Below are 115343 nucleotides of genomic sequence, written 5' to 3' on the forward strand. Positions count from 1 at the left end.
TGCTCGCCACCAACACCTCGTCGCTGTCGATCACCGCGATGGCCGCCGAGCTGGAGCACCCGCAGCGGCTGGTCGGCTTCCACTTCTTCAACCCGGTCGCCGTGCTGCCGCTGCTGGAGATCGTCCGGGGCGAGCGGACCGACGATGCCACCCTGGCCACCGCGTTCGCCGTGGGCAAGCAGCTCAAGAAGTCGTCGGTGCTGGTGAAGGACGCCCCGGCGTTCGTGGTCAACCGGCTGCTCACCCGCTTCCTGGGCACCGTGTTCGCCGCCGTCGACGCGGGCACCCCGCTGGACGTGGCGAACAGCGCGCTGGACCCGCTGGGCCTGCCGATGCGTCCGCTCGCCCTGCTCCAGTTGGTCGGGCCGGCGGTGGCCTACCACGTGGGCGGCACCCTGCACGCCGCCTACCCGGACCGGTACCCGGTCAGCGAGAACCTCCGCCGGATCGCCGACTCGGGCCGACCGATCGTTGTCGAAGACCGGATCAACGACGAGGTGGCCCAGCTACTCGTGGTCGGTGACCGGCCGCTCACCGGCGAGCAGGTGCGACAGAACGCGCTCGACGCCCTGGCGCAGGAGGTCCGGCTGATGCTCGACGAGGGGGTCGTCGCCGAGGCGCAGGACATCGACCTGTGCCTGATCCTCGGTGCCGGCTGGCCGTTCCACCTGGGCGGGATCACCCCCTACCTGGACCGGACCGGCACCGCCGAGCGGGTCACCGGCCGGCGTTTCCTGCCCCACGGGGTCGCCGGCCTGCCCGCCTGAACCCTCCCCGCTCCCCCGCGATCGCGGTGGCCGACGATGTCCTCCCCCGGGACTATCGTGGCCACCGCGATCGTCGTTTGCGTACCCTCGTCAGACTCGGGGGGCTGCACGGCCGGGCCCCGGCTGGCTACGATCACGCGTTCTCACCCTCGCCTGGAGCTGATCTGATGACCACACCGCCGGTCGATCCCTGGTCCGGGCAGCCGGAGCACGGCTCGCCCACCGGTCACTACCCGCCCCCGTCCGACGGTCCGCACACCCCCACCCCGTCCGGCGGCCAGCACACCCCGCCGGCGGGCGGTGGCTGGCCCACCACGCCGTACCCGTCGACCCCCTCCGGCCAGCCCGGCGGGTGGCCGGTCGACCCGCAGTCCGGGCCCCCGGCCGAGGCCTACCCCGGCCCGCAGTACGGCGGCTGGCCGCAGTCGGATCCGGGCCAGGGCGGCGGCTACCCCGGTGTGCCGCAGTCGGGTCCGCCCGGCGCCCCGTCGTCCGGCTACCCCGGGGCGTCCGGCTACCCGGGTGCCCCGCAGCCCGGTTACCCCGCAGCCCCGCAGCCCGGCTACCCGGGCGCCCCACAGCAGCCCGGTTACCCGGGTGCCCCGCAGCCCGGCTACCCGGGCGGCTACCCCGATCCGGCGCAGCAGCAGTACCCCGCCTTCGCCGGTGCGCCGTTCGGCCCGGCCCCGCAGCGGTCGAAGGCGCCGCTACTGCTCACCCTCGGGCTGGTCGGTCTGCTGGTGCTCTGCCTCGGCGGTGGCGGTCTCGTCTGGGTCGCGCTCGGCGACGACCAGGACAAGAAGGCCGACCCGACGCCCTCGCCCACCGTGGCGACCTCGCCCAGCCCGACCCCCACCCCCGTCGAGACGGACAGCCCGACCCCCGAGCCCACCCCGTCCGAGGACGTCGACGACCCCGGCCCGATCCGGCTGGTGACGCCGTCCACCCTCGGTGGCCGGGCCAAGAGCACCGACCCGGAGCTGCGTCGGATCGCCGACCAGATGGTCCGCGACATGAAGTCCGAGGTACGCAACGAGACCGGCGCGGTGAGCGCCTTCTACGGCAGCGCGGCCAGCCGCAACATGGTGATGATGGCGGGCGCGTCCGGGCCGGTCATCCTTCCGGAGCAGGAGCTGGACGACGCGGTCAAGGGGCTGGGCACCTCGCTGGCGGTCACCAAGATGTCGACCATCGAGCCCGGTCCGCTGGGCGGGGTGGCCAAGTGCGGTGACGGCAAGGCGTCCGGCATCGCGCTCGGCGTCTGCGTGTGGGCCGACCACGGCAGCGTCGGCATGATCGTCATGTACTTCTCCTCGGCGGCCAAGGCGCAGTCCGAGTTCGCCTCCATCCGGGGCCAGATCGAGAAGCGGGACTGATCCCGCGTCCGGCGGAGCGACGGGCGACGGCGCGGCGGGCGGCGTCCGGTGGAGCGGCGGATGTCGGTCGCCCTGGCTAAGATCATCCGGCCTCACCCACGAAATCCTGGAGTAGACCTGATGTCCCAGCCCCCGACCAGCCCGTACGCCTCCGCTCCGGACGGCGGTACGCCGCAGGGCGGTCACCCGTCACCGCAGCAGCCGGACGGCGTCGGCGTGCCGCAGTACGCGGGTCCGCCGCCCGCCGCCCCGGCGAAGAAGCGGTCCACCGGCAAGATCGTGCTGATCGTGCTCGCGGTGCTGCTGGTGCTCTGCCTCGGCGGTGCCGCCATCGCCGCCTTCGCCCTCAAGGACGACGTCAAGGAGGTGGTGGACGCCGCCAACACGACGGTCTCCGCCCCCGCCACCCTCGCCGGCCGCCCGCAGGTCACCGACCCGGCCCTGAAGGCGGTCGCCGACGGGTTGGTCACCGAGATGAAGAAGTCCGTGCAGGGCGAGACGAGCACCGCCGGTGCCTTCTACGGCGACCCCACCAAGCAGGACCTGCTGATGATCGCCGCCGCGTCCGGCGTGATGGCCGACCCGAAGAAGGAGCTGGACGACGCCGTCGCGGGCATCACCACCGAACTGAACGTCACCAACATGGCCGGCGTCGACGCCGGCCCGCTCGGTGGCGACGCCCGGTGCGGCGACGGCAAGAGCGAGGGCGTCCCGCTGGGCGTCTGCGTCTGGGCCGACAAGGGCAGCGTCGGCCTGATCGTGCAGTACTACAAGTCGGCCGCCGACCTGAAGTCCGAGTTCGTCACGATGCGCGGGCAGATCGAGAAGAAGGGCTGACCCACCCCGGTCGGCCGACAGGCCCCGCCCACCGGTCGGTGGGCGGGGCCTGTGCCGTCAGCCCGGTGGGCCGGGACCTGTGCCGTCAGCCCGCCGGTGGGCGGGGGCCTGTGCCGTCAGCCCGCCGGTGGGCGGGGGCCTGTGCCGTCAGCCCGCCGGTGGGCGGGGGCCTGTGCCGTCCCCGCAGATGGGCGGGGGCGGCGGCCTCAGCCGGTCGTGGCGGCCCGCTCGGCGGCGCTGCGTAGCACGCAGAACTCGTTGCCCTCCGGATCGGCCAGCACCACCCAGCCGGTGCCGTCTGGCCGACGCTGGTCGTCGATGTGGACGGCACCGACGGCCAGCAGCCGCTCGACCTCCTCGTCCCGGGTCCGGTCCACCGGCTCCAGGTCGAGGTGCAGCCGGTTCTTCACCGTCTTCCCCTCCGGCACGGCCAGGAAGAGCACCTCCGGGCCGCCCTCGGGCAGGAGCATGGCCTCCGGGTCGCCGGGGAGGTCGTCGGGCTGGCGGGGACACCCGAAGACCTGCGCCCAGAAGCCGGACAGGGCATAGGTGTCCCGGCAGTCGATGCTGATGTTGTGGATTCGTACGCTCACGGTTCTGCCTCCGCAGCAGTGGGACGCGCCCCGTGGACGTGCGGTGTCAGCGGCGGGCGGGGCGGGGCGCGGGACGGGTCATGGTGGACATCAACCGCACCTCCGCTCCTGGATCCGGGCCGACCCGGGAATCGTCGCAGGCGGACGGCCGGTCGGCAAGCCGGTTAGCCGGGGGCCTGGTCGGCCGAGGGCAGGGTGACGGTCACCTCCAGACCACCGCCCTTCTGCGCCACCACCCGGACGGTCCCACCGTGCGCGTCGCAGACCGCCCGGACGATCGACAGCCCCAGCCCGGAACCCCGGGCCCCGGTCCGTTCCCGCCCACCCCGCCGGAACGGCTCGAACAGGCCCGGCACGTCGGCCTGGTCCACCTCGAAGCCGGTGTTGCGCACCACCAGCCAGGAGGAACGCCCGTCGGTGTCGGTACGCACCCAGAGCTTGCCGTGCAGGTGGTTGTAGCGCACCGCGTTCTCGATCAGGTTCCCGGCCAGCCGGTCCAGCAGGCCCGGGTCGCCGGTGACCGGGGCCGGTCGCAGCGAGGACTGCACCCGCAGCCCGATCCGCTCCACCTCCCGGGACATCGCGGACAACGCGTTGGCGGTGCCGGTGGCCAGGTCACACTCCGTCCGCCGGGCCAGCCGTCGACCGGCCTGCGCCTCACTGCGGGCCAGCACCAGCAGCGCGTCCACCAGGCCGTTGGCGCGCTCCGAGGCGTCCCGGACCACGGTGGCCATCCGGCGGTACTCGGCCGCATCCGCCTCGTCGTCGCTGAGGGTGACGTCGATCTCGGTACGCATCACCGCCAACGGGGTCCGCAGCTCGTGCGAGGCGTTGGCGACGAACCGTTTCTGCGCGTCGAACGCGGCGGTGATCCGGTCCAGCATCGCGTCGAAGGTCCGGGCCAGCTCGGCCACCTCGTCGTCCGGCCCGGACCAGCCGATCCGCTGGTCGAGCGTGGTTTCGCCGAGCCGGCGCGCGGTCGCGGTGACCTGGTGCAACGGCCGCAGGGTACGGCCGGCCACCCAGTACGCCCCGGCGACCCCGACCACACTGATCGCCAACAACGCCAGCAGACCCTTGACCAGCAACTCGTCCGAGGCGGCGTCGACCAGTTGACGCTGCCACACCGCGGCGTCCAGCGAACGCCCGTCCGCCAGCAGCACCGTGGTGCCCGGCCGCAGCTCGTCGGTCGGGCGCAGCGCGTCCCGTACCAGCAACCAGGCCAGGGTCACCAGGATCGCCCCGGCCCCGACCAGCAGCACCCCGTTGAGCAGGGTCAACCGCAACCGCAGGGTGGGTCGCAACCGCCGGCTCACGAGCGCACCCCGGCCCGCCGCACCGGCCCGCTCCCCGCACCCACGGCACCGACCCCGGCGGGCGGCCGGCGGGCTCCGCGCCCCGGCCCGGTCCCCGGCCTCACCGGCCGACGACCCGGTAGCCGGCGCCGACCACCGTGTCGATCAGCGGCGGATCACCGAGCTTGCGGCGCAGTGTCCGCACGGTGACCCGGACGATGGTGGTGAACGGGTCGGTGTTGGCGTCCCAGACCCGTTCCAGCAGCTCCTCGCTGGAGACCACCGCGCCGCGCGCCTTGACCAGCTCGCTGAGCACACCGAACTCCTTGTTCGTCAGGTCGACCGGCGTCCCGGCCCGGGTGACCACCCGACGGGCCGGGTCGATCACCACGTCGCCCACCTGGAGCACCGGCGGGGCCGCCGGGGTGGCCCGGCGGCCCAGCGCCTGCACCCGGGCCACCAGCTCGTCGAAGGCGAACGGCTTGGGCAGGTAGTCGTCCGCGCCGAGACCCAGCCCCGCCACCCGGTCGGCCACGGTGTCGCTGGCGGTCAGCATCAGCACCCGGGTGAGGGTGCCGGAGGCGGCCAGCTCCGCGCAGATCTGGTCGCCGTGCATCCCGGGCAGGTCGCGGTCGAGGACCACCACGTCGTACCGGGTGACGAAGGCGGCCTCGTGACCGGCGTCCCCGTCGTACGCGACGTCGACCGCCATCCCCCGCTTGCGCAGCCCACGCACGATCGCGTCGGCGAGCGCCCGTTCGTCCTCGACCACCAGCACCCGCATCCCGACCTCCTCGCCGACCTGTCCGACAACCTAGCGCCGCCGACCAAACGGCTGGTCGCAGGACCACCGTCCCCCGCCGGGAACGCCACTGCCCGGCCACCGTCAGCCCGCCCCGAGCGGGGTGGACGCAGGGCCGGCGCGGTGCCGTCAGTCGGGGAGCCGCCACACCCCGAGGGTGTCCCGTTGCCGCCAGCAGACCAGCACACCCTGGCGATGCCCACAGGTGTCCCACCGGCCGGGCAGCACGTCCCGCACCCGCAGAGTGCCGTCGGCGGGGTCCAGCTCGGCCAGCAACTGCCGGCCCCCGGCGGCCGGGCGGATGGCGAACAGCGGGGCGGTGCCCGGCCACCGGTACACCAGCTCCCACGGACCCAGCTCGGCCACCGGTCGGCCGGTCGCCGCGTCGAGCAGGGCCAGTCGTGGTCCGCCGCCGTCGGCGTTGCCACCGACCAGCCGGTCGCCCACCGACCCGACCGGCGTCCACCGGTCGGCCGACCACCGCAGCCCGCCGGTCGCCGGGTCGAGCACCCGGGTGCCGGCCGACGCGTCGAGGCAGACGGCGTCACCGCAGGCGTAGGCGTACCCGCTGCCCGGTCCCGGGACGGCGGTGTCCCAGCGCCGCCGGCCGGTCCCCAGGTCGTACGCGACCACCCGGCCCGGTTCCCCGTCGACCAGCAGCAGGTCCCCCACCGGCTGCGCCAGGTGGTGGTGGTCGCCCCGGGCGGGCGGCACCGGGAAGTCGAGACGGCGCACACCGGTGCCGACGTCGTACGCCTCGGCCCGGCCGGCGCTGGTGACCAGCACGAGTTCCTCGACGCCGCGTACCCCGGTGCGGTGGCCGACGGTGGCCGCCCCGGTGCTGACCGTCCACCGGACCGCGCCGGTCGCCGGGTCGACGCCCCGCACCACCGCCCGGTCGACGTGGACGTCCTCCAGCAGCAGCCCGCCGTCGCGGGTGGGCACCGCCCGGCCGGGCTGCCGCCAACGGGCCCGCCCGTCGGCGTGGTCGAGCACCATCGAGACCGGTTCGCCACCCGGGTCGGTGGTGATCGCCACGTCGTCGCCCACCTGCTCCAGCACCAGCAGTTGGTGCCGGGGCGACAGCGCCACCTGCCAGCGGATCCGCCCGTCGGCCAGGTCGACGGCGATGAGCTGCCGGCTGCCGGCCGGCGCGAGGGCCGACGGGTCGGCGAGCACCAGCAGGTCACCGACGACCAGGTGGCTGGGCTCCGGCACCTCCGGCACCGGCACCGCGATCAACCGGGTCGGCCCGGGTGCCGCGGCGGCCACGGTGAGCAGCAGGAACAGGCCGACCAGGACGAGGGGCACCGGACCGCCGACCGACCGCCGGACCCGGGGGCGGCGCGGCGGGCGGGGCGCCGGCTCGTCGGGGTGACCCACCTCACCCAGGTCGATCACCGTCACCGGGGCAGCCGCCAGACCCCGAACGCGCCGTCCACCAGCCGGCAGAGCAGCAGCCCCGCGTCGGTCCGGCAGTCGCCGGAGACGGTCGGCAGCACGTCGAGCACCCGGACCGTGGCGGCGGCCACGTCCACGTCGGCGACCGTCATCCGGCCCGCCCCCGCCGGCCGCCAGCCGAGCATCCGCCCGTCCGGCGTGGTCGGCTGGACCAGCTGCCAGGTGCCCAGGTCGGCGACCTGCCGCCCGGAGGCGACGTCGAGCACCACCAGCGGATGCCAGCCGCCCCGGCCCAGGCTGCTCACCACCGCCCGGCCGCCGCGTTGATCACTGGCGAACTCCCACCGCGCGTCCTGCCAGACCGTCCGCCCGGTCGCCGGATCCAGCGCCCGGATCCCGCCGGCCTGGCCGGAGGCGCAGAGCAGCGGCCCGCACGGGCCGAAGGAGGCCGGCGTCGTCGACGGCACCTGCCACCGCCGGTCCAGCCCGTCGAGGCCGTACGCGGTGAGCCGGCCGGAACTCCGCTGGACGGTGAGCAGCAGGTCGCCGACGACGTCGAAGCCGGTGTCCGACGGGGTACCGCCGTAGTCGAGCTGTGCACCGTGGAGCTTTACCCCGCGCCGGGCGTCCCAGACCTCGACCGTGTCGGGAGGTCGCACCGTCACGATCCGGTCCACCCCGTCGGCCGCGCTCCGGTAGAGCACGGCCGCCGACGGCAGCGACACCGACCAGCGGTCCCGGCCGGTCGCCGCGTCGACGGAGTGCACCGTCAGCGGCCCCTGCGGACCGTACTCGGTGAAGAGCAGGCCGGATCCCGCCGTCTCGCCACCGCCCGCCCGCTGCCACCGCAGCCGGCCGGTCCCCCGGTCGTAGGCGAACGTCCGGTGCCTCCCGTCCGGCCTACCGGTGGCACCGCTGAGCAGCAGAACGTCACCGTGCCGGCGCAGCGCCCCGGAACCGCTGGTCACCGGCACCGACGTCTGCCACCGCCGCACCGGCCGCGCCCCGGGGGAGGTGGGGATCGTCCAGGCGCTCAACCGGGCCGGGGCGGTCGGGTCACCGGTCGGGTCGTGCAGGAAGACCTCCCCGTCGTACAGCAGGACCGACGTGCCGAGAGGGGCCGGCAGCACGAAGGCGGCCCGGTGCACCACCGGCGCGGCGGCGGCCAGCACCAGCAGGGTGGACGCCAGCACTGCGGCGAGTCGCAGCGGCCGACCGACGGCACGGGGTGCGGCACCGGACGGCTCCGGCTCGACGTCGCGGAGCTCACCCAGATCGATGACCGTCACGCGTACCCTCTCCCGACCGCCGCGCCCTGCCGACCGTTACCCCTCCGGTGGACGCGGATCGCCGCGCACCGGGTCACCGGAACGGCCCGCCGCCGCCTGTACGATGGCCCGTCGTGGCCGTGCCGGTGGTAGATCCCTCGTTGAACCCGACGTCCCCGCCCGACGCGGTCGAGCCCGACGCGACCGGCCCGCAGGGGCGGCCACGCCGACGGCCGGGCCGGGCCGACGTGCTCGCCATCGGAGCCTATGTCCTGATCGGCGTTCTGGTGTGCCTGAACTACTGGGTGGACGTGCAGCACCGGGTGTCGTCCCACCTGCCGACCGACCACAGCTGGTTCGAGTGGCTGTTCACCCATGGCGCGTACTCGGTGCGGCACCTGGAGAACCCGCTGTTCAGCGCGCGGCAGAACGCCCCGGACGGGGTGAACATGATGGCGAACACCTCGCTGCTGGGGATGACCATCCCGCTGGCCCCGGTCACGCTGCTGTTCGGCCCGCAGGTGACCTACGCGCTCTACCTGGGCGGGGCGCTCGCCGCGACGGCGGCCACCTCGTACTGGGTGCTCTCCCGGCACCTGGTGCGGTCGCGGGCCGGCGCGTTCGTCGGCGGCGCGTTCCTCGGTTTCGCCCCGGGCATCGTGCACCACGCCAACGGGCAGCCCAACTTCGTCTCCAACTTCCTGCTGCCGGTGATCGTGGCCCGGGTGCTGCGGCTGGGCCGACCCGGCCGGTGGCGCCGCGACGGGGTGGCGCTGGGCCTGCTGGTGGCGTACCAGGTCTTCATCAACGAGGAGATGCTGCTGCTGACCGCGCTGGCCTGCCTGGTGGCGGTGGCCGCGTACGTGGTGCAGCGGCCCCGGGAGGCTCGCGCGCGGGTCGGCGGTTTCCTGGCCGCGCTGGGACTGGGCGGCGGACTGGCGCTGCTGCTCACCGCGTACCCGATCTGGTACCAGTTCAACGGTCCGCAGTCCTACCGGGGATTGCAGGGCGGGGTGTTCCACAACTGGGGCGAGGACCTGATGGCGTTCGTCACCTTCGCCCGGGACACCGTGGCCGGGGACGAGGCGGTGGAGAAGACCATCGGCCTGACCGAGCAGAACACCTGGTTCGGCTGGCCGCTGGTGCTGGTCGCGCTGGCCGCCCTGGTGCTGCTCTGGCGTCGCTCGCTGGCCGCCCGGGTCGCCGGGGTGCTGGTGCTGGTCTTCACCGTCGCGGCGATCGGTCCGAAGGTGCGGTTCAACGGGGTGGAGACCACCGTGGACGGCCCGTGGGCGTACATCCCGGACGACCTGCCGCTGGTCGAGATGATGATGCCCACCCGGCTGACCCTGGTGGTGACCGGCGCGGTCGGCGTCCTGCTCGCGCTGGCCTGGGACGCCGTCGGCGCGGTCGGCCGGTCCCGGGTGCCCGCACCGCGCAGCGCCGCCGACGACACCGCCGCGACCGGGACCGGCACCGCCGTGCCCGCCGCGGCCCGGACCGGCACCGCCCTGCCCGCCGCTCCGGTCCGCCGCCGGTGGGTCCGGCCGGTCGGGTACGCGGCGATCGCGCTCGCCGTGCTGCCGCTGTTCCCCCGCCCGCTGCCCGCGCAGCACATCGACCTGCCCCCGCACTTCGTCACCGCCGGCGGCTGGCGACCGTACGTGCCGGCCGGGCGCACCCTGGTCCCGGTGCCGATCCCGAGCAACGTGCACGGCCTGTCCACGCTGCGCTGGAGCGCGTTGACCGGGCACGAGTTCCCGGTGCCGGGGGGCTACTTCATCGGCCCCAACGAGCTGGGCGAGGGGGTCTTCGGCGCGCCGAACCGGCCCACCAGCACCCTGATCTACGCCACCATCGACGCCGGCACGGTGCCCGCGCTGACCGGGGAGAACCGCCGGCAGGCGCTGGAGGACCTGCGGTTCTGGCGGGCGTCGGTGGTGGTGCTGGGCGCCCACCCGCGCGAGGCGGTGCTGCGGGACCTGATGACCGGCCTGCTCGGCCCGGCGCAACGGGTCGACGACGTCTGGCTCTGGGACGTCCGCCCCCTGGTCGGCTGACCCGCCACCGACCCCGGGGCGGTCGGCTGACCCGCCACCGACCGCGACGGCGGTCGGCTGACCCGCCACCGACCGCGACGGCGGTCGGCTGAGACCGGCTCAGGCGGTACGGGCCGACAGCGGTCGGACGTCCCACACCCAGACGTCGAGTTCCCGGCGGGCGGGGCCGACGAGCTGCTCGACGGTCCGGCGCAGCGGCTCGGCGTTCTGCTGCCGCAGCGGCAGCACCAGCACGGCGGCGTTCCAGTGCCGCAGCTCGTCCAGGCTGCGCCGACGCTGCCGGTCGTCCAGCTTGGTGGTCCGCCCGGTGGTGGCGACCTCGTCGAGCAGCTGCCCGATCCCGCTGGGCCGCCCGCCGAACCGCCCCGGATCGCCGGTGTTGCCGTTGCGCGGGGCGAGGAAGTAGCCGCCCGGGATCTTGAAGTCGAGGTTGGTGGCCGCCGCCCAGCGCATCCCGTGGGTGTTGCCCATGCTGGGCACGGGCACCGGCACCAGGGTCTGCCCGGGGCCGACGTACTCCCGCCAGCGGTCGGCGGTGATGAAGTCCGGCACCGGCGGGCGGGAGGTCACCTTCAGCGGCATCGGCACGATCGGCAGCAGCGCCAGCACCAGGGCGGCCACCGTGACGGTCTTGGCGTGCCGCCACTGCGCGCCGCGCAGCGTCCAGGCCCGCTGCACGGCCAGCGCCAGCAGCATGCCGATCACCACGGAGGTGATCAGGGCGAACCGGGTGGGCACCACCGCGTCCAGCAGCGGCAGCCGCACCAGCAGCTCCCACGGCCCGGTCACCAGGTCCCGCCCCCACCAGGAGATCTGCTCACCGAGGGAGAGCAACGCGAAGAACGCGCCGGTCACGGCGAGCGCCCGGACCAGGCGTTCGCGGCGCAGCCAGAGCACGATGCCGACGGCGATCAGCGACAGGCTCCAGCCGAAGAAGGCGTTCTCCTCGGAGTAGTTCGGGGCCAGGTTGACGTTGGCCCGTTCGTTGCCGCCGAAGGTGGGCGAGCCGGGGGCGAAGAAGGCCGCGATGTCGTTGCCGTAGTCCTGCACCGCGTCACTGAGACCGTGGTACGCCATCGGCCCGGCGAACTGGACGTAGAGCGGGTACGCCAGCAGCGCCCCGGCCAGCACCGCGCACGCGGCCAGCCCCTTGGCCAGCGGACGCCACGCCGCCGACCAGAGCGCCGGCCGCTGGGCCACCATGGCGATCAGGAAGACGCCGCAGGCCAGGGCGGTGAAGAGCAGGATCTCCTCGTTGATGAAGGCCTGGCCGGTGACCAGCACGGCGAGCAGCACACCGTCGCGCAGCGGCCGGGTCGAGCGGGTCAGCACCATCACCCGCCACACGATGAACGGCAGCAGGAACTGGCTGATGATGTTGGGGTGCCAGTTGGCGTGCGAGAGCATCGCCGGGGAGAAACCGCAGAACCAGCCGCCGACCGCCGCGGCGAGCCGCCGTCGCACCAGGTGCCGGGACAGCACGTGGTACCAGGCGGCGGCGGTGCCGGCGAGGCCGAGGGTGACCAGCACCACGAAGGACACCGCCGGCCCGAACAGCAGGGTGACCGGCACCATCGGGATGCCCAGGGCCAGCACCGCCGTGTTGGCCATCAGGTTGACACCGTCGGGGAAGTTGAACTGGTCGGTGTAGAACGGGAACTCCCCGTGCAGCACCACCCGCACCGAGTGGGCCAGGAAGAACTGCACCTGCGCCGGGTCGCTGCTGTAGAGCGAGGCCACCCGGCCGGCCGGGTCGACCCAGATCCGACTGGTCACCCAGAGCGCGACGACCAGGAAGATGCCGTAGACCACCAGGTCCTTGCGGCGGGCCGTCCAGCGCCAGCGCCGCCACCAGGCAACCGGCGTCGCGCCGTCACCCTCCGTGTCCGCCGACCCCCGCTCCGGTACGCCCACCGCCGCCGGGCCGTCCTCGACGGCCGGTCGCCGCGGGGCCGCCCCGAGCGGCGCCGCCCCCGCTGGTGGCGCGTCGGCCGGCGACGCCTCGACCGTCCGGTCCACGGGGGCCGGCACACCCTTGGCGCGCAGGTCGACGGGGGTGGTCAGGGTCACGGGTGGGGGCGCCGTCGCGGTGGCCGTCGTGCCGCGGGCGGAGCCCCCGGAGTCGTCGGGGGCCGGTGCGGAGGCGCCACGGGGCTCGGCAGACGTCACAGTCGGCGGAGTCTACCGGAGCCGGGAAATAGTCCGAAATTCACTTCGGTGTCCCTTGTGGTGGTCGGGGGCACGGGTGCGGGGCGTCACCGGGCGTTGCGTACCATGTGGGTTTCCGACAACGACGGCGACGCGATCGGGGGCGTACAGATGGCTTCGGTTCGCCGTCGCGGCACGACGGTCACCGCGCTGCTCGGCCTGCTGCTGGCCGTCGCCGCCTGCGGCCCGGTCGCCGACCGTCAGGCCCGGGAGCTGCGGGTGGGCTACGACAGCCTGGACGGCACCCGGGCCGTGTGGCCGCCCCGTGGCGCGCTCGCCGGGGACGCCACCGCGACGGCGGCGGTGACCGCGGCGGTGCTCGGCTGGCGCTCGCCGATCGACGACCGGGTGCACCTGCCGTCCTCCGGCATCCTCTGGTCGGGCGAGGTCGACGGCGTCCCGCTCGCCCTGGTCGCCGCCGACGTGCCCGGGGAGAGCGCCTCCTGGCTGCTCCAGCTCACCGGCCACGATGGCTCCTACCAGGTGACCCGGGCCAGCGAGTACACCGACCCGGGTTACCTGGTCTACGCCGACGTGCTCCCGCTGTTCCTGCCCGACGGCCGGCGCTACCTGACCTCCGGCCGGGTGGAGCGGCTGCTCGGCCCGGACGGCCGGGCACTGATGCTGACCGACGGGCTCACCGCCCCGGTGAAGGTGCCCGACTGCCGGGCCGCGCCGGTGACGGTGACGCTGCGGGCCACCGAGTCGCTGCCCCGGGGGCGGGCCGCCGATCGACTGCTCGACCTGGGTACGGCGACCGCCGAGCCGAGGTACCCGTTGGTCCGGGACGAGACCGGGTCCGGTCGGCGGGCGCTGGACGGGTTGGACACCTGCGTCCTCGCCGACGAGCAGGGGCCGTTCGGGAGCATCCCGCGCCGGATCGGCGACCGGGACGCGCCGCGTTCGGTCCCCGAGTCGTGGCCGATGGAGAAGGTGTCCGTCCGGGCCGTCGGCGAGATGATGCTGGGCGGCGGCGACGACCCCGGTGACCTGGAGCAACTGACCTGGGAGACCGATGCGGGGACGATGACCGCGGTCGTCTACCGGCCGGCGGGCGAGGGCGGCCCGGTGGTCTCCCCCGCCGACCGGTCCAACCCGCTCCAGGCGTACGTGCTGCCGGTGCCGGGGCAGCCCCTGGTGGTGCTGACCTGGCGGGGCAACCGGGACGCCTCCCTCTCGGTGCCGCCCGGCACCCCCCGACTGGTGGACCGTCCGGGCCTGGTCGTGGTCCCGATGCCCGCCGCCCGGCAGACCTTCAGCCTCGCCACCGCCGAGAAGACCCACTACCGCTCCGCCGGCGGCCGCTGACCCCCCGCGCTCCCTCCCCTCCTCCGCCGCCCCGCCCCGGCTCTCGCCGCGCCGCCCCGCCCCGGCTCTCGCCGCGCCGCCCCCGCCCCTGCTCTCGCCGCGCCGCCCCCGGTGATCAAGAGGTTCAGGTCAGCGGGAGGTGTCTGGCTGACCTCAACCTCTTGATCACCGAGCACCGGGCGGGGGCGCGGCGCGGCAGAGGGGCAGGGGGAGGGGGAGAGCAAGGGTGAGGGCGGTCACGGCGGTGCCGTGACCGCCCTCAGGGAACGGTCGGGGGGGTCGGTCCGGTCAGTTCGGGCTGGTGTCGGTGGCCGGCAGGCGGACCGGCTCGACCGAGGTGGCGTCGCCGTCCAGGCCGGAGATCCAGCCGGTGACGTCCCGGGCCACGTCCTGGGCGGTCAGGCGCAGGTCGGTCAGGATCTGCGCGCGGGTGCCGTGCGGATGCCAGTCGGCCGGTACGCCCAGGTCGCGCAGCGGCACCCGGACGTCGGCGTCCCGCATCGCCTGGCCCAGCGCGTCACCGACACCGCCGACCCGGACGCCGTCCTCGACGGTGACCACCAGGCGGTGCCCGGCGGCCAGCTCGACAAGCTCGGCCGGGACCGGACGCACCCAGCGCGGGTCGACCACGGTGACGCCGTAGCCCTGCTCGGCCAGCCGGGACGCCACCTCCATGCCGAGCAGCCCGAAGGCGCCCACCGCCACCAGCAGCACGTCGGTACGCGTCGACTCGGCCAGCACGTCGACCGGGCCGACCCGGCGAATGGCCGGCAGGTCGGCGGCGACGGTGCCGGTCGGGAACCGGACGATGGTGGGACCGTCGTCGACGGCGATCGCCTCGCGCAGCTCCTCCCGGAGGCTGGCGGAATCCCGGGGGGCGGCGATCCGCAGACCCGGCACCACCCCGAAGACCGACATGTCCCAGATGCCGTAGTGGCTCGGCCCGTCCGGCCCGGTGATGCCGGCCCGGTCCAGCACGAAGGTCACCGGCAGCTTGTGCATCGCCACGTCCAGCAGAACCTGGTCGAAGGCGCGGTTGAGGAAGGTCGCGTAGACCGCCACCACCGGGTGCAGGCCGCCCATCGCCAGGCCGGCCGCCGAGGTGGCCGCGTGCTGCTCGGCGATGCCCACGTCGTACACCCGGTTCGGGTGCTTGCGGGCCAGGGTGGCGATGCCGGTCGGCTCGGCCATCGCGGCGGTGATCCCCACCACGTCGGGCCGCTCGTCGGCGATGGCGACCAGCTCGTCGGCGAAGACCTGGGTCCACTTCACCGACGGGGCGGCGAGCAGCTTGCCGGTCTCGACGTCGAACGCGCCCGGACCGTGCAGGCAGTCCGCCTCGTCCTCCTCGGCCGGACGGTAGCCGTAGCCCTTGCGGGTCACCGCGTGCACGATCACCGGGCCGCCGAAGTTCTTGGCCGCGCGCAGCGCCGACTCGACGGCGGCGATGTCGTGCCCGTCGACCGGGCCGACGTACTTGATGCCGAGGTCCTCGAACATCGCCTGCGGTGCGACCGCGTCCTTGATGCCCTTCTTGACCGCGTGCAGCACCTCGTACATCGGCTTGCCGACGAAGGGGGTGTTGCCGAGGGCGTCCTTGACCGTGTCGAGGACCTTCTCGTAGCCGGGGTTGAGCCGCAGCGACGACAGGTGGTCGGCAAGGCCGCCGATGGTCGGCGAGTAGGACCGGCCGTTGTCGTTGACCACGATCACCAGCCGGTTGCCGGAGGTGGCGATGTTGTTCAGCGCCTCCCAGCACATGCCGCCGGTGAGCGCGCCGTCGCCGACCACGGCCACCACGCTGCGCTGCTCGCCGCGCAGGGCGTACGCCTTGGCCAGCCCGTCGGCGTAGGACAGCGCGGTGGAGGCGTGCGAGTTCTCGATCAGGTCGTGCTCGCTCTCACCCTGGCTGGGGTAGCCGGAGAGGCCACCCCGCTGGCGGAGCTTGTCGAAGCCGTCCTGCCGGCCGGTGAGGATCTTGTGCACGTACGACTGGTGGCCGGTGTCGAACAGGAGCCGGTCGCGCGGGGAGTCGAAGACCCGGTGCATGGCCAGGGTCAGCTCCACCACACCCAGGTTGGGGCCGACGTGCCCGCCGGTACGGGAAACCTTGGCGATCAGGAAGTCACGGATCTCGGCGGCGAGGATGTCCAGCTGTTCGCCGGTCATCCGCTTGACGTCATGCGGACCACGGACGGTGCCCAGTAGCCGACCGTGGTTGGCCGTGTCCTCGTCAACACTCATGACGAGAGAGTCTATCGGCCGCCGCACACTCCGCAGCCCGCCCATGGATCATCGCAGGTGAGGCCCCGGATCCCTCAGCTGAGCACCACCAGCCGGCGCGGTGCGGGCCACCCGGCCGGCCCGTGCGGCGGCCCCGACGGGGTCCACGACCCCAGCACGGCGGCCCGCCGGGCACCGGTCACCGAGGGCACCGCGCCGGGCAGGCCGTGCCAGGACAACCACCCCAGCAGGGCGAACGCGTACGCCTCCTTGGCCTGGGTGGGCACCCCCAGCTCGGCGGTGGTCCGCAGCTCCCAGCGACCGGCCCCGAGGGCGGCCAGCCGGCCCCACAGGGTGGGGTTGCGCACCCCGCCACCGGCCGCCACCACCTCGGTCACCCCGTGCCCGTCACAGGCGGCGGCCACCGTCCGGGCGGTCAGCTCGGTCACCGTGGCGAACACGTCGTCGCGGGCGACCGGCTCGGCGAGTGCCGCCAGCCGGTCGTCCAGGTAGCCGGGGTGGAACAGCTCCTTGCCGGTGGACTTGGGCGGTGCCGCCGCGTAGTAGGGCTCGGCGAGCAGCAGCGCCAGCAGCCCGGGGTGCACCCGGCCCGCCGCCGCCCGTGCCCCGTCGACGTCGCAGGGCTGGTCGAGGAACCGGCGGGCCGCCGCGTCGAGCAGGGCGTTGGCCGGGCCGACGTCGTACCCGAGCACGGGTGCGCCCGGCGCGACCACGGTGAGGTTGGCGATGCCGCCCAGGTTGAGCGCCGCCCGCACGGTGCCGCCGGGCGGCCGCCGACCCCCGCCGGCCCCGCCGCCGCTGTCGCGGGATCGCCCGCCCGCCCCGCCTCCCGGCCGACCGCCCGCAGCTCTGCCGTCGCCGGAGTGCCGGCCCGCGGCACCGTCGTCGCCGGGCCGCCGGCCGGCAGCCGGGGCGAGCAGCAGGGCGTCGAAGGCGGGGACCAGCGGGGCGCCCTGCCCGCCGGCCGCGACGTCCGCGGACCGCAGGTCCGACAGCACGGGTACGCCCACCCGGGCGGCGACCCGGGCCGGCGCACCGAGCTGGAGGGTGCCCCGGACGGTGCCGCCGTCGACCCAGTGGAAGACGGTCTGCCCGGGTGAGACGACCACGTCGGCCCGTCCGCCGGCCAGCTCGACGCCGATCGCGGCGGCCTCGGCGAACACCTCACCGAGGGCGTTGTCGAGCCGGCAGACCGCCTCGACCGTGGTCGGACCCGGCGGCAGGACCGCCCCGATGCGTTCCCGCAACCCCTCGTCGTAGCCCAGCTCCCGGTGCCCCAACGGACGCATCCGCAGGGTCTCCCCCACGGCGGTGAACTCGGCGGCGACCACGTCCACCCCGTCGTACGAGGTGCCCGACATCAACCCGACGATCCGCATCGCGCCGGGTCGGTCAGCGGGCCGGCGGCAGGAACAGGCCGACCAGTTCGACGTGCCGGGTCATCGGGAACAGGTCGTAGCCGCGCAGCGCGGCGAGCCGCCAGCCGGCCTGGCCGAAGGTGTGCACGTCCCGGGCGAACGCGGCCGGGTCGCAGGCCACGTAGGCGACCGCCCGGGGGGTGGCGGCGACCAGGTGCCGGACCACGGCCGCGCCGGCACCGGTGCGCGGCGGGTCGAGCACCACCAGGTCGACCGGGCCGGTCACCCGACGGCGGGCCAGCGCGGTCTCCACCCGGGCGGCGACCACCTCGACCCCGGACAGGTCGGCCAGGTTCCGCCGGGCGGCGGCGACCCCCTCGGCGGCGGACTCGACCACGGTGATCCGGGCCTGCGGGCCGACCCGGTCGGCGAGCGCGGCGGCGAACAGGCCCGCCCCGCCGTACAGGTCCCAGGCGGATTCGCCGGGCTGCGGGGCGAGCAGGTCGAGGACCGCGTCGACCAGGGTGTCGGCGGCGGCCGGGTGCACCTGCCAGAACCCGCCGGCCGGCACCGTCCAGTCCCGCCCGGCAGCGGTCTCCCGCACCGCCACCGGCCCGTCGCCCGCAGCCGACACCCGGGCGTCGGGCGGAGCCGCCGGGTGGACCGGAGCGTCGGGCCGGGTGGACACCCCGTCGGGCAGGGTGGTGACGACGACGTCGCCACCGGTCGACGCGACCGTCGCCACCGCCTCGGCCGTCGGCCAGCGCTGCCCGAGCACCGGCAGCGCCTGGATCGCCGGGTGGGCGATCAGGCAGCGGTCGATCGGCACCACCTCGTGCGAGCGGTGCTTGAGCAGCCCGGCCCGGCCGGCGGCGTCGACCGCGTACCGGACCCGGGACCGCCAGCCCAGCGGGCCGCCGGGCAGCGCTCGGACGGTGACCCGCAGCCCGTCGATCTCCGCGTCGGTGAGCCCACCGAGGCGGGTCAGCTGCTCGCGGACCACGGCCGTCTTCCAGTCGAGCTGGGCGGCCGGGGTCACGTGCTGGAGGTCGCAACCACCGCACCCGCCCGGCCGGGCGTACGGGCAGGGCGGGGTGACCCGGTCCGGCGACGCCGTGCGGATCTCGACGGCGTCGGCGCGGGCGAAGCCCCGATGCAGCTCGGTCACCTCGGCGACCACCCGCTCACCGGGCAGCGCGTGCCGGACGAAGACCACCTGGCCGTCGACCCGGGCCACGCAGTGCCCACCCGGGGCGACCGCGTCGACGGTCAGCTCGACCCGCTCGGCCTCCTCCAACCCGGACCGCCACTCCGACCCGGCGTCGCCGCTGCCGGCCGACCCGGCAGGGGCGGTGGTCCCGCCGGCCGACCCGGCAGGGGCGGTGGTCACAGGATGGGCGGGGCCGGGGTGAGCGGTCACGGGCGGTCTCCGGACGACTGGTCGGGCTCGGCGGGCGGGGTGGGGACGACCACCGGCGGCACGGGCGGCGGCAGGGTGCTGCGCGGCGCGACCCGTGGCCCCCGGGCGGGGGTACGGCTCAGCGTCTCGTCCAGCCGGTCGAGGTTCTTGGTCGCGGTGGAGGCCAGCTGCCACGGCACACTGGTCACCATCACGCCCGGCTCGAAGAGCAGCCGGCCCTTGAGCCGCAACGCGCTCTGGTTGTGCAGCAGGTTCTCCCACCAGTGGCCGACGACGTACTCGGGGATGAAGACGGTGACCACGTCGCGGGGCGACTCCCGGCGGGTGTTGGCCACGAAGTTCAGGATCGGCCGGGTGATCTCCCGGTACGGCGAGTCGACCACGGTCAGCGGCACCGGCAGTTCGCGCCGCTCCCACTCCTGCTGGAGCTGCCGGGTGTCCTTCTCGTCCACGTTGACGGTGACCGCGGTGAGCGTGTCCGGCCGGGTGGCGCGGGCGTACGCGATGGCCCGCAGGGTCGGTTGGTGCAGCTTGCTGACCAGCACGATGGCGTGGTTGCGGGCGGGCAGCACCCCGCGCACCTCGGTCGGTTCCAGCTCGGCGGCGATCCGGTCGTAGTGCCGGCGGATGGCCAGCATCAGCAGGTAGATCACCGCCATCGCGGCGATGGCGATCCACGCGCCGAGCAGGAACTTGGTGAGCAGCACGATGACCAGCACGGTGCCGGTCATCGCCATGCCGAACGCGTTGATCGCCCGGGAACGGAACATCCGGCGGCGGGCCTCCGGATCCCGCTCGGTGCGCAGGTGCCGGTTCCAGTGCCGGATCATGCCGGCCTGGGAGAGCGTGAACGAGACGAAGACGCCGACGATGTAGAGCTGGATCAGCCGGGTCACCTCGGCCTGGAAGCCGACGATCAGCACGATCGCGAAGACGGCGAGGAAGACGATCCCGTTGGAGAAGGCCAGCCGGTCGCCCCGGGTGTGCAGCTGCCGGGGCAGGTAGCGGTCCTGGGCGAGGATCGAGCCGAGCACCGGGAAACCGTTGAACGCGGTGTTCGCGGCCAGGAAGAGGATCAGCGCGGTCATCCCGGCGACCACGTAGAGCAGCACCGACCCGCCCCCGAAGACGGTCTCGCCGAGTTGGGCGGTGACGGTCTTCTGCACGTACCCGTCGGGGCCGGAGAGGATCTGGGTGCGCGGATCCTCGACGAACTGCAGGCCGGTCAGCCGGGCCAGCCAGATGATGCCGACCAGCATGGCCACTGAGATGCTGCCGAGCAGCAGCAGCGTGGTGGCCGCGTTGCGGCTCTTCGGGGCCTTGAACGCCGGCACCCCGTTGGAGATCGCCTCGACCCCGGTCAGCGCGGCGCAGCCGGAGGAGAAGGTGCGCAGCAGCAGGAAGACCAGCGCGAAGCCGGTGACGCTGTGCTCCGCCTGGATCTCCAGCCCGGCGCTGGGGGCGCGCAGGTCGTCACCGAGGACGAAGTACCGGACCAGTCCGGTGAGGATCATCCCGCCGATGACGATCACGAAGCCGTACGTCGGGATGGCGAACGCGGTGCCGGACTCGCGCAGCCCGCGCAGGTTCATCGCGGTCAGCAGCACCACCGCGCTCACCGCGATCAGCACCTTGTGGGTGGCCACGAAGGGCACCACCGAGCCGAGGTTGGCCACCCCGGAGGAGACCGACACGGCGACGGTCAGCACGTAGTCGACCAGCAGCGCGCTGGCCACCGCCAGCCCGGCCCGGGGGCCGAGGTTGACCGTGGCCACCTCGTAGTCGCCGCCGCCGGAGGGGTAGGCGTGCACGTTCTGCCGGTAGCTGGCCACCACGGTCAGCATGACCACGACCACCGCGAGGGCGATCCACGGGGAGAACAGGAACGCCGACGCCCCGGCGATGGAGAGGGTCAGCAGGATCTCGTCCGGGGCGTACGCGACGCTGGACAGGGCGTCGGAGGCGAAGACCGGCAGGGCGATGCGCTTGGGCAGCAGGGTGTGCTGGAGCCGGTCGGACCGGAACGGTCGACCGACGAGGAGTCGCTTCAGCAGCGAGGTGGGACTGGCCACAAGCGCTAAGGGTACGACCACCGGATGGTGGCCGCCGGGGGGTGCCTGGTCCCGTTCCCACGCCCCGGCGCGGTACGGTTCGGTCCCCCGGCGGCGGGGCGGACGTGGCAGGCTCGCAGACGACAGTCGCCGGCAGGCAGGCGCACCATGGGAGGGACACCGTGCACGTCGTGATCATGGGCTGTGGGCGGGTCGGCTCGACGCTGGCCTACAGCCTGGAGTCCCGGGGGCACTCGGTGGCGGTGATCGACCAGGACGCCGACGCGTTCCGCCGCCTCGGCCCCGACTTCGCCGGGATCACCGTCACCGGCGCCGGCTTCGACGGCGAGGTGCTGCGCCAGGCCGGCATCGAGCGGGCGGACGCCTTCGCCGCCGTGTCCAGCGGCGACAACTCCAACATCATCTCGGCCCGGTTGGCCCGCGAGACGTTCGGTGTCTCCCGGGTCGCGGCCCGGATCTACGACCAGCGCCGGGCCCAGGTCTACGAGCGGCTCGGCATCCCCACCGTCGCCACCGTGCGCTGGACGGCCGACCGGATGCTGCGCCACCTGGTACCCGAGGGCAACGTGGAGATCTTCCGGGATCCGACCAGCACCGTGTCGATCATCGAGGTGCCGGTGCACAAGGACTGGATCGGTCGGCCGCTGCGCCAGCTGGAGGAGGCGGCCGGCACCCGGGTGGCGTACCTGACCCGGTTCGGCATCGGCATGCTGCCCACCGCGTCCAGCGTCGTGCAGGAGGGTGACCAGCTCTACGTGCTGGTCACCGACGACATCGCCGCCCCGGTCACCGCGGTGGCCGCGACGCCGCCCGAAGGAGGGCACTGAGCATGCGGATCGCCATCGCGGGTGCCGGCAACGTGGGCCGGTCGATCGCCCAGGAGCTGATCGACAACGGCCACCAGGTGATGCTGATCGAACGGCAGCCCCGGATGCTGCGCCCGGACCGGGTGCCCACCGCCGACTGGGTGCTGGCGGACGCCTGCGAGCTGGCCAGCCTGGAGGAGGCGAACGTCGCGGGCTGTGACGTGGTGGTCGCCGCCACCGGTGACGACAAGGTCAACCTGGTGGTGTCCCTGCTGGCCAAGACCGAGTTCGCGGTGCCCCGGGTGGTGGCCCGGGTCAACCGGGCCGAGAACGAGTGGCTCTTCACCGAGCAGTGGGGTGTCGACGTGGCGGTCAGCAAGCCGCGGGTGATGGCCGCGCTGGTCGAGGAGGCGGTCACCGTCGGCGACCTGGTCCGGCTGATGACGTTCCGGCAGGGCGAGGCGAACCTGGTGGAGATCACCCTGCCGCCGAGCGCGCCCTACGTCGGCCAGCCGATCCACGCCGTGCCGATCCCCCGGGACGCCGCGCTGGTGGCGATCCTGCGCGGCAAGCGGGTGCTGGTGCCCAGCCCCGACGACCCGATCGAGGCCGGCGACGAGCTGATCTTCGTGTGCACCGCCGAGGTGGAGGACGAGGTACGCGGGGTCATCCTCGGCCCGGACAGCGTGGAACGGACCCGGGCCACCGGCTGAGCCGCCGGAGGTGACGGGCCGGCCCCGGGGTCTCAGGGGGCGGACAGCGGCGGGGTGGCCGGTTCCCGGGTCACCCGCCGCACCGTCCAGACCGTGATCAGCAGCAGCAGCGCGTACGGCGGATAGCCGAGGGCGAGCCGGGCCACCCCCAGCGCGGTGTCCTGGTGGGCCAGGTAGAGCCCGGCCTGCACCCCGACCTTGGCCAGCCACACCACCCCCCAGAGCACGGTGAGCTGGGTGAAGGTGCGTACCAGCCGGGGATTGTCGCGCCACTCGGAGCGTCCCTTGGCCACCAGCACCGACCAGATCCACCCCACCAGGGGCTGCCGGATCGCCGCCGAGAGCAGCAGGACGATGCCGTAGCCGATCCCGTACAGGATGCCCGGGAGGTAGAAGTCCCGCTCGTCCCCCGTACGCCAGGCGATGGCCGCGCCGATCGCGACACCGAAGAGCCCGTTGACCGCGTGCCGGACCGGACGACGCTGCACCAGCCGGGCCACCGCGATCAGCACGGCCACCCCGATCGAGGCGATCACCGCCGGCCGCAGCTCCCCCAGCACGTTGGCCAGGACGAACACCACCACCGGGATGCTGGACTCGACCAGCCCGCGCCAGCCACCCAGCTGCTCGGCCATCTGCTCGGCCATGCTGGGCAGTTGTTCGTCGTCCGCCGGGGTGGTCTGCGGCTCGGTGGCCGGGGGCTGTCCCGTCGTCACTTCGGCGACTCCAGCTCGTAGTACGGGTTGTAGATGACCTTGCGGTCGTCCCGGACGGCCACCCGGCCCCGTGCGGTCAGGTGCCGGCCCGGCTCGATGCCGGCGATGTGCCGCCGACCCAGCCAGACCAGGGTGACCACGTCACTGCCGTCGTACAGGTCCGCCTCGAGGGTGGGCAGGTTGGTGCGCGGCGTGTAGACCACCGTGCGGAGCCGCCCGGCGACCGAGACCACCTGCCCCCGCATGCACTGCCGGGCCAGCACACCGCCGGACTCGGCACTCTCCCGGCGCAGCTCCTGGGCCTCGATCTCGGCCTCGCTGGCGGTGAACCGGCGCAGGATGTCCCGCAGCGACAGCCGGCTCTCGTCGGTCGACATGACCTCCGCGTCACCCTCTCCACGCTGACCGGTCGGCACCGGTGCTGCCCCGGCCCCGGGACGGGGCCGTGTCGCCAGCGTACGCCGGTCCGGCCCGATCAGGTCGATGCGGTGCTGTCCGCGCCGACGGACCGGGGCACCGGCCGGGCCGGCGGGGTCGGACAGCGGACCGGCCGAGGGGGTGCGGACGGCAGTCCGGGCCGGACGGCGCGTCACCGCGGTGACGCGCCGTCCGGCCCGGACGTGCGCGGTCAGGCCTCGCCGGGGGTGGCGCCTTCTCCGGCCTGCTCGGCCATCTCCCGGGGCAGCCGCAGCGGCAGCGGCTCGCGGACCGGCTTCGCCTCCTGGCCCCGGTCGACGACCAGGCCGTCCAGGCAGGTCGCGAGCGGGCCGGCGGCGGCCGGGTCGGTGGCGGCGGCACCCTGGTAGACGCCCCGGACCATCCAGCGCGGCCCGTCGACGCCGACGAAACGCAGGTCGGTGGGGCCGTCCGGGGTCCGCACCCGGGCGTGCAGCTCGACGCCGTACTCGCCCTGGCTCTCCTGCACGGTCGCGCCGTCACCGACCAGCGACTGCCGGATCTCCTCGCGGACCTCGTCCCAGATGCCCTCGGACCGGGGGGCGGCGAAGACGCCGAGCTGGAGGGCGTTCTCCCCGTGCACCAGCACCACCTGCTGGACGACGCCCTGCGGGTCGGCCTGCACCCGCACCTCGACCCCGGGCACCGCCGGGATGTGCAGGCTGCCCAGGTCGAGCCGCTGCACGTCGTCCGGTGCCTCCGACAGGTCGTACGGCCCTCGGGGCGGGCCCGCCGCCTCGTACGAGTCGAGGACGTCGGCCCGCTGGTCACGGGCGTGCCGCCCGCCGTCGGCCCGCTTTCGGGAGAAGATCACTGCGCCCACCCTCCGCTGTTCGCACTCACCCTGCCACCTCTTCCGTCCGTTCGCCCGCCCGGTGGTCGTCCCCGGTCGGACCGCCGGGCGGGGGCACCAGCCCGGCGTGGCCACCGGTCGAACCGTGCCCGCCGGCTCCCCGTCGGGACTCGGGCAGCGCTGCCACCGGCTGGAAATCGACCCGCTCCACCCGCTGGACAACGAGCTGCGCGATGCGATCGCCACGGGAGATCTTCGCCGGTACGTCCCGATCATGGTTGATCAGGTTGACCAGAATCTCACCCCGGTAACCGGCGTCGACCGTACCGGGCGCGTTGAGCACCGTCACGCCGAGCCTGGCGGCCAGCCCCGAGCGCGGGTGGACCAGACCGACGTAGCCCTCCGGCAGGGCCAGCGCCACGCCGGTGGGGACCAGTGCCCGGCCGCCCGGGGGCAGCTCGACGTCCGCGGCGGCCACCAGGTCCGCGCCGGCGTCGCCGGGATGGGCGTACGCGGGTAGCGGCAGCTCCGGGTCGAGCTGCCGCACGGGCACGGGTACGACATGGGTCACGGGCTGCCTCTTCCGTCGACGTTCGCGGGGTGCTCCCGCCATCCTGCCGGGTCGACCGCCCGTCGGGTTCCGTACCCTGCCAGGTGTGAGCCTGTCGCCTTCCCCGTCGTCGCCGAGGTCCCCCGGCGCGGCGGCGTACTCCGAGCGGCTCGGCCTGCCGTGGTGGTGCTGGCTGGCCGGGGCGGCTCTGGCCGGGCTCGCCGCCGCCGAGGTCTGGATGGGGGCCGGCGGGGTCCGGGCCTGGCTGCCCTTCGTGCTGCTGCTGCCGGCCACCCTGGCCGGGCTGTGGTGGCTGGGCCGGGTCCGGGTCGCGGTCGACGACGCCGAACTGCGGGTGGACGACGCCCGGCTACCCGTGCGGTACGTCGCCGACGCGGTCCCGCTCGACGCCGAGGGCCGGCGCGAGGTGCTCGGGGTGGGCGCGGACCCGCTGGCCTTCGTGGTGCAGCGGCCGTGGATCGGCGGCGCGGTGCAGGTGGTGCTCGACGATCCGGACGATCCCACCCCGTTCTGGGTGGTGAGTTCCCGCCGGCCGACCGAGCTGGCCGCCGCCCTGCTGGCCGCCCGCGACACGGCCTGAGCACACCACCCCGGCCCTGAGCACACCACCCCGGCCCTGAGCACACCGCCCCGGCTGGACGCGCGGCCGGTACGGCGGGGCGGCGTCAGGGCAGGGCGGTGCCGCCGCCGGGCAGCTCCCGGCGTTGCCGGCGCAGGTCGCGGCGGAGTTGATCGGCGAGGGTCCGGGTGGCCCGGCGGTTCAGGTAGCTGGCCACGGCCGCCCCGGTGAGGAACGGCCCCAACGTGGTCAGGTTGCGGCCGAACCGCTTGAGCAGGGTGTCCCGCAGCTCCTTGCGGGCGGCGGTGCCGAGCACCGCGCTCACCCCGACGCCCGGGACCATCGGGTTGATGCCCCGCTGGCTGGCCCAGGACTGGACCAGGGCGACGGTCCGTGGGGTTCCGCCGGTCGGCAGCGGCGCTCCGTAGATCTCGTGCAGCTCGCCGATCAGTTTCAGCTCGATCGACACCACGGCCACCGTCTCGGCGGCGAGCAGCACCGGCGCGGAGAGCAGGGTCGGGGCGACCGTCCACTCCACCGCGGCGACCCCGCCACCGGCCGCGCCCACCCCGGCGGTGGCCCGGGTGGCGTTGCGCACCAGCCGGTCGGCGAGCGCCTCGTCGTCCAGCCCGGGGAAGTGCCGCCGCAGCGTCGCCAGGTCCCGCACCGGGATGTGCGGCGCGACGTCGGCCACCGCGTCGGTCATCCAGCGCAGCGCCGCCCTCGGCTTGAACAGGTCGGCGAGCCCTCGGCTGCGGGCCTGCCCGACCAGCCGGGTGAGCAGTTGCCGGCGGCGGGCCGGCGCGAGGTCGTCGGCGGTCAGCGCCGCCACCGTCGCGCCCAGTTCGTCACCGCTACGGTCGGCCGGTTCCGCCTCGTCCTCCCGTTCCGCGGTCCCGGAGGCGGCGTCCGGGGTGCCTGTGCGGCCGCCTGTGCCCACCCGGGCCGCCTCGGCACCCGCGGACGGGTCCGGGGCCGCGACGTCCGCACGGAGGACGTCAGCGGGGCGCGCGGCCGCTTCCGGGGCACCACTGCCCGCGACGGCCGGGGTGCCGCTGTCGGACGGCCCGGCTCCGGACCCCGGACCGTCCGGGTCGGACCCGCCGTGCCGCTCGCCGTGCTCGTTCATCCGCCTGCCCTCCCGCGGCTCCCACCGCTCTGGTGGGCTCCTACCACGAGTCAAGCAGCAACCCGCCGGGTCCGCACGGCGGCTCCGGTAGCGGCGGCCCCCCGAGGAGGCCGCCGCCGGGTGTGGTGGTTGCTCGGACGCAGGTGCTCAGACGCACTCTCGGCAGATCAGATCGCCGTTACGCTCGACCGCCAGCTGGCTGCGGTGGTGCACCAGGAAGCAGCGTCCGCACCGGAACTCGTCCTGCTGCATCGGGAGGACCTTCACGGTCAGCTCCTCGTCGGCCAGGTCGGCGCCGGGCAGCTCGAAGCTCTCGGCCACCTCGGCCTCGTCGACGTCCACGGCGCCCGACTGTGAGTCGACCCGCCGGGCCTTGAGCTCTTCCAGGCTGTCCTCGCCGAGGTCGACCTCGTCGCGACGCGGGGCGTCGTAGTCGGTGGCCATCGGTTCACTCTCCCATATCGATGTTGTCGCTTCCGGTTGTAACGCCGGACGACGCTGTTTCGGTTCCCACTGGCCGGCCACCAATGTTGTCGGTCGCCCGACCCGACGGCCTCCGGATCGAGGCCCTCGGGGGCGAGCGCCGACGAGCGCGGTACCTTACCCCTCCCCCAGGCGAGGCATGTATACCGCCCTCGCGGCAGAGATGTACGCCCCAGCGCCCCAAGATGTTCCCAATGTGACTCAGGCGACACGAAGATAGGGGTAGTAGTACCCCGTTCCCGGTCGCCGCGCCGGCATGTCGGACTGTTTCCACGCGTCCGTCGGACAACCGTTAACCTCAGCGGCGTACTCGACGGCCGACGACGCCGCCCGCCGCCGACGTTCGCCGCCACCACCCACCGTCCGGGAGCACCCAGATGAGCTTTGCGCGAGTGCGAGCACTCGTTGTCGTCGGCCTGCTGGCGCTCGTCGCCCTGGTCTTCGTCGTGGTCGCCGTGGTCCGCGACACCCAGGGCAGCGGGGCCAACGCCCGGGGGTGCCCGGAGGGCTGGCCGCTGGCCGACCTGGCGCTGCGCAACTACAAGGATGTCAAGATCAACATCCTCAACGGCACCAACGAGCCGGGCCTGGCAGGCAGCGTCGCGGACGACTTCCGCAACCGGAAGTTCCAGGTCAAGAAGCAGGGCAACGGCGCGCACTTCGAGGGCGTGGCGCTGCTGCGCTTCGGCCCCAAGGGGGTCGGCTCCGCGCACCTGCTGCGGGCGTTCTTCCTCAACAACGCCGAACGCGACTACGACGCCAAGCGCCAGGACGACACGGTCGACGTGGTGCTGGGCGACGGTTTCCAACAGCTGGCCACCACCACCGAGGTCAACCAGTCCCTCGGCGACCTGGGAGCGCCGGTCGCCCCGGAGGGCTCCTGCCCGATGCCGGCCGAGGACCGGTAACCGGCGGCGCGGTCGCGCCGGCCGGAAACCGGTGACCGGCGGCGCGGCCCGGCCGGTCGAGGACCGGCGGCGCGGCCGGGCCGACCGAGGACCGCCGGCCGGCGGCGGCGCGGCCGGGTCGCGCGGTCAGGGGCCGCCGGAGGCGTCCAGGGCGGCCAGCCGGGTGTGCAGCGCCGCGAACAGCGCCGGCGGGGCCGCGATGACCAGGTCGGGGCCGGGCGGCAGGCCGTTCAGCCCGGTCACCCGCAGCCCGGCCTCCGCCGCGACGAGCCCCCCGGCGGCCAGGTCCCAGGCGGCCAGCCCCTTCTCGTAGTAGGCGTCGACCCGCCCCTCGGCGGCCAGGCAGAGATCCAGCGCCGCCGCCCCCATCCGCCGGATGTCCCGGACGTCCGCGATCAGGTCGGCGATCACCCGGGCCTGGTGCAGCCGGCGGCGGGGGTCGTAGCCGAACCCGGTGGCGACCAGCGCCTGCCCCAGGTCGACCTCGGTGGAGCAGCGCAGCCGTTCGCCGTCCCGCCAGGCTCCGCCGCCCGCGGTGGCGGTCCACTCCTCGCCGGTCGCCACGTTGCGGACCACCCCGGCGACCACCTGCCCGTCCACCTCGGCGGCGAGGGAGACCGCGCAGTACGGGAGCCCGTACAGGTAGTTCACCGTCCCGTCGATCGGGTCGACGATCCAGCGGACCACGCCGGACCCGACCGACCCGGCCGCCGCGCCGCCGTACTCCTCGCCGAGCACCACGTCCTGCGGACGGACCGCGCGCAGGGCCTCCAGGACCTGCCGCTCCACCGCCCGGTCGGCGGCGGTGACCACGTCGGTGGCGGTGCTCTTGGTCGCCGCGACGGAGACCCCCTCGGCCCGCATCCGGGCCGCGGTGCCGGCCGCGTCCCGGGCCACCCCGATCGCGATCTCCAGCAGTTCCCGGGAGGTCGGCACGGAACCGGTCATGGAAGCTGCCCCTTTCGCACCGAGCTACGCGCACCGGACGTACCGGACGGAGATCCCCGGGGTAAGCCGAGCCGGCGTCCCCGCCGAAGCGGGCGACACGCCCAACGGATCCACGTCGTCGATCTCGCCCGGACAGCATAGGCACGCGCCGGACAGGCCGCGCGACACGCGTCCCGCCAGGTCCCGACGTGTCCACGGACCGGCTGGACGGGTCGCCGACCGCCGGGCGGGTAAGATAACCACAAAACTGACATAACTCCCGAACCGGTGGCACAGACGACCGGTTGCCGTGCGCCGCAGGATGATCGCGGCAACCGGGGTTACAATTCACCCTGCCCACGCGCCACGGACCGCCGCCGCACAGCCGGACCGGGACACGGGGGTCACTCAACGACATCGCACGGCACGGCACGCCACGCTGCGCCGGACGACCCCGGCCGTGCTCGCTCTTCGCCTCCGGAAGGTCATTCGTGACAGAACCCCGCCAGCCCGGCGCCGACGTTCGCTCGCTCACCGACACCCTGATCGCCCACGCCCAGAGCGCCGGCGGCCAGTTGACGTCGGCCCAGCTCGCGCGCACCGTCGAGACCGCCGAGGTGACCCCGGCCCAGGCCAAGAAGATCCTGCGGGCGCTCTCCGAGGCGGGCGTGACCGTGGTGGTCGACGGCTCCGCCAGCACCCGCCCCCGCCGGGTGGCCGCCGCCCGCTCGGCCACACCGGCCTCGCGGGCCACCACCGCCAAGACCACCAAGAAGGCCGCCACACCGGCCCCCAAGCAGGCCCCCGCCGCCGAGGAGTCCACCGCGCCGGCTCCGCGCAAGGCGGCCCCACGCAAGGCCGCCACCCCCGCCGGGGTGGCCGCCAAGGCCGTCGCACCGGCCGCCAAGGCGACGAAGTCCACCCGGGCCACCAAGACGACCGTCGCCGACGCCGGCAAGGCCGCCACGAAGCCCAAGGGCGAGGGCACCGAGGGGGAGATCGATCCCGAGCAGCTGGCCGCCGAGATCGAGGACGTGGTGGTCGAGGAGCCGGCCGAGCTGACCCGGGCCGCCGAGACCGACGCCGCCGCGTCCGCCACCGACAACGACTTCGAGTGGGACGACGAGGAGTCCGAGGCGCTCAAGCAGGCCCGGCGGGACGCCGAGCTCACCGCCTCCGCCGACTCGGTCCGGGCGTACCTCAAGCAGATCGGCAAGGTCCCGCTGCTCAACGCCGAGCAGGAGGTCGAGCTGGCCAAGCGGATCGAGGCCGGCCTCTACTCGGCCGAGCGGCTGCGGGCCGCCGACGAGGGCGAGGAGAAGCTCACCCGCGACATGCAGCGCGACCTGCTCTGGATCTCCCGGGACGGTGAGCGCGCCAAGAACCACCTGCTGGAGGCGAACCTCCGGCTGGTCGTCTCGCTGGCCAAGCGGTACACCGGGCGCGGGATGGCCTTCCTCGACCTGATCCAGGAGGGCAACCTCGGCCTGATCCGCGCGGTCGAGAAGTTCGACTACACCAAGGGCTACAAGTTCTCCACCTACGCCACCTGGTGGATCCGGCAGGCGATCACCCGGGCGATGGCCGACCAGGCCCGCACCATCCGCATCCCGGTGCACATGGTCGAGGTGATCAACAAGCTCGGCCGGATCCAGCGCGAGCTGCTCCAGGACCTGGGCCGCGAGCCCACCCCGGAGGAGCTGGCCAAGGAGATGGACATCACACCCGAGAAGGTGCTGGAGATCCAGCAGTACGCTCGGGAGCCAATCTCGCTCGACCAGACCATCGGCGACGAGGGCGACAGCCAGCTCGGTGACTTCATCGAGGACTCGGAAGCCGTCGTCGCCGTCGACGCCGTCTCGTTCTCCCTCCTGCAGGATCAGCTCCAGCAGGTCCTCCAGACGCTCTCCGAGCGGGAGGCGGGCGTGGTGCGGCTACGGTTCGGCCTGACCGACGGCCAACCGCGCACCCTCGACGAGATCGGCCAGGTCTACGGGGTGACCCGGGAACGGATCCGGCAGATCGAGTCCAAGACGATGTCCAAACTCCGACACCCGTCCCGTTCGCAGGTGCTTCGGGACTACCTGGACTGAGCCGGTCACGTCAACCCGTAGTGTCGGTTTGATCACCAGCCGTAGAACACCCGAAGCTACGCGGTCCAATACGCGTTTGTGATCGTTGACGTGGCACCCTGGGTGCACGGCACACTGTCCTTCCCGCCAGGTGTGACCTCGGTCCCCCGCGGGCACACTGGGAAGGCGGGGCCCGGTAAGGGTGTTGCACGATGAGTGAGCAACGACCGAAGAGAGTGTTCATCGGTGACGACCAGAGGAGGAAGGCGATGACCCCGACCCTCACGCCGCCGCCCGCAACGGTGGCGCCCCCAGCCGCCGATGAACGGTGCGACCGCTGCAATGCTGCCGGCAAGCTCCGTATCACTCTGGCGGGTGGGAGCGAGTTGGTGTTCTGTGGGCACCACGCGAACAAGTACGCCGAGGATCTCGTGAAGATCACGGTCAAGTTCGCGACGGACCCGGAGTTCACCTGGCGTGGCGCCGACCTGATGGCGAACTAATTCCGTACCCGTACGACGACATAGCTGGCCGGAGGGATCCTGTGGATCCCTCCGGCCAGCTTTCGTCCATCCCCCGCCCTCCCGCCCTCCCCGCCCGACCCCGGCTCTGCCCTGGCCCGGGTGATCAAGAGATTTCGGTCAGAAATCGGTGATCCGGTGACCAGAACCTCTTGATCACCGGGGCGGGACCAGCGCGGGGCGTGGGGCGGGAGGGCAGGGCGGGGTGTCAGAGGGTCTGGAGGGTGGCTATGCGTTCTTCGAGTTGCTCGATGGTCGCCTGGGCGCTCGGGGGGCCACCGCAGATCCGGCGGAGTTCCGCGTGGATCTTGCCGTGGGGTAGCCCGGTGCGGTGGTGCCGGGCGGCCACCAGGGCGTTCAGTTGACGCCGTAGGCCCACCCGGCGCTGAGCGGCACTCAGGGGTACCGGGGGTGCGACGGGGGCCGCAGCGGCCGGCTCAGCGGCCCGGACGGCTGCCCGGCGGCGCTGCGCGGCGAGCTGGTCGGCCTGGCGCTTGGTCAGCAGCTGCGAGACCTGGTCGGCGGTGAGCAGGCCGGGCAGGCCGAGGTACTCCTCCTCCTCGGGGGTGCCGGCCTGGGCGGCGGTGCCGAAGGACGCCCCGTCGAAGATCACCTGGTCGAGTTCGGCGGTCGCGGAGAGCGCGGTGAACCGCTTCTCCAGCTCGCCACTGGCCTGGTCGTCGCGCTGGGCGCGCTCCAGCAGCTCGTCGTCGAAACCCTCCCGGTCCTTGGGCTTGCCGAGCACGTGGTCCCGCTCGGCCTCCATCTCGCTGGCCAGCCCGAGCAGGTGCGGCACGCTCGGCACGAAGACCGAGGCCGTCTCGCCGGAGCGTCGGGCCCGGACGAACCGGCCGATGGCCTGGGCGAAGTAGAGCGGGGTGCTGGCGCTGGTGGCGTACACCCCGACCGCCAGCCGGGGGATGTCGACGCCCTCGGAGACCATCCGGACCGCCACCAGCCACCGCTGGGTGGACGCCGCGAAGGTCGCGATCCGGGCGGACGCCCCCTGGTCGTCGGAGAGCACCACGGTGGCCTTCTCGCCGGTCACCTGCTCGATCAGCTTGGCGTACGAGCGGGCGGTCTGCTGGTCGCTCGCGATGATCAGGCCACCGGCGTCGGCCATCCCGGCGTTGCGCAGTACCGTCAGCCGGGCGTCGGCGGCCCGCAGCACCTGCGGCATCCAGTCCCCGGCCGGGTCGAGGGCGGTCCGCCAGGCCTGGGCGATCAGGTCCTGGGTCATCGGCTCGCCGAGCCGCGCCGCCAGCTCGTCCCCGGCGTTGGTACGCCACCGGGTCTCCCCCGAGTAGGCCAGGAACAGCACCGGGCGCACGACGCCGTCGCGCAGCGCGTCGGAGTAACCGTAGACCGAGTCGGCGCGGGAGCGCAGCAGCCCGTCGCCACCGCGCTCGTAGCTGACGAACGGGATCGGGTTGTCGTCGGAGCGGAACGGCGTCCCGGTGAGCATCAGCCGGCGTACCGCGGGCTCGAAGGCGTTCTTGACCCCGTCGCCCCAGGAGCGGGAGTCCCCGGCGTGGTGGATCTCGTCGAGGATGACCAGGGTGCGGCGGGTCATGGTGCGCCGCCGGTGCACCTGCGGGGCCATCCCGACCTGGGCGTAGGTGACGACCGCGCCGTGGAAGTCGGCGGCGGAGTGCAGGTCGGCGTTGCGGAACGCCGAATCGAGCTGGATGCCGACCCGGGCGGCGGCCTGCGCCCACTGGGTCTTCAGGTGCTCGGTCGGGGCGACCACGGTGACCGCCTCGACGGTGCCGTCGACCAGCAGCTCGGCGGCGATCCGCAGGGCGAAGGTGGTCTTACCGGCGCCGGGGGTGGCGACGGCGGTGAAGTCTTCGGTACGACGGCGCAGGTACTCCACCATCGCCTTGCGCTGCCAGGCCCGCAGGGGTGGGAACGTCTCCAACGCCGGCAACCGGGGTGCCACCCGAGGCTCCTCTCCGACCGCACGAGGCGGATCCGGGCCGAGGGCCACGGTACCGCCGCCCATGAAAACGCCCTCGCGCACCGCACGCCGCGAAGGCCGGCCCAGCATAACCAGCCGGGCCGGGCATCCCCAGCCGACACCACGCCGACCGACACCGCCCCTGGTCAGGACGGTGGGCGGTCCAGGCCGGTCTCCGGGGGACGCATCGTCGCCACCGGGGCCGACCAGCGCCGCCGCAGCGCCACCAGGCGCAGGACGAAGACCAGCAGCGCCGCCGCGGTCAGCCCGCCCACCCCGGCGTACCCCAGCCCGGTCAGCAGCACCACCATGATCGATCCGGCGAGCGCGGCGACGGCGTAGATCTCCCGGCGCAGCACCACCGGGATCTCGGCGGTGAGCAGGTCCCGGCCGAGGCCGCCGCCGATCGCGGTGAGCATGCCGATCACCACCGCGCCGACCGCCGGCACCCGGGCGTCGAGCGCCTTGAGCGTGCCGGTGACGGTGAACAGCGCCAGCCCGGCGGCGTCCAGCACCAGCACCGTGGTCCGCAGCCGGGCGAGCTGCGGGTGCAGCCAGAACACGGCGGTGGCGGTGACCGCGGCGGTGGCGGCGTACCGCCAGTCGGCGAAGGCGAGCGGCGGTACCTCGTCGATGGCCAGGTCCCGGAAGATCCCACCGCCCAGCGCCGCGACGAACCCGACGAACACCACGCCGAACAGGTCGAGCCGCTTGGCCACCGCCGCGGAGGCACCGGAGGCGGCGAAGACGGCCACCCCGGTCAGGTCGGCCAGGAGCAGGGCGGTGGAGGTGGTCACACCGCCGAAGGGTACGGGTGCGGCCCGTCGGGCCGCCCCGGATCACTCGCGGTACGAGTCGTAGATCTCCTTGCACTTCGGGCAGACCGGGGAGCCGGGCTTGGCGGCCTTGGTCACCGGGAACGTCTCGCCGCAGAGCGCCACCACGTAGGTGCCCATCACGGCACTCTCGGCGATCTTCTCTTTGCGCACGTAATGGAACATCTCGGGACCGGTGTCGGCGTCCTTCACCTCGGGACGCTCAAGAACCTCTGTACTCACAGTCACACCTCCAACAGCCCAAGTTTGGCAGGTCGACCAGGTCCGGTCCACCGCAGCCCACCCCGACGGTGGCCCGTTACGGTAGCCGACGTGACCACCTTCCACATCCGCCCCGGCACCGAGGTCGCCGCGGCCCTGCGCGACGGCCGTCCCGTCGTCGCCCTGGAGAGCACCATCGTCTCGCACGGTCTGCCCCGACCGGACAACCTGCGGGTCGCCCGGGAGATCGAGCAGACGGTACGCGACGCGGGCGCCGTCCCCGCCACCATCGGCATGGTCGACGGCGAGCTCGTCGTCGGCCTCGACGATGACCAGCTGACCCGACTCGCCACCGTCGACCCGGTGGCCAAGCTCTCCGTCCGTGACCTCGCCGTGGCCGCCGCCACCGGCGCGGACGGGGCCACCACGGTGGCCGCCACCAGTGCGGTGGCCGCCGCCGTGGGGATCGGTGTCTTCGCCACCGGCGGACTGGGCGGGGTGCACCGGGAGGCGGCGCAGACCTTCGACGAGTCGGCCGACCTGGTGACCCTGGCGCGTACCCCGATCACCGTGGTCTGCGCCGGGGTCAAGTCGATCCTCGACGTCGGGGCCACCCTGGAGCGGCTGGAGACCCTCGGGGTCGGGGTGGTCGGCTACCGCACCCGACGCTTCCCCGGCTTCTACCTGACCGACTCCGGTTTCGACCTGGACTGGTCGGTGGACTCCCCCGAGCAGGTCGCCGAGGTGCTGGCCGCCCGGGAGCAGCACGGCGTACACCGGGGTGGGTTGATCGTGGCCAACCCGCTGCCGGTCGACGAGCAGCTCGACCCGGCGCTGCACGACCGGACCCTCACCGAGGGGCTGGCCCGGCTGGGCCGCGACGGCGTCACCGGCAAGGCGGTCACCCCGTTCCTGCTGGCCCACTTCCACACGGCCACCGAGGGCGCCAGCCTGGCGGTCAACGTGCGGATCATCCTGCGCAACGCCGACCTGGCCGCGCGGATCGCGGTCGCGTCCGCCCGGCGCGGGGCGGCATGACCGGTCCGGGCCGGATCGTGGTGGTCGGCGACCTGATCACCGACGTGATCGCGGTGCTGGCCGGGGCGCTGGCCACCGGCTCGGACACCCCGGCCGCGATCAGGGTGACCGGCGGCGGCCAGGCGGCCAACACCGCCGCCTGGATCGCCGCCCAGCACGCGCCGGTGACCCTGGTCGGCGCGATCGGGGACGACAGCGCCGGCCGGGACCGGGTGGCCGAGCTGGAGCGGGCCGGCGTGGACTGCGCGGTGGAGGTGCACCCGCAGACCAGCACCGGCACGGTGATCGTGCTGGCCACGGCCGACGAGCGGACCATGGTCACCGAACGGGGGGCCAACCTGCGGCTGACCGCCGGCCACGTGGACCGGGCACTGGCTGCCGTGCCCGACGCCGTCCACCTGCACCTGTCGGCGTACTGCCTGCTGGACGCCGCGTCCCGACCGGCCGGGCTGCGCGCGTTGGCCGCCGCCCGCGAGCGGGGGTTGACGACCAGCGTCGACGCGGCCTCCGCGGCACCGCTGCGGCGGATCGGCGCGGCGGCCTTCCTGTCCTGGGTACGCGACGTCGACCTGCTGCTGGTCAACGCGGACGAGGCCGGGGTGCTGGCCGGCGGGCTGGACCCGGCGGCGCAGGCGCGGGCGCTGTCGGCGGCGGCCCGGCGGGTGGTGGTGAAGCGCGGCGGGGCGGGCGCGATCTGGGTGGACCGGCGGGCGACGATCGGGGTGACCCCCTCGCTGCGGGTCGCCGTGGTGGACGTCACCGGCGCCGGGGACGCCTTCGCGGCGGGCCTGCTCACCGCCTGGACGACCGGCGCGAAGCCGCGTGCGGCGCTGGCCCGGGCCGCCGACCTCGGCGCCCTGGCGGTCTCCACGGTGGGTGCCCGCCCCACACCCGAGGCGGCGACCAGGTAGCGACCGGGCCGTGGGACCGGGCGGCCCGCCGGGCCGTGGGACCGGCCGGGCCGCAGCCTCAGGGCAGCGGCGTCAGGGCAGCCGGCCGGGCCGCGGCGTCAGGGTTCGACGTCGATGATCCGGTGCGGGCGTTCCTCGGCGGTGAGGCTCATCGGCGGCGTCTCGTCGCGGTGACGGGGCTGGAACCTGTTGGCGAGGCGGTGCTCCTCCTTGGGCGGGCGGTCGTTGGCGAGCAGCACCGCCAGCCAGGGGATGAGGATCATGCCCAGCGCCACCAGCGGCAGCCAGAGCCAGAGCAGTGGGGCCTGCACGCCGACCAGGACCGCGCCGGCGATCACACACGCCACCCGGATGCCCATCATCAGCACGTACCGCTTCTGTCGGCTGGTGAGCTGGTCGTCCTGGCTGCGCGAGGCGTCGGTGATCAGAATCGGCTGGTACGCCTGACGCTTCACCATGGACCTCCTGAGGGGGATTCCCCCCATCCTGTCACCGCACCACCTTGATCAGCGAAAATCGACGTACCCGGGCGACGTGTTACGTTCGTGGTACGCTGCGCCGGTGGGCAGCCGGTTCAGCTTCACCGACGAGGCGTTGGCCAACCTGCGGGTCTACGACGTCACCTCGGGGGAAGTGTGGGAGGCGCTGCACGGCACCCACCGGGTGATCCGGCACCTCGGCGAGGACCTGACGGTCGTCTACGCCGCGAACCGTCGCGGCCGACGGCTGGCCGTCCTGCTCGCCGAGGCCGACGGCACCGACCACGACTGGGACGTCCTCTCCGCCCGCGAGCTGAGCGATGTCGAGGCCAAGCGCTACGACGAGGCCGTGCGGAGAACGCGCCGATGAGGAGGCGACGGCGATGAACCGTAACGAGGCCATCAAGCGATTCCACGGCGGCGACGACACGTTCGCCGAGTTGATCGACGACAGCCAGCCGGTGGAGCTGCCCACCCCCGACACCGACGTGCCGATGGTCAGCCGCTCGGTACGCCTGCCGATGGACACCTACGAGCGGGTCCGGTCGGCGGCGGAGGCCCGCGGCATCGGGGTCACCACGCTGATGCGCCAGTGGATCGAGGCCGGCCTGGCCGATCTCGACGACTCGGCCACCGTCTCGCTCGCCGACGTCCGCCGGGCGCTCGCCGCGCTCTCCCGCCCCACCGCCGCCTGACTCACCGCCCGACCCGCGCCGACCCCGGCCTACCAGTCGGCCCGGCCCGCTGGTCGACCCCTGGCCCGCTGGTCGACCCCGGCCTACTGGTCGGCCCCGGCCCGCCGGTCGGCCTTCGCCGCAGCCTTGGCCTGCTGCTTGTACTCGCGGACCCGGCGCAGCGACTCCGCGTCGGTGACGTCGGCGACCGACCGGTACGTGTCCGGGTCGCCGTAACCGCCGGCGGCCCCCCGCCAGCCGGCGGGACGGACCCGGTACCGCTTGCCGAGCAGCGCCACGAAGATCTGCGCCTTCTGGGTGCCGAAGCCGGGCAGGCCGGCGATCCGGCGCAGCAACTCCCGCCCGTCGGCGACGTCCGCCCAGAGCCGGCCGGCGTCGCCGTCGTACCGGTCGACCAGGATCCGGCACAGCTCCTGCACCCGGCCGGCCATCGCCTTCGGGAAGCGGTGCAGCGCGGGCGGGCCGGCGAAGACCGCCACCAGCGCGGCCGGATCGTAGTCGGCCAACTCCCGCGCGTCCGGGTCGTGACCCAGCCGCTGGGCGAGCACGTACGGGGACGAGAAGGCCTTCTCCATCGGCACCTGCTGGTCCAGCAGCATCCCCGTCAGCAGGGCCAACGGGCTGCGTTCCAGCAGCCGGTTGGCCTCGCCGTCGATGGGCAGCGAGAGCGTCATGCCCCCATCCTGCCCGCCCGGCCCGCCCGGCCCACGGAACTCCGACCAGCAGCCGCGCCGGCGGGGCCGGGCAGCGGTCGGTGACACGCAGGTGCCGCCGGAGGCAGGCGGACGCGACGCGGCCCGGTGGACACCGCGGGTGTCCACCGGGCCGGCCGTGGCGCAGCGGGTCAGTTCACGACGAAGAGCAGCCGGTTCGGCGAGCCCGAGCCGGGGCTGGTCACCACGTTGGGGGTGGCGCTGCTGGTCAGGGAGCTGGCGACCTGGGCCGGGGTGTAGGAGGGGTTGGCCGACAGGACCAGGGCGGCGGCACCGGCGACGTGCGGGGACGCCATCGAGGTGCCGCTGATCGAGTTGGTGGCGGTGTCGTTGGTGTTCCAGGACGAGGTGATGCTCGAACCCGGCGCGAACAGGTCGACGCAGGAGCCGTAGTTGGAGTAGGAGGCCCGCGCGTCGGTGTTGGTGGTGGCGCCGACGGTGATGGCCGAGGCGACCCGCGACGGCGAGGAGTTGCAGGCGTTGGCGTTGGAGTTGCCGGCCGCCAGCGCGTACGTGACGCCCGAGCTGATCGAGCTGGCCACCGCGTTGTCGAGGGTGGTGCTGACCCCGCCGCCGAGGCTCATGTTGGCCACCGCCGGCTTGACGGCGTTGGCGGTCACCCAGTTGACGCCACTGATCACGCCGGTGGTGCTGCCGCTGCCCCGGCAGTTGAGCACCTTGACCGCGATCAGCCGGACCCCCTTGGCGACGCCGTACTTGGTGCCGCCGACGGTGCCGGCGACGTGGGTGCCGTGGCCGTTGCAGTCGGTGTTGTTGGAGTCGACGGTGTTGGTGCCCCAGGTGGCCCGCCCACCGAAGTCGGAGTGGGTGGTCCGGATACCGGTGTCGATGATGTAGGCCCGCACGTTGGTGGCCGTGTTCGGGTAGGTGTAGCTGGAGTTCAGCGGCAGGTTGCGCTGGTCGATGCGGTCCAGGCCCCAGGACGGCGGGTTGGCCTGGGTCGCCTGGGCGGTCATCACCCGGTCCTGCTCGACGTAGGCCACCGACGGGTCGGCGGCGAGCCGGCTGGCCTGGCCGGCGCTCATCTTCGCGCTGAAGCCGGTGAGCGCGGCGCTGTAGACGTCGGCGACCTTCCCGCCGTACCGCTTGGTGAGGCTGGCGGCCCGGTCGGGCACGGCGGTCCGGGCGGCGCGGCTGTTGGCGGCGCCGACGACGTCGCCCTTGAGCACGACCAGGTAGCTGCCGCTGATCGCGTCGGGGGCGGAGGCGTAGCGGATCTGGCCGGTGGGGGCGGCGAGGGCGGGGGCACCGGCGGCGACGGAGAAGGCCGCGGCGGCGGCCGCGACGGCGACCGCGCGGATCGCGCGACGCCGGGGAACGGACACGTCGGACATCGTCTGAACTCCCTACCGGGTACGAACGGACAGGCTGGGCCGTCCGAAACGTCCCATCGACTGATGTTGAGGGAATGCTAACCAGACATTGACAAACGTAAAAGAGATAACGGCTGGAGGATTGAGCTGGTGGTATGGATGTCCCGGGTGCCCGCCACCGGGCACCCCGCGCCAGGCAGGATGGCGAGGTGGACCGACACGACATGCTGCTCTCCCCCGCCGGCGTCGACGCGCTGCGCACCGCGCTCACCAGCGCCGACTTCACCGCCAACGGCATCGCCGGCCGGCTCGGCCCGCAGGCCACCGGCGGGGTGGCCCGCAACGACTTCCGGGCCGCGCTGCGCGCCACCGCAGACCGGGATCCGTTGGCCACCCTGATCCGGGTGTTCATCTGCGACCAGACCGAGCCCGAAGCGGCGGTCGCCGCCGCGCTCGCCCCGCTCGACCTGGCCGAGGCCGTCGCCGCCGGTCTGGTCGAGCCGTACGGCGACGGCCTGCGCGCCGGGGTGGACCTGGAGCCGTACGGGGACGCCTGGTGGGTGCTCGCCGACGTGCCGGCCAGCGCCCGCCCGGGTCGACCACTGCACAGCGAACACGTGCTCGGCATCGGCGGGGCCACCCACACCCTGATCGGGGCGACCGTCCGCCGCCCGGTGGACACCGCGCTGGACCTGGGCACCGGCTCCGGCGTGCAGGCCCTGCACCTGGCCACCCACGCCCGGCGGGTGACCGCCACCGACGTGTCGGAGCGGGCACTGCGCTTCGCCGCCACCACCGCCGCCCTGAACGGGCAGGACTGGGAACTGCTGCGCGGCGACCTGGTCGCCCCGGTGGCCGGCCGGCGGTTCGACCTGGTGGTCAGCAACCCGCCGTTCGTGGTCGGGCCGGGCACCACCACCCACGTCTACCGCGACTCCGGCCGGGTGGGCGACGCGATCGGCGCCGAGCTGGCCGCCGCCGCGCCGGGCCTGCTCACCGAGGGTGGGACCATGCAGTACCTGGCCAACTGGGTGCACGTCGCCGGGGAGGACTGGGCGGAGCGGGTGACCGGCTGGTTCGCCGGCACCGGGCTGGACGCCTGGGTGATCCAGCGCGAGGTCGCCGACCCGATGGCGTACGTGCACCTGTGGCTGACCGACGTCGGCGAGGCGGCCGACCCGCACCGGGCGGCGGCCTGGCTGGACTGGTTCGACGCGCACAAGGTCGAGGCGATCGGCTTCGGCATCGTCTCACTGCGCCGGGGTGGTCACGCCGACCCGACCGTACGGGTGGAGGACCTGCGCCAGCGGGTCGAACCGCCACTGGGCGACCAGGTGGCCGGCTGGTTCGACCGGCAGGACTTCGTGCGCGCCCGGGGGGTCGACGGCCTGCTCGACACCCGCTACCGGGCGGCCCCGGGGCTGCAACTGCGCCAGGAGGCGACGATCGGCGACGAGGGCTGGGCGGTCGACCGGCAGGTCCTGACGATGCCGCACGGGCTGCGCTGGAGCGAGGAGATCGATCCGCTGGTGCTGGCCCTGGTGGGCGGCTGCGACGGCCGGTTGCCGCTGCGTGACCAGCTCGCCCTGCTCGCCGTCGCGCACGACGTCACCACCGACGAGCTGGCCGAGGCGGCCGGCCCGATCGTGGCCCGGCTGGTCGAGCGGGGCATCGTCGAGCCGGTGACCGACTGATGCGGGCGGCCGAACAGGGCATCGCGATGCCGGCGGCCGAACAGGGCATCGCGATGCCGGCGGCCGAGCGGGGCGTCGTGATGCGAGCGGCCGAACAGGGCGTCGTCGAGCCGGTGACCGGCTGATGCGGGCGGTGGTGCAGACGGTAGGCCGCGCCAGCGTCACCGTCGACGGCGAGGTGGTCGGCGCGATCACCGACGGCCTGCTGGTGCTGCTGGGTGTCACCCACACCGACACCCCCGAGCTGGCCCGGACGATGGCCCGCAAGGTGCACGAGCTGCGCGTCCTCGACGACGAACGTAGCGCCGCCGACACCGGTGCCCCGATCCTGGTGGTCAGCCAGTTCACCCTCTACGGCGACACCCGCAAGGGGCGCCGCCCGAGCTGGACCGCCGCCGCCCCCGCCGAGGCGGCCGAACCCCTGGTCACCGCCATGGTCCAGGCGCTCCGCGACCGGGGCGCTACGGTCGAGACCGGCCGCTTCCGCGCCCACATGCTGGTCGAGAGCACCAACATCGGCCCCCGCACCCTCCTCCTGGACCTCTAACCCACCCCCTCCCCACCCCGCGCCCCGCACCCACCCCCACCCGCCCTGGTGATCAAGAGGTTTGTGTCAATCCGAAGATCAAAGTTGACGCAAACCTCTTGATCACCGGGGACAGTGGGGGCGGGGACGGGGGGGGACGGGGACGGGGGGAGGGTGGGGAGAGGGGGACAGGGGGAACGGGTCAGGAGAAGAGGCCTCGGCGTTGGAGGGACTGGCGGAGCCAGCCGTCGAGTTGGGCGGCCCAGTCGGTGCGGTCGGCGGTGGCGTGGTCGACGGTGAACCGGCCGAAGGCGTCCCGGCCCTCGGTGAACAGGCCGCCGCGCTTGTCCATCTCCAGCACCACCTGCACCTGGTGCGGGTCGGTGACGAAGGTGACCTCCAGCTGGTTGATCGCCCCGGCGTACTGCGGCGCGGGGTAGAACTCGATCTCCTGGTAGAACGGCAGGCTCTGCCGTACGCCATAGATGTGGCCGCGCTCGACGTCGGCGCGGGCGAACCGGAAGCCCAGCCGCAGCAGCGCCTCCAGCAGCCGCTCCTGGGCCGGCAGCGGGTGCACCGACACCGCGTCCAGGTCACCCTTGTCGACCGCGCGGGCCACCTCCAGCTCGGTGCGCAGCCCCATCGTCATCCCGTGCAGCCGGTGGCCGTACAGGTCGGTCAGCGGGGTCTCCCACGGCACGGCGAACCGGAACGGGATGTCGTACCGCTGCCCGGCCTCCAGCCGGAACGGGCCGGTGACCTGCTGCCGGGCGAACTCCTGGGTGGTCTCGTACTCGGAGTCGGCACTCTCCACCTCGACCCGGGTGACCAGACCGAGCGCCACGTACTCGATGTCGGTGGCGTGGTCGCCGCCGGCCACGTGCACCCGCCCCTCCAGCACCCCGCCCGGACGGCAGTTCGGATTGGCGAGCACGGTCTCCACCGACGGACCGCCCACCCCCATCGACTGCATGAGCCGCTTGAAGACCACCACGTCCTCCATTGCCTGTTCAGGGCCGACCCGCATAGTCGACCGCTGGCACGGTAGCCGGACCTGGCAAGACCGCCGACGGCCCACCCCGCATCCGACCGGATTGCTGTCGGTTCCCCGATCGCCTCACCCCCGTTTCACGTCCCGGTTGGAAAGCTGTGCATCACCGGGGCCGATGGCACCGGTAGGCGACACCGAAAGCGGACACGGGGAGACACAGAGATGGCCCTGCAGATGATCGATAACCAGACGCGCCCGGCCACCACCATCGACGCCGAGCACGGCACCGACGCCCTCACCGACCTGGACGCCACCGACGAGCGCGGGGTCTCCACCGACCTGGTCCGGGCCTACCTCAACGGGATCGGCCGGACGAAGCTGCTCACCGCGGCCCAGGAGGTGGAGCTGGCCAAACGGATCGAGGCCGGGCTGTTCGCCGAGGAGAAGCTGTCGACGTGCACCCCCGTCTCCGGCGACCTGCACGCCGACCTGACCCTGATCGCCCGCGAGGGCCGCTCCGCCAAGGACCACCTGCTGGAGGCGAACCTGCGGCTGGTGGTCAGCATCGCCAAGCGGTGAACCGGGCGCGGGATGGCCTTCCTCGACCTGATCCAGGAGGGCAACCTCGGCCTGATCCGCGCGGTCGAGAAGTTCGACTACGCCAAGGGTTACAAGTTCTCCACGTACGCCACCTGGTGGATCCGGCAGGCGATCACCCGGGCGATGGCCGACCAGGCCCGCACCATCCGCATCCCGGTGCACATGGTCGAGCAGGTCAACCGGATGGTCCGGGTCCGCCGGGAGCTGTCGGTCAAGCTGGGCCGCGAGCCCATCGTGTCCGAGGTCGCGCGGGCGATGGAGATCCCCGAGTTCCAGGTCATCGAGCTGATCTCGTACGACCGGGAGCCGGTCAGCCTCGACCAGGCCGTCGGCGAGGACGGCGAGAGCGCGCTCGGTGACTTCGTCGCTGCGGTGGACCCGCGCACCGAGCCGGGCGAAGCCGCCGCCAACGGCGAACTGCGCAACGAGGTACGCATCGTGCTGGCCACCCTGTCCCAGCGGGAGCAGGCGGTGATCCGGCTCCGGTTCGGCCTCGACGACGGCCGGCAGCGCACCCTCGACGAGGTGGGCAAGGAGTTCGGCCTGTCCCGGGAGCGGATCCGGCAGATCGAGAAGGTCACCCTGCTCAAGCTGCGCGACCCGGAGCGGGCGCAGCGGCTGGAGGCGTACGCCTGCTGAGCGCGACGGTGACGGTGCAGGCCCCCGGCGGTTCGCCGGGGGCCTGCCGCCTGTCCGGGGTGACCCGCCGGTCGGTGACCGGGCCGGCTCACACCGGATGCCCGACGGCCCGCCGGGAGCCGCCGCGCGTCGGCCCGGTCGGGTGCGGCGGGTGCCGGCACCGGTCAGAGCCGGCGCGGGCCGGTGTCCGGGCGGTCGTCCGCCGTGCCGACCCCCACCGAGGCGTGCAGCACCGCGATGCCGTCCGGCCGGGCCAGCACCGGGTTGAGGGTGAGCGACCGCACCCGGGGCTGCTCGTCGGCGAGCCGGCCCACCCGCAGCAGCAGCTCGGCCAGGGCCGCCCGGTCGACCTCGGCGGCACCCCGGTGCCCGCGCAGCAGCGGCGCGGCGCGCGGCTCGTCGACCAGCTCGGCGGCGTCCCGGTCGGTCAGCGGCACCGCCCGCCAGGCCCGGTCACCGAGCAGCTCGGTGGCGACGCCACCCAGCCCGAAGCCGACCACCGGCCCGAACGCCGGGTCCTCGCGCAGCTCCACCACACAGGCCACCCCCGGCGGCACCATCGGCTGCACCAGGACGTCCGCGCCGAAGGCCGCCGTCAGCTCCGCGTACGCCCGGCGCAGCGCGACCGGGTCGGCCAGGTCGAGGCGGACGGCGCCCAGGTCGAGGCGGTGCCGCAGGCCGGGCGCGGCGGCCTTCAACGCCACCGGCCAGCCCCATCGCGCGGCGGCGGTGAGCGCCTCGTCGAGGGTGCCGGCCGGCGTCGACCCGACCACCTCGACGCCGTACGCGGCGAGCAGCGCGACCGGGTCGGCGGCGTCACCGCGCAGCGCCGCCTGCCCGGCGGACCGGTCCGTGCCGGGCAGCTCGGGCAGCGTGCCCGGATCCCGGCGCAGCCACTGCGCGTACCGGCTGACCCGGCCCAGTGCCCGGACCGCCTCCTCCACGCTCGGGTACGCGGGCAGCCCGGCCGGCACCCGGCCGGCGAGGAAGGTCGCCACCGTCGGCTTGCCCCCGGCCAGGACCGCCGGCAGGGCGGCGGTGAAGTCCGCCTCCTCCACGGTGAGCTGCCCCGGCAGCGGCGGGGCGAAGACCGCCACCAGCGCGTCCACCCGGTCGTCGGCGGCGGCGCCGGCCAGTGCGGCGGTGAACTCGGCGGCACCGGCGTGCGGGCCGACGTCGCGGGGGTAGCCGGCGGCGACGGTGAGGCCCTGCCCGGCGCAGGCGGTGGCGGCCAGCCCGGTCAGCGCCGAGGAGTTGCCGACCACCCCGACCCGGGTGCCGGCCGGCAGCGGCTGGTCGGCCAGCAGCACCCCGACGTCGAGCAGCTCGGCGACGGTGTCCACCCGGATCACCCCGGACTGGGCGAACAGCGCGCTGACGGCGGCCTCGTCGAGCGCCCTGCCGGCACCGGGGCCGGTCGGGCGGGCCAGCGGGGCCAGCGCCACCACCGGTTTGTCCCGGCCGATCCGGCGGGCCAGCCGGGCGAACTTGCGCGGATTGCCGAAGGTCTCCAGGTAGAGCAGGATCACGTCGGTGCCGGGGTCGTCCTGCCAGTACTGGAGCAGGTCGTTGCCGGAGACGTCGGCCCGGTTGCCGGCCGACACGAAACTGGACAGGCCCAGCCCCCGGCGCTGCGCCTCGGCCAGCAGGGCCACCCCGAACGAGCCGGACTGGCTGAAGAAGCCCACCCGCCCGGGGGCCGGCAGCACCGGGGCCAGGGTGGCGTTGAGGCGTACCCGCCCGTCGGTGTTCGCCACCCCCAGGCAGTTCGGGCCGACCACCCGCATGCCGGCGGCGTGTGCCGCCCGGACCAGGGTCCGCTGGGCTGCCGCGCCCGCCGGCCCGGCTTCGGCGAAACCGGCGGAGACGACCACCAGGCCGTGTACGCCGGCGGCGGCGGCGTCGGCAACCACCCTCGGCGTCGCTTCCGGGGGCACCGCGACGACCGCCAGGTCGACGTCCACCCCCGCGTCGGCCGCCGACGGGTACGCGGGCAGCCCCGCCACCGTGCGTGCGCCCGGGTGCACCGGCACGATCGCCCCCCGGTAACCACCGTCGCGCAGGTGCCCGAGCAGCGCCGCGCCGACCCCCTGACCGGTGGCGCTGGCCCCGTAGACGGCCACCCCGCGCGGGGCGAGCAGCCGGGCGATGGACCGCGCCTCGGTGCGGTGCTCCCGGCCGCGCTGCACCGCCAGGGTGGCCTCGGTCGGGGCGATCGGGAAGGTCAGGTGCACCACCCCGTCGGCGAACTGCCGTTGCACCTGGTAACCGAAGTCGGCGAAGACCCGCAGCATCGCGCCGTTGGTGGGCAGCACCTCGGCGACGAAGTGCCCGATGCCGGCCCGGCGGGCCGCGTCGGCCAGGTGTTCCAGCAGCACCGGGCCGATCCCCCGGCCCTGGTGGGCATCCTCCACCACGAACGCCACCTCGGCTTCGGGGGCCGCCGGCCCCAGCCGCTCGTACCGGCCGACGGCGATGATCCGGTCGCCGGCCAGCACCACGAACGCCTCCCGGTCCCGGTGGTCGACGGTGACGAACCGGTGCAGGTCCCGCTCCGGAATGCGTGGGTAGGGCGAGAAGTAGCGCAGGTAGCGGGTGCGTTCCGAGAAGCGTCCGTGCATGGCGACGATCTCCGGGGCGTCCTGCGGCCGGATCGGCCGCAGGCCGACGGTGCTGCCGTCGCTGAGCAGCACGTCCACCGGTTGGTCGACAGTGGTCACCGGCCCCTCCCCAGGTCCCCCGCTCAGTCGCGCGGGTCGTACGGGTCCAGCCCGAGCAGCGGGAACACCGCCTTGCGGGTGGCCGCCACCGCCCGGTCCACCGAGTTCGGCTCCCCGGTCGGCTGCCACGGCTGGTGTTCCGGGTCGACGTCGTCGGTCATCCGCAGCGGGACGTCCCGGCCGGGCCGTCGCTGGGCGGCCAGGGCACGCCAGCCGGGCGGGGTGAGGGTGGCCGGGTCGAGCGGGTCGCCGGTGGCCACCGCCAGCAGGTGGGTCCAGGCCCGGGGCACCACCTCCACCAGGGCGTACCCGCCGCCGCCGGTGGCCACCCAGCGGCCGTCGCACAGCTCGTCGGCGAGCGCCCGCAACGCCAGGTAGGTGGCCCGTTGCCCATCCACCGACAGGTGCAGGTCGGCCAGCGGGTCCATCCGGTGCCCGTCGGCGCCGCACTGGGTGAGCAGGATCTGCGGCCGGAACGCGCGCAGCACCGACGGCACGATCGCGTGGAAGGCCCGCTGCCAGCCGGCGTCGTCGGTGCCCGGGGGCAGCGGCACGTTGACGGCGCTGCCCTGCGCCCCCGGGCCGCCGGTCTCGTCGGGGAACCCGGTGCCGGGGAAGAGCGCCAGCGGGGTCTCGTGCAGGCTCACCGTGAGCACCCGGGGGTCGTGGTAGAAGACCTCCTGCACGCCGTCGCCGTGGTGCACGTCCACGTCGACGTAGGCGACCCGCTCCGCGCCCAGGTCCAGCAGCCGGGCGATGGCCACCGCCGGGTCGTTGTAGACGCAGAACCCGGCGGCCCGGTCGGGCATGGCGTGGTGCAGCCCACCGGCCACGTTGACCGCCCGCCGGGCCTCGCCCCGCCAGACCGCCTCGGCGGCGGTCACGCTCGCCCCGGCGATCAGCGCGCTCGACTCGTGCATCCCGTCGAAGACCGGATTGTCCGAGGTGCCCAGTCCGTAGCCGGCGAAGAGCGGGTCGCGGGGCGCGGCCCGTACCGCCGCCAGGTAGTCGGGCAGGTGCACCCGGGTGAGCGTCGCGTCGTCGGCCGGCTCGGGCCGCACCAGCCGGACCCCGGGGCGGTCCAGGACGCCCAGCTCCCGGGCCAGCGCCACGGTCAGCTCGACGCGGACCGGGTCGAGCGGGTGCTCCCCCATGTCGTAGTCCAGCAGGGACTCGTCCCACACCACCAGCGTGTCGTCCGACATGCGGTCATCGTCGCACGTGGGTCACCGGTCGCCCACCACACGCGCTGGTCAACCGGCTGGTGTCGGGCCGGTGGCCACCGGCCGGGACGGGTCGGCGACCCACCCGCTCCACGATCCGACATAGAGCGCGGCGTCCGTCCGACCGGCCAGGTGCAGGGCCAGCACCGTCTGCGCGGCGGTCACCCCCGAGCCGCAGTACGCCCCCACCGGCCGGTCGGCGCGCACCCCGGCGGCGGCGAACCGGTCCCGCAGGGCGGCGGCGGTCGGGAAGCGGCCCTCGGTGACGTACTGCGTGGCGGGCAGGTTGACCGCGCCCGGCACGTGCCCGGCGACCGGGTCGACCGGCTCGGCCTCACCCCGGTAGCGGGGTGCGGCCCGGACGTCCAGCAGTGTCCCGTCGTCGGTCGCCGCGAGCCGGGCCGCGCCCGCGGCGTCCAGCACCGGCAGCGCACCCGGTCGGACGGTCACGTCGCCCGGCGGCGGGGCGGGCACCTCGACGGTGCCGGGCAGCCCGGCGGCGAGCCAGCCCGGCCAGCCGCCGGCCAGCACCCGCACCGGCCGGTGCCCGGCCCAGCGCAGCGTCCACCAGGCGCGGGCGGCGGCCATCCCGTCGCCGCCGTCGTACACCACCACCGGGTGGCCGGCGCGGACGCCCGCGGCGCGCAGCGCGGCCTGGAGGGTGCCCGGGTCGGGCAGCGGGTGCCGACCCGCCGCGCCGGGCGGACCGCACAGCTCGGTGTCCAGGTCGACGAAGACCGCGCCGGGCAGGTGACCTGCGGCGTAGTCCGCCCGCCCGGGTGGCCCGGCCAGCCGCCAGCGGATGTCCAGCAGGGTCGGCGGGTCGGGCTGGGCCAGCTCGGCGGCGAGCCGGTCCGGCTCGATCAGCGGGTCGTCGGTACCGGACATGACGCCCAGTCAACACCATCGGGGCGCTGAGCCCGCGATTCGCCGCGGGTCGACCTTCGTACGTCGAGGTAGCATCGACCACCGGGAGGCCGCTGACGTGAAGCACGACCTGGTCGACACGACTGAGTGCCAGGGTACCTCCACGAACGGGAGGCATCGATGAAGCACGATCTGGTTGACACGACCGAGATGTACCTGCGCACCATCCTCGAACTGGAGGAGGAGGGGGTGCCGCCGCTGCGGGCCCGGATCGCCGAGCGGTTGCGGCAGAGCGGGCCGACCGTCAGCCAGACCGTGGCGCGGATGGAACGTGACGGGCTGCTCACCGTCGAGGGCGACCGGCACCTGGCACTCACCGAAGCGGGCCGGGGCAGCGCGGTGTCCGTGATGCGCAAGCACCGGCTCGCCGAACTGCTGCTGGTCAACGTGATCGGGATGCCCTACGAGGAGGCCCACGAGGAGGCCTGCCGGTGGGAGCACGTGATGAGCGACGCGGTCGAGAAGCGGGTCTACGACCTGCTCAACCGCCCGACCCGTTCGCCGTACGGCAACCCGATCCCGGGCCTGGAGGAGCTGGGCTCGCCGGAGGCCGAGACCGCCGACACCACCGAGGCCGAACGGAACCTCGCCTTCCCCGGGCTGGCCGGCCAGGTGGTGGTCCGGCGGATCTGCGAGAGCGTGCAGACCGACGCCGACGTGCTGCGCCAACTGCACGCCGCCGGGGTCGACCCGGGCGCCACGGTCACCGTCGCCCAGGAACGCGACGGCGTGTTCATCGACCGCTCGGGCGAACGGGTCCGGCTGCCCCGCGAGGTCGCCTCCCGGGTCTTCGTCGCCGCCCACTGACGGCCCCACACGCCGGTCCGGGGCGGGTGCCCGGGCCGGGGCAGCGGCCCCGAACCGGTGGTCACAGCGGCCGGGTGTCGAGCTTCCTGGCCAGGTCGACCAGGCGGCCGGCCACCGCACCGGCGGTCGCCCGGTCGTCGCCCGGCGGGCAGGTCCAGCGGAGCACGGCGAGCCGGTCCTCGGCGGCCAGCCAGCCGACCTCGGCCGTCGGCCCGTGCTTCGCGGCTTTCGGGCCGGTCCGCCGGTAGCCGGCCTGGCCCAGCTTCGTCACCTTCGTCGCCCCGTCGGGCAGCACGTCGGCGGTGAAGGTGGGCACGTCGATCGAGGTGTCGGTGACCGTCAGGGTCAGCTCCGGCCAGCTGGCGTCGGTGGCCCGCACCACACAGGTGCGGGTGTCACCGCGCTCACTGGCGGCGGCCACGTCGAACCGGACCTCGGTGTGCTCCTCGATCACCGCGAAGTCGAGCAGCCGGCACGCCCCGCCCGACGAGGCGGCCTCCACCTCAACCGCGGCCGGCTCCTCGGCCGGCAGCCGCACCGGATCGGCCTCCGCCGCGCCGCAACCCGTGGTCAACAGCACGCCCACCCCGGCCAACCAGATCCGCCCGTGCACGGGCACACCTCCGCGATCGTCGACGGGAAATCCGCCGATGTCCGTCGGAAACCGTACGGGTTGCCGCAGCCGGACGGAAGACCCCCACCGACCCGCCCTCCGCGGTAGAGAGCACGGCACGACCACGGTGACACGGGGTGGCCGGGATCTAGTCGTCAACGTACGGGCAGTGCCGGCAGCCGCGCCCGCAGCAGGTGCCGCGCCGGGCCAGGAAACCGGCGGTGAGGACGAACAGCCCGGTGGCCGGGTCGGGATAGCCGGCCTCCCCGGCGGCGAGCGCGGCGGCGTGGACGGCCAGGATCCGCGCCCGGTCGGGGCGCTCCGGCGACAGCCGGGACGGATGCGGCTCGGTCAGCGGCCGGTCCGCCAACGGACGTCGTTCCTCCCTCATCGCGGGGAGTCTACGGACCTGTCGTCCTGACCAGCACCCCTGCGCAGGTCAGCCGCAGCCCGGGCAGGGTGGATCCCGGCGCGGGCGGGTCAGCCGTGGCGCGGGCGGGTCAGCCGTGGCGCGGGCGGGGTCGGTCGAACCAGTGGGCCGCCTGGCCGTGCGAGCGGACCCAGGCCAGCGGCGTCCCGTCCAGGGCGAGCACGTTGTGCAGCGCCCCGTCGGGCGGGGGCGGCACGCCGTCCCAGTCGAGCACGTCGGCCGCCTCGGCGGACACCCAGTGACCGGGCAGGGTGCCGATCATCTCCCGGAAGGCGGCCCGGCGCGGCGGCGGCACCTGGTAGAGCACGGAGGTGTGCAGGACCACCAGCGTCGCGCCGGCCGGTGCCCGCGCGGCCAACGCCGGGAGGTCGTCCACCAGGTCGCCACGGACCAGCTCCGGCGGGTCGGCGGCGGCCACCGCGGCCGCCGACCGCAGCCGGTCCCGGCGGTGGGCGTGCTCCGGCCAGATCAGCGCGTCGAGCCAGGCCACGTCGGCCGGGTCGGTGACGTCGAGCGGGTTCAGGTCCAGCCCGGCCCGCCACACCACCTGCGGGCGGACGGTCGGTGGGTCGGTGCCGGTCAGCGCACAGTCGAGGACCGGCTCGCCCGGGCCGAGCAGGTGGTCGCCGTAGCGGTAGGCGTACCGGTCGGGATAGAGGCAGAGGCCGGCGGACGCGCCGACCTCCAGCAGCGCCAGCGGCTGCGGCAGCGCGGCCAGCACCGGCAGCACCGCCGCACACCGCCCGGCCTCGTTGGTCTGCACCGCCCGGGTGAGCATCGCGGCCCGTACGGTGGCCCAGTGCGCCACGGTGTGGGTGCGGAACGCGGCCGGATCGTCGACCGGGCCACCGAGCCAGCGGACCACGCCGAACAGCAGCTGCGGCTGCCGCCTGGCCGGGGGCAGGTCGTCCAGCAGCGCCAGCAACCCGTCGTCCCGGGCGACCGCGTGGGCCAGCCGCTCGTAGGTCGGGGAGACGCCGTGCGCCTCCCGGGTGGCGAACTCGACGTACCGGTCGGCGGTGGTCATGCCCCCATGCTGCCCGCCGGTTCCGCGCCGCGCAGCCCCGTGGGGCGGGCCGGGCAGGCGCGAGGGCCGGCACCCACCGGGGTGCCGGCCCTCGCGTGCGGGTACGTCAGCTGCAACCGCTGGTGGAGCCGCAGCCCTCGCAGACGTAGCAGCTACCGGCCGGGCGCATCTTCGTGCCGCAGGTGAAGCAGAGCGGCGCGTCGGCGGCCTTGCCGATCACGGCCTCCAGCAGTTCGGTGGAGGAGCCCACGGCGGGCGCCGGCTTGGCGGCGGCCACCTCGGCCAGCTCCTGGGCCGGCTGGGCCAACGGGCCGGTCTTCGGCTCGACCGCCTCGACCGGGGCCGAGGACGCCATCGCCGTCAGGTCGGTGCCGGCCACCTCCGCCTCGGCCTCGGCCCGCAGCTGCGCGGCCCGCTCCTGGGCGGTGAAGATGCCCAGCTCGGCACGGCGGTCGTAGGGCAGGAAGTCCAGCGCCAGGCGACGGAAGATGTAGTCCATCACCGAGGCGGCCATCCGCACGTCCGGGTCGTCGGTCATACCGGCCGGCTCGAAGCGCATGTTGGTGAACTTGCTGACGTACGTCTCCAGCGGGACGCCGTACTGCAGGCCGATCGAGATGGCCACCGAGAAGGCGTCCATCACCCCGGCCAGGGTGGAACCCTGCTTGGACATCTTCAGGAAGACCTCGCCGAGGCCGTCGTCCGGGTAGGACGACGCGGTGAGGTAGCCCTCCGCGCCGCCGACGGAGAAGGAGACCGTCTCGGACGGACGCTTCTTCGGCAGCCGCTTGCGCACCGGACGGTACTCGACGACCTTCTCGACGGCGGCCGGGGCGGGTGCCTCGACGACGGCCGGGGCGGCGGTCTTGTTCGGCTTGGCCACCGACAGCGGCTGGCCGACCTTGCAGTTGTCCCGGTAGATCGCCAGCGCCTTCAGGCCGAGCTTCCAGCCCTCGAAGTAGATCTTCTCGACGTCGGCGACGGTGGCCTGCTCCGGCATGTTGACCGTCTTGGAGATCGCGCCCGAGATGAACGGCTGGACGGCCGCCATCATCCGCACGTGGCCCATCGGGGCGATGGACCGCTCGCCCATCGCGCAGTCGAAGACCGGGTAGTGCTCCGGCTTGAGGCCCGGGGCGTCCACCACGTGACCGTGGTCGGCGATGTGCTCGACGATCGCCTCGACCTGCTCCTCGGGGTAGCCGAGACTGCGCAGCGCGCGGGGGACGGTCTGGTTGACGATCTGCATCGAGCCGCCGCCGACCAGCTTCTTGAACTTGACCAGCGCCAGGTCGGGCTCGACCCCGGTGGTGTCGCAGTCCATCATCAGGCCGATGGTGCCGGTCGGCGCGAGCACGCTGGCCTGCGAGTTGCGCCAGCCGTGCCGGTCGCCGACCTTGTTGCCCTCGGTCCACTGCTTCGTCGCCTCCCGCAGGATGGCGGTGGCGACCGTACCGGCCGGCTTGATCGCGTCGTTGGCGGCGGCGTGCTTGCGCATCACCCGCTTGTGCGGCTCGGCGTTGCGGGCGTAGCCCTCGTACGCCCCGACGACCCCGGCCAGCTCGGCCGAGCGGCGGTACGCGGTGCCGGTCATCAGCGAGGTGATCGCCGCGGCCACCGACCGGCCCTGCTCCGAGTCGTACGGCAGGCCGGAGGCCATCAGCAGCGCGCCCAGGTTGGCGTAGCCGATGCCGAGCTGCCGGTAGGCCCGGGTGGTCTCGCCGATCTTCTCGGTCGGGAAGTCGGCGAAGCAGATCGAGATGTCCATCGCGGTGATGACGAACTCGACGCTCTTGACGAACTTCTCCACCTCGAAGCCACCGTCGGCCTTGAGGAACTTCATCAGGTTCAGCGAGGCCAGGTTGCACGAGGAGTTGTCCAGGTGCAGGTACTCCGAGCACGGGTTCGACGCGGTGATCCGGCCGGTCTCCGGGCAGGTGTGCCAGTCGTTGATGGTGTCGTCGTACTGCAGGCCCGGGTCGGCGCACTCCCAGGCGGCCTGGGCGATGGTGCGGAACAGCTTCTGCGCGTCGATGGTCTCGATGGTCTGCCCGTCGAGCCGGCCCCGCAGGTCGAAGCTGCCGCCGTTCTCCACCGCCGCCATGAACTCGTCGGAGACCCGGACCGAGTTGTTGGCGTTCTGATACTGGACGCTGACGATGTCGGTGCCGCCGAGGTCCATGTCGAAGCCGGCGTCCCGCAGCGCGCGGATCTTGTCCTCCTCGCGCGCCTTGGTCGCCACGAACTCCTCGATGTCCGGGTGGTCGACGTCGAGGATGACCATCTTGGCCGCCCGCCGGGTGGCACCGCCGGACTTGATGGTGCCGGCGGAGGCGTCCGCGCCGCGCATGAAGCTGACCGGGCCGGAGGCGGTGCCGCCGGAGGAGAGCAGCTCCTTCGAGGACCGGATCCGGGAGAGGTTGACCCCGGCGCCGGAGCCGCCCTGGAAGATCCGCCCCTCCTCCTTGTACCAGTCCAGGATGGAGTCCATCGAGTCGTCGACGGCAAGGATGAAACACGCACTGACCTGCGCTGGAGAGGGGGTGCCGACGTTGAACCAGACCGGCGAGTTGAAGCTGAACACCTGGTGCAGCAGCATCCAGGTCAGCTCGTGCCCGAAGACCTCGGCGTCGGCCGGGGTGGCGAAGTAGCCGTGCTGCTCCCCGGCGGCCCGGTAGGTCTTGACCACCCGGTCGATGAGCTGCTTGAGCGACCATTCGCGCTGCGGGGTTCCCACCGCCCCCGGAAGTACTTGGTGGTCACGATGTTCGCCGCGTTGACGCTCCAGGACTCGGGGAACTCCACCCCGCGCTGCTCGAAGTTGATCGAGCCGTCCCGCCAGTTGGTCATGACGACGTCACGGCGCTCCCACGCCACCTCGTCGTACGGGTGCACGCCCTCGGTCGTCCAGACCCGCTGCACCCTGAGCCCCGTCACCGCGCCGTTCTTCGCCGCCCGCGACCGGCTTGTTGTCACGCCGTCCCCCGCCATCTCATCGGCCCCCTCGTCTGCGCGGCCGCCCGGCCGCGCGTCGTCACTGTCTGAATCGAAGTCTTCGCTGTCGGAAAAGCTGTCAGTCGGTACGGTGGGCCGCCCCGGCCGCGTCGGCGCGGGCCTGCGCGGCGGCCCGGAGCGTCTCGATCTCCCGCTCGAAGTCGGCCAGTGAGTCGAACGAGCGGTAGACGCTGGCGAAGCGGAGGTAGGCCACCTCGTCCAGGTCGCGCAGCGGTCCCAGGATCGCCAGGCCCACGTCGTGGCTCGGCAGCTCGGCCGCCCCCTTGGCCCGGACGGTCTCCTCGACCTTCTGCGCCAGCAGGGCGATGGAGTCCTCGTCGACCGGTCGACCCTGACACGCCTTGCGTACCCCACCGATGATCTTGGTCCGGCTGAAAGGCTCGGTCACCCCGCTGCGCTTGACCACCGCGAGCACCGCCTCCTCGACGGTGGTGAACCGCTTGCCGCATTCCGGGCAGGAGCGCCGCCGACGGATCAGCTGACCGTCGTCGGCCTCGCGCGAGTCGACCACCCGGGAGTCGGCGTGCCGGCAGTACGGACACCGCATCGCCCGACCTCCTTGATCGACCGGGGCACGCCACCCACCTCCGGGCACGCGTCGACCCGACGGAGCCGGCCCCGCCGGCCGTCGCCGTGATCGACGGTACGGGAGTGCGGTGGGTAGTCGAACCCAACCTGTGGGCAACTTACGCCCGTGTCACTACTACATCTAGGGGTCGACCGTAGGCTTCCGGCCGAGTCGGGTCAAGTTGCCGGCGTGTCCGGCGCGTCACCTCCGGGCCGCCCGGCGAGCCGACCACCCACCGGCGCCGACAGCCCAACCGACCGGATCACCGGAAGGTTACCGACCGTCCGGACAGGTCCCCGGAACGGACGACCCACCCGGACACCGCCGACCGGTCGAACACAGGTTCGACGAGGACGTACGATCTAGCAGAAACAGACGTCCGACGCGCCCACTTCTCCACCCGACACGCCGGGCCGCGTCGAACAGATGTTTGAAAATGACCGATCTCACCTATACGGTCATGAACGACCGGGCACGGCGCACCACGTCGGTCCGGCACCGCGACACCCCGCACGCACCACGAGCCGCCAAGGCACCCAGCGCCGACCAGGGAGGACGGACGTGACCGAGGACCGGGCCAGCCGGCAGAAGAACCCGCAGCCGATCGCCGAGGCGGGTCCGCCGGCCACTCGACGCCCCCGCGCCGCCCGCAGCCGGACCGGCCAGCCGGCCGTACGCCCGGTCACCCCGGTGGTCAGCGGCTTCCCCGACCCGGCCGCCGTCGACCTCACCGCCCGGCAGCGCCGCATCCTGGAGTTCATCCGCAGCTGGGTGGAGCGGCACGGCTACCCGCCGAGCGTCCGCGAGATCGGCGAGGCGGTCGGCCTGGTCTCCCCGTCGAGCGTCGCCTACCAGCTCAAGGAGCTGGAGAAGAAGGGCTTCCTGCGGCGCGACCCCAACCGTCCCCGGGCCGTCGACGTCCGTGCCCCCGGCGACGCCGACGACGAGCTGAGCCGCGCCCAGCGCCCCACCCCCGCGTACGTGCCGATGCTCGGCCGGATCGCCGCCGGTGGCCCCATCCTGGCCGAGCAGGCGGTGGAGGACGTCTTCCCGCTCCCCCGCGAGCTGGTGGGTGAGGGCGAGGTCTTCATGCTCCAGGTCAAGGGCGACTCGATGCTCGACGCGGCGATCTGCGACGGCGACTGGGTGGTGGTCCGGCAGCAGCCGATCGCCGAGGCCGGGGACATCGTGGCCGCCATGCTCGACGGTGAGGCGACCGTCAAGACCTACCGCCGGCGCAACGGTCACGTCTGGTTGATGCCGCAGAACCCGGCCTTCGATCCGATCCCCGGCGACGACGCCACCATCATGGGTCGGGTCGTGGCGGTGCTCCGACGGATCTGACCCGTCCCGGCCGGCCGCCTCCGACCGGGGCGGCCGGCGCTGTCGTCCCGCGCCGGCCGCCACCCCGGAGATCGCGGCCGAACTGCGGAGCCGGGAGCTTCCGCCGCCGGCCGGGCACTGCGGAGCCGGTAGCGTCCGCGCCGCTGCCGTCGAACTGCGGAGTCAGTAGCGTTCGCCGCCGCGGCCGGGCGGCGGACCGTACTGGCCGCCCCGCCGGTCGTCGTGGCCGCCGTCACGGCGCGGACCGGAGCGCGGCTCGCGGGGACCACCCTCGCGGCGCGGCGGTTCGGCCCGCCCGCCGCCGTAGCCGCCGGCCCCGTCGCGTCCGCCGGCCGGAGCACCACCACGCCCGTCCGGCGGCGCACCACGCCCACCGGCCGGAGCACCACCACGGCCCCGACCCCCCACGGGCCCACCACGACCGCCCGCCGGGGCGCCACCGCGCGGATCCGCCGGGACACCACCGCGCCCACCGGCCGGGGCACCGCCATGCGGGCCAGCGCCGCGCCCACCAGCGGGGGCACCGCCGCGCCCACCAGCCGGAGCGCCGCCGCGTGGGCCGGCCGGGGCACCGCCACGCGGATCCGCCGGAGCACCACCGCGCCCACCGGCCGGGGCACCGCCGCGCGGGTCACCGCCCGCCGGCACGCCGCCCCGGGTGGCACCCCGTGGTGCCGCACCGCGCGGACCGGCACCGTTGACCGGTGGGCCGCCGGCCGGGGCCGCACCGTAGACCGCGCCACCGCCGGGACGACCGCCACCGTAGACACCGCCGCCCGACGGCCGTCCGCCAGTCGACGGGTTGGCACCTCCCGGACCGCCGGGGGAAGCCGTTCCCGGCGCGGCCGGGGGTCGGCCACCGCCGTAGACGGCACCACCCGCAGGTCGGGCCGGTGGGCCGCCGGCCGGCGCCGGAGCGCCGTAGACGCCACCGCCACGCGGCCGTTCCCCGGCCGGCTCGGCACCCCGGGCGGGCACACCCGCCGGGAAACCCTCCGCCCGGGACACCGCACCGGAGGTGACGACCGCGTCGTCGGGGTCGTCCGCGTCGTCGCCGGCCGCCGCGGCCCGCCGACGGGACCGGACGATCCCGATGATGCCGGCCCCGACCAGCACCGCGCCGACCGCGCCGACCGCGCCGATCAGGTAGGTGATCTGGTCCAGGCTGAGCTTGTCGTACCAGGACTGCCCGGCCGCCGGCTTGGCCCCCGCCGCGCCCTCGACCGTCTCGGCGCCCTTGGTGGAGGGGGTGTAACCGAGGATGTCGATCGGGTCCTCCGGGGAGAGTTCCCCGCCGTCGGAGACGGTGACGAAGCCGGTGCCGTCCGGGGTGTACGCGATGGCCTCGCCGAACGGGTCGGCCAGCGGGGTGACCCGGGGCTTGCCGGTCGTCAGCGCGGCCACGATGTCGTCGCCGCTGACGTCGTACTCGAAGGCGTCGGCGTAGGTGCGCAGCACCACCCGGCTGCCGTCCGGCGACCGGGCCGCCCCGGTGATCGCCACCCGGCCGATGATGTTCAGCGGATTGTCGGTGGTGGTCTTGGGCAGGGTGATCTCGCCGACCTTCTTCATCGGCACCGGCTCGGTGTTGCCGTCCGGGTCGAGCTTGGCCTCCGGGGTGAAGATCTCCGCTTTGCCGCTGGGCACCTTGGTGATCACCAGGGGCAGGCCGTCCGCGCCGACCAGCAGCGCCTCGGCGTCGTGCGGCTTGCGCTCCGGGTACGACAGCCGGTGCAGCACCGGCTGCTTCGACCCGCTGACCGGCATCGTCCAGACCGCGACCCGGGTACGCCGTTCCCGGCTGGTGACGTTGTCCCCGGTGTCGGCGATCCAGAGGGTCTTGCCGTCCGGTGAGAGGGCCAGGTCCTCGGTGTCGAACGGGCCGTCACCGGAGTACTTCACCGGCTCCTTGGCGATCTTGCACTTGGTGTCCAGGAAGAAGACCCGCTTGCGGCTCTCCTGAAGGGTGCCGTCGTTGATCACGATGTAGCCGGTCTTCGTGGCGACCAGCCCGGACAGCTCCCGCAGCCGCTCGTCGGTGATCGTGCACTTCTTCTTGCCGGCGACCGCGGCGGCGACCGGGGGCACCGCGACCGGAACCCCGGCGGCGACCGGAAGCGTGGCGGACGGTCCCGCCCCGAGCGGGGCGGCTGAGGCCGGTGCCGCCCCGGCGGCAGCAGCGGACGCCACGGCCGCGCCCAACAGGGCGAGGGCAACCGTGACCGAGGAGACAGCGCGGCGCATGGCGTCAGTGTCGCATGCCACCGTGAACCTCAGATCACACCGGAGCGCTCACCGACTGCCGGCCACCGCCGGATCACCCACCGCCACGAACGGCGTCAGCTCGGCGGCGAGCGCCTCGGACACCCGGACGTGCAGCGACGTGCCCTCCGGCAGGTGGACGGTGCCGAGCACCTCACCCTGCCGGTGCAGCCGGGCCACCAGGTCTCCCCGGTCGTACGGCAGCACCACCCGGACCTCCACCGCCGGGCGGGGAAGCCGCTGCTCGATCGCCTCGCGCAGCCCGTCGATCCCGCGCCCGTTGTGCGCCGAGACGAAGACCGCGTCCGGCCAGAGCCGCTTGAGCCGCAGCAGGGACTCCTCGTCGGCGGCGTCGGTCTTGTTGACCACCAGCAGCTCGGGCAGCCGGTCGGCACCCACCTCGGAGAGCACCTCGTGCACCGCCCGGACCTGCTCCTCCGGGTCGGGGTGGGTGCCGTCGACCACGTGCACCACCAGATCGGCCTGGGCCACCTCCTCCAGCGTCGAGCGGAACGCCTCGACGATCTGGTGCGGCAGGTGCCGGACGAAACCCACCGTGTCGGACAGCGTGTAGAGCCGCCCGTCCGACGTGGTGGCCCGGCGGGTGGTCGGATCCAGGGTGGCGAAGAGCGCGTTCTCCACCAGCACGCCCGCACCGGTGAGCCGGTTGAGCAGGCTCGACTTGCCGGCGTTGGTGTAACCGGCGATGGCCACCGCGGGAACGGCGTTGCGGGAACGGCGGGCACGCTTGGTCTGGCGTACCGTCTTCATCGCCTTGATCTCGCGGCGCAGCCGGGCGATGCGGTGCCGGATGCGCCGCCGGTCGGTCTCCAGCTTGGTCTCACCCGGACCACGCAGGCCCACGCCGCCGCCGGCGCCGCCGCCGCGCCCGGAACCACCGGTCTGCCGGGAGAGCGTCTCGCCCCAACCCCGCAGCCGCGGCAGCAGGTATTCGAGCTGGGCCAGCTCGACCTGCGCCTTGCCCTCCCGGCTCTTGGCGTGCTGGGCGAAGATGTCGAGGATCAGCGCGGTGCGGTCGACCACCTTGACCTTGGTGCGCTGCTCCAGGTTCCGCAGCTGGGACGGGGACAGCTCACCGTCGCAGATCACCGTGTCGGCACCGGTGGAGAGCACCACCGCGCCCAGGTCGTCGACCTTGCCCCGACCGACGTAGGTGGCCGGGTCGGGACGGCCGCGGCGCTGGACCAGCCCTTCGAGCACCTGTGAGCCGGCCGTCTCGGCCAGCGCCGCCAGCTCGGTCAGCGAGTTGTCGGCGTCCTGCTGGGTGCCCTCGGTCCAGACCCCGACCAGGACGACCCGCTCCAGCCGGAGCTGGCGGTACTCGACCTCGGTGACGTCGGTCAGCTCGGTGGAGAGGCCGGGGACCCGCCGCAACGCCTGCCGCTCCGACAGCTCGTACTCGCCGGTCGTGGCGTCGAGGTCGTCGTCCGAGTAGGGGGTGTGGGTCTCCTGGTCTCGCAAGCTGCGACTCCTGTCCGTTCTGTGCATGTACCGAGTAATCCTGACACGGGTCAACGCCGAACGCGACAGGTATATGCCCGTGGTGGAGGTCGCCGAACGCGGGGGCGGCTGCCGTCGTGGCCCGGTGGGCGAGTAGAAATGCTGACGAGCCGCCAGCGACGACGGAGGTATTTCCGTGGCCATCACCCGACTGCCGAGTGCCGGATTCTCGATCACGATCCGGATCGCGGTCCCCGCGGACGCCTCCTCGATCGGCCGGCTGACCACATCGGTCGGCGAGGCAGGGGCGATCGTCACCGCGCTGGACGTGGTCGACTCCGACCCGACCCACGTGATCGTCGACCTCACCTGCGACACCGCCGACGCCGGCCACGCCGACCAGGTCGTCGAGGCGCTCAGTGCGCTCGACGGGGTGGACGTGCGCAAGGTGTCCGACCGGACGTTCCTGCTGCACCTCGGGGGCAAGATCGAGGTGCACTCGAAGGTCGGGCTGCGCACCCGTGACGAGCTGTCCCGGGCGTACACCCCGGGGGTGGCCCGGGTCTGCATGGCGATCGCCGAGAACCCGGCGGACGCCCGGCGGCTCACCATCAAGCGCAACACGGTCGCCGTGGTCAGCGACGGCTCGGCGGTGCTCGGCCTGGGCAATCTCGGCCCGGCGGCGTCGCTGCCGGTGATGGAGGGCAAGGCCGCGCTGTTCAAGCGGTTCGGCGGGGTGGACGCCTGGCCGGTGGTCCTGGACACCCAGGACACCGACGAGATCGTGGCGATCGTCAAGGCCATCGCCCCGGCGTACGGCGGGATCAACCTGGAGGACATCGCCGCGCCGCGCTGCTTCGAGATCGAGGCCCGGCTGCGCGAGGCGCTGGACATCCCGGTCTTCCACGACGACCAGCACGGCACCGCGATCTGCGTGCTGGCCGCGCTGACCAACGCGCTGCGCGTGGTGGGCAAGCAGCTCGCCGACGTCCGGGTGGTCGTCTCCGGGGCCGGCGCGGCCGGCACCGCGATCATGAAACTGCTGCTGCGCCAGGGCGTCGGCGACATCATCGCGTACGACCGGCAGGGTGCCCTGCACCGTGGGCTGACCGGGCTCAACCCGGCCTGGCAGTGGCTGGCCGACAACACCAACGCCGAGAACTACTCCGGCGACCTGGCCGGCGCGGTCCAGGGCGCGGACGTCTTCATCGGCGTCAGCGCCCCCAACCTGCTCACCGGCGACGACATCGCCACCATGGCCAAGGACGCGATCGTCTTCGCGCTGGCCAACCCCGATCCGGAGGTCGACCCCCGGGAGGCCCGCAAGCACGCGGCGATCGTCGCCACCGGCCGCTCGGACCAGCCCAACCAGATCAACAACGTGCTCGCCTTCCCCGGTGTGTTCCGGGGCATGCTGGACGCCCACGCCGAGGAGTTCACCGAGGAGATGGCGATCGCGGCGGCCCGCGCCATCGCCGACGTGGTCGGCGAGGACAAGATCAACCCGACCGTGATCGTGCCCAGCGTCTTCGACTCCCGGGTCGCCCCGGCGGTCGCCGCCGCCGTCCGCGCCGCCGCCCAGAACCCCGCCGTCACCCCGCCGCCGGCCGCCGACCCGGGCCCCGCCGACCTCCCCGAGATCGCCGCCACCGCCAGCGCCACCCCCTGACCCCCCACCCCACCCCTGCCCCTCACCGCCCGGTTCGCCCCGCCTCGCCCCGGTGATCAAGAGCTTTACGTCATCCAGACAGCTAGCCCTGCCCCAAATCTCTTGATCACCGCACACCACCCCCGTCGAGGCCGGGCGATCAAGAGCTTTACGTCATCCAGGCCGCTCGCCCTGTCTCAAACCTCTTGATCACCGCAGGACACCCCCGTCGGGTGCCGGTGATCAAGAGGTTTGCGTCATTCGCCGCCGACGGGGTGACCTGAACCTCTTGATCACCGGGGCGAGGCGAGACGGGGACAGGGCGGGGCGCGGCGTGGCCAGGCCGGAGGGTGGGTTGGTTGTCAGGGAAGGGTCAGGGTGCCGGTGGCGACCAGGACGGCGGGGCCGGAGAGCCAGCAGGAGTCGTCGGTCACGGTCACCGTGAGCCGGCCTCCGGGGACGTCGACGGTGATCGTGCCGGTGTCCCGGGCGGCGTCGCGCAGGGCCACGGCGGCGACCGCGCAGGCGCCGGTGCCGCAGGAGAGCGTCTCGGCCGAGCCGCGTTCGTAGACCCGCATCAGCAGGTGACCGTCGGTGCCGTCCACCGGGTCGCCGGGGGTGGTGAACTCGACGTTCACCCCCTGCGGGAAGAGCCGGGGGTCGAACCCGGGTGCCCGGGTGAGGTCCAGGTCGGCCAGGTCGACGCCGGCCGGCAGGGCGCAGACCAGGTGCGGGTTGCCGACGTCCACCGCCGTGCCGGGCAGGGTGAGCCCGCCGAGGACGGCGCTCGACGCGTCGTACAGCCGGGGGCGGCGCATCTCGACGGCGATGGCGTCGCCCTCGAGCCGGGCCCGCACCAGGCCGGCGCGGGTGGCCACCGGCAGGGTGCCGGCGGTCGGCGTGGCCAGCCCGCTGGCCAGCAGGTAGCGGACGAAGACCCGGGCGCCGTTGCCGCACATCTCGGCGAACGAGCCGTCGGAGTTCCAGTAGTCCATGAACCATTCGGCGGTGTCGGCGAGGACGACCCCCTCGGGGTGCTTGGCCGCGCGCACCACCCGCAGCACGCCGTCGCCGCCGACGCCCCGCCGCCGGTCGCAGATCCCGGCGACCAGGCCGGGTGTCAGGTCGAGGGCGCCGTCCGGATCGGGCAGGATGACGAAGTCGTTGCCGGTGCCGTGGCCCTTGGTGAACTCCACGACCCCATCATCGCCGATGCCCGGCGACCACCCGCAGCGCACTGTCGACAAACGTCGGCGACGTCGGGTCCAGCCAGTGGATCCGCTGGTCACGGCGGAACCAGGAGCGTTGCCGCCGGACGAAGCGCCGGGTGGCCCGGATCGTCTCGTCGTGCGCCTGTGCCTCGTCGGTCCCGCCGGCCAGGAAGCGCAGCACCTGCTGGTAGCCGAGCGCCCGGCTGGCCGTCCGCCCGTCGGCCAGGCCCTGCCCGAGCAGCGCACGGACCTCGGCGACCAGGCCGTCGGCCCACATCCGGTCGACCCGCAGCGCGATCCGCTCGTCGAGGAGCGGTGTGTCCAGGTCGACCCCGAGCTGTACGGCCGGGTAGTACGGCGTCGGGTCGGGCAGTGAGGCGGTGAACGGCGCCCCGGTCAGCGTGATCACCTCCAGCGCCCGGACGATCCGCCGACCGTTGCCGGGCAGGATGCCCGCCGCCGCCACCGGGTCGGCGTCGGCCAGCCGGGCGTACAGTGGGGCGGGGCCGAGCTGCGCCAGCTCCGCTTCCAGCCGCCCGCGTACCGCCGGGTCGGTGCCGGGGAACTCGAACTGTTCGAGCACCGCCCGCAGGTAGAGGCCGGAGCCGCCGACCAGCAGCGGCACCCGCCCCCGGGCCAGGATGTCGTCGACCGCCGCGCGGGCCAGCCGCTGGTACTCGGCGACGCTGGCCGGCTCGGTGACCGGCCAGATGTCCAGCAGGTGGTGCGGCACGCCGTCCCGCTCGGCCGGGCTGAGCTTGGCCGTGCCGATGTCCATGCCCCGGTAGAGCTGCATCGAGTCGGCGTTGACCACCTCGCCGCCCAGGGCGTGCGCCAGCGCGATACTCAGCGCCGACTTGCCCGCCGCGGTCGGCCCCACCACGGCGACGACCGTGCCGCTCACCGCACCCGCCCGGCCGTCCGGGTCCAGGAGGCCACCAGGTAACCGACGCCGTACGGCTGCGTGTGGTGACGCAGCTCACCGTGCCAGTCACCGCCGGCGGTCCGGACCGCTCCGGCCAGCACCTGCCAGGCCGCCCGGCCGGCGGCCTTCAGCTCCGCCGACACCACCGGGTCCAGGCCGAGCAGCGCGTCGACGTCCGCGCCGGCCAGGGCACGGGCCACCCCCTCGTCGTACGCCCCGGCGCGCGGGTCGTCGTAGCCGGGTGCCTTCGGCCCGTGGCAGGCCGAGCCGTCCCCCAGCACCAGCAGTGCCCACGGCTCGTCCGCCGCGCGCCCGGCCTCGACGAGCCCGGCTCCGACGGCGGCACACCGGTCGACCGGTTCGTCCGGTGCGACGCTCACCATCCGCCAGGCGGTGGGCGTCGGCGGTCCCACCCGGTCCACCAGCCAGGCCCCGACCAGCAGACTCAACGGCAGCCCTCCGGCCCCCTCCCCCGGGCCGAGGCGCACCGTCCGGGGCAGGCCCCACGGGGTGAAGCTGCCCTGATAGGGCGGCTCCAGCTCGGCGGTGTGCTCGCCGGAGCCGACCAGCACGACGGTGCGTACGCCGACGGCGTAGAGGGCGGTGACCGCGGCGGCGCAGGCGGCGCGCAGGTCCGCCAGCTCGGGCGCGGCGGCGCCGGCCAGCTCGGGCACGATCAACGGCGGGTGCGGACAGACGGCCGCGGCGACCAGGGGCACCAGGCCACGTTACCGGCCGGGCACCTCCGGCCCCCGGGGTCACCCCGACGGCTCCGGCACCCCGCCGACCCACCGGCGGCCGGGGCACCCGTTGGCTCGGGCACCCCGATCCGCCGCAGGGCCGCCGAGGTCGATCCGACGGCCGAGGTCACCCCGCCGGCCGACCGGCGGCCCGGACGGGCGGGGTGCCGGCGGTCAGCCGGGTTGGCCGCCCCAGCCGCCCTGGATCATGGTCTGGAACCGCCACTGCCCGCCGGTGCGGACCAGCACGTCGGCGTAGCGCACCCGCTGCCGCTCGCCGTCGAGGGTGAACTCGGCCTCGGTGAGCACCACGGCCAGGCTGCGGGTGAGGAAGTACGGCGTGCGGCGGCTCTCCATCCGCAGGTCACCGCCGCCACCGAGCACGCCGCCCATCATCTCCAGGTAGGCCGCCCGGTCGAGCTGGCGCGCGGAGCCCTCGCCGGCCGCGTCGTCGGTGACCGTGTTGAGCGGGAACATCGCCAGCTCGGCGGTCCCGGCCACGTCACCCGCCCCGGCCAGGGCGTCGTAGTGCCGGAACCACTCGTCCAGCTCGGCGAGGTCGGTGGCGTCGGGCACGAAGCCGGGGTCGGCCGGGGGCGTCATCCGGGTGTGGGACTGGGTCATCCTGCTCCTCCTCGTCCGCCCGGAAGTGCGGGCGGCAGCATCGTGTACGCCGTACGGTACACCGTACGGCTCATGGCGACACTCCCCCCGCGGAGTCTGTATGTGGGTGCTAGGACACCGTATGGTCACGGTCAGACACAGGCGCTCGACGGGGACGGGGGCGGACCTGTGACAATGCCGGGAGCAAGTTGGCTGCGCCGTGGCGGCGATCGCGGGGGGTTTCCTGTCGACGCCGGGAGAACGAGGATGTGCACATGAGCGACTGGACTGCCTTCGGACGGGTGGACGCGGACGGCACCGTGTACGTGAAGACCGGCGATGGTGAGCGGGTGGTCGGATCCTGGCAGGCAGGCGCCCCCGAGGAGGGCCTGGCGCACTTCGCCCGCCGCTTCGCCGACCTGGTCACCGAGGTGGATCTGACCGAGGCACGCCTCAACTCGGGTACCGCCGACGCGGGTGGTTCGCTGAGCACGATCCGGCGGATCCGGGCTTCGCTGCCCGAGGCGCACGTCGTCGGGGACATCGACGGCCTCGCCACGCGGCTGGACAAGCTCGCCGTCGTCGCCGAGGAGAAGGCCGGTGAGGCGCGGGCCGCCCGGGAGGCGGCCCGGGGCGAGGCACTCGCCCGCAAGACCGCCCTGGTCGAGGAGGCCGAGAAGCTGGCCGCCGAGTCGACCGGCTGGAAGACCGCCGGTGACCGGCTCAAGGAGATCCTCGACGAGTGGAAGACCATCCGGGGGGTCGACAAGAAGGCCGACGGCGAGCTGTGGAAGCGGTTCGCCGCCGCCCGGGACGGCTTCACCCGGCGTCGGGGCGCGCACTTCGCCTCCCTCGACCAGCAGCGCAAGCAGGCGCACACGGTCAAGGAGGAGCTGGTCGCCGAGGCCGAGAAGCTCTCCGACTCCACCGACTGGGCGGCGACCGCCAACCAGCTCAAGGAGCTGATGAACCAGTGGAAGGCCGCGCCACGGGCCGCCAAGGAGTCGGAGCAGAAGCTCTGGGAACGGTTCCGCGCCGCGCAGGACGCGTTCTTCAGCCGGCGTAGCGAGGTCTTCTCGGCCCGGGACAACGAGCAGCGCGCCAACCTGGAGCGCAAGCAGGCGCTGCTGGTGGAGGCCGAGGCGTTGGACGTCGACGGCGACCCGAAGGGCGCCCAGGCCAAGCTGCGGGAGATCCAGGCCCAGTGGCACGAGGCCGGCCGGGTTCCCCGGGAGGCCGCCGCCGGTCTGGAGCGGCGGCTGCGGGCGATCGACGACAAGGTCCGCGAGGTGATGGACTCGGCCTGGCGGCGGACCACCAAGGAGGACAACCCGCTGCTCGCGCAGATGCGGGCGCAGGTCGCCGAGGCCGAGGAGCGGCTGACCCGCGCCCAGGCCGCCGGGGACGCCCGTCGGGTCAGGGAGGCCGAGCAGGCGCTCGCCTCCAAGCGGCAGTTCCTCCAGCTCGCCGAGCAGGCCGGCTGACCCCGACCACCCCGGAAGCCCTCGCTCCCCCTGGGGACCGGGGGCTTCCGCATGTCCCACCCCGCCCCGCCCCGCCCCGCCCCGCCCCGCCGAGCATGATCGTGCTCGATCGTGGATGTAGTGGTGTCCCGACGGTGTGATGCCACTACAACCAGGATCAGAGCCCACCGCCCGGTCAACGGCACGCCCGTCCGGTGGCGACCACCGGGGGTGCGGTTGACGCATCGAGGCGGGCTGATCAGAATGAGCGGCAGAGCCAGGTCTGTCCCACCGGCGCGAGGGCATCGACGACGGACACCGTCGTCGGGAGGCGCCGGGGCACCGCAGCGAGTGGCCGCGTCCACGTGACCCGGCACGTCGCGCGCTGTCCGCGTACCCGAGGAATGCGGGACGGACCGGCGGCGGCCGGCGTTCCCCTGGTTTTCCGCCCTGCGTCGCCGTGGTGACGCCGGGCATCCGAAGTGGAGCCCGAATGTACCGACCCCGTTTCATCGGCGCCGCGCTGACCGCGCTCGCCACCGCTGCGGCCGGCGTGATCGTCGCCGCCACCGTCGGCACCGCGCCGGCGTCCGCCGCCGGCACCGGCACCGGCTACCTGCACACCAACGGCAACAAGATCGTCGACAGCACCGGCGCGACGGTACGGCTGACCGGCATCAACTGGTTCGGCATGGAGACCGACAACCGGACGTTCCACGGGCTGTGGTCCAACAACCCGTGGCGCGGGCAGCTCGACAAGATGGCCAGCCTGGGCTACAACACGCTGCGCATCCCGTTCTCGAACGACGCTCTGAAGCCGGGGGCGACGGCCACCGGGATCAACGACTTCGTCAACCCGGACCTGGTCGGGCTCTCCCCGCTGCAGATCCTCGACAAGGTGATCAACTACGCCGGCAGCAAGGGCATGCGGGTCATCCTGGACCGGCACCGGCCGACCTCGGCCGGGCAGTCGCCGCTCTGGTACACCTCGACGGTCTCCGAGGCGACCTGGCTCGCCGACTGGAAGATGCTGGCCCAGCGGTACGCCGGCAACACCACGGTGATCGGCGCGGACCTGCACAACGAGCCGCACGCCGAGGGCACCAACCCGGCCGCGACCGGTGCGTGCTGGGGCTGCGGGGACACCGCCCGGGACTGGCGGCTCGCCGCCGAGCGGGCCGGCAACGCCATCCTCGGGGTGCAGCCGAACTGGCTGATCTTCGTGGAGGGGGTGAGCTGCCCCAGCGGTGGCCTGTCGAACGTCTGGGACAACGACACCAGCAACGACGAGGACTGCGGCTGGTGGGGCGGCAACCTGTCCAAGGCCGGGCAGTTCCCGGTCCGGCTGAGCGTGGCGAACCGGCTGGTCTACTCGCCGCACGAGTACGCCACCAGCGTCTACGAGCAGGACTGGTTCAAGGCCGCGGACTTCCCGGCGAACCTGCCGGCGGTCTGGGACCGCTACTGGGGCTACCTGTACAAGCAGAACATCGCCCCGATCATGATGGGCGAGTTCGGCAGCACCCTGGCCGACCCCCGGGACAAGGTCTGGCTGGAGAAGCTGATGGCCTACACCGGCACCGGGGTCAACGGGATGTCCTTCACCTACTGGTCGTGGAACCCGAACTCGGGTGACACCGGGGGCATCGCGCTGGACGACTGGACCAACATCAACACCGCCAAGCAGGCGATCCTCCAGCCGTACCTGATCCCGCCGACGGGTGGCGGCACCGACCCGACCGGCACCCCGACGCCGACCACCACCGGTCCGACGCCGCCGCCGACCACCACGCCTCCCCCGCCGACCACCACCCCGCCGCCCACCACCACGCCCCCGCCGGCCGGTGGCTGCACCGCCACCTACAAGCAGGTCAACGCCTGGCAGGGTGGCTTCCAGGGCGAGCTGACCGTGAAGAACACCAGCTCGTCGGCGGTCAACCCGTGGTCGGTCACCTGGACCTGGCCGGCCGGGGTCACCCTGGTCAACGGCTGGAACGCCACCGTCACCCAGTCCGGCACGACGGTGACCGCCGCCGCGCCGGCCTACGCGGCGACCCTGGCGGCCGGCGCGTCGGTCACCGTGGGCTTCACCGCCAACGGTACGGCCGCCGCCCCGGGTGCGGTGAAGCTCAAGGGCACCGCCTGCTGAGCCACCACCACCACTGCTCCACCACCGGGTCGCCGGTCGACGTTTCCCGTCGGCCGGCGACCCGGCCGCTCGTTCGCACCGCCGGGCCGTGACCACCACCGCCGGGCCGTGACCGGCACTGCCGGGCCGTGACCGGCACTGCCGGGCCGTGACCGGCACTGCCGGGCCGTGACCGGCACTGCCGGGCCGTGACCGGCACTGCCGGGCCGTGACCGGCACTGCCGGGCCGTTTCCACCGCTGCCGGGCCGTTTCCACCGCTGTGAGGGCGTGTCCGGCACGCCGATTTACATCTGCGCCTGTCTATGCTTTGCTCGGGAAAGCGCTTGTCCGGGCTGCGGGCGCACCACACGGGAGCCACCTCGTACCGACCTGACCCCCTGGCAGGGGCCGATCGGCGACGTCCCGAGTCACCGCGGGTGCCCACTGGCGCGGCAGCCACCGGCGGCTCTCCCGTCGACGGCAGCCCTGTCCCACCCGAAAAGGACGCAGCATGCGTACACCCCGGCGTCGTACGACGCTGATCGCCGCCACCACCGTCGCCCTGCTCGCCACCAGCGCACTCACCGCCGTCGCCGCCCAGGCCGCCCCCGGCTGCGCGGTCGACTACACCGTCGGCGGCCAGTGGCAGGGCGGATTCACCGGCAACGTCACCGTCACCAACCTCGGCGACCCGCTGTCGAGCTGGAGCCTGCGCTGGTCGTACGCGGCCGGGCAGACGGTCAGTGACGCCTGGAACGCCGCCGTGTCGCAGAGCGGCAGCACGGTGACCGCCGCCAACGTCGGCTACAACGGGAGCGTGCCGACCGGCGGCACCGTCTCCTTCGGCTTCAACGGCACCTGGAACAACTCCAGCAACCCGGCACCGACCAGCTTCACCCTCAACGGGGTGACCTGCACCGGAAGCACCGCACCCACCGGCGCGCCGACCACCCCGCCGTCGAGCCCACCCCCGCCGACCACGCCCCCGCCGACCACCCCGCCACCGACCACCCCGCCGCCCGGCCAGCCGCAGACCGGCCTGGTGGGCTGGGCCACCCAGAACGGCGGCACCACCGGCGGCGGCAGCGCCGGCACGACCACGGTCACCACCGCCTCGGCGCTGACCAGCGCGTTGAACGCCACCGGCGCGGCGGTGATCCGGGTCTCCGGCACCATCAACTGCTCGGGCATGCTGCGGGTCCGGTCCAACAAGACCGTGCTCGGCAACTCCGGGGCGACCATCGTCGGCTGCGGGTTCACCGTCAACGGCGACCGCAACGTGATCATCCGGAACCTGACGTTCCGCAACTGGAGCGACGACGCGATCAACGTGGAGAGTTCGGCCACCAACATCTGGATCGATCACAACACCTTCAGCAACGGCTACGACGGCACCGTCGACATCAAGCGGGGCTCGGACTTCGTCACCGTCTCCTGGAACCGGGTCTACAGCCACGACAAGACGATGCTGCTCGGGCACAGCGACGACAACGGCAGCCAGGACATCGGACACCTGCGGGTGACCTACCACCACAACTGGTACGACGGCAGCAAGCAGCGCAACCCCCGGGTCCGCTTCGGCAACCCGGTGCACGTCTACAACAACTACTACTACAACAACGCCGGCTACGGGGTGGCCTCCACCATGAGCGCCGGGGTGCTCGTCGAGGGCAACTACTTCGAGAACGTCAAGGACACCTACCACCTCGGTGAGGCCGACTCCGGGCCGGGCAGCCTGGTGGCCCGCAACAACCACTTCGTCAACTCGCCCGCCGGGCAGACCGGCGGCAGTGTCGCCGGCATCCCGTACCCGTACACCCTGGACAGCGCGAGCAGCGTGAAGTCCATCGTGACGGCGGGCGCCGGCGCGGGCCGCATCTCGGTCTGACCGCGCACCTGCCGGGGTCCGCCACACCGGCGGACCCCGGCAGGTCAGTGCGCGGCGCAGCCGGTCGTCGGCGCGGGCTGCGCGGCCGGCGGCCCGACCGTGGGCAACCCGAGCGACACCCCCGGGGTACGCGGGGCGCGACCGGCCTCGGCGGCGTCCCCGGCCCGGGTCCGCCGGTGGGCCAGCGGGGCGCCGTCGGCGTTGAGATGGTGCGGAGCGGCGTACGTGACGGTGGTGTGCACGATGTCGCCCGGCCGGATGGTGCCGGCCGCCCCGGGCTGACCGGCCGCCCCGGCCGCGAAGTGCACCAGACGCCCGTCCCGGGCGCGGCCGGACAACCGGCCGGTGCGCTCGTCCTTGCGACCCTCGCCGACGGCGACCAGCACCTCGACGGTCTCGCCGACCAGCTTGCGGTTCTCGGCCCAGGTGATCTCCTCCACGCAGGCGACCAACCGCTCGTACCGCTCCTGCACCACCTGCTTGGGCAGCTGGTCGGGCATGGTCGCCGCCGGGGTGCCGGGGCGCTTGGAGTACTGGAAGGTGAACGCCGACGAGAAGCGGGCGGCGCGCACCACGTCGAGGGTCTGCGCGAAGTCCGCCTCCGTCTCGCCGGGGAACCCGACGATGATGTCGGTGGTGATCGCGGCGTCCGGCATGGCCGCCCGGACCTTGTCGATGATGCCGAGGTACCGCTCGGAGCGGTACGACCGGCGCATCGCCCGCAGCACGTCGTCGGAGCCGGACTGCAACGGCATGTGCAGCGAGTGGCAGACGTTCGGGGTCTCGGCCATCGCGGCGATCACGTCGTCGGTGAAGTCCTTGGGGTGCGGGCTGGTGAACCGGACCCGCTCCAGCCCGTCGATGTCCCCGCAGGCGCGCAGCAGCTTGCCGAAGGCGTACCGGTCGCCGAACTCGACGCCGTAGGAGTTGACGTTCTGCCCGAGCAGGGTGACCTCCAGCACCCCCTCGGCGACCAGGGCGCGCACCTCGGCGAGGACGTCGCCGGGGCGGCGGTCCTTCTCCTTGCCGCGCAGGGCGGGCACGATGCAGAACGTGCAGGTGTTGTTGCAGCCCACCGAGATCGACACCCAGCCCGCGTACGTCGACTCGCGCCGGGTCGGCAGGGTCGACGGGAAGACGTCGAGCGCTTCGAGGATCTCCACCTCGGCGGCGGTGTTGTGCCGGGCCCGTTCCAGCAGCACCGGCAGCGAGCCGATGTTGTGGGTGCCGAAGACCACGTCCACCCAGGGGGCCTTGCGGACGATGTCACCGCGGTCCTTCTGGGCGAGGCAGCCACCGACGGCGATCTGCATCCCCGGGTGCCGGTCCTTGACGGGACGCAGGTGACCGAGGTTGCCGTAGAGCCGGTTGTCGGCGTTCTCCCGGACGGCGCAGGTGTTGAACACCACCACGTCCGGGTTCTCGTCGGCCTCGGCGACCCGCACGTAACCGGCCTGTTCGAGCAGGCCGGAGATGCGCTCGGAGTCGTGCACGTTCATCTGGCAGCCGTAGGTACGCACCTGGTAGGTGCGCGGGCTGCCCGCCGCTGCGGTAGTCATGACGTGCACAGCGTATCCGGGCCGACCGACCCGGGCCGAGCGGGAAGACCCCAACGAGGAGGAGCCGTGTGCCGGAGCATCAAGACCCTGCGTGAGCCGTACGTGCCGGGGGTGACGCCGGCCGACATCGAGGCGGCGGCGTTGCAGTACGTCCGGAAGGTGTCCGGGTTCCGGGCCCCGGCCGCGCACAACGCGGCGGCCTTCCAGGCGGCGGTCGGCGCGGTGACCGCCGCCACCGCGACCCTCCTGGACCAGTTGCAGGTCCGGGGCACCCGCCCCACCCCGGCCCCCTGACCCTCACCCCACGCTCCTGTCGATCATGGAGTTGTGGTGGACGGATTAGGCCGGTTTGACCTGCTCTGCGAGCGCCACAACTCCATGATCGACGGGGTGGGGGGGCGGCCCGTCAGGCGGCGGCGAGGGCTGGGTTGACCGAGTCGGGGGCCCAGCGGGAGCCGCGGCACCGCGACCAGCCACGGCAGGCCGGGTGCGCCAGGGTGCAGAGCCGGCGGGCGGAGAGCAGCTCGCCGTCGTCGGTCTCGGTCACCTCGAAGTGCACCGGGCGGATCGTGCCGCCCGGCGCGACCAGCAGGTGCCGGCCGGCGTCGAGGGTGTCGTCGGTGAGCAGGCAGTCCCGGTCGAGCAACCGGGCCAGCGCGGCGATCGTGCCCAGCTCGTGCCGCGACTCCGGGACGCCGTAACAGTCGACCATGGTGCCGAACTCCCCCGGGGCCTGCCAGACGTCGCAGATCACCGCGTGCCGGGGCAGCCGGGCCGGGTCCGCCACCGCCAGCGGCATCACCACCCGGCCGAGCGCCTCGGCCAGGGCCGGGTAGACCGTCACGGGTTCGGCCCGGTCGATTCTCCAGTTCCACAGCTCGGTCATGCCGCCTCCTCGCTGCGTTAGTTCCCACCGGCCTCCGGATCGGGCCTTACTGACGATGGTGGGGGGCATTTGCCCCCAGGAGGGGGCAAGTTACCGGTCTGTGACCATTCCGGGCAAAATTTCCCAGGGTGCCATTGCTGGGAGTGGCAGGAAGATGACAGTTTATCGGGTACGGTGCCCGGCGCGGGCCAGCCCGGCGGCGCGCCGCCGCCCCGACGCCCACCGGACGCGCCAGCAGGCCGGGCGCACCTCACCCGGCCGGGCACGTCACCGGGCCAGGGCGCGCGTCACCGGGCCGGGCGGGTCAGCGCACCACGACCATCGACGCGCCCCGGGGCAGCAGCTCGCCGATCACCGTGCCGCCGGGCACCTCACCGGCGACCAGCAGCCCGCCGGAGGTCTGTGCGTCGGCCAGCAGCAGCCGGTCCGCCTCGCCGGTCGACCCGAAGTCGGTCCACGGGCGCACCCAGTCCAGGTTGCGCCGGGTGCCGCCGCTGACGTGCCCGTCCCGGACCGCCGCCCGTGCCCCGGGGAGGTACGGCACCCGGGTGGCGTCGAGCGCCACGGTCAGCCCGCTCGCCCGGGCCAGCTTCGAGGCGTGCCCGAGCAGCCCGAAACCGGTCACGTCGGTGCCGCAGCGGATGCCGGCCGCGACGGCGGCGCGGGCCGCATCCCGGTTCAGCGTGGTCATCGACGCCACCGCCTCGGCGGAGACCTCACCGGTCGCCTTGTGCCGGGTGTTGAGCACCCCGACGCCGAGCGGCTTGGTCAGCGACAGCGGCAGGCCGGCCCGGCCGGCGTCCAGGGTGATCAACTCGTCCGGGCGGACCAGCCCGGTCACGGCCAGCCCGTACTTCGGGCCGTCGTCGTCGACGCTGTGCCCGCCGGCCAGGTGGCAGCCGGCCTCCCGGGCCACGTCCTGACCGCCGCGCAGCACCTCCCGGGCCAGCTCCAGCGGCAGGACGTCCCGGGGCCAGCAGAGCAGGTTGATGGCGACCAGCGGGGTGCCGCCCATGGCGTACACGTCCGACAGGGCGTTCGCGGCGGCGATCCGCCCCCAGTCGTAGGCGTCGTCCACGACCGGGGTGAAGAAGTCGGCGGTGGTGACCAGCCCGGTCCGCTCGTCCAGCCGGACCACCGCGGCGTCGTCGCCGTGGTCCAGGCCGACCAGCAGCTCGGCGCTGCCGGTGGCCGGGCCGAGCCCGGCGACCATCGCCTCCAGCTCCCCCGGCGGAATCTTGCAGGCGCAGCCGCCACCACGCGCGTACTCGGTCAGGCGGACCCGGTCGGTCATCCCCTCATCGTCTCCGCCGGACGGTCGACCCGCCACCCGACGGCCCGACAGAAGGCGGAATTCGGACGTCCGTGCCCACCCGGCACCGGTGTTACCTCTCCGTGACCCGTGGAGTTGCGTTCCGCCACGTCGCCCCGCCTACAGTGGCCCAACCGGGGGGCAACCGCCCCCGCTTTCCGGTACGACGACAGGGACGGTGGACGACGTGGCGACCGGCGAACCGCTGATCGTGCTGGACAAGGTCAACAAGTGGTTCGGCCCCCTGCACGTGCTCGACGACGTGTCACTCTCGGTGGGCAAGGGTGAGGTCGTCGTGGTGATCGGGCCGTCCGGGTCCGGCAAGTCGACGCTCTGCCGGACGATCAACCGGCTGGAGCCGATCAACGACGGGACGATCACCTTCGACGGGCAGCCGCTGCCGGCCGAGGGCCGGGCGCTGGCGAAGCTGCGCAGCGAGGTCGGCATGGTCTTCCAGTCGTTCAATCTCTTCGCCCACAAGACCATCCTGGAGAACGTCACCCTCGGGCCGATCAAGGTCCGCAAGGAGAAGCCGGCCGCCGCCCGTGAGCGCGGCCTGGCCCTGCTCGACCGGGTGGGCATCGCCAACCAGGCCGACAAGTACCCGGCCCAGCTCTCCGGCGGCCAGCAGCAGCGGGCGGCGATCGCCCGCGCGCTGGCCATGCAGCCCAAGGCGATGCTCTTCGACGAGCCGACCAGCGCGCTCGACCCGGAGATGGTCGGCGAGGTGCTGGACGTGATGACCTCGCTGGCGGGCGAGGGCATGACGATGGTGGTGGTGACCCACGAGATGGGCTTCGCCCGGCACGCCGCCAACCGGGTCATCTTCATGGCCGACGGGCAACTCGTCGAGGACGCCCCGCCGACGGAGTTCTTCGCCAACCCGCGCAGCGAGCGGGCCAGGGACTTCCTCTCCAAGATCCTCACGCACTAGGCGTCCGTAGTGGAGCGCGCCGGTTCCCGGTGCATTCCGACGAAGAAGGAGATCAGTATGCGTATGAAGCGCGTGGCGGCGGTCGCCGCGGCGGCTACTCTGGCGCTCGGTCTGGCCGCCTGCGGTGGCGACGACGCCGACGAGGGCACCGGTTCCGGCAGCAAGTCCTTCGCCGCCGGCAGCACCATGGAGAAGCTCAACAAGGCGCAGAAGATCAAGATCGGCACCAAGTTCGACCAGCCCGGCTTCGGCCAGAAGGGCCTGTCGGGCAAGCCGGAGGGCTTCGACGTCGAGGTGGCCAAGCTCATCGTCAAGGAGCTGGGCATCCCCGAGGACAAGATCGAGTACGTCGAGACGCCGTCGAAGGTCCGTGAGGACGCCATCGTCAACGGCACCGTCGACCTGGTCGCGGCGACCTACACGATCAACGACAAGCGCAAGGAGCGGATCGCCTTCGCGGGGCCGTACTACGAGGCCGGCCAGAACATCCTGGTCAAGAAGGACGACACCACCATCACCGGGCCGGACTCGTTCAAGGACGGCACCAAGAAGGTCTGCTCGGTGACCGGGTCCACCCCGGCCGAGGAGATCAAGAAGTACATCAAGGACGTCGGCACCCAGCTGGTGCTCTTCGACACCTACCCCAAGTGTCGCGATGCCCTCAAGGGTGGTCAGGTCGACGCCGTCACCACCGACAACGTGATCCTGCTCGGCTACATCGCCGAGGACGAGGCGTCGTTCAAGCTGGCCGGGGACAACTTCACCAAGGAGCCGTACGGCATCGGGGTGAAGAAGGAGGACAACGACTTCCGCACCTTCGTCAACGACACGTTGGAGAAGGCGTTCAACGACGGCAGCTGGAAGAAGGCCTGGGACGACACCGCCGGCAAGTTCGGCGCGGAGCTGGGCAGCGCGCCCACCATCAACCGCTACTGATCTGACCTCGATCTGGAGGGTGGGGAGGAACACCGACCCGTGAGTGTGCTCATCGACAAGTTCGACGTCTTTGCGGGTGGTTTCTGGCTCACCCTCCAGATCTGCGTCCTCGCCGCGTTCGGCGCCCTGATCCTGGGCGCCGTCATGGCGGTGCTGCGCATCTCGCCGGTGCCGCCGCTGCGCGCCGTCGGCACCGCGTACGTGAACATCTTCCGGAACATGCCGCTGACCGTGGTGATGTTCTTCGCCGCCTTCGGCCTGCCGGCGCTCGGCTCCAACGCCGACTTCCTGCGCGTCCCCGTACTGGACTCGCTCTTCACACGGCTCGGCACCGACCTGCCGTACTTCCGTTTCGCGCTGCTCGCCCTGGTGCTCTACACCGCCGCGTTCGTCTGCGAGGCGCTGCGCTCCGGGGTCAACGCGGTGCCGCCGGGCCAGGCCGAGGCCGCCCGCTCGCTCGGCCTGACCTTCGGCCAGAACCTGCGGCACGTGGTGCTGCCGCAGTCCTGGAAGGCGTCGGTCGTGCCGCTCGGCTCGGTGATCATCGCGATGATCAAAAACTCGGCGCTGATCGGCTTCTTCGGCGTGGTCGGCGACCTGTCCCAGAGCGCCGACCAGCTCACCTCCGCCGAGGGCTACGCCTTCATCCCGGTCGCCATCGGCATCTCGATCGGCTACCTGATCATGACCGTGCCGCTCGGCGCACTGCTCGACCGGCTGGAGAAGCGACAGGCGGTGGCCCGATGAGTCAGCAGACCAGCGTCCTGTACGACGTCCCCGGCCCGCGCCAGCGGCGGATCACCCTGATCAGCAGCATCGTCGCCACCGTGCTGCTGGCCGTCGGGGCGTACTTCCTGATCTACCGCCCGCTGGACGACAAGGGCCAGTTCTCGATGGAGCTGTGGGGGCCGCTGGTCGACCCCTCCAACGAGAACTTCTCCCAGGTGTGGGACCGGATCGGCCTCGGCCTGAAGAACACCCTGACCGCCGCCGCGCTGGCCATCGTCGCCTCGCTGGTGGTCGGCACCCTGCTCGCGGTGCTCCGGATCCAGCTCAAGAGCCTGACCCGGCGGCGCTTCACCGGCATGGCCACCCCGGTGTCCTACCTGCTGCGCGGGCTCAGCGTCATTCTCTCGGCGGTCACCCGGGTCTGCGTCGAGGTGTTCCGGGGCCTGCCGGTGGTGCTCACCATCTTCTTCGTGGCCCGGGGCTTCCCCGAGTTCGGCATCTCCTTCGACACGCTCTGGTACCTGGTCATCGGCCTGACCATCTACAACTCCGTGGTCATCGCCGAGATCCTCCGCTCCGGCATGGAGGGGCTGCCCGGCGGGCAGGCCGAGGCCGCCGCCGCGATCGGCCTCTCCCCCGCCCAGACCACCCGGATGATCCTGCTGCCCCAGGCGTTCCGGATCATGCTGCCGGCGCTGATCAGCCAGCTCGTCGTGGTGCTCAAGGACACCTCGCTGGGCTTCATCATCAGCTACGAGGAAACCCTCAACATCGGCAAGCAGATCATCGGCGTGCTGGACAACCCGATCCAGGTCTACGTGGTGATCGCCGCCCTCTTCATCCTGGTCAACTACTCGCTGTCCAAGCTGGCCCAGTTCGTCCAGCGACGGCTCTCCCGGGGCCGCAAGTCGGCCGGCACCCCGGCCCCGCAGGCCCCGGCCACCGCGCTCGCCTCCCAGACCGAGGGCGGCGGAGGCGGCGCGGTCGCCACCTGATCCGCACCCCGCACGGCACGAGGGCCGGTCCGGATCTCCGGACCGGCCCTCGCCGCGTCGTACGGTGGTCAGCGCCCGTCCTGTCCCCGGCGCCCCGGACCGGTCACCGGGCGATCTCGGTGACCCGGGACTCGCGGACCACTGTCACCCGGATCTGACCCGGGTAGGTCAGCTCCTCCTCGATCTGCTTCGCCACGTCCCGGGCCAGGACCGCCGCGCCGATGTCGTCGACGTCGTCCGGCTTGACCATCACCCGGATCTCCCGGCCCGCCTGCATGGCGAAGACCTTCTCCACGCCGAGCTTGCCGGCCGCGATCTCCTCGATCCGCTCCAGCCGCTTGACGTACGCCTCCAGGCTCTCCCGCCGGGCACCGGGCCGCCCGCCCGAGCAGGCGTCGGACGCCTGGGTGAGGACCGCCTCGATGGTCTGCGGCGGCACCTCGTTGTGGTGCGCCTCGATGGCGTGCACCACGTCCTCGCTCTCGCCGTACTTGCGGGCCAGGTCGGCGCCGATGATGGCGTGGCTGCCCTCCACCTCGTGGGTGAGCGCCTTGCCGATGTCGTGCAGGAAGGCCGACCGCTTGATCGTCGGCACGTCCAGCCGCAGCTCGGCGGCCATGATCCCGGCGATGTGCGCGGTCTCCACCAGGTGCTTGAGCACGTTCTGCCCGTACGACGTGCGGTAGCGCAGCCGGCCGAGCAGGGTGACCAGCTCGGGGTGGATCTCGGTGATGCCCACCTCCACCAGGGCGTCCTCGGCCGCCCGGTGGCACAGCTCCTCCACCTCCTGCCGGGCCAGGTCGTGCACCTCCTCGATCCGGTGCGGGTGGATCCGCCCGTCGAGGACCAGCTTCTCCAGGGTGAGCCGGCCGACCTCCCGACGTACCGGGTCGAAGCAGGAGAGCAGCACCGCCTCCGGGGTGTCGTCGATGATCAGGTTGACCCCGGTCACCGACTCGAAGGCGCGGATGTTGCGCCCCTCCCGGCCGATGATCCGCCCCTTCATCTCGTCCCCCGGCAGGTGCAGGACGCTGACCACGCTCTCCGCGGTCTGCTCGCTGGCCACCCGCTGGATCGCGTCCACCACGATGTGCCGGGCGCGCTGCTCGGCGGTGCTGCGGGCGTCGGACTCGATGTCCCGCACCAGCAGCGCCGCCTCCCGCTTCGCCTGGGTCTCGATCGCCTCGATCAGCTCCGCGCGGGCCGACTCGGCGGTCAGCCCGGCGACGCGTTCCAGCTCCCGACGGCGCTGCTCCTCCGCCACGGTCAGCGCGGCCTCCCGGGCGCTGATCGCCGCCTCCCGCTCGGCCAACGCGGCGCTCGCGGCGGTGAGCTGACGCTCGCGCTCGGCCAGCCGCTCCACCTCCTCGGTGTGCAGCCGCTCCCGCTCGTCCATCCGGGCGGCCCGGCGTTCCACCTCGGCCGCCTGCTCCCGCGTCGTCGCGGCGAGCACCGCCACCTCACGCTCACCGCTGCGCCGGGCGCTGGCCCGCAACTGCTCGGCGTCCGCCTCGGCCTGCTTGTGCGCCCGCTCCAGGACGGTGTCCGCCTCCGCACGGGCGTCGTCGAGCACCCGGCGGGCCTCGGCGCGGGCCGACTTCGCCTCCGCCTTGGCCCCGGCCGCCTCGGCGCGGGCCGCGGAGGCGGCGGACTTCGCCACGTCGATGGTGCTGTTCACCTCGTCGGCGGCGGTCCGCAACGCGGCCAGCGACTGCTCCTGGCGGTCCTTCTCGGCGATGAACGCGGGATCCTCCGGGGCGGGTGCGACGCTGATGCGGCGCAACGCGCGTACGCCGATCAGGACGGCGCCGACCACCACCAGGGCGAGGAGTCCGACGACGACCAGGAGCACCACGTCGAAGGTGCTCATGCCGGCGTCCCGTCAGCCGCGCCGACAGGGTGCCGTACCGGAACGGCGGGGTGCCGCACCGGAACGGCGGGGTGCCGCACCGGAACGGCGGGGTGCCGCACCGGAACGGCGGGGTGCCGCACCGGAACGGCGGGGTGCCGCACCGGAACGGCGGGGTGTCCCGCACCGGCGGAATGCCCGGCACCGCCGGGCAACCCGGGGGCGGGTAACCGGGCGGTGTCGGCGCGGGAGCGACCACCCGGCCGGGGTGGAGCAGCACCACCGGCAGTTCCCGGGGCGCGTCCGCGCCCACCACCGCCCCCTGGGGACCGCCGGTCCCTGTGCCGACCCACCATGGTCGCGCCTCCCCAAACGTCTACGCCGCAGGGGAACCGTGCCGAAGGGCACGCACCTCTGCGGCTCTGGACGCCCGACCGAGCGGCTGGCCGTGGGGATAGCTCTCCGTCGGCGGTGCCCACGGGGCATCGCCGACAGCCGGGTGCAGTTGTCGGGTCGGCTCCGGACCGGCTGTCCGGAGCGACCGTCAAGGCCGGTGGAGCTGGCCAAAGTGATGCGGTTCTGTTACGAGATCTATGTTGTGCGCTTAGCCTGCGCTGGTCGGGCAAAGTGAGCCTGTATGGCGAGGCTAGGTCGAGGAAGGCGGTTCGGTCAAGAACTCATGATCAAACCACCCGAACGGAGAGAGTCGGCAACGTCACCCACTGGTGATCCAAATCCGGATACTAAGCCACAAAACTCCTGTTTCATACGTCCATCGGCCGCCCTCCGGCCGCTATTCACCTGCGACACCTGGCGGCCCTCCACACCCGGGCGTCTCTCCACTCCGCTTGCTGTCCGGACCGGGGCCGCCCTCCGGACCAGCGCCCACACCCCACGCCGCAAGATCGTGCTGTTTCCTGGTTGTAGTGGCCTCCAAAACGACGGATACCACTACAACCAGGTTCGAGCACGATCTTGCGGGATGTGGGAGTAGGCGGAACCGGCGACACCGGCAAGGGAGGCTACGCAGGTGCGGATGCGCGCGGGGTCAGTCAGGTGACGCCCAGGGCGCGGGGTCAGGCGGGTGGCGGTACGCAGGGGTCAGGTGACGCCCAGGGCACGGGCGTGTGACGCCAGGGTGGCAGTGTCGGAGGGCGGGCGCACCGTCCGGGAGGTACCGGCCAGCACGTCGGCGTCGAGCTGCGCCGGTCAGCCCCGCTCGCCCCCGACACCGGCGTCGAGCTGCGCCGGTCAGCCCCGCTCGCCCCCGACACCGGCGTCGAGCTGCGCCGGTCAGCCCCGCTCGCCCTCGGCGTCGGCCAGCGCGTCGGCGTCGAGCTGGTCGGCGAACTCGGCGGCCTCGGCGCTCTGCGTGGCGAGTGCCTCCTTTACCGCCCGGATCGCCACCCCGGGCGGGTAGCCCTTGCGGGCGAGCATGCCGACCAGCCGGCGGAACACCGCATCCGGCTCGCCCCGGGCGGTCCGCAGTTTCCGGTCGACCAGGGCGCGGGCGGTCTGCGCCTCGGTCTCCTCGTCCAACTCGTCGAGGGCCTCACTGGCCACCTCGCCGTCCACGCCACGCTGGCGCAGCTCGTTGGCGAGCGCCCGGCGGGCCAGCCCGCGACCGTTGTGCCGGCTGGAGACCCAGGCCCGCGCGAAGGCCGCGTCGTCGATGATGCCGACCTCGTCGTAGCGGTCGAGGACCTCGGCGGACACCTCGGCGGAGATGCCCTTCTTCGCCAGCGCCCCGGCCAGCTCGGCCCGGGTGCGCGGCCGCACCGCGAGCTGCCGCAGGCAGATCTCCCGGGCCACCTCGCTCTCGTCGCGGGGCGTCGACTCACCGGACGTCGACCCGGCCTCCCCGGACCACCCCCGGCGGCCCTGGCGGGGGGTGGTGTCGTCGGCTCCCGCGCGGGGTGGGGCCGCGTCCCAGCCCCGCCCCGTGCGGGCGCGTCGTCCTGCCATCCGGCCGCGACCGGTCAGAAGTCGACCGGCGGCAGCTCAGGGCCACCGGCGGCGTCACCCGCGCCGACCCCGACGCCGAGCTTCTCCAGGATCTTCTTCTCGATCTCGGCGGCCACGTCCGGGTTCTCCTTCATGAACTCCCGGGCCTTCTCCTTGCCCTGGCCGAGCTGGTCCCCGTCGTAGGTGTACCAGGCGCCGGACTTACGGATGATCGACTGCTCGACGCCGACGTCGATCAGCGAACCCTCGCGGGAGATGCCCTTGCCGTACATGATGTCGAACTCGGCCTGCTTGAACGGCGCGGCGACCTTGTTCTTGACGACCTTGACCCGGGTGCGGTTGCCGACCACGTCGGTGCCGTCCTTGAGGCTCTCGATCCGGCGCACGTCGAGCCGGACCGAGGCGTAGAACTTCAGCGCCCGACCACCGGTGGTCGTCTCCGGCGAGCCGAACATGACGCCGATCTTCTCGCGGAGCTGGTTGATGAAGATCGCCGTGGTGCCGGTGTTGTTGAGCACGCCGGTGATCTTCCGGAGCGCCTGGCTCATCAGCCGGGCCTGGAGGCCGACGTGGCTGTCGCCCATCTCGCCCTCGATCTCGGCGCGCGGCACCAGGGCCGCCACCGAGTCGATCACGATGATGTCGATCGCGCCGGAGCGGACCAGCATGTCGGTGATCTCCAGCGCCTGCTCGCCGGTGTCCGGCTGGGAGACCAGCAGGGCGTCGGTGTCGACGCCGAGCGCCTTGGCGTAGTCGGGGTCGAGCGCGTGCTCGGCGTCGACGAAGGCGGCGATGCCGCCGGCCCGCTGGGCGTTGGCCACCGCGTGCAGGGCGACCGTGGTCTTACCGCTGGACTCGGGGCCGTAGATCTCGACGACCCGGCCCCGGGGCAGGCCACCCACCCCGAGCGCCACGTCGAGCGCGATCGAGCCGGTCGGAATGACCGAGGTCTGGACGACCGGGCGCTCGCCCAGCCGCATCACCGACCCCTTGCCGAACTGCTTGTCGATCTGAGCGAGAGCAAGGTCGAGTGCCTTCTCCCGGTCGGGCCCTGCGGCCATGTTTGCCACTCCTGCCTTCGCCGGCGTCTTTCCTGAGCTTCGCGTCACGCGGACACGCTAGGCGCTGGGTCCGACAGAAAACCAGCCGACGGGCCGCGAGCTGTGGACGAGCACCCCGCTGTGGACAATAGCCGAACAGGTGTACGAGTCGGCAAGCGACACACGGAAGTGCCGGATCGGCAGCTCAGCGTAGCCGTACGGGCACCCGGTCGGGGTACGCCGCGACCACCGCCCGCCACACGACGTGGGTCTGCTCACCGGCGGCGAGGGCCTGCGCGATGGTCCGCCCGTCGAGCTGGGAGAGCACCTGGTCGCTGGCGATGCTGGCCGCGTAACCCGGCCCGAACGCCTCGTCCAGCCGGGTCCAGAAGTCGGTCAGCCGCACGTGATCACTCCTCCTCCACGGGTGCCGTCGACGGCACCCGACGCAACGCTAGCGCCAGCAGCGGCAGCACCGCGATCGCCGCCAGCAGGGTGAGCGTCGGATAACCCACCACCCGCATGACAAACCCGCTGGCCGCCGCCGCTCCCGCCCCGGCCAGCCCCATGGTCAGGTCGGACAGCCCCTGCACGCTGGGGCGCACCCCGGCCGGCACCGCCTCGGACAGCAGCGTCGAGCCGGCCACCATGGTCGCCGACCAGCCGAGGCCGAGCAGGGCCAGGCCGATCGAGAGGCGCGGCGTGTGGTGCCCGGCGGTGCCGGCCACCGCGCACGCGGCCAGCAGCGCGCCCACGCCGCCGAGGATCACCGCCCGACGGCCCAACCGGTCGGTGAGCCACCCGACCACCGGGGAGAGGGCGTACATGCCGGCGATGTGCACGCTCAGCACGATGCCGACCACCCGCAGCACGTCCGCGTCGGAGTGCGACTCGCCGAGGCGTACCGGGGTCATCGCCATCACCGCGACCATCACCAGGTGGCCGACCGCGACGGCGGCGATGCCCAGCCGGGCGGCCGGTCGCCCGCGCACCACCCGCCAGGCCGCCCGCATGCCGGCCCCCCGCGCGACCGGCGTGGTCTTCGTCACCGCCGGGGCGGCCCCGGCCACCGGCGTCCCGGCGTCGGCGACCGCCGCCGCCCCGGCCCCGACCGCCGGCGCTGCCCCGGCCACCGGCGGTGCCCCCGCCTCGGCCACCGGCGGTGCCCCGGCGTCGGCCGCCGCGAGCCGCCGCGCGGTGAGCAGCGGGTCGGGCCGCAACAGCAGCAGCAGTACGACCGCGGCCAGGCCGAACGCGACCGCGCTGAACGCGAACGGGCCGGCCAGCGACGGCAGGCCCCAGCCCCGGGTGACCCCGTCGGCGAGCGCGGCGAAGTTGGGTGCCGCCACCGAGCCGATGGTGGTGGCCCAGACGACCAGGGAGAGCTGACGGCCCCGGCGGGCGGGTTCGGCGAGGTCCACCGCCGTGTAACGGGCCTGGAGGTTGGCCGCCGTGCCCCCGCCGAACAGCAGCATCCCGAGGAAGAGCAGTGGCACCCCGCCGGTGACCGTGGCGAGCACCACCAGCGCCGCCCCGACCGCCCCCACCAGGTACGCCACCACCAGCCCCGGACGACGCCCGTGCCCGTTCATGATCCGGGTGACCGGTACGGCGAGCAGCGCCGCGCCGACCACGCCGCAGCTCTGCGCCAGCCCGGCCACCGCGACCCCGGCGACCCGGGCCGCCAGCAACGCGCCGACGGAGATCCCGATGGCCACCCCGATCCCGCCGATGATCTGGGTGGCGACGAGTAGCCGCAGCGTGCGCCGCTGGATCGGGGCGACATCGGGCCGGGTGGGCACACGCAGGTCGACGGTCATCGCAGGCTCCTGGTTCGGGGAGCCCATCCTCGCGCAACCGGCCCGCCGTCCGCACGGGGGTATGACCCGGTCGACCATCGGCGCGGACGCCGGTCAGCAGGTCAGGGCACGGGCGCCGGTCAGCCGGTCAGGGCGCGGGCGGCCACGGTGAGGTCGTCGACCAGCCCCCGGTACGCGACGTCCTGGTTGTCGGCGCGCAGCACCGCCGACGGGTGGATGGTGGCCAGCAGGCGGGCGGCGGGCGCGGCGGCGACCGTACCGGCGTCCACCGGCACCCGGGTGAAATCCGCCGGGTGCTCGGCGGCGGCCGGCCAGGGCAGCAGCTCGCCGCGCTGGCGGGTGACCCGGAAGGCCGGGCCGAGCAGGGCCTTCGCCGCCGTCGCGCCGAGCACCACCACCAGCTCGGGGCGGAGCCGGGCGAACTCGGCGACCAGCCACGGCCGGCAGGCGACGATGTGCACCCGGTCCGGGGTCTGGTGGATCCGCCGTCGGCCGCGCAGCTCGTGCCGGAAGTGCTTCACCGCGTTGGTGATGTAGAGGTGGGCCGGGTCGAGGCCGGCGTCGTCGACCGCCCGGCGCAGCAGCCGACCGGCGGGGCCGACGAAGGGCAGCCCGTGCTGGTCCTCCAGGTCGCCGGGCTGCTCACCGACGAAGACCACCCGGCCGTGTTCGTCGCCCCGGCCGAAGACGGTCTGGGTGGCGTCCCGGTGCAGCTCACAGCCCCGACAGCCGGCGGCGGCGGTCCGCAGCTCGGCCAGCGTGCCGGCCTGCGGCGGGATGAACTGCTGGGCACCGGGTGGATCGGTCTGCTCGGCCATGGCGAATGTTCTACCCGTTCCCACGGGAGCACCCGCGACGGACCCGCCGGTCCTCCGTCCCCGGTAGCGCCCCGCTCAGCCGAATCACCTAGCCATCGGGAAGGCGGGTTCGACCAGCTACCGGTGTCGCCCGGCTATGGCTCCTCGTCGGCTTCGATCAGATGAGGGCGCTTTTCGGCGATCCAGGCCTCTACATCGGACTTCAACCAGACGTTGCCCATTTTGAGAGTGGCAGTCGGGGCCGGGAAGTCCCGCCGGTTGATCAAGATGTACGCGCGCTGCCGGGAGATACCCAGACGTTCCTGGATCTCCGCCGCCCCCATCAACGCCAGCCCCACGTGACGAACGCTACGGGCAGAGATAGAGTACGCTTCCGGAAGCGGACATGCTGTACTGCACACGCTTTCTCAATGTACCCTTTACGTCACGTAAACCTTCGACGTCAAGAGTACCAGCGCATGTCTCGTGGGAAGTGGTTCCATCGGCCGGTCGAACCTGTCGACGTCGTACAGCAGCTCAGGCCCCGGCCCGCGACCACGGCAGCCGGGCGGGACGCCACCGCCGGCAGCCCTCCGGCCGTGCCACGCCAACGGACCCCGGGCACCCGGAACGCTCGCAGGCCCAACCGGGGGCCCTGGCCGGATGCCTGAGCAGCGCCCCACCGAACCGCCGTTCGCGGTGGTGATGGCCGGCTACGTCGTCGACTTCCACCATCGCCACACCTGCTCCCGGTGCCGACCGGACGGCTCCTGCGCACGCCTGGCCGACGCGGGTGCGACGCTGCGCGCCTGGCGGGAGTGGCGGGTACGCCGGCAGCTACGCGCGCGGCAGCACCGGAACCTCCGGTGAAGGCCGGCGATCTGGTCTACGTGACCCGGGCCGCCAGTGTACAGTTCCTCCGGCCCATCCGGTTCCGGGTGATCCGGGTGCTCGACTGGCCCACCTACGACGGCTGGGTCTGGCTGGAGGGTTACCAGGTGAACGCCGCCGGGGAGGCCGTCTCCCGGCGGCGGATCTTCGTGCAGCGGGCCGGGCTGACCGCGCCTCCTCCCGCCGTCCCGCCGCAGGCCGGTGGGAGGAGGTCGGCGGGACGGGTCAGGCGGTGAAGCCGAACGGGTCGGCGGGGCGGACCGCCGCCGCCAGCGCGTCAGCCAGCGGGACCAGGTCGGTGTCGTCGAGCGTGCTGACCGTGATCCGCACGGCGGGCGGGGCGCCGATCCGGTAGAGGCCGCCGGGGGCGACCGACCAACCGGCGTCACGCAGGGCGGTGACCGTAGCGGTCTCGTCTGGCACCGGCAGCCAGACGTTGATGCCGCTGCGGCCGTGCCCTGTCAGGCCACGCTCGGCGAGCGCGGCGAGCAGGCCGGACCGGCGGCGGTCGTACGCCTCGGCGGCCCGGTGGACCAGGGCCGCGGTGGCCGGGTCGGACCAGAGCGACAGGACGAGTCGTTGCAGGACGGTGGAGACCCAGCCCGCGCCCACCCTGGCCCGCCCGGCCACCCGGGAGACCGTCACCTCGTCACCGGCCAGCACCGCCAGCCGCAGGTCGGGACCGAAAGGCTTGCTCACCGAACGGACGAACGCCCAGGTCGCCACGGCCCCGGCCAGCGCGTGCAGGGGCAGCCGGGACAGCTCGGCGGCGTGGTCGTCCTCGATCAGCAACAGGTCGGAGCGGCCGGCGAGCAGCGCCCGCAGCTCCCCGGCCCGCACGGCGGAGACGGCGGCACCGGTCGGGTTCTGCGCCCGGCTGGTGACCACCAGCGCCCGCACCCCCAGGGCCAGTGCGTCCCGGACCCCGGCGACGGTCGGCCCGTCGTCGTCGACCGGCACCCCGACCGGCCGCAGGCCGAGCGCGGCGACCAGGTCGAGCAGGTTGGCCCAGCCCGGGTCCTCCACCCCGACCGCGTCGCCGGGGCGCAGGTGGCCGGCGAGCAGCCGCTCGATGCCGTCGAGCGCTCCCCCGGTGACGGTCAGCTCGTCGGCGGGCACCCCGTCGGCGGCGAGCCGGGAGCGGGCCGCCTCGGCCAGCGTGGGGTGCACACCGGTCGAGGCGTAGCCGGCGGGTGGGCCGATCCCGGTGGCGAGCGCCGCCAGGTGCGGGCCGAGGGGTGGGAGCAGCCGCAGGTCGGGCTGACCCTGGGACAGGTCGCGGGTGCCGGGGGCGGGTGCCGGCGGCCGGGCGGCCCGGCGGGTGGCCACCGGTGGCCGGGGCCGCACCCGGGTGCCGTGCCGGCCGGCGGTGGCGACCAGACCCCGTTGCCGCAGCTCCTGGTAGGCACGGGCGACGGTGGCCGGGCTGACCGCCAGCGCGGCGGCGAGCGAGCGGACCGGCGGCAACGCGGCACCGGCGGCGAGCGCACCGGTGCGGATGCCGGTTTCGACGCTCGCCGAAATCGCGGCGGACGTCGACCCGAGGATCTGATAATGTGCTGGCACAGTTTGAGAATCGTACTAGAACAAAGGCGGGATGTCACATGTACGCACCGACCGCGCGCACCACCGCCAGCCGCAGCCGGGACCGGATGAGCTACGACCGGGACGCCGCCCACGCGGTGCTCGACGAGGCGTACCACTGCGTGCTGGGGTTCGTGGTCGACGGTGCGCCCCGCCTGCTGCCGACCCTGCACGTCCGCGTCGACGACGTGCTCTACCTGCACGGGTCCACCGGCAGCCGGCCGCTGCTCGCCGCCCGGGGTGACGCCGGCCTGCCGGTCTGCGTGTCGGTGACCCTGCTCGACGGGCTGGTCTACGCCCGCTCGCAGTTCCACCACAGCGCCAACTACCGCTCTGTCGTCGTGCACGGCACCGCCCACCTGGTCACCGGCGACGACGACAAGCGTGCGGCACTCACCGCGCTGGTGGAGAAGGTCGGGGCCGGGCGGGCCGCCGACAGCCGGCCGCCGTCCCGGCGGGAGCTGGCCGAGACGGCCGTCCTGGCCCTGCCCCTGCGCGAGGTGTCGGTGCGGTCCCGCACCGGCGGGGTCGGCGACGAGCCGGCCGACCTCGAGCTGCCGCACTGGGCCGGGGTGGTGCCGCTGCGGCTGACCGCCGGGGCACCCGAGCCGGCCGACGGGGTGGTCGCACCGGTCCCGCCCTACCTGCCCGTCCCCGGCCCGGTGGCGTGAGCCGGGTGGAGGCGCACGGCCCGCCCCACCCGGCAGGGGGCCGGGGGCCGATCGAGGCGTACGGGCCGGCCCGGTGACCCGCCGGACGGCGGCTCCCGGCCGGGACACCGGGCCGCCCGCGACCACCGGGGAGTGGTCGAACACACAGCCCAGGCTGCGGAATCGGTTTCGCTTTCCGGCGTCGCCGGGCGAGTATGACGGGCGTGCTGGGCATCACCGACATCTGGACGTACCTGTTGGGCACCGTGGCGATCGTCCTGTTGCCGGGGCCCAACTCCCTCTTCGTGCTCTCCACCGCCGCCAAGCGGGGCGTCGCGGTCGGCTACCGGGCGGCCGCCGGGGTGTTCCTCGGCGACTCGGTGCTGATGATCCTCTCTGCCGCCGGGGTGGCCTCGCTGCTCAGGGCGTACCCGCCGCTCTTCCTCGTGATCCGGTACGCGGGCGCGGCCTACCTGGGATACGTCGGGTTGACCATGCTGCGCGCGGCCTGGCGGCGCTGGCGTGTGCGGCACGACCCGGCCGCACCGCGGTTGATCGACGCGGCCGAACCGGCGGCGCTGCGCAGCCCGTTCCGCAAGGCGCTGGTGATCAGCCTGCTCAACCCGAAGGCGATCCTCTTCTTCATCTCGTTCTTCATCCAGTTCGTCGACCCGGGCTACGCCTGGCCGGCGCTGTCGTTCCTGCTGCTCGGGTTGATCGCCCAGGTGACCAGCGTGCTCTACCTGACCGCGTTGATCTTCGCGGGCACCTTCCTGGCCACCCAGTTCCGGCAGCGGCAGCGGCTCGCCGCGGGAGCCACCACCGGTATCGCGGTACTCTTCCTGGGCTTCGGCGTCAAGCTCGCCACCGCGTCGATCTGACCGGCCACCCCGCAGGTCAGGTGCCGTCGCCACCGCCGACACCGCCGCCGCCACCGGTGCCGCCCAACCCGTAGCCGGGCCGCACCGGTTCGTCGGGCCGGCGGCTGACATGGGCCGACTCGGTGATCCGGGCCGACCAGTGCGCGTCCGAGGCCGCCGCCGCGTGCCGGTCGATCGCCGCGCGCAACCAGCCGTCGACCACGGACACCCAGTCCCGTCGCCCGTCGTCGGTGTGCCAGATCCGGAACCGGCTGATGCTCTGGTGGCTGATCCCGGTCAGTGAGAGACGCCGGTCCAGCCAGAGCAGCGCCTCCAGGCCGGCGGAATTGGTCACGAAGATCAGCTCCAGCTCGGTGATCGGGCCGGCGTACAGCGGGCCGACCCAGTAGCCGAGGCGCTGGTGCACCGGCAGGCTCTGCGCGACCCCCGGCAGCCGGCTGGACACCAGGCCCGCCTGCCGCAGCACGAACCCGAGCGTGTCCAGCGCCGCCAGCACCTGCTGCTGGGTGGGGAGCGGATGCACGAAGATCGGCACCAGCGGCCCCTGTTCCAGCTCCGGGTCCACCGACACCTCGGTACGCAGCGCGGTGCGCAGGCTCATCAACGGCACCCCGCCGAAGATCGTCACCGGGGTCTCCCACGGCAGCGGCACCGCGAAGTCGATGGCCCGCCGTCGCCCGGCCGGTACGACGAACCGGCCCCCCACCGGCACCTGGTGGTACTGCACGAGCCGGCGGGGCGCACGCGGGTCCTCCGGTTCGGCGGTGGCCACCAGACCGAGGCGCACGTGCCGGATCGGCACGTCCTGCGACCCGGCGCTGAGCATCACCCGCCCCGGCAGCCGCAGGCCCGGCCGGGTGCTCGGATTGGTCAGCGTGGTGCTCACCGACAGTCCGGTCGCCCCGGACTCCCGGGACACGCCGGTCAACCGCATCGCCGCCACCTCCCCCGCGCTCCCCCTCACCGCCCCGGCTCGACCCGACCTGACCCGAGCCGCCCCGCCCTGAGCCGACCCGCCCCGCCCTGAGCCGACAGCAGATGGCCCCTGAGACCGGCCCGGCAGGTGGCGGTTTCCCCCTGACCGGCCGGGCACTCCTCGACCACCCCGCCGGGAAAGCCCCCGACCCGGCCCGGGAACTGGCCCGGGCCGGGTCGAGGTTCGTTGATCGGCTCTGTCGGCCGATGTAGCGGTGTCCACCACACCTCGATACCGCTACATCGGCTCAGCTGTGTTGATCTTCCGCAGGTCCACCGGCAGCTGCGGTGTCAGCGCAGGCGGCGGCCCCGGGGGATCGGGTCGGTCTCGTCGTCGAACTCCCCGATGACCTCTTCGAGGAGGTCCTCCAGGGCCACGAAACCGATCGGCCGGGTCGGGCCGCCACCGTTGCGGACCAACGCCAGCTGGGCCTGGTCGGCCCGCATCGCGGCGACCGCCTCGGTGACCGAGGAGGTGGCCGGCAGGGTGAACGACCGGGTCATCAGCTCGGCGGCGGTGGCCGTCCGGCCGGTGGTGACCGCCCGGACCGCCTCCCGTACGTGCACCAGCCCGCACACCTCGCCGCCACCGTCCAGGACGGCGAGCCGGGACCGGCCGCTGTCCCGGCTGACCTGTTCGATCCGTTCGGCGGTGTCGTCCCGGCGGACCGTGACGATCCGGTCGAAGGGCTCCATCACCTGGGCCACGGTGGTCTCCTGCAACTCCAGCATGCTGGTCAGCATCTGGTGCTGCTCGGCACCGAGCAGGCCGTGCTCGCGGGACTGCTCCAGCAGGATGCGCAGCTCGTCCGGGCCGTGGACCTGGGCGAGCTGGTCCTGCTGCTGCACCCCGACCAGCCGCAGCATCGCGTTGGCCAGGGCGTTGAGCAGGGACAGCACCGGCCGGGCGACCCGGGCGAAGGCCCGGAACGGCAGCGCCAGCAGCGTCGCCGAGCGCTCGGCGTCGGTGATCGCCCACGACTTGGGGGCCATCTCGCCGACCACCAGGTGCAGGAACGTCACCAGCCCCAACGCGAAGATCAACGCGACGACGTGACTGGCCGCCTCGGGCAGACCGACGGTGTGCAGCAGCGGGCTGATCAGGTGCTCGATCGCCGGTTCGGCCAGCGCGCCCAGACCCAGCGTGCACAGGGTGATGCCGAGCTGCGCCCCGGCCAGCATCAGGGACAGCTCGCGTACCCCGTCCAGCGCGGCGCGGGCGGCCCGGCTGCCCGAGGCGGCGGTCTGTTCCAACCGGTAACGCTTGGCCGCCACCAGGGCGAACTCGGCGGCCACGAAGAAGCCGTTGAAGGCGAGCAGCAGCACTGACACGAGCAGTGCGACGACGGGGCTCACGACCGGTCCTCCCCGCTGCGGGCAGTGCTCAGATCCGTGCCTGCGCCCTGGTCACCGGCGATGGTGAGGCGGACGGAGTCGGCCACGTGCCGGTCCACCGCAAGCACCTCGACCAGCGCCTTCGGCCGCTCCACCGGTTCCTCGCCGTCGGCCGCCAGGGTGATCTCCAGCCGGTCCCCCACCTGGGGCACCCGGCCCAGCTCCCGCATGACCAGCCCGGAGAGGGTGTCGTACTCGGGGGCCTCGGGCAGCGAGATGCCGGTGCTGTCGGCCACCTCGTCGATCCGCCAGCGGGCCGGCACCACCCAGGAGCCGTCGTCCTGGCGGGCCGGGGCGCGCTCGGGCGGGTCGTCCTCGTCGCGGATCGGCCCGACCAGCTCCTCGGCGATGTCCTCCAGCGTGATCACACCGGCGAAGCCGCCGTACTCGTCGACCACGCAGGCGAGCTGCCGGTGCCCGGACCGCAGCCGGTCCAGCACCGTGGGCAGCGGCAACGTCTCGGGCACCAGCAGCGGCGGCACGGCCACCGCGCTGACCGGGGTGGTGGCCCGCTCCGCCGGGGGGACGCCGAGCACGTCGGCGATGCCGATCACGCCGACCAGGTCGTCGACGCCGTCGGCACCGCGTACCGGGAACCGGGAGTGGCCGGTGTCGAGCAGCTCGACCACCCGGCTGACCGGCTCGTGCGACCGGACGGTGTCCACGTCGACCCGGGGGACCATGGCCTCCCCGGCGGTCAGCCCCCGGAAGTCGAGACCCCGGTCGAGCAGGTCGGACATCTCGGCGTCGAGGTGCCCCTCCTCCCGGGACTCGGCGATGATCTGCTCCAGGTCGGCGGGGGTGGCGCCGCTGGGCAGCTCCTCGATCGGCTCGATGCCGACCCGGCGCAACAGCCGGACGGCGGCCCGGTCGAAGAGCGTGATCAGCGGCCCGGCGATCTTCAGGTAGATCAGGGTGGACCGGCTCAGCGCCCGGGCCAGCGCCTCGGGCCGGGCGATGGCCAGGTTCTTCGGGGCCAGCTCACCCAGGACCATCTGCACCACGGTGGCGATGATCAGGGCCAGTGCCACCGACAACGGCAGGCTGACGCCGGTGCCGACGCCGGCCCCGCCGAGCAGCTCGGCCAGCCCGGCTCCCAGGTAGGGCTCGGCGGCGTAGCCGACCAGCAGGGCGGTCACCGTGATGCCGAGCTGCGCTCCGGAGAGCATGAACGACAGCCGGCCGGTGACCTGCAGGGCGCGGGCCGCCTTGGCGTCGCCGTCGTCGGCGAGCTGCTTGAGCTTGCCCCGGTCGACGGCGACGTAGCCGAACTCCTGGGCCACGAAGTAGCCGGTGGCGGCGGTGAGGACGATGATGAGTGCGAGGCCGACGACGATCAACACGGGTCGCTCAGGGCTCCCGTGGACGTCGGGGCGGGGGATCGCCGGGCACGACCCGGCTGGCTACTGCTGCCCTCCTGGGCAGAGGAGTCGATCATTCCGCCATGATATCCGCGCTGACTGCGAGCCCGCTGAGGGTGGGCCTAATGTGCCCGCCCGTCACCGCCGGCCCTGGGGTCCGGGTTCGGCCAGCTCGTCGACGTCGAGCAGGCCGCGGTCGACCCGGCCCGACCGGTAGGCGGCCCGGCCGATCATCTGGGCGGCCACCGGCGCGGTGGCCAGCTGGAAGACCCCGACCAGGACGATCATGCCCAGGTCGGCGGCGGTACGCAGCCGCAGCGCCAGCCCGACCAGCAACAGCAGCACCCCCAGCACCTGGGGTTTCGTGGCGGCGTGCATCCGGTCCAGCACGTCCGGGAAGCGCAGCACGCCGATCCCGGCGGCGAGGCTGAGCAGCGCCCCGCAGACCAGGGCGACGGCGGCCAGCCAGTCGAGTGCCGTACCCACGCTCACGACTCCTCCCGGGCGGCGAAGCGGACCAGGGCGACGGAGCCGACGAAGCCGAGCAGGGAGAGCACCACCAGCACCGGCAGGGTGGTGGCGTGCCGGTTGACCGCCGCCTCCGCGCCGACCGCGCCGAGCATGGTGGCGAGCAGCAGGTCGGCGGCGATGACCCGGTCCAGCAGCGACGGACCCCGGTAGATCCGGGCCAGGGCCAGCAGGGCGGTGACCGACAGCAGGACGGTCAGGACGACGGCGAGGACGACGGTCACGGTGCCTCCGTGGGTGCGGTGCTGAGGTGGCGCAGTTCGGCGTCGGAGCCGACGGCCCGGACGATCCGTTCCTCGACGGCCAGGACCCGGTCCCGGCTGTCGGTCAGGTCGGCCGGGGACCGTACGTCGAGCACGTGGACGTAGAGGACGCCCGCGTCCCGGTCCACCTCGACGATCAGGGTGCCCGGCACCAGGGAGAGCAGCTCGGCGGTGAGCGCCAGGTTGAGGTCGGTGCGGACCCGCAGGGTCACCCCGATGATCGCCCCGCGCGGGCGGAAACCGGGACGTACCGCGATGGCGGCGACGTGGATGCTGGCGCTGACCAGTTCGACGACGAAGACACCGGCGAGGGTCAGCAGCGCCCGGGGGCGCAGCCGGCCGCCGAAGGAGACCGGCGGGAGGGGGAAGAACAGCAGCACCGCCCCGCCGACGAGCAGGCCGGTGAGGACGTTGGCCGGGGAGAAGTGCCCCCACAGCAGGTTCCAGACCACGACCAGCCAGCCGAGGGCGATGAGCTGGTCGCGGCGGCGTCCGCTGCGCGGCGGCGACGAGCCGGTCACGGCGGCCCACCGGGCAGGACGGCCCGCACGTACGGGGTACGCAGCCGTAGGTCGGCGGCGGCGTCGGCGGTGACCTGGAACAGCGGGCCGGCGACGACGGTGAGGCCCAGCCCCAGCACCACCAGGGCGGTGGTCGCGCCGACCATCAGCCGGGGCAGCCGGGACACCGGGTCGTCGGTGGCCAGCTGGGGTGCCCGCCAGAACGCGATGTTCCACACCCGGGAGGCGGCGTAGAGGGTGAGCAGGCTGGTCACCGTGCCGGCGACGACCACCGCCCAGGGCAGCGGTCCGCCGTGCGCCACCCCGGCCTGGAGCAGGCCCACCTTGCCGAGGAAGCCGGAGAACGGCGGAATGCCGGCCAGGTTCATCGCGGGGACGAAGAAGAGCACCGCCAGCAGCGGGGCGACCCGGGCCAGCCCGCCGAGCCGGCGCAGGTCGGTGCTGCCGGCCCGCTCCTCGACCAGGCCGGCGACCAGGAACAGGGTGGTCTGGACGGTGATGTGGTGCACCACGTAGAAGATCGCCCCGGAGAGCGCGGCGGTGGTGCTCAGCGCCACCCCGAAGATCATGTAGCCGATGTGGCTGACCAGGGTGAACGAGAACAACCGCTTCAGGTCCGACTGGGCCACCGCGCCCAGCACCCCGACCATCATGGTCAGCCCGGCCCCGACCATCAGCAGGTTGCCCACCTCGGCGCCGGGGAAGAGCAGCGTCTCGGTCCGGATGATCGCGTAGACGCCGACCTTGGTGAGCAGGCCGGCGAAGACGGCGGTGACCGGTGCCGGGGCGGTCGGGTAGCTGTCCGGCAGCCAGGCGGAGAGCGGGAACAGCGCCGCCTTGATGCCGAAGGCGAGCAGCAGCATCAACTGCAACGCCAGCCGTACGCCGTCGGGCAGCGCGTCGAGCCGGCCGGCGAGCTGCGCCATGTTGAGGGTGCCGGTGGCCGCGTACACCAGTCCCACCGCAGCCAGGAAGATCATCGAGGAGAGGATGCTCACCACCACGTACGTGGAGCCGGTGCGGATCCGGGCCTCGGTGCCGCCCAGGGTGATCAGCACGAAGCTCGCCGCGAGCAGGATCTCGAACCCGACGAAGAGGTTGAACAGGTCACCGGCGAGGAACGCGTTGCAGATCCCGGCGGTCAGCACCAGGTAGGTGGGGTGGAAGATGCTCACCGGCGCGGACTCGCTGGTCTCGGCCCGGCCCTGGCCGATCGAGTAGAGCAGCACGCAGAGGGTCACCGCCGAGGAGACCACCAGCATCAGCGCGGCGAGTTGGTCGGCCACCAGCACGATGCCCACCGGCGCGGGCCAGCCCCCCGCCTCGGACACCACCGGCCCCTCCCGGTGGGCGCGGACCAGCAGCAGCGCCGCGACGACCAGGTTGGTGCCGAGCGCGACCACGCTGACGGTGCGCTGCACCCGGGGCCGGTTGACCAGGATCAGGGTGAGCGCGGCACCGAGCAGCGGCACCACCACCGGCAGCGGGACGAGCCGGCTCACCGGGCACCGTCCGACCGGCGACCGGGCCGCTGCGCCGGCTCCGGGGACACCTGTTCCGGGTCGTCGCCCGGCCCCTCGCCGCCGAGGTCGGCGTTGGCCACCTCGTTGCGGGCCGCGAGGGCGACGATCTGCTGGTCCTCCACGTCGTCCTGGACCTCGTCGTTGCCGCTGAGATACCAGCTCCGGTACGCCACGGCGGCGAGGAACGCGGTCAGCCCGAAGGTGATCACGATGGCGGTGAGCACCATCGCCTGGGGCAGCGCGTCGCTCATCTCGCCGTCCGGGCCGGTGCCGACCACCGGCGCCCCGCCCGCCCGGCCACCCACCAGGATGAGCAGGTTCACCCCGTTGCCGAGCAGGATGACACCGAGCAGGATCCGGGTGAGGCTGCGCTCCAGCAGCAGGGTCACCCCGGTGGCGGTGAGCACGCCCACGGCGACCACCAGCACCAGTGTGGGTCCCGCGCCGCCGCCCCTCACCGCCGGTCCCCCTCATGGTCGACGACGAGCCCCCGGTCGGCCTTGCCGGCCGCCTCGGCGTGCCGGTCTATCTCCGCCCCGAGGCTGCGCAGGATGTCCAGCATCAGCCCCACCACGATCAGGTAGACCCCGATGTCGAAGAAGAGCGACGTCACCAGGTACGGCCCGCCGAGGCCGGGCAGCGGCAGGTCCACCTTGGTGCTCTCCAGCACCGTTCCGGTGGCCAGCAGGCTGAGCACCCCGCCGCCGACGCAGATCGCCAGACCCGCGCCGAGCACCGTGCCCGCCCCGACCGGGGCCGCCTCGGCCAGCTCGTAACGGCCGCCGGCCAGGTAGCGCACGGCCAGCGCCAGGCTCGCCACCAGGCCACCGGCGAAGCCGCCGCCGGGGGCGTTGTGGCCGGAGAAGAGCAGGAACAGGGAGAAGAGCACGATGGTGTGGAACAGCAGCCGGGTCACCACCTCGAAGACGATGGAGCGCCGCCGCTCGTGCAGCGTCGTGCCGCCGCGCAACCAGACCGGCCGGTCGTCGCGCCGGGGCGAGGAGGGTTCGACCCGGCGCGGTCGCGGCCCGGTGCGGGACCGCTCGAAGATCAGGCTGGCCACCCCGGTGGCCGCCACCACCAGCACGGCGACCTCCCCCATGGTGTCCCAGGCCCGGATGTCCACCAGGGTCACGTTGACCACGTTGCGTCCGTACCCCTGCGCGACGGCCAGCGCCGGGAAGTCGGTGGAGATGGACACGGCGGTACGGGCCCCGGCGGCGATCAGCGCCAGCCCGGCCAGCACCACCCCCACCGCGGAGCCGAGCAGCCGGCGGGCCCACCGGCTGCGGCGCAACGGCCGGGCGGAGAACCGCTCCGGCAGTCGCCGCAGCACCAGGACGAAGACGGCGATGGTGGCGGTCTCCACCAGGAACTGGGTCAGCGCCAGGTCGGGTGCGCCGTAGAGCACGAACAGCATCGCGGTGCCGTACCCGGTCACCCCGACCAGCAGCATCGCGGTCAGTCGCCGCCGGGCGTTGACCGCGAAGACGGCCGCCACCCCGACGATCACGCCGACCACCAGTTGCAGCGGGCTGTCCCAGACCGCGATCCGGGTCCGCCACGGGCTCGTGCTGACCAGTGCGGTCCCCGGCACCAGCACCAGGGCCAGCAGGACGGTGCCGAGGTAGAGCGGCAGCGAGCCGCGCTGGGTGGCACCGGTGACCTCGATGGCCAGCCGGTCGAACCGGTGGGTGGCCCACTCGTACCCCCGGTTGCCGGTGAACGGCAGCCGCCACCGGGCCAGCGTCGGTGCGAGCGGGCCGCGCACCGCGTGCAGCAGGAACCCGCCGGCCACCGCCAGCGCGGAGAGGCCGAGGGCCGGGGTGAACCCGTGCCAGAGGGCGAGTTCGTCGTCCGGTGGGCCGAAGAGTGCCGCGTACGGGGCGAGCAGGCCGCCCAGCCCGGCGGCGGCCGGACCGGCGACCAGCCCGACCAGGGCGAGCAGGGCCGGCGGGGCGAGCATGGGTAGCGGGATCGGGTCCGGCGCGGTGACCGGTACGTCCGGCCGGGTGGCGAAGGCGCCCCAGAGGAACCGGATGCTGTAGGCGACGGTGAGCACCGTGCCCAGGACCAGGCCGGCGAGCACCACCGGCCGGTCGGCGGTGGCGGCGAAGACCGCTTCCTTGGCGACGAAGCCGAACAGTGGCGGCAGGCCCGCCATCGAGGCGGCGGCGAGCGCGGCGACCACCGCCAGCACCGGTGCCCGACGCCCGAGACCGGAGAGTTCCCGCAGGTCGCGGGTGCCCACCTCGTGGTCGATGATGCCGATCACGAGGAACAACGCCGCCTTGAACAGGGCGTGGGCGAGCAGCATCGCCACCCCGGCGAGCGCGGCGTCCGCACTGCCCGTGCCGATGACCACGGTGAGCAGGCCGAGCTGGCTGACCGTGCCGTAGGCCAGCAGCAGCTTCAGGTCGCACTGGCGCAGCGCCGCCCAGCCGCCGACGAGCATGGTGACCAGGCCGAGGGTGAGCAGCACGGGACGCCACGGCCCGACGTCGGCGAGGGTCGGGGCGAGCAGGCCGATCAGGTAGACGCCGGCCTTCACCATCGCCGCCGCGTGCAGGTAGGCGCTGACCGGGGTGGGCGCGGCCATCGCCACCGGCAGCCAGCCGTTGAACGGCACGACCGCCGACTTGGCGAGCGCGCCGGTCAGGACCAGCAGCACCGCGGCGACCAGCGTCCCGCCACCGGGCAGCGGCGCGGCGGCGATCTCCGACCAGCGGTACGTGCCGGCGTGCCCGCCGAGGATCAGGAAGCCGAGCAGCATGGCCAGCCCGCCCATGGTGGTGACGGTCAGTGCCTGGGCCGCCGCCCAGCGGCTGGCGCGTCGTTCGGTGCTGTGGCCGATGAGCAGGTAGGAGAAGACGGTGGTGAGTTCCCAGAAGACGTAGAGCAGCAGCAGGTCGTCGGCGAGGACGAGGCCGAGCATCGCCCCGGCGAACGCGACCAGCACCGCGACGAACCGGGGCAGCCCCACCGAGTCGGCCGCGAAGTACCGGCCGCAGTAGACCAGGACCACCGCGCCGATCCCGCCGACCAGCAGGGTCATCAGCCAGGACAGCGTCGTCATCCGCAGCGCCACGTCGAGGTGGAGCTGACCGATCCAGCGGTACGTCTCGACGACCGCGCCGCCGTCGCGGACGGTCGGGGTGCGGGCCAGCGCCCAGCCGCACGCGGCGGCGGGCACCAGCGCGAGCGGGTAGCAGGCGCGGGCGCCCCACCAGCGGACCAGCAGCGGCGCGAGCAGCGCCGCCACCAGGTGGAGGAGCAGCAGTACGAGCACGCGTCCTCCCGTCGAACTGGCGGCGCGCACCGGGCGAGATGTCCCGGCCAGCACCGATCACACGCCAGTTCCGCCCGCTATGGGGCGTTTTCGGGAAATCGTCCGGTCAGCCGGCCGGGGCGTCGCCCCCGGTGAGCACGGGAGTCAGCTCCCGGGCCGGTTCGACCAGCAGGTCGGGGCGGCCGAGCTGGCGGGCGACCTTGTCGACCACCCGCTGGGCCACCCTGAGCGAGCGCACCGGCAGCAGCGTGCCGCGGCTCTCCCGGCGGAGCACGAAGTAGTGCACGGCGACCCGCACCTGACCCCGGTCGGCGGCGCTGGACTGGGCGGTGGAGGCGACCAGCTCCCGCAGGCTGCCGGCGAGGCGCTCGGCCAGCTCCAGCTCGGGGCCGCGCAGACTGGTCCGCAGGGCGGCGAGGTGGCTTTCGACCTTGCGGATGAGCACGTCGGTGCCGGGCGTGGGGCCACGTTCCTCGACGAACATCCGATTCCTTTCGCCCGTTGCTACGTTCCGAGTGAAGTTACTTTATGTCGCCGCACACAAGCAAGCAGTTAAGTAAGACTTAACGTACCAAAAAGGCAATCAGCCTTTAATTACTTTATACGGACAGATCACACGACGCTTCGGAGGAATGTCGGCCGGTGGGGGCAGGATGGACGGGTGACGGGGCGACGGGGCACGGCGGGCGCGGAGGCGGTCCCGCCCGGCTTCGGCCCGGCCACCCGGGCCTGGTTCAGCGCCGCCTTCGCCGCACCCACCGCCGCCCAGCTCGGCGCCTGGCAGTCGGTGGCCGCCGGCCGCAACGCCCTGGTGGTGGCACCCACCGGCTCGGGCAAGACCCTCGCGGCGTTCCTCTGGTCGCTCGACCGGCTGGCCGGCACGCCGCCCCCGGCCGACCTCCGGCGACGCTGCCGGGTGCTCTACGTCAGCCCGCTCAAGGCGCTCGCGGTCGACGTCGAGCGCAATCTCCGCACCCCGCTCGCCGGTATCCGGCAGGCGGCCACCCGGCTCGGGACGCCCCCTGCGGACATCACCGTCGGAATGCGTACCGGCGACACGCCGGCCGACGAGCGCCGGGCCTTCGCCCGCACCCCACCGGACATCCTCATCACCACCCCGGAGTCGCTGTTCCTGCTACTCACCTCCGCGGCCCGGGATTCGCTGCGCGGCGTCGAGACGGTCATCCTCGACGAGGTGCACGCCGTCGCGGGCACCAAGCGGGGCGCGCACCTGGCGCTGTCCCTGGAACGCCTCGACGCGCTGCTGGAACGGCCCGCCCAGCGGATCGGCCTGTCCGCGACGGTCCGGCCGGTCGACGCCTGCGCCCGGTTCCTCGGCGGGGCCCACCCGGTCGACGTGGTGCAGCCGGCCACCCCCAAGACGATCGAGGTCAGCGTCGAGGTCCCGGTGGAGGACATGACCCGGCTCGACGAGACCGAGCAGCCGCCCGAGGACGACCTGGGCGGCCCCGGGCCGCGCCGGGCGTCGATCTGGCCCGCCGTGGAGGAACGGGTCTTCGCCCTGGTCCGGGCGCACCGCTCCACCATCGTCTTCACCAACTCCCGACGCGGCGCCGAACGGCTCTGCGCCCGGCTCAACGAACTGGCCGCCGAGGACCTGGCCGCCGAGGACCCGGCCCCCGCCGCGCCACCGACCGGAGACGGGCCACCGACCGGGGACGGACCGCCGGCCGGAGACGGACCAATGAACGGAGACGCGCCACCGACCGGGGACGGACCGCCGGCCGGCCCGGGTGACGAGCCGGGCGGGGCGCGGCGGTGGGGCGGGCCGGTGGGTCCGCAGCGCACCCCCCGCCCCCCGGCCGAGGCGATGGCCCAGTCCGGCACGGCCTCCGGGGCCGCCCCGGTGATCGCCCGCGCCCACCACGGCAGCGTCTCCCGGGAGGAACGCAAACAGATCGAGGAGGCGCTCAAGTCCGGCCGGCTGCCCGCCGTGGTGGCCACCTCCAGCCTGGAGCTGGGCATCGACATGGGCGCGGTCGACCTGGTGGTGCAGATCGAGGCCCCGCCGAGCGTCGCCGCCGGCCTGCAACGGGTCGGCCGGGCCGGGCACCAGGTGGGCGCAGTGTCCCGGGGGGTGGTCTTCCCCAAGCACCGGGGCGACCTACTCTCCTGCACGGTGGTCGCGGAGCGGATGACCGTCGGCGCCATCGAGGAGCTGCACTACCCGCGCAACCCGTTGGACGTCCTCGCCCAGCAGGTCGTCGCCATGGTCGCCCTCGAACCGTGGTCGGTCGGCGACCTGGCGGGGCTGGTCCGCCGCGCCGCACCCTTCGCCGAACTGCCCGACTCGGCGTTGCACGCCGTGCTCGACATGCTCTCCGGCCGTTACCCGTCGACCGCCTTCGCCGAGCTGCGCCCCCGGGTGGTCTGGGACCGGACCACCGACGTGCTGACCGGCCGGCCGGGTGCCCAGCGGCTCGCCGTCACCAGCGGCGGCACCATCCCCGACCGGGGGTTGTTCGGGGTCTTCCTGGCCGGGGCGGAACGTGCCGCCCGGGTCGGCGAGCTGGACGAGGAGATGGTCTACGAGTCCCGGGTCGGCGACGTCTTCCTGCTCGGCTCGTCGTCCTGGCGGATCGAGGAGATCACCCCCGACCGGGTGCTCGTCTCCCCCGCCCCCGGCCAGGCCGCCCGGATGCCGTTCTGGAAGGGCGACCAGCCGGGCCGTCCGGTCGAGTTGGGCCGGGCCATCGGCGCCAGGATCCGGGCGTTGCTGCGCCTCGACGACGCCGCCGCCCTGGCCGCGTTGCGCACCGGTGGCCTGGACGACTGGGCGGCCGGCAACCTGATGGCGTACCTGCGGGAGCAGCAGGCAGCCACCCGCTCGCTGCCCGACGACCGGACGGTGCTGGTCGAGCGGTTCCGCGACGAGCTGGGCGACTGGCGGCTGGCCGTGCACAGCGTGCTCGGCGCCCGGGTCAACGGGCCGTGGGCGTTGGCGATCGGCCGCCGGCTGGCCGAACGCTACGGCGTGGACGCCCAGGTGATGCCCGCCGACGACGGGATCGTGGTGCGCCTGCCGGACACCGCCGACGAGCCGCCCGGCGCCGACGTGGTGGTCTTCGAGCCCGACGAGATCGCCCAGCTGGTCGAGGAGTCGGTGGGCACCTCCGCGCTCTTCGCCGCCCGGTTCCGCGAGTGCGCCGCCCGGTCGCTGCTGCTGCCCCGGCGTGACCCGCGCCGCCGGCAGCCGCTCTGGCAGCAACGCCAACGCGCCGCCCAGCTCCTCGACGTGGCCCGCGAGTACGCCGACTTCCCGGTCACCCTGGAGGCCGCCCGGGAGTGCCTGCAGGACGTCTTCGACCAGCCCGCCCTGGCCGGGTTGATGCGCGACCTGGCCAGCCGGAAGATCCGCCTGGTCGAGGTGGAGAGCGAGCGGCCCTCACCGTTCGCCCGGTCGCTGCTCTTCGGCTACGTCGGCGCGTTCCTCTACGAGGGGGACGCCCCGCTCGCCGAGCGGCGGGCCGCCGCGCTGGCGCTCGACTCGGCCCTGCTCGGCGAGTTGCTCGGCCGGGTGGACCTGCGCGAACTGCTCGACCCGGCGGTGCTCGCCGAGACCGAGCGGCAGGTGCGCTGGCGCACCGACCAGCGTCGCCCGCGCGACGCCGAGGACGTCGCCGAGCTGCTCCGGGTGGTCGGCGACCTGAGCGAGGCGGAGCTGGCCGAGCGGGGCGTACCGGTGGACTGGCCGGTGGAGCTGGCGGCGGCCCGCCGGGCGTTGCGGGTCCGGATCGCCGGCGAGGAACGCTGGGTGGGCATCGAGGACGCCGCCCGGCTGCGCGACGCGCTCGGGGTGGCGCTGCCGGTGGGGGTGGCCGAGGCGTACCTGACGCCGGTGGCCGACCCGCTCGGCGACCTGGTCGCCCGGTACGCCCGCACCCACGGGCCGTTCGCCGCCGCGAGCTGCGCCGCCCGCTTCGGGCTGGGGGTGTTCGTGGTGGAGCAGGCGCTGCGCCGGCTCGCCGCGACCGGGCGGGTGGTCTCCGGCGAGTTCACCCCGGACAGCGTGGGCACCCAGTGGTGCGACGCCGAGGTGCTGCGGCTGCTGCGCCGCCGGTCGCTCGCCGCGCTGCGCCGGGAGATCGAACCGGTGCCGCCCCGGGTGCTCGCCGGCTTCCTGCCCCGGTGGCAGCAGATCGGGTCGTCGGCGCGCGGGGTCGAGGCGGTGGCCGCCGCGGTCGAGCAGTTGCAGGGCACGGCGGTGCCGGCGTCGGCGTGGGAACGGCTGGTGCTCCCCGCCCGGGTCGCCGACTACTCCCCCGCCCAGCTCGACGAGCTGTGCGCCGGGGGCGAGGTGGTGTGGTGCGGCTCGGGGGCGATCTCCGGCGGCGACGGCTGGATCACCCTGGCGTACGCCGACGTCGCGCCGCTGCTGCTCCCCCCGCCGGACGACGCCTTCGCCGGCACCCCGCTGCACACCGCCGTGCTGGACGCGCTCGCCGACGGTCAGGCGCTGTTCTTCCGGCCGCTGGCCGACCGGGTGGGCTCGACCGACGATGCCGCCCTGACCGCGGTGATCTGGGATCTGGTCTGGGCCGGCCAGCTCACCAACGACACCCTGGCCCCGCTGCGGGCGGCGCTCGGCGCGGGCGGGGCGCACCGGTCCCGCCCGGCCGCCCCGCGCACCCGCTACCGCCGCCCGGGTCGGGTGGCGCTGCCCAGCCGGGGCGGCCCACCCACGGTGGCCGGGCGCTGGTCGCGGCTGCCGCAGCGGGACACCGACCCGACCCGGCGGGCCGCCGCCCTGGCCGACCTGCTGCTCGACCGGCACGGGGTGGTGACCCGGGGCGCGGTGCTGGCCGAGCAGGTGGTCGGCGGGTTCGCCGCCGTCTACCCGGTGCTCGCCGCGCTGGAGGAGCGCGGCGCGGCCCGGCGGGGCTACTTCGTGGAGGGGCTGGGGGCGGCGCAGTTCGCGGTGCCCGGTGCGGTGGACCGGCTGCGGGCGCTCGCCGAGCCGACCGACCGGGGCCGGGGCCACGGGCCGACCACGGTGCTCGCCGCCACCGACCCGGCCAACCCGTACGGCGCGGCGCTGCCCTGGCCGGAGCGGGCCGTCGACTCCGGTGACGGCACCGCACCGGGCAGCGGGCACCGGGCCGGGCGCAAGGCCGGGGCGGTGGTGGTGCTGGTCGGTGGCGACCTGGCGCTCTACGTCGAACGGGGTGGCCGGACGATCCTCTCGTTCACCGACGACGCCGACACGCTGGCCGTCGCCGGCAAGGCGCTCGCCGACGCGGTGCACTCCGGGGCACTGGGGGCGATGTCGGTGGAGCGGGCCGACGGCGAGGCGGTGCACTCGTCGCCGCTGCGCGACGCGCTCACCGCCGCCGGTTTCCGGGCCACCCCCCGTGGCCTGCGCCTACGCGGCTGACCGGGCCGGCCACCCCCGGGGATGACGGGTCGCCCGCACCGGTGCCGGCGGCCGGGGTCAGCCGAGCTTGGCCAGCACGTCGTTGTAGCGCTGCTGTTCGGCGGCGCTGGTCCGGGTGCCCAGGTAGTTGAGCACCACCGCGCCCGCCCGGTACGCCTTGGCCCCCCACAGGTCGGTCTGGTTGGTGGCGGCCGCCTCGTCGGGGAAGACGTAGACGGAGACCGCGTCGGTGACCATGAGTTGGGCGCAGCCGACACCCGTACCGTCGGGGCCGCAGTCCTTGGACCGGTCACGCGGGTCGGGCACCTTCAGCCCGGCGGCCTTGAACGCGTCGACCACCTTGCGGGCGGCGGGCGCGCTGGTCTCCTTGGTCGGCCGCACGAACGGCGGGGTGGAGGGGCTCTCCCGGGGGGTGGTGCCCGGCTTCGCGGTCTTCGGCGGGCCGTCCGCCGGGGCGGCCTCGCTGGTGGCCGGGGCCTTCGACCGGCCGTCGGCCCACGCCCCGCCGTCCCGCTCGTCGGCGGGGTCGTCGCCGCAGCCGGCCAGGGCCAGCGCGGCGAGGACGGCAGCGGTCGCGGACAGGATACGAAGGCGTTTCGTCACCCCGGCAGTCTGCCGAACCCGGTCCGTGGACGGCACCGGCCGGTCGGCCGATCGGGGTGTCCGGTCAGTGATAGTGCGCCCGCCGCACTAGCCTGCCGGCATGACCCCCACCCCCTGGATCTCGCTGACCACCGACTACGGGCTCACCGACGGCTTCGTGGCCGTCTGCCACGGGGTGATCGGCCGGATCGCCCCGGCGGCGCGGGTGCTCGACGTGACCCACCTGGTGCCGCCGGGGGACGTCCGCCGGGGCGCGGCGGTGCTCGCCCAGGCCGTGCCGCACCTGCCGTACGGGGTGCACGTGGCGGTGGTGGACCCGGGGGTCGGCACGGCGCGGCGGGCGGTGGCGCTGGTCACGCCGGGCGGGCTGCTGGTCGGGCCGGACAACGGGGTGCTGCCGGCGGCGGCGCGGGCGCTGGGCGGGATCACCTCGGCGGTGGAGCTGACCGCGCCGGGGTGGCTGGCGGCCGAGGTGTCGGACACCTTCCACGGCCGGGACGTCTTCGCCCCGGTGGCCGCCCGGCTGGCCCTGGGCGGGCGGCCGGCCGATGCCGGGCCGCAGGTCGACCCGGCGACCCTGGTGACCCTGCCCGCACCGGTGTCGCGCCGGGAGGCGGACGGGTTCACCGCCGAGGTGCTCACCGTGGACCACTTCGGCAACGTGCAGCTCGCCGCCGGGGCCGACCTGCTGACGTCGCTGCCCGACGTGGTGGAGGTCGCCGGCCGTCCGGCGGTACGGGGCCGGACGTTCGGTGACGCGCCGGCCGGTGAGCTGCTCGTGCTCGTCGACTCCGCCGGCCTGGTGGCGGTGGCCCGCAACGGCGGCCGGGCGGTGGACCTGCTCGGGGTCGCCCCCGGCGCCCTCGTCACGGTGCGGGGACGTATCAGGGGGTGAGCTGCGCTCCCTGCCGGACGTCCGGTGTGGAATGCTGCTGCGGTGGGTGAAGTGTGGGTTCCGGTGGGCTGTCCCTGTTGTGCGTCCCGGACGGGTGGGGGCACCTGTCCGGTCTGCTTCTGGACCGATGACGGCCAGGGCGACGCCGATGCCGACGTGGTGCGGGGCGGGGCGAACGGTGAGCTGAGCCTCACCCACGCCCGGCTGAACTTCGCCGTGTACGGCGCCAGCCACCCCCGCTACCAGGACATGGTCCGCCCGCCCCGCCCGGACGAGCGGCCCTGAGCCGAGCCGTCCCCCGACCGGCCGGGGTCGCCCCCGGGGTCGGGGGCGGTCCCGTGCGGCGACGGGCGGCCCGGTCAGCAGGGTGACACGGTGCCGCCGTACACGGCGGAGACGTACGCGTGGCTGACGTACTGGCCGCCGGCCAGCCGGTTCCACCGGTTGGTGGTCCGGTACGTCCCGGCGACCGTCTGCCCCTTGACGTAGCACTGGATCGGCACGTCGGCGTGTGTGGCGGCGAGCCCCCGGGTGGGGTACGAGGTGCCGGGGCCGGTGCGGATGTTGAGCGGCCCGGAGCCGACGACGCCGCGCGGGCCGCTGCCGGTCCACAGGTAGGTCACGTCGACCCAGGCGTTGTCGGTCAGCAGCAGGCCGTCCCAGAAGGTGCCGTCGGCGAGGTCGATGCCGGCCGGGTTGAGCACGGTGCGCCCGAACTGGTCCCTGCCGCCGTTGTAGCCGTACTGGTAGGCGGCCTGGGCCTCGGGCCGCCCCTGCGGCAGGTCCTTCCAGTTCTCCCGGACGGAGGCGGGGTTCCAGTAGTCGTCGCGGGTGTTCCACGGGCCGACGTCCCAGACCGGCGCGTACTCGCAGCGGCTGCCGCTGGTGGTGCAGACCCGGACGGTGTAGTCGCCGCTGTCGAGCGGGGAGAGCCCGCGCCGGGAGGGCAGGGCGACGAAGTGGTCCCGGGGTCGGATGGTGCGGCCGTTGGCGGTCACCCCGCCGACCTCGCCCTCCCGGGTGGCGAAGACCCGGTAGCTGCGGACCGCGGCGGGGGCGGGTGCCGCGACGGTGGCGGTGTCGGCGGTGAGCCGGACCGCGCGTACCGAGGCGGCGGCCTTCGGGTCGCGGGTGGTGAGCAGCACCCGGGTCTGGACCCGGGTGACCGGCCGGTCGAAGACGACCGGAGCGCCGCCGGCCTCCCGCCACTCCGTCCAGCCGGTGGCCCGCGCGCCCCGGACCTGCACCTGGGCGGTGGTGCCGGGGGGTGTCTCGGCGGTGAGGTCGGCGTGGATCCGGTTGGCCGGGCCGGCGAGGGTGCGTGCGGGGGCGAGCAGCGCCCCCTCGGCCACCGGCGCGGCCAGCGCGGCGGGCCGGGTCCGCCGGGTGGGTCGGGTGTCGGCCAGGCGCAGCAGGCCCGCACCGGTGCGGACGTTGACGTCGTCGCCACCGCCGACCGCGAGGTCGACCGACCACCGCTCACCGGCGGCCCACGGCCCGGCCCGGTCCAGCGCGGATCGGTCGAGCGCGACTCGGTCCAGCGCGGTCCGGTCCAGGGCGGGTCGGGAGAGGTCGGTGGTGGTGGGGGCGCGGGGTGCGGCGGCCACGGTGGTCGGGGTGAGCGCGCCGGCCAGGGTCACGGCCAGCAGACCGACCAGCAGGGACGACGGGGTACGACGGGGGCAAACTGCCATAATAGTCTCCTCAGAACTCCCCCATAGTGCATTTATTGGGAGATCGAGAGAAGCACGCTACAAATAGCGATACATGCGAATTCTGTTCGGACGGGGGAGAATGCCGGGGTGCCCGAAGGAGACACCGTCTGGAACACCGCCCGCGTCCTGCACCGGGCGCTCGCCGGGGTGCGGCTCACCGGCAGCGACTTCCGCATTCCCACCCTCGCCACCACCGACCTGACCGGCTGGACGGTGCGCGAGTCGGCCAGCCGGGGCAAACACCTCCTGCTCCGGCTGGCCGCACCGCCGCAGGCCTCGCCCACCGCCGCCTGGACGCTCCACTCCCACCTGCGGATGGACGGCGTCTGGCGGGCGTACGCCCCGGGGGAACGGTGGACCGCCCGGCCGGCGCACCTGATCCGGGTGGTGCTGCGCAGCCCGGAGGCGGTGGCCGTCGGCTACCACCTGCACGAGCTGGCCCTGCTCCCCACCGCCGGAGAGGAGAGCCTGCTCGGGCACCTCGGCCCCGACCTGCTCGGCGCGGACTGGGATCCGGACGAGGCGGTCCGCCGGCTGGCCGCCGCCCCCGGGGTGACCATCGGCGAGGCCCTGCTCGACCAGCGCAACCTGGCCGGAGTGGGCAACCTCTACAAGTGCGAGCTGCTGTTCCTGCGCGGCCTCTCCCCGTGGACGTCGGTCGGCGCGGTGCCCGACCTGCCCGCCGTGGTGGCCCTGGCCCAGCGACTGCTCGCCGCCAACCGGGGCCGGTGGACCCAGAGCACCACCGGTTCCCTGCGCCGGGGGCAGACCAGCTACGTCTACGGCCGGCGGGCGCAGCCGTGCCGCCGCTGCGGCACCGCCATCAGCCGGGAGGAGCTGGGCGAACGGGTCACCTACTGGTGCCCGGTCTGCCAGCCGCCCCCGGCGACCCACTGAGTCCGGCCGCCACGGGCGGGCCGACTTCCGCGCCGCGCCCTCCCGGCTGGCGGGACGAGCCGCCAGACACGGACGAATGGGTAATTCCTATCCGCCCACCCAGGTTGCATGCTGCATTGGAGTGCTCACCGTTCGTCACCACCGGACGCGACCGTCCACCACGCCGGGGTGGGGGTCGGCGCGTCCCCGTGCCCGGGGAGAGCCATGGCCCTGTTCCGCAGACCACGACTGCCCTGGACGACCCGGGTCGTCCGCACCGACCCGCCCGACCGCACCGACCGGCCCGCCGTGCCGGCGGCCCGGACCGGCGAGTCCGGTCCCGCCCCGGCGAGCCTGGACCCGGCCGCCGTGCCGCGCTGCTTCGGCCCGGTGCCCAACTTCGCCGGCAGCCCACTGCCGGTACGCGACCGGCAGGGCCGGGTGCTCACCGGCACCGGCCTGCGCAAGTTCGTCGACGCGCTCCCGCTGCCCGGCCCGGTCCGTACCGAGCTGGGCGGCTGGCTGCCGGTCGCCACCCCGGACACGGTGAGCTGGCCGGGCTGCGACTACTACGAGATCGGGCTGGCCGAGTACACCCAGCGGCTGCACCGGGACCTGCCCGCCACCCGGCTGCGCGGCTACCGCCAGCTCAACCTGGGCACCGACCGGGACGGGCACAACACCGTCGCCCCACCGGAGCGGCCCTACCACCTGGGACCGCTGATCATGGCGCGGCGGGACCGTCCGGTCCGGATCAAGTTCATCAACCAGCTCCCCACCGGCCCGGCCGGGGACCTGTTCCTGCCGGTGGACACCAGCCTCCCGGGTGCCGGGCCGGGTCCGCTGGACGGGCCGGCGCCCTACCCGCAGAACCGCGCGGTGCCGCAGCTGTCCGGGGCGCACACCGGCTGGATCAGCGCCGGCAACCCGTGGCAGTGGGTGACCCCGGCCGGGGAGATCACCCCGTACCCGACCGGGCCGGGCCTGACCCACGTGCCGGACATGCCACCGCCCGGGGCCGGCGCCACCACGCTCTACTACCCGAACGCGCAGAGCGGCCGGCTGATGTGCCTGCAGGACAACACCGTCGGGCTGTCCCGGCTGACCGTCCTGTCCGGTCAGTTCGCCCTCTACCTGCTCACCGACCCGGCCGAGGAGGACCTGGTCGCCGACGGGGTGCTCCCCGCCGGGCAGATCCCGCTGGTGATCCAGGACCGGACCTTCGTCCCGGACGACGCCCAGCTCGCCGCCGAGGACCCCACCTGGGACCGGGACCGCTGGGGCACCCGGGGCGCCCTGTGGCACCCGCACGTCTACCAGCCCCGGCAGGACCCGCACCGGGACTCCGGGCGGAACCCCACCGGACGCTGGGACTACGGCCCCTGGCTGCCCGGCGGCGAGGGGCGGGACGGGCCACGGGTCGGCCCGGTCGACAACCCGCACCACGATCCGGTCGCCGCCCCGCAGGAGCCGCCCCGCATCCCCGGGGTGCCGCACCCGAGCGCCGTGCCCGAGGCGTACGGGGACACCATGCTGGTCAACGGGGTCGCCTACCCGTACCTGCGGGTGCGGCCGACGACGTACCGGTTCCGGATCGTCAACGGCTGCGCCGACCGCGCCCTCAACCTCCAGCTCTACCGGGCCCGCTCGGACGGGCCGATGTGGCGGGCCGACGGGAGCCTCGCCGACGCCGACGCCGGCGAGGTGCCGATGGTGGCCGCCGTACGGGCTCCCGGACGGCCGGCGGACTGGCCGGTCGACGGGCGGGACGGCGGGGTGCCCGACCCGGCCGCCGCCGGCCCGCCCATGATCCAGATCGGCAACGAGTGCGGGCTGCTCCCCGCCCCGGTGGTGGTGCCGAACCGCCCGGTCGGCTACCGGTACGACCGCCGCGACCCGACCGTGCTCAACGTGGACTCGGCCGCGCTGCTGCTCGCCCCGGGGGAACGGGCCGACGTGCTGGTCGACTTCTCCGCCCTGCCCCCCGGCGCGACGGTGCTGCTCTACAACGACTGCCCGGCCCCGCTGCCCGGCTCCGATCCCCGCTACGACCGGCACACCGACGCCCCGGACCGGCGCGCCGAGGGGGGCGGCCCGGTCACCCTGCCCGGCTACGGCCCGAACACCCGTACCGTGCTCCAGTTCCGGGTCACCGGCACCCCCACCGAGCGGTACGACCTGGCCCGGCTGACCGACCGGCTGCCCGCCGCGTACGCGGCCAGCCAGCGGCCACCGGTCGTGCCGCAGCCGGAGTACGACCGGGCGTTCGGCACCACCACCCACCGGGGCGTGGTCGTCCCCGCGCACGCCGCCTCGGTCACCGTCACCCCGCCGGGGGGCACCGGGCCGGTCACCCTGCCGATCCGGGTGAAGACCGTCGGCACCGTCTTCGAGCCGGAGTACGGGCGGCGGGCCGGCCGGCTCGGGCTGGCCCACCCGAACGCCGGACCGCTCGGCCCGAGGACCCTGCCGCTCGGCCCGGCGGACCCGGCGACCGAGATCCTCGTCGCGGCCGACCCGACGGTCGGGGCCGGGGAACCCGTCGACGGTATCGAGCTGTGGCGGATCCGCGGCACCGGCCGGCAGACCCATCCGGTCCGCTTCGACGGCTGCGACGTGCAGGTGGTCAACCGGACCGGCGGCGACGGCACGGTCCGCCCCCCGGACGGCGGCGAGCGGGGCTGGAAGCAGACCGTCCGGGTCAACCCGGCCGAGGACGTGGTGGTGGCGCTGCGCCCCGAGGTGCCGCCGTTGCCGTTCAAGGTCGCCGACAGCCTGCGGCTGCTCGACCCGACCCGCCCGGCCGGGGTACGGCTCGACGCCACCCCGGTCAGCCCGTGCGACGGCCAGCCGGCGACGGTGGTCAACCAGCCGGTCAACCTGGGCTGGGAGTTCCGCTGGTCCAGCGGCGCGGCCGGGCTGCGGGACCTGGGCATGAGCCGACCCCTGGTGCTGCGGGTGTCCCCCCGGGCGCCGACCGGGCTGACCGCGACCCCGGTGCCCGGCTCGGCCACCGCGCTGCCGGCGATCGCCCTGGCCTGGACGGGCAACGGCAGCCGGCCGGCGGCCACCAGCCACCTGCTCCAGCGGGCCACCGACGTCGCCTTCACCGCCGGGTTGACCACGATCACCGTGGCGGCGACGGCGATCCGCTACACCGACGCCACCATCACCCCCGGTGTCACCTACCACTATCGGATCCGGGCCGAGAACGCCGCCGGCTGCTCGGCCTGGTCGAACAGCAGCCCGGCTTCGGTACGGCTGCCCGCACCGGACGGGCTGGCCGCGACGGTGCCGGCGGCGGTGCCGCTACGGGTGGCGTTGCGCTGGGTGAACCGCTCCTTCGCCACCGGCCTGGACGTGCAGCGGGCCACCAACCCGACCTTCACCAGCGGGCCGGGCACCACCGCCGTCCCGGTCTGCGACCACCATGTCGACGCCGCGGTGGCTCCGGACACCACCTACTACTACCGGGTCCGGACGACGTATCTCGGTGCGGCCTCCCCGTGGTCGACCGTGGCCACGGTGGTCACCCCGCCCCTACCGGGTCCGCCGACCGGGCTCGTGGCGACGGTCGGCGTCCCCGCCTCGGACACCGCGACGGTGTCGTTGAGCTGGGCAGCGGGCGTCCCGCCGGGGCCGGGGGCCGGGTTCGTGGTGCAGCGCGCGGTGGATCCGCAGTTCTGCCGGGAGCTGACCAGTTTCACCGTGACCGGCCGGGTCTTCACCAACACAGGCCTGGCCCGGGGCGTCACCTACCACTACCGGGTCCGCTCGGTCAACGTGGTGGGCAGTTCGCCGTGGACCGTCCCGGTGCCGGTCAGCACGCCCCGCTGAGACCGGCTCAGCGGGTGGGGGTACGCAGGGGTTCGCCGACGGTGCGCAGCTCGGCCAGGGCGGCGGCGACCCCGTGCAGCAGGTCGGTCGCCTCCATCAGCCGGGTCGCCGCCGGGTCGGCGACGATCTCCGGGTGGGCGTCCTCGGCGACGTAACCGGCGGCGGCGGCGACCAGCCCCTCGTAGGCGGTCACCCCGGCGACCAGCTGGTCGCGCAGCGCCCGGTGCGCCTCGGCGAGCCGGGGGCGGGCCTCGGCCGGGGCGAGCCGCAGGGCGCGTTCCACGCCGGCCGTCCGGTCGGCCAGGTCCCGCAGCGAGCGGTCGGCGGCAGCGGCCTCCAGCACCGCCGGCTCGGCCAGACCGGTCAGCCGGGGCGCGATCCCGGCCAGGGTGAGCGCGGCCCGGTCCAGCCGGGCCCAGGACTCGGCGGCGGAGGTGCCCCGCAACGCGAACCGGGAACGGAACCGGCGGGCCTCGGCCAGCACGCCGGGACCGACCGGGAGCCGTTCGACGGCCGCGACCAGCCGGGCCCGGGAGCGGGCGGCGACCTCGGCCGGGTCGAGGGCGGGAGGAACCGGGCGGGCGGCGAACGCCCGCAGGTCGATCCAGCGCCAGGCGGCCAGCGCGACGGCGCTGCCGGCGGCACCGGCCCAGGCGGCGTCGGGCAACCCCAGTCCCGCGTACGGGGTCAGCACCGCCGCCGCGCCGGTGAGCCCGCCGGCCAGTACGCTCCACCGGCGGGCGGAACGCCGCAGCCTGCCCAGTCGACGGAAGTGTCGCGTTCGCTCGTCGGCCACCCGTACCTCCTCGTGCCGGCCGCTCAGCCGGCGGTGCTGTCCCCCACGCCGCGGTCGCGGCCCATGCTGGCCCGGATCTCGTCCAGCCGGGCGGCGGCGGCCGGGTCGGCCGTCGACGCGGCGGGCTGGGCCTGCTGCTGCACCGCCGGCTGCTCCTGCCGGCCACCGAGCTGGTCGCCGGCCATGCTGGCCCTGATCTGCTCCAGCCGGGACGACCCGGCGCTGTCCAGCGTCGACTTCTGGATCTCCAGCATCCGTCCCTCGACGGAGTTGCCGGCCAGCTCGGCCCGACCCATCGCGTTGGCGTAGCGGCGCTCGATGCGGTCGCGCACCTCGTCCAACGAGGGGGTGTTGGTGGGCGCGGTCAGCGAGGACATCGACTCCAGGGAGCGGGCGACGCTCTCCTGCATCTTGGCCTGTTCGAGCTGGCTGAGCAGCTTGGTCCGCTCGGCGAGTTTCTGCTGGAGGATCATGGAGTTGTTCTCGACCGCCCGCCGGGCCTGGGCGGCGGCACCGAGCGCCTGGTCGTGCAGGGTCTTCAGGTCCTCGGTGGCCTGCTCGGCGGAGACCAGCTGGGTGGCCAGCACCTGGGCGGACTGCTCGTAGCGACCGGCCTCGGCCTCGTCGCCCTTGGCCCGGGCCTGGTCGGCGAGGACCAGCGCCTGTCGGGCGTTGCCCTGGAGCCGCTCGACCTCGGTCATCTGCCGGGAGAGCTTCATCTCCAGCTGACGCTGGTTGCCGATCACCGCCGCCGCCTGTTGGACCAGCGTCTGGTGCTGACGCTGCGCGTCCTCGATGGCCTGCTGGATCTGCACCTTCGGATCGGCGTGCTCATCGATCTTGGCACCGAAGAGCGCCATCAGGTACTTCCAGCCCTTGACGAACGGGTTCGCCATCTCCGCGGTATCCCCTCAGTAGCGTCGCTGCGCCTCGGCCACACCGGGGCCGGACGGGCCGCACGGCGCGCCCCCATCGTCGCAGCCGGACGCCAGCAGGGCCGTTCGTACCGCGGGGTGCCCCGGCGGCCTGCGATCAACACTACGCGGCGTCTGCCAGCCCGGCCACGGGACGGACCCGGGTCAGGCGGCGCAGACCACGTCGCGGTCGCTGGGACGGACCCGGGCGCTGCGCAGGGTGGCCTTCAGCGGGGAGTCCTGACGCACCGAGACGGCGACCGCGCCGTCGGTGGCCATCTGGCGTACCCCGCGGCCGGTGGCCTTGCGCACCGGACCGGCGGCTGACCCGGCGGCGACCGGCTC

99 protein-coding genes and 4 pseudogenes (2 of these 103 only partly in view) are annotated in these 115343 nt (G+C 73.9%); 39 read left to right on the top strand and 64 right to left on the bottom strand.

The genetic code is table 11. The features are described 5' to 3' along the window. The 3 genes from GA0070623_RS10165 to GA0070623_RS10175 form a co-directional block, all read left to right on the top strand. A protein-coding gene (locus GA0070623_RS10165) for a 3-hydroxyacyl-CoA dehydrogenase NAD-binding domain-containing protein (RefSeq protein WP_067307401.1) crosses the window boundary here: on the top strand, positions 1-767 show its end. It extends 1300 nt beyond the left edge of the window; the window shows 767 of its 2067 coding nt (coding positions 1301-2067); its start codon lies off the left edge, out of view; it ends in the stop codon at positions 765-767. Positions 768-934: 167 nt separating this feature from the next. Beyond that, complete coding sequence (locus GA0070623_RS10170) at positions 935-2143, top strand: hypothetical protein (RefSeq protein WP_067307397.1); 1209 nt, start codon at positions 935-937, stop codon at positions 2141-2143. Positions 2144-2263: 120 nt separating this feature from the next. Beyond that, complete coding sequence (locus GA0070623_RS10175) at positions 2264-2980, top strand: hypothetical protein (RefSeq protein WP_067307394.1); 717 nt, start codon at positions 2264-2266, stop codon at positions 2978-2980. Positions 2981-3186: 206 nt separating this feature from the next. Here the strand turns inward: GA0070623_RS10175 and GA0070623_RS10180 are convergent, their stop codons facing one another. The 5 genes from GA0070623_RS10180 to GA0070623_RS10200 all read right to left on the bottom strand — a co-directional run bounded on the left by GA0070623_RS10180 (position 3187) and on the right by GA0070623_RS10200 (position 8360). Continuing rightward, positions 3187-3573 carry a VOC family protein gene (locus tag GA0070623_RS10180; protein WP_067313738.1) on the bottom strand — a complete coding sequence of 129 codons (387 nt, stop codon included), beginning with the start codon at positions 3571-3573 and terminating at the stop codon, positions 3187-3189. Between the two features lie 164 nt (positions 3574-3737). Beyond that, positions 3738-4889, bottom strand: coding sequence for a sensor histidine kinase (locus tag GA0070623_RS10185; protein WP_067313736.1), 1152 nt, complete (start codon positions 4887-4889; stop codon positions 3738-3740). Between the two features lie 100 nt (positions 4890-4989). Then, positions 4990-5652 (bottom strand): response regulator transcription factor, encoded by a 663-nt coding sequence (locus GA0070623_RS10190; RefSeq protein ID WP_067313734.1) that lies wholly within the window; start codon positions 5650-5652, stop codon positions 4990-4992. Between the two features lie 147 nt (positions 5653-5799). Next, positions 5800-7077, bottom strand: a complete 1278-nt coding sequence (locus GA0070623_RS10195) for an outer membrane protein assembly factor BamB family protein (protein ID WP_067313732.1) — start codon at positions 7075-7077, stop codon at positions 5800-5802. Then, positions 7074-8360: a PQQ-binding-like beta-propeller repeat protein gene (locus tag GA0070623_RS10200; protein ID WP_067313729.1), complete on the bottom strand. Its 1287-nt coding sequence runs from the start codon at positions 8358-8360 to the stop codon at positions 7074-7076. Before GA0070623_RS10200 ends, GA0070623_RS10195 begins: the two co-directional genes overlap by 4 nt. 140 nt (positions 8361-8500) lie before the next feature. Here GA0070623_RS10200 and GA0070623_RS10205 point away from each other — a divergent pair, with 140 nt between their 5' ends. After that, positions 8501-10399 carry a hypothetical protein gene (locus GA0070623_RS10205; RefSeq protein WP_231932821.1) on the top strand — a complete coding sequence of 633 codons (1899 nt, stop codon included), beginning with the start codon at positions 8501-8503 and terminating at the stop codon, positions 10397-10399. A 99-nt stretch (positions 10400-10498) separates the two neighbouring features. Here the strand turns inward: GA0070623_RS10205 and GA0070623_RS10210 are convergent, their stop codons facing one another. Continuing rightward, the gene (locus GA0070623_RS10210) at positions 10499-12430 is read right to left on the bottom strand and encodes a glycosyltransferase family protein (protein WP_067313742.1); all 1932 of its coding nucleotides are present in this window, start codon (positions 12428-12430) and stop codon (positions 10499-10501) included. Between the two features lie 288 nt (positions 12431-12718). On the opposite strand from GA0070623_RS10210, the gene GA0070623_RS10215 reads away from it, so the two are divergent. Beyond that, a complete protein-coding gene (locus tag GA0070623_RS10215; RefSeq protein WP_067313740.1) occupies positions 12719-13915 on the top strand; it encodes a hypothetical protein in 1197 nt (398 codons plus the stop codon). Positions 13916-14203: 288 nt separating this feature from the next. Here GA0070623_RS10215 and dxs read toward each other — a convergent pair whose 3' ends face one another. The 4 genes from dxs to GA0070623_RS10240 form a co-directional block, all read right to left on the bottom strand. After that, complete coding sequence (gene dxs, locus GA0070623_RS10220; RefSeq protein WP_067313724.1) at positions 14204-16159, bottom strand: 1-deoxy-D-xylulose-5-phosphate synthase; 1956 nt, start codon at positions 16157-16159, stop codon at positions 14204-14206. 74 nt (positions 16160-16233) lie between these two features. Then, complete coding sequence (locus GA0070623_RS30950) at positions 16234-17538, bottom strand: anhydro-N-acetylmuramic acid kinase (RefSeq protein WP_269458979.1); 1305 nt, start codon at positions 17536-17538, stop codon at positions 16234-16236. 13 nt (positions 17539-17551) lie between these two features. Then, the gene (locus tag GA0070623_RS10235; protein ID WP_067315227.1) at positions 17552-18814 is read right to left on the bottom strand and encodes a class I SAM-dependent RNA methyltransferase; all 1263 of its coding nucleotides are present in this window, start codon (positions 18812-18814) and stop codon (positions 17552-17554) included. A gap of 119 nt (positions 18815-18933) precedes the next feature. Further along, positions 18934-21009 carry an APC family permease gene (locus GA0070623_RS10240; RefSeq protein WP_067315223.1) on the bottom strand — a complete coding sequence of 692 codons (2076 nt, stop codon included), beginning with the start codon at positions 21007-21009 and terminating at the stop codon, positions 18934-18936. Between the two features lie 161 nt (positions 21010-21170). Between GA0070623_RS10240 and GA0070623_RS10245 the strand changes: the two genes are divergently transcribed. Both GA0070623_RS10245 and GA0070623_RS10250 read left to right on the top strand, forming a co-directional pair. Next, the gene (locus GA0070623_RS10245; protein ID WP_067315220.1) at positions 21171-21836 is read left to right on the top strand and encodes a potassium channel family protein; all 666 of its coding nucleotides are present in this window, start codon (positions 21171-21173) and stop codon (positions 21834-21836) included. 2 nt (positions 21837-21838) lie between these two features. Beyond that, positions 21839-22528 carry a potassium channel family protein gene (locus GA0070623_RS10250; RefSeq protein ID WP_067315217.1) on the top strand — a complete coding sequence of 230 codons (690 nt, stop codon included), beginning with the start codon at positions 21839-21841 and terminating at the stop codon, positions 22526-22528. A gap of 32 nt (positions 22529-22560) precedes the next feature. Here GA0070623_RS10250 and GA0070623_RS10255 read toward each other — a convergent pair whose 3' ends face one another. From GA0070623_RS10255 to dut, 4 genes are all read right to left on the bottom strand, one after another. After that, entirely contained in the window at positions 22561-23244 is a 684-nt protein-coding gene (locus GA0070623_RS10255) for a DUF3159 domain-containing protein (protein ID WP_067315215.1), read from the bottom strand. Further along, positions 23241-23621 carry an OB-fold nucleic acid binding domain-containing protein gene (locus GA0070623_RS10260; protein WP_067315225.1) on the bottom strand — a complete coding sequence of 127 codons (381 nt, stop codon included), beginning with the start codon at positions 23619-23621 and terminating at the stop codon, positions 23241-23243. The genes GA0070623_RS10255 and GA0070623_RS10260 overlap by 4 nt, the downstream gene beginning before the upstream one ends. A 251-nt stretch (positions 23622-23872) precedes the next feature. Beyond that, complete coding sequence (locus tag GA0070623_RS10265) at positions 23873-24514, bottom strand: DUF3710 domain-containing protein (protein ID WP_067315211.1); 642 nt, start codon at positions 24512-24514, stop codon at positions 23873-23875. A 25-nt stretch (positions 24515-24539) separates the two neighbouring features. Continuing rightward, positions 24540-25064, bottom strand: a complete 525-nt coding sequence (dut, locus tag GA0070623_RS10270; RefSeq protein ID WP_089003993.1) for a dUTP diphosphatase — start codon at positions 25062-25064, stop codon at positions 24540-24542. Between the two features lie 85 nt (positions 25065-25149). On the opposite strand from dut, the gene GA0070623_RS10275 reads away from it, so the two are divergent. Beyond that, positions 25150-25644, top strand: coding sequence for a DUF3093 domain-containing protein (locus GA0070623_RS10275; RefSeq protein ID WP_067315201.1), 495 nt, complete (start codon positions 25150-25152; stop codon positions 25642-25644). A gap of 85 nt (positions 25645-25729) precedes the next feature. Here the strand turns inward: GA0070623_RS10275 and GA0070623_RS10280 are convergent, their stop codons facing one another. Next, positions 25730-26467, bottom strand: a complete 738-nt coding sequence (locus GA0070623_RS10280; RefSeq protein WP_089004298.1) for a hypothetical protein — start codon at positions 26465-26467, stop codon at positions 25730-25732. 432 nt (positions 26468-26899) lie between these two features. Then, positions 26900-27196, bottom strand: coding sequence for a DUF4193 domain-containing protein (locus tag GA0070623_RS10285; protein ID WP_067315205.1), 297 nt, complete (start codon positions 27194-27196; stop codon positions 26900-26902). Between the two features lie 431 nt (positions 27197-27627). Here GA0070623_RS10285 and GA0070623_RS10290 point away from each other — a divergent pair, with 431 nt between their 5' ends. Beyond that, a complete protein-coding gene (locus tag GA0070623_RS10290) occupies positions 27628-28143 on the top strand; it encodes a LytR C-terminal domain-containing protein (RefSeq protein ID WP_172898504.1) in 516 nt (171 codons plus the stop codon). A gap of 126 nt (positions 28144-28269) precedes the next feature. On the opposite strand, the gene GA0070623_RS10295 is transcribed toward GA0070623_RS10290, so the two are convergent. Beyond that, the gene (locus tag GA0070623_RS10295; protein ID WP_067315209.1) at positions 28270-29091 is read right to left on the bottom strand and encodes an inositol monophosphatase family protein; all 822 of its coding nucleotides are present in this window, start codon (positions 29089-29091) and stop codon (positions 28270-28272) included. Positions 29092-29561: 470 nt separating this feature from the next. Here GA0070623_RS10295 and GA0070623_RS10300 point away from each other — a divergent pair, with 470 nt between their 5' ends. Continuing rightward, the gene (locus GA0070623_RS10300) at positions 29562-31163 is read left to right on the top strand and encodes an RNA polymerase sigma factor (protein WP_089003994.1); all 1602 of its coding nucleotides are present in this window, start codon (positions 29562-29564) and stop codon (positions 31161-31163) included. 248 nt (positions 31164-31411) lie between these two features. After that, a complete protein-coding gene (locus tag GA0070623_RS10305; RefSeq protein WP_067313888.1) occupies positions 31412-31645 on the top strand; it encodes a DUF7455 domain-containing protein in 234 nt (77 codons plus the stop codon). A gap of 226 nt (positions 31646-31871) precedes the next feature. Here GA0070623_RS10305 and GA0070623_RS10310 read toward each other — a convergent pair whose 3' ends face one another. From GA0070623_RS10310 to GA0070623_RS10320, 3 genes are all read right to left on the bottom strand, one after another. After that, complete coding sequence (locus GA0070623_RS10310; RefSeq protein WP_089003995.1) at positions 31872-33605, bottom strand: DEAD/DEAH box helicase; 1734 nt, start codon at positions 33603-33605, stop codon at positions 31872-31874. A gap of 164 nt (positions 33606-33769) precedes the next feature. Beyond that, positions 33770-34420: a trimeric intracellular cation channel family protein gene (locus GA0070623_RS10315; protein ID WP_067313869.1), complete on the bottom strand. Its 651-nt coding sequence runs from the start codon at positions 34418-34420 to the stop codon at positions 33770-33772. Between the two features lie 42 nt (positions 34421-34462). Next, positions 34463-34687 (bottom strand): DUF3039 domain-containing protein, encoded by a 225-nt coding sequence (locus tag GA0070623_RS10320; RefSeq protein WP_172898387.1) that lies wholly within the window; start codon positions 34685-34687, stop codon positions 34463-34465. 84 nt (positions 34688-34771) lie between these two features. Here GA0070623_RS10320 and GA0070623_RS10325 point away from each other — a divergent pair, with 84 nt between their 5' ends. Both GA0070623_RS10325 and GA0070623_RS10330 read left to right on the top strand, forming a co-directional pair. Beyond that, a complete protein-coding gene (locus tag GA0070623_RS10325; RefSeq protein ID WP_067313873.1) occupies positions 34772-35698 on the top strand; it encodes a pseudouridine-5'-phosphate glycosidase in 927 nt (308 codons plus the stop codon). Continuing rightward, on the top strand, positions 35695-36609 hold the full coding sequence (locus GA0070623_RS10330) for a carbohydrate kinase family protein (protein WP_067313876.1): 915 nt from the start codon (positions 35695-35697) through the stop codon (positions 36607-36609). The genes GA0070623_RS10325 and GA0070623_RS10330 overlap by 4 nt, the downstream gene beginning before the upstream one ends. A 98-nt stretch (positions 36610-36707) precedes the next feature. Here GA0070623_RS10330 and GA0070623_RS10335 read toward each other — a convergent pair whose 3' ends face one another. After that, entirely contained in the window at positions 36708-37067 is a 360-nt protein-coding gene (locus GA0070623_RS10335; RefSeq protein ID WP_172898388.1) for a DUF3099 domain-containing protein, read from the bottom strand. Between the two features lie 103 nt (positions 37068-37170). Between GA0070623_RS10335 and GA0070623_RS10340 the strand changes: the two genes are divergently transcribed. Continuing rightward, positions 37171-37458, top strand: coding sequence for a hypothetical protein (locus tag GA0070623_RS10340; protein ID WP_231932742.1), 288 nt, complete (start codon positions 37171-37173; stop codon positions 37456-37458). A gap of 13 nt (positions 37459-37471) precedes the next feature. Further along, positions 37472-37783 (top strand): hypothetical protein, encoded by a 312-nt coding sequence (locus GA0070623_RS10345; protein WP_067313878.1) that lies wholly within the window; start codon positions 37472-37474, stop codon positions 37781-37783. Between the two features lie 83 nt (positions 37784-37866). Here the strand turns inward: GA0070623_RS10345 and GA0070623_RS10350 are convergent, their stop codons facing one another. Together GA0070623_RS10350 and GA0070623_RS10355 are read right to left on the bottom strand one after the other, a co-directional pair. Continuing rightward, positions 37867-38457: an HhH-GPD-type base excision DNA repair protein gene (locus GA0070623_RS10350; RefSeq protein ID WP_067313880.1), complete on the bottom strand. Its 591-nt coding sequence runs from the start codon at positions 38455-38457 to the stop codon at positions 37867-37869. A gap of 170 nt (positions 38458-38627) precedes the next feature. Beyond that, positions 38628-39851 carry a S8 family peptidase gene (locus GA0070623_RS10355; protein ID WP_067313882.1) on the bottom strand — a complete coding sequence of 408 codons (1224 nt, stop codon included), beginning with the start codon at positions 39849-39851 and terminating at the stop codon, positions 38628-38630. Positions 39852-40039: 188 nt separating this feature from the next. On the opposite strand from GA0070623_RS10355, the gene GA0070623_RS10360 reads away from it, so the two are divergent. Genes GA0070623_RS10360 through dtd form a run of 3 tightly spaced genes read left to right on the top strand, consistent with a single transcriptional unit; the run spans position 40040 to position 42071 of the window. Further along, positions 40040-41524, top strand: a complete 1485-nt coding sequence (locus GA0070623_RS10360) for a DUF7782 domain-containing protein (RefSeq protein ID WP_172898389.1) — start codon at positions 40040-40042, stop codon at positions 41522-41524. Further along, on the top strand, positions 41524-41649 hold the full coding sequence (locus GA0070623_RS31380; protein ID WP_269458980.1) for a hypothetical protein: 126 nt from the start codon (positions 41524-41526) through the stop codon (positions 41647-41649). The genes GA0070623_RS10360 and GA0070623_RS31380 overlap by 1 nt, the downstream gene beginning before the upstream one ends. Continuing rightward, positions 41649-42071 carry a D-aminoacyl-tRNA deacylase gene (gene dtd / locus GA0070623_RS10365; RefSeq protein ID WP_067313886.1) on the top strand — a complete coding sequence of 141 codons (423 nt, stop codon included), beginning with the start codon at positions 41649-41651 and terminating at the stop codon, positions 42069-42071. The genes GA0070623_RS31380 and dtd overlap by 1 nt, the downstream gene beginning before the upstream one ends. A gap of 181 nt (positions 42072-42252) precedes the next feature. On the opposite strand, the gene GA0070623_RS10370 is transcribed toward dtd, so the two are convergent. Beyond that, positions 42253-43041: a sporulation protein gene (locus GA0070623_RS10370; RefSeq protein ID WP_089004299.1), complete on the bottom strand. Its 789-nt coding sequence runs from the start codon at positions 43039-43041 to the stop codon at positions 42253-42255. Positions 43042-43263: 222 nt separating this feature from the next. Here GA0070623_RS10370 and sigB point away from each other — a divergent pair. Continuing rightward, positions 43264-44280, top strand: a pseudogene (gene sigB / locus GA0070623_RS10375) (RNA polymerase sigma factor SigB). A 164-nt stretch (positions 44281-44444) separates the two neighbouring features. Here the strand turns inward: sigB and GA0070623_RS10380 are convergent. From GA0070623_RS10380 to GA0070623_RS10390, 3 genes are read right to left on the bottom strand one after another with little or no spacing between them, the layout of a single operon-like run. Next, positions 44445-47000 carry a bifunctional acetate--CoA ligase family protein/GNAT family N-acetyltransferase gene (locus tag GA0070623_RS10380; protein ID WP_067313782.1) on the bottom strand — a complete coding sequence of 852 codons (2556 nt, stop codon included), beginning with the start codon at positions 46998-47000 and terminating at the stop codon, positions 44445-44447. A gap of 23 nt (positions 47001-47023) precedes the next feature. Further along, positions 47024-48205 carry an acetoin utilization protein AcuC gene (locus tag GA0070623_RS10385; RefSeq protein WP_067313780.1) on the bottom strand — a complete coding sequence of 394 codons (1182 nt, stop codon included), beginning with the start codon at positions 48203-48205 and terminating at the stop codon, positions 47024-47026. A 48-nt stretch (positions 48206-48253) separates the two neighbouring features. Further along, positions 48254-49111, bottom strand: coding sequence for a sulfurtransferase (locus GA0070623_RS10390; RefSeq protein WP_067313777.1), 858 nt, complete (start codon positions 49109-49111; stop codon positions 48254-48256). A gap of 159 nt (positions 49112-49270) precedes the next feature. Between GA0070623_RS10390 and GA0070623_RS10395 the strand changes: the two genes are divergently transcribed. Then, a complete protein-coding gene (locus GA0070623_RS10395; RefSeq protein WP_067313775.1) occupies positions 49271-49957 on the top strand; it encodes a metal-dependent transcriptional regulator in 687 nt (228 codons plus the stop codon). A 61-nt stretch (positions 49958-50018) separates the two neighbouring features. On the opposite strand, the gene GA0070623_RS10400 is transcribed toward GA0070623_RS10395, so the two are convergent. From GA0070623_RS10400 to nrdR, 5 genes and pseudogenes are all read right to left on the bottom strand, one after another. Next, on the bottom strand, positions 50019-50570 hold the full coding sequence (locus tag GA0070623_RS10400) for a hypothetical protein (protein WP_067313784.1): 552 nt from the start codon (positions 50568-50570) through the stop codon (positions 50019-50021). A gap of 148 nt (positions 50571-50718) precedes the next feature. Then, positions 50719-50961 (bottom strand): DUF5522 domain-containing protein, encoded by a 243-nt coding sequence (locus GA0070623_RS10405; RefSeq protein ID WP_067313773.1) that lies wholly within the window; start codon positions 50959-50961, stop codon positions 50719-50721. A gap of 109 nt (positions 50962-51070) precedes the next feature. Further along, positions 51071-52027: a DUF2332 domain-containing protein gene (locus GA0070623_RS10410; RefSeq protein WP_067313771.1), complete on the bottom strand. Its 957-nt coding sequence runs from the start codon at positions 52025-52027 to the stop codon at positions 51071-51073. Positions 52028-52133: 106 nt separating this feature from the next. Then, positions 52134-55018, bottom strand: a pseudogene (locus tag GA0070623_RS10415) (vitamin B12-dependent ribonucleotide reductase). Between the two features lie 82 nt (positions 55019-55100). Continuing rightward, complete coding sequence (gene nrdR, locus GA0070623_RS10420; RefSeq protein ID WP_067313767.1) at positions 55101-55589, bottom strand: transcriptional regulator NrdR; 489 nt, start codon at positions 55587-55589, stop codon at positions 55101-55103. Between the two features lie 582 nt (positions 55590-56171). Here nrdR and lexA point away from each other — a divergent pair. Then, positions 56172-56954, top strand: a complete 783-nt coding sequence (gene lexA / locus GA0070623_RS10425; RefSeq protein ID WP_067313765.1) for a transcriptional repressor LexA — start codon at positions 56172-56174, stop codon at positions 56952-56954. Positions 56955-57536: 582 nt separating this feature from the next. Here the strand turns inward: lexA and GA0070623_RS10430 are convergent. Together GA0070623_RS10430 and hflX are read right to left on the bottom strand one after the other, a co-directional pair. After that, positions 57537-59198: pseudogene (locus tag GA0070623_RS10430) on the bottom strand (hypothetical protein); the annotation flags it as partial. A 48-nt stretch (positions 59199-59246) separates the two neighbouring features. Beyond that, a complete protein-coding gene (gene hflX / locus GA0070623_RS10435) occupies positions 59247-60698 on the bottom strand; it encodes a GTPase HflX (RefSeq protein WP_067314171.1) in 1452 nt (483 codons plus the stop codon). Positions 60699-60873: 175 nt separating this feature from the next. Between hflX and GA0070623_RS10440 the strand changes: the two genes are divergently transcribed. Continuing rightward, a complete protein-coding gene (locus GA0070623_RS10440) occupies positions 60874-62346 on the top strand; it encodes an NAD-dependent malic enzyme (protein ID WP_067314173.1) in 1473 nt (490 codons plus the stop codon). A gap of 341 nt (positions 62347-62687) precedes the next feature. On the opposite strand, the gene dapF is transcribed toward GA0070623_RS10440, so the two are convergent. The 4 genes from dapF to GA0070623_RS10460 form a co-directional block, all read right to left on the bottom strand. Continuing rightward, a complete protein-coding gene (gene dapF, locus GA0070623_RS10445) occupies positions 62688-63521 on the bottom strand; it encodes a diaminopimelate epimerase (protein WP_067314180.1) in 834 nt (277 codons plus the stop codon). A gap of 7 nt (positions 63522-63528) precedes the next feature. Further along, positions 63529-64467 carry a tRNA (adenosine(37)-N6)-dimethylallyltransferase MiaA gene (gene miaA / locus GA0070623_RS10450; protein ID WP_084261567.1) on the bottom strand — a complete coding sequence of 313 codons (939 nt, stop codon included), beginning with the start codon at positions 64465-64467 and terminating at the stop codon, positions 63529-63531. Next, the gene (locus tag GA0070623_RS10455) at positions 64437-65180 is read right to left on the bottom strand and encodes a class III extradiol dioxygenase subunit B-like domain-containing protein (protein WP_067314177.1); all 744 of its coding nucleotides are present in this window, start codon (positions 65178-65180) and stop codon (positions 64437-64439) included. The genes miaA and GA0070623_RS10455 overlap by 31 nt, the downstream gene beginning before the upstream one ends. A gap of 195 nt (positions 65181-65375) precedes the next feature. After that, positions 65376-65825, bottom strand: coding sequence for a nuclear transport factor 2 family protein (locus GA0070623_RS10460; protein WP_197700066.1), 450 nt, complete (start codon positions 65823-65825; stop codon positions 65376-65378). A gap of 254 nt (positions 65826-66079) precedes the next feature. Between GA0070623_RS10460 and GA0070623_RS10465 the strand changes: the two genes are divergently transcribed. The 3 genes from GA0070623_RS10465 (at position 66080) to GA0070623_RS10475 (ending at position 71284) form a co-directional block, all read left to right on the top strand. Continuing rightward, entirely contained in the window at positions 66080-67288 is a 1209-nt protein-coding gene (locus GA0070623_RS10465; RefSeq protein ID WP_089003998.1) for a DUF349 domain-containing protein, read from the top strand. Between the two features lie 472 nt (positions 67289-67760). Further along, entirely contained in the window at positions 67761-69416 is a 1656-nt protein-coding gene (locus GA0070623_RS10470; RefSeq protein WP_067314179.1) for a cellulase family glycosylhydrolase, read from the top strand. A gap of 491 nt (positions 69417-69907) precedes the next feature. Further along, a complete protein-coding gene (locus GA0070623_RS10475; protein ID WP_067314376.1) occupies positions 69908-71284 on the top strand; it encodes a pectate lyase family protein in 1377 nt (458 codons plus the stop codon). A gap of 44 nt (positions 71285-71328) precedes the next feature. Here GA0070623_RS10475 and miaB read toward each other — a convergent pair whose 3' ends face one another. Further along, a complete protein-coding gene (gene miaB, locus GA0070623_RS10480; RefSeq protein WP_067314373.1) occupies positions 71329-72843 on the bottom strand; it encodes a tRNA (N6-isopentenyl adenosine(37)-C2)-methylthiotransferase MiaB in 1515 nt (504 codons plus the stop codon). 66 nt (positions 72844-72909) lie between these two features. On the opposite strand from miaB, the gene GA0070623_RS10485 reads away from it, so the two are divergent. Next, entirely contained in the window at positions 72910-73137 is a 228-nt protein-coding gene (locus GA0070623_RS10485; RefSeq protein WP_067314371.1) for a DUF2277 family protein, read from the top strand. Positions 73138-73249: 112 nt separating this feature from the next. Here GA0070623_RS10485 and GA0070623_RS10490 read toward each other — a convergent pair whose 3' ends face one another. Together GA0070623_RS10490 and selD are read right to left on the bottom strand one after the other, a co-directional pair. Next, on the bottom strand, positions 73250-73729 hold the full coding sequence (locus GA0070623_RS10490) for a hypothetical protein (RefSeq protein WP_067314369.1): 480 nt from the start codon (positions 73727-73729) through the stop codon (positions 73250-73252). A 304-nt stretch (positions 73730-74033) separates the two neighbouring features. Then, the gene (gene selD, locus GA0070623_RS10495; RefSeq protein WP_067314366.1) at positions 74034-75023 is read right to left on the bottom strand and encodes a selenide, water dikinase SelD; all 990 of its coding nucleotides are present in this window, start codon (positions 75021-75023) and stop codon (positions 74034-74036) included. 196 nt (positions 75024-75219) lie between these two features. On the opposite strand from selD, the gene GA0070623_RS10500 reads away from it, so the two are divergent. From GA0070623_RS10500 to GA0070623_RS10515, 4 genes are read left to right on the top strand one after another with little or no spacing between them, the layout of a single operon-like run. Next, the gene (locus GA0070623_RS10500) at positions 75220-75975 is read left to right on the top strand and encodes an amino acid ABC transporter ATP-binding protein (RefSeq protein ID WP_067314364.1); all 756 of its coding nucleotides are present in this window, start codon (positions 75220-75222) and stop codon (positions 75973-75975) included. 57 nt (positions 75976-76032) lie between these two features. Next, entirely contained in the window at positions 76033-76911 is an 879-nt protein-coding gene (locus GA0070623_RS10505; protein ID WP_067314362.1) for a glutamate ABC transporter substrate-binding protein, read from the top strand. Between the two features lie 39 nt (positions 76912-76950). Beyond that, positions 76951-77658: an amino acid ABC transporter permease gene (locus GA0070623_RS10510; protein ID WP_067314360.1), complete on the top strand. Its 708-nt coding sequence runs from the start codon at positions 76951-76953 to the stop codon at positions 77656-77658. Beyond that, positions 77655-78635 carry an amino acid ABC transporter permease gene (locus tag GA0070623_RS10515; RefSeq protein ID WP_067314357.1) on the top strand — a complete coding sequence of 327 codons (981 nt, stop codon included), beginning with the start codon at positions 77655-77657 and terminating at the stop codon, positions 78633-78635. The genes GA0070623_RS10510 and GA0070623_RS10515 overlap by 4 nt, the downstream gene beginning before the upstream one ends. A 103-nt stretch (positions 78636-78738) precedes the next feature. On the opposite strand, the gene rny is transcribed toward GA0070623_RS10515, so the two are convergent. From rny to GA0070623_RS10555, 7 genes are all read right to left on the bottom strand, one after another. Continuing rightward, complete coding sequence (gene rny, locus GA0070623_RS10520) at positions 78739-80505, bottom strand: ribonuclease Y (RefSeq protein WP_067314355.1); 1767 nt, start codon at positions 80503-80505, stop codon at positions 78739-78741. 1272 nt (positions 80506-81777) lie between these two features. Next, a complete protein-coding gene (locus GA0070623_RS10530; RefSeq protein ID WP_067315775.1) occupies positions 81778-82449 on the bottom strand; it encodes a regulatory protein RecX in 672 nt (223 codons plus the stop codon). A 14-nt stretch (positions 82450-82463) separates the two neighbouring features. Continuing rightward, positions 82464-83510 carry a recombinase RecA gene (gene recA / locus GA0070623_RS10535; protein ID WP_067315772.1) on the bottom strand — a complete coding sequence of 349 codons (1047 nt, stop codon included), beginning with the start codon at positions 83508-83510 and terminating at the stop codon, positions 82464-82466. A gap of 184 nt (positions 83511-83694) precedes the next feature. Further along, on the bottom strand, positions 83695-83895 hold the full coding sequence (locus GA0070623_RS10540) for a DUF3046 domain-containing protein (RefSeq protein ID WP_067315769.1): 201 nt from the start codon (positions 83893-83895) through the stop codon (positions 83695-83697). Between the two features lie 4 nt (positions 83896-83899). Continuing rightward, positions 83900-85309 (bottom strand): MFS transporter, encoded by a 1410-nt coding sequence (locus GA0070623_RS10545; RefSeq protein ID WP_407937974.1) that lies wholly within the window; start codon positions 85307-85309, stop codon positions 83900-83902. Positions 85310-85428: 119 nt separating this feature from the next. Beyond that, positions 85429-86127: a UdgX family uracil-DNA binding protein gene (locus GA0070623_RS10550; RefSeq protein WP_067315291.1), complete on the bottom strand. Its 699-nt coding sequence runs from the start codon at positions 86125-86127 to the stop codon at positions 85429-85431. Positions 86128-86261: 134 nt separating this feature from the next. Continuing rightward, a complete protein-coding gene (locus GA0070623_RS10555) occupies positions 86262-86465 on the bottom strand; it encodes a helix-turn-helix transcriptional regulator (protein WP_407937975.1) in 204 nt (67 codons plus the stop codon). A gap of 304 nt (positions 86466-86769) precedes the next feature. Between GA0070623_RS10555 and GA0070623_RS10560 the strand changes: the two genes are divergently transcribed. Both GA0070623_RS10560 and GA0070623_RS10565 read left to right on the top strand, forming a co-directional pair. Continuing rightward, a complete protein-coding gene (locus tag GA0070623_RS10560) occupies positions 86770-86976 on the top strand; it encodes a hypothetical protein (RefSeq protein WP_067315293.1) in 207 nt (68 codons plus the stop codon). Continuing rightward, positions 86973-87233 carry a hypothetical protein gene (locus GA0070623_RS10565; RefSeq protein WP_067315298.1) on the top strand — a complete coding sequence of 87 codons (261 nt, stop codon included), beginning with the start codon at positions 86973-86975 and terminating at the stop codon, positions 87231-87233. The genes GA0070623_RS10560 and GA0070623_RS10565 overlap by 4 nt, the downstream gene beginning before the upstream one ends. Here the strand turns inward: GA0070623_RS10565 and GA0070623_RS10570 are convergent. Then, positions 87223-88563 (bottom strand): aminotransferase class I/II-fold pyridoxal phosphate-dependent enzyme, encoded by a 1341-nt coding sequence (locus GA0070623_RS10570; protein WP_067315300.1) that lies wholly within the window; start codon positions 88561-88563, stop codon positions 87223-87225. The genes GA0070623_RS10565 and GA0070623_RS10570 overlap by 11 nt on opposite strands. A gap of 38 nt (positions 88564-88601) precedes the next feature. Between GA0070623_RS10570 and GA0070623_RS10575 the strand changes: the two are divergent. After that, positions 88602-89228: pseudogene (locus GA0070623_RS10575) on the top strand (pyridoxamine 5'-phosphate oxidase family protein); the annotation flags it as partial. A 218-nt stretch (positions 89229-89446) separates the two neighbouring features. Beyond that, positions 89447-90112 (top strand): leucine efflux protein LeuE, encoded by a 666-nt coding sequence (gene leuE, locus GA0070623_RS10580; RefSeq protein ID WP_067315304.1) that lies wholly within the window; start codon positions 89447-89449, stop codon positions 90110-90112. Positions 90113-90128: 16 nt separating this feature from the next. Here the strand turns inward: leuE and GA0070623_RS10585 are convergent, their stop codons facing one another. The 10 genes from GA0070623_RS10585 to GA0070623_RS10630 form a co-directional block, all read right to left on the bottom strand. Further along, positions 90129-91046, bottom strand: coding sequence for a sporulation protein (locus GA0070623_RS10585; protein ID WP_067315308.1), 918 nt, complete (start codon positions 91044-91046; stop codon positions 90129-90131). Positions 91047-91378: 332 nt separating this feature from the next. Next, a complete protein-coding gene (locus tag GA0070623_RS10590; RefSeq protein WP_067302749.1) occupies positions 91379-92443 on the bottom strand; it encodes a hemolysin family protein in 1065 nt (354 codons plus the stop codon). Continuing rightward, on the bottom strand, positions 92440-93825 hold the full coding sequence (locus tag GA0070623_RS10595) for a hemolysin family protein (protein WP_067302746.1): 1386 nt from the start codon (positions 93823-93825) through the stop codon (positions 92440-92442). Before GA0070623_RS10595 ends, GA0070623_RS10590 begins: the two co-directional genes overlap by 4 nt. A 156-nt stretch (positions 93826-93981) precedes the next feature. Then, complete coding sequence (gene mnhG, locus GA0070623_RS10600) at positions 93982-94335, bottom strand: monovalent cation/H(+) antiporter subunit G (RefSeq protein ID WP_172898390.1); 354 nt, start codon at positions 94333-94335, stop codon at positions 93982-93984. Further along, positions 94332-94595, bottom strand: a complete 264-nt coding sequence (locus tag GA0070623_RS10605; protein WP_067302741.1) for a monovalent cation/H+ antiporter complex subunit F — start codon at positions 94593-94595, stop codon at positions 94332-94334. The genes mnhG and GA0070623_RS10605 overlap by 4 nt, the downstream gene beginning before the upstream one ends. Further along, the gene (locus GA0070623_RS10610; protein WP_067302738.1) at positions 94592-95155 is read right to left on the bottom strand and encodes a Na+/H+ antiporter subunit E; all 564 of its coding nucleotides are present in this window, start codon (positions 95153-95155) and stop codon (positions 94592-94594) included. Before GA0070623_RS10610 ends, GA0070623_RS10605 begins: the two co-directional genes overlap by 4 nt. Further along, a complete protein-coding gene (locus GA0070623_RS10615) occupies positions 95152-96657 on the bottom strand; it encodes a Na+/H+ antiporter subunit D (protein WP_067302735.1) in 1506 nt (501 codons plus the stop codon). Before GA0070623_RS10615 ends, GA0070623_RS10610 begins: the two co-directional genes overlap by 4 nt. Next, on the bottom strand, positions 96654-97106 hold the full coding sequence (locus GA0070623_RS10620) for a Na(+)/H(+) antiporter subunit C (protein WP_084261073.1): 453 nt from the start codon (positions 97104-97106) through the stop codon (positions 96654-96656). The genes GA0070623_RS10615 and GA0070623_RS10620 overlap by 4 nt, the downstream gene beginning before the upstream one ends. Positions 97107-97132: 26 nt before the next feature. Next, on the bottom strand, positions 97133-99967 hold the full coding sequence (locus GA0070623_RS10625; protein ID WP_067302729.1) for a Na+/H+ antiporter subunit A: 2835 nt from the start codon (positions 99965-99967) through the stop codon (positions 97133-97135). A gap of 106 nt (positions 99968-100073) precedes the next feature. Then, the gene (locus GA0070623_RS10630; protein ID WP_067302725.1) at positions 100074-100451 is read right to left on the bottom strand and encodes a hypothetical protein; all 378 of its coding nucleotides are present in this window, start codon (positions 100449-100451) and stop codon (positions 100074-100076) included. A 177-nt stretch (positions 100452-100628) separates the two neighbouring features. Here GA0070623_RS10630 and GA0070623_RS10635 point away from each other — a divergent pair, with 177 nt between their 5' ends. Further along, positions 100629-105362 (top strand): Lhr family helicase, encoded by a 4734-nt coding sequence (locus GA0070623_RS10635; protein ID WP_067302722.1) that lies wholly within the window; start codon positions 100629-100631, stop codon positions 105360-105362. A gap of 57 nt (positions 105363-105419) precedes the next feature. Here the strand turns inward: GA0070623_RS10635 and GA0070623_RS10640 are convergent, their stop codons facing one another. Next, on the bottom strand, positions 105420-105965 hold the full coding sequence (locus GA0070623_RS10640) for a hypothetical protein (RefSeq protein WP_067302720.1): 546 nt from the start codon (positions 105963-105965) through the stop codon (positions 105420-105422). 100 nt (positions 105966-106065) lie between these two features. Here GA0070623_RS10640 and GA0070623_RS10645 point away from each other — a divergent pair, with 100 nt between their 5' ends. Both GA0070623_RS10645 and GA0070623_RS10650 read left to right on the top strand, forming a co-directional pair. Beyond that, the gene (locus GA0070623_RS10645; RefSeq protein WP_067302716.1) at positions 106066-106860 is read left to right on the top strand and encodes an SAM hydrolase/SAM-dependent halogenase family protein; all 795 of its coding nucleotides are present in this window, start codon (positions 106066-106068) and stop codon (positions 106858-106860) included. A 42-nt stretch (positions 106861-106902) separates the two neighbouring features. Further along, positions 106903-107145, top strand: coding sequence for a CPCC family cysteine-rich protein (locus GA0070623_RS10650; RefSeq protein WP_084261072.1), 243 nt, complete (start codon positions 106903-106905; stop codon positions 107143-107145). A gap of 74 nt (positions 107146-107219) precedes the next feature. On the opposite strand, the gene GA0070623_RS10655 is transcribed toward GA0070623_RS10650, so the two are convergent. Beyond that, on the bottom strand, positions 107220-108554 hold the full coding sequence (locus GA0070623_RS10655) for a hypothetical protein (RefSeq protein WP_089004002.1): 1335 nt from the start codon (positions 108552-108554) through the stop codon (positions 107220-107222). A gap of 108 nt (positions 108555-108662) precedes the next feature. Between GA0070623_RS10655 and GA0070623_RS10660 the strand changes: the two genes are divergently transcribed. Beyond that, positions 108663-109472, top strand: a complete 810-nt coding sequence (locus tag GA0070623_RS10660; RefSeq protein ID WP_067302713.1) for a zinc finger domain-containing protein — start codon at positions 108663-108665, stop codon at positions 109470-109472. 204 nt (positions 109473-109676) lie between these two features. Then, on the top strand, positions 109677-113288 hold the full coding sequence (locus tag GA0070623_RS10665; RefSeq protein ID WP_067302710.1) for a hypothetical protein: 3612 nt from the start codon (positions 109677-109679) through the stop codon (positions 113286-113288). Between the two features lie 7 nt (positions 113289-113295). On the opposite strand, the gene pspM is transcribed toward GA0070623_RS10665, so the two are convergent. The 3 genes from pspM to GA0070623_RS10680 all read right to left on the bottom strand — a co-directional run. Then, positions 113296-114084: a phage shock envelope stress response protein PspM gene (pspM, locus tag GA0070623_RS10670; RefSeq protein ID WP_067302706.1), complete on the bottom strand. Its 789-nt coding sequence runs from the start codon at positions 114082-114084 to the stop codon at positions 113296-113298. A gap of 23 nt (positions 114085-114107) precedes the next feature. Continuing rightward, positions 114108-114980 (bottom strand): PspA/IM30 family protein, encoded by an 873-nt coding sequence (locus GA0070623_RS10675; protein WP_067302703.1) that lies wholly within the window; start codon positions 114978-114980, stop codon positions 114108-114110. A 183-nt stretch (positions 114981-115163) separates the two neighbouring features. Then, positions 115164-115343, bottom strand: the final stretch of a protein-coding gene (locus GA0070623_RS10680; RefSeq protein WP_067302700.1) for a helix-turn-helix domain-containing protein. It continues 267 nt past the right edge of the window; the window shows 180 of its 447 coding nt (coding positions 268-447); its start codon lies beyond the right edge, outside the window; the stop codon is at positions 115164-115166.

The sequence above is a fragment of the Micromonospora rifamycinica genome (assembly GCF_900090265.1).
GTDB lineage: Bacteria > Actinomycetota > Actinomycetes > Mycobacteriales > Micromonosporaceae > Micromonospora > Micromonospora rifamycinica.

Bases quoted from the DNA above. Each gene is read 5' to 3' on its own strand.
- GA0070623_RS10385 (WP_067313780.1), bottom strand. From the start codon at position 48,205: ATGTCGGACGACACGCTGGTGGTGTGGGACGAGTCCCTGCTGGACTAC.
- GA0070623_RS10170 (WP_067307397.1), top strand. From the start codon at position 935: ATGACCACACCGCCGGTCGATCCCTGGTCCGGGCAGCCGGAGCACGGC.
- GA0070623_RS10490 (WP_067314369.1), bottom strand. From the start codon at position 73,729: ATGACCGAGCTGTGGAACTGGAGAATCGACCGGGCCGAACCCGTGACG.
- GA0070623_RS31380 (WP_269458980.1), top strand. From the start codon at position 41,524: ATGCGGGCGGCCGAACAGGGCATCGCGATGCCGGCGGCCGAACAGGGC.
- GA0070623_RS10460 (WP_197700066.1), bottom strand. From the start codon at position 65,825: ATGACCCAGTCCCACACCCGGATGACGCCCCCGGCCGACCCCGGCTTC.
- leuE (WP_067315304.1), top strand. From the start codon at position 89,447: ATGACGGGCGTGCTGGGCATCACCGACATCTGGACGTACCTGTTGGGC.
- GA0070623_RS10560 (WP_067315293.1), top strand. From the start codon at position 86,770: ATGCCTGAGCAGCGCCCCACCGAACCGCCGTTCGCGGTGGTGATGGCC.
- GA0070623_RS10530 (WP_067315775.1), bottom strand. From the start codon at position 82,449: ATGGCAGGACGACGCGCCCGCACGGGGCGGGGCTGGGACGCGGCCCCA.
- GA0070623_RS10175 (WP_067307394.1), top strand. From the start codon at position 2,264: ATGTCCCAGCCCCCGACCAGCCCGTACGCCTCCGCTCCGGACGGCGGT.
- GA0070623_RS10465 (WP_089003998.1), top strand. From the start codon at position 66,080: ATGAGCGACTGGACTGCCTTCGGACGGGTGGACGCGGACGGCACCGTG.
- nrdR (WP_067313767.1), bottom strand. From the start codon at position 55,589: ATGCGGTGTCCGTACTGCCGGCACGCCGACTCCCGGGTGGTCGACTCG.
- dxs (WP_067313724.1), bottom strand. From the start codon at position 16,159: ATGAGTGTTGACGAGGACACGGCCAACCACGGTCGGCTACTGGGCACC.
- GA0070623_RS10355 (WP_067313882.1), bottom strand. From the start codon at position 39,851: ATGTCCGACGTGTCCGTTCCCCGGCGTCGCGCGATCCGCGCGGTCGCC.
- GA0070623_RS10585 (WP_067315308.1), bottom strand. From the start codon at position 91,046: ATGCGGTTGACCGGCGTGTCCCGGGAGTCCGGGGCGACCGGACTGTCG.
- GA0070623_RS10475 (WP_067314376.1), top strand. From the start codon at position 69,908: ATGCGTACACCCCGGCGTCGTACGACGCTGATCGCCGCCACCACCGTC.
- GA0070623_RS10550 (WP_067315291.1), bottom strand. From the start codon at position 86,127: ATGGCCGAGCAGACCGATCCACCCGGTGCCCAGCAGTTCATCCCGCCG.
- GA0070623_RS10260 (WP_067315225.1), bottom strand. From the start codon at position 23,621: ATGTCGACCGACGAGAGCCGGCTGTCGCTGCGGGACATCCTGCGCCGG.
- GA0070623_RS10545 (WP_407937974.1), bottom strand. From the start codon at position 85,309: ATGACCGTCGACCTGCGTGTGCCCACCCGGCCCGATGTCGCCCCGATC.
- GA0070623_RS10250 (WP_067315217.1), top strand. From the start codon at position 21,839: ATGCGGATCGCCATCGCGGGTGCCGGCAACGTGGGCCGGTCGATCGCC.
- GA0070623_RS10515 (WP_067314357.1), top strand. From the start codon at position 77,655: ATGAGTCAGCAGACCAGCGTCCTGTACGACGTCCCCGGCCCGCGCCAG.
- GA0070623_RS10390 (WP_067313777.1), bottom strand. From the start codon at position 49,111: ATGTCCGGTACCGACGACCCGCTGATCGAGCCGGACCGGCTCGCCGCC.
- GA0070623_RS30950 (WP_269458979.1), bottom strand. From the start codon at position 17,538: ATGCGGATCGTCGGGTTGATGTCGGGCACCTCGTACGACGGGGTGGAC.
- GA0070623_RS10470 (WP_067314179.1), top strand. From the start codon at position 67,761: ATGTACCGACCCCGTTTCATCGGCGCCGCGCTGACCGCGCTCGCCACC.
- GA0070623_RS10305 (WP_067313888.1), top strand. From the start codon at position 31,412: ATGACCCCGACCCTCACGCCGCCGCCCGCAACGGTGGCGCCCCCAGCC.
- GA0070623_RS10645 (WP_067302716.1), top strand. From the start codon at position 106,066: ATGACCCCCACCCCCTGGATCTCGCTGACCACCGACTACGGGCTCACC.
- recA (WP_067315772.1), bottom strand. From the start codon at position 83,510: ATGGCCGCAGGGCCCGACCGGGAGAAGGCACTCGACCTTGCTCTCGCT.
- miaB (WP_067314373.1), bottom strand. From the start codon at position 72,843: ATGACTACCGCAGCGGCGGGCAGCCCGCGCACCTACCAGGTGCGTACC.
- GA0070623_RS10675 (WP_067302703.1), bottom strand. From the start codon at position 114,980: ATGGCGAACCCGTTCGTCAAGGGCTGGAAGTACCTGATGGCGCTCTTC.
- GA0070623_RS10335 (WP_172898388.1), bottom strand. From the start codon at position 37,067: ATGGTGAAGCGTCAGGCGTACCAGCCGATTCTGATCACCGACGCCTCG.
- GA0070623_RS10395 (WP_067313775.1), top strand. From the start codon at position 49,271: ATGAAGCACGATCTGGTTGACACGACCGAGATGTACCTGCGCACCATC.
- GA0070623_RS10505 (WP_067314362.1), top strand. From the start codon at position 76,033: ATGCGTATGAAGCGCGTGGCGGCGGTCGCCGCGGCGGCTACTCTGGCG.
- GA0070623_RS10285 (WP_067315205.1), bottom strand. From the start codon at position 27,196: ATGGCCACCGACTACGACGCCCCGCGTCGCGACGAGGTCGACCTCGGC.
- GA0070623_RS10410 (WP_067313771.1), bottom strand. From the start codon at position 52,027: ATGACCACCGCCGACCGGTACGTCGAGTTCGCCACCCGGGAGGCGCAC.
- GA0070623_RS10630 (WP_067302725.1), bottom strand. From the start codon at position 100,451: ATGTTCGTCGAGGAACGTGGCCCCACGCCCGGCACCGACGTGCTCATC.
- GA0070623_RS10345 (WP_067313878.1), top strand. From the start codon at position 37,472: ATGAACCGTAACGAGGCCATCAAGCGATTCCACGGCGGCGACGACACG.
- GA0070623_RS10405 (WP_067313773.1), bottom strand. From the start codon at position 50,961: ATGAGGGAGGAACGACGTCCGTTGGCGGACCGGCCGCTGACCGAGCCG.
- GA0070623_RS10215 (WP_067313740.1), top strand. From the start codon at position 12,719: ATGGCTTCGGTTCGCCGTCGCGGCACGACGGTCACCGCGCTGCTCGGC.
- GA0070623_RS10350 (WP_067313880.1), bottom strand. From the start codon at position 38,457: ATGACGCTCTCGCTGCCCATCGACGGCGAGGCCAACCGGCTGCTGGAA.
- rny (WP_067314355.1), bottom strand. From the start codon at position 80,505: ATGAGCACCTTCGACGTGGTGCTCCTGGTCGTCGTCGGACTCCTCGCC.
- selD (WP_067314366.1), bottom strand. From the start codon at position 75,023: ATGACCGACCGGGTCCGCCTGACCGAGTACGCGCGTGGTGGCGGCTGC.
- GA0070623_RS10655 (WP_089004002.1), bottom strand. From the start codon at position 108,554: ATGGCAGTTTGCCCCCGTCGTACCCCGTCGTCCCTGCTGGTCGGTCTG.
- GA0070623_RS10330 (WP_067313876.1), top strand. From the start codon at position 35,695: ATGACCGGTCCGGGCCGGATCGTGGTGGTCGGCGACCTGATCACCGAC.
- dtd (WP_067313886.1), top strand. From the start codon at position 41,649: ATGCGGGCGGTGGTGCAGACGGTAGGCCGCGCCAGCGTCACCGTCGAC.
- GA0070623_RS10295 (WP_067315209.1), bottom strand. From the start codon at position 29,091: ATGACCGGTTCCGTGCCGACCTCCCGGGAACTGCTGGAGATCGCGATC.
- GA0070623_RS10665 (WP_067302710.1), top strand. From the start codon at position 109,677: ATGGCCCTGTTCCGCAGACCACGACTGCCCTGGACGACCCGGGTCGTC.
- GA0070623_RS10190 (WP_067313734.1), bottom strand. From the start codon at position 5,652: ATGCGGGTGCTGGTGGTCGAGGACGAACGGGCGCTCGCCGACGCGATC.